The sequence below is a fragment of the Martinezella multihospitum genome (genome assembly GCF_900094585.1).
In the GTDB taxonomy this organism is placed as follows: Bacteria; Pseudomonadota; Alphaproteobacteria; order Rhizobiales; family Rhizobiaceae; genus Rhizobium; species Rhizobium multihospitium.
In genome coordinates, this window is sequence record NZ_FMAG01000002.1 from 752,201 (window position 1) to 863,619 (window position 111,419).

At 59.8% G+C, this 111,419-nt stretch carries 112 protein-coding genes and 1 tRNA gene (2 of these 113 running past the window's edge); 54 read left to right on the forward strand and 59 right to left on the reverse strand.

Annotation, left to right across the window (positions count from 1 at the left end; translation table 11 throughout):
• Window positions 1-178, forward strand: the final stretch of a protein-coding gene (locus GA0061103_RS10505; protein WP_092710593.1) for a TRAP transporter large permease. 1,592 nt of this gene lie to the left of the window's left edge; only the last 178 of its 1,770 coding nucleotides appear in the window; its start codon lies off the left edge, out of view; its stop codon occupies window positions 176-178.
• A gap of 92 nt (window positions 179-270) precedes the next feature.
• Here the strand turns inward: GA0061103_RS10505 and GA0061103_RS10510 are convergent, their stop codons facing one another.
• The 7 genes from GA0061103_RS10510 to GA0061103_RS10540 all read right to left on the reverse strand — a co-directional run bounded on the left by GA0061103_RS10510 (window position 271) and on the right by GA0061103_RS10540 (window position 8,330).
• A complete protein-coding gene (locus GA0061103_RS10510; RefSeq protein WP_092710595.1) occupies window positions 271-603 on the reverse strand; it encodes a hypothetical protein in 333 nt (110 codons plus the stop codon).
• Between the two features lie 192 nt (window positions 604-795).
• A complete protein-coding gene (locus GA0061103_RS10515; RefSeq protein ID WP_092710598.1) occupies window positions 796-1,905 on the reverse strand; it encodes a TRAP transporter substrate-binding protein in 1,110 nt (369 codons plus the stop codon).
• A gap of 142 nt (window positions 1,906-2,047) precedes the next feature.
• A complete protein-coding gene (locus GA0061103_RS10520) occupies window positions 2,048-4,108 on the reverse strand; it encodes a prolyl oligopeptidase family serine peptidase (RefSeq protein ID WP_092710601.1) in 2,061 nt (686 codons plus the stop codon).
• A 118-nt stretch (window positions 4,109-4,226) separates the two neighbouring features.
• Window positions 4,227-5,120, reverse strand: coding sequence for a polysaccharide deacetylase family protein (locus tag GA0061103_RS10525; protein ID WP_092710604.1), 894 nt, complete (start codon window positions 5,118-5,120; stop codon window positions 4,227-4,229).
• Between the two features lie 104 nt (window positions 5,121-5,224).
• The gene (locus GA0061103_RS10530) at window positions 5,225-7,114 is read right to left on the reverse strand and encodes an ABC-F family ATP-binding cassette domain-containing protein (protein ID WP_092710607.1); all 1,890 of its coding nucleotides are present in this window, start codon (window positions 7,112-7,114) and stop codon (window positions 5,225-5,227) included.
• A gap of 70 nt (window positions 7,115-7,184) precedes the next feature.
• A complete protein-coding gene (locus GA0061103_RS10535; protein ID WP_092710610.1) occupies window positions 7,185-7,664 on the reverse strand; it encodes a hypothetical protein in 480 nt (159 codons plus the stop codon).
• A 150-nt stretch (window positions 7,665-7,814) separates the two neighbouring features.
• Window positions 7,815-8,330: a DinB family protein gene (locus GA0061103_RS10540; RefSeq protein WP_092710613.1), complete on the reverse strand. Its 516-nt coding sequence runs from the start codon at window positions 8,328-8,330 to the stop codon at window positions 7,815-7,817.
• A gap of 192 nt (window positions 8,331-8,522) precedes the next feature.
• Between GA0061103_RS10540 and ndk the strand changes: the two genes are divergently transcribed.
• A complete protein-coding gene (gene ndk / locus GA0061103_RS10545; protein WP_075852186.1) occupies window positions 8,523-8,945 on the forward strand; it encodes a nucleoside-diphosphate kinase in 423 nt (140 codons plus the stop codon).
• Between the two features lie 326 nt (window positions 8,946-9,271).
• On the opposite strand, the gene GA0061103_RS10550 is transcribed toward ndk, so the two are convergent.
• Entirely contained in the window at window positions 9,272-9,793 is a 522-nt protein-coding gene (locus tag GA0061103_RS10550) for a hypothetical protein (RefSeq protein ID WP_092710616.1), read from the reverse strand.
• Window positions 9,790-10,338: a CGNR zinc finger domain-containing protein gene (locus tag GA0061103_RS10555; RefSeq protein WP_092710618.1), complete on the reverse strand. Its 549-nt coding sequence runs from the start codon at window positions 10,336-10,338 to the stop codon at window positions 9,790-9,792. The genes GA0061103_RS10550 and GA0061103_RS10555 overlap by 4 nt, the downstream gene beginning before the upstream one ends.
• A gap of 66 nt (window positions 10,339-10,404) precedes the next feature.
• On the opposite strand from GA0061103_RS10555, the gene GA0061103_RS10560 reads away from it, so the two are divergent.
• The gene (locus GA0061103_RS10560) at window positions 10,405-11,301 is read left to right on the forward strand and encodes a branched-chain amino acid ABC transporter permease (protein WP_092710621.1); all 897 of its coding nucleotides are present in this window, start codon (window positions 10,405-10,407) and stop codon (window positions 11,299-11,301) included.
• 3 nt (window positions 11,302-11,304) lie between these two features.
• Here GA0061103_RS10560 and GA0061103_RS10565 read toward each other — a convergent pair whose 3' ends face one another.
• The 5 genes from GA0061103_RS10565 to GA0061103_RS10585 all read right to left on the reverse strand — a co-directional run bounded on the left by GA0061103_RS10565 (window position 11,305) and on the right by GA0061103_RS10585 (window position 15,630).
• The gene (locus GA0061103_RS10565; protein ID WP_092710624.1) at window positions 11,305-11,775 is read right to left on the reverse strand and encodes a molybdenum cofactor biosynthesis protein MoaE; all 471 of its coding nucleotides are present in this window, start codon (window positions 11,773-11,775) and stop codon (window positions 11,305-11,307) included.
• A gap of 4 nt (window positions 11,776-11,779) precedes the next feature.
• Entirely contained in the window at window positions 11,780-12,034 is a 255-nt protein-coding gene (gene moaD, locus GA0061103_RS10570; protein ID WP_069616328.1) for a molybdopterin converting factor subunit 1, read from the reverse strand.
• A complete protein-coding gene (gene pgsA / locus GA0061103_RS10575) occupies window positions 12,034-12,621 on the reverse strand; it encodes a CDP-diacylglycerol--glycerol-3-phosphate 3-phosphatidyltransferase (RefSeq protein WP_092710626.1) in 588 nt (195 codons plus the stop codon). Before pgsA ends, moaD begins: the two co-directional genes overlap by 1 nt.
• Window positions 12,622-12,826: 205 nt before the next feature.
• Window positions 12,827-14,866, reverse strand: coding sequence for an excinuclease ABC subunit UvrC (gene uvrC, locus GA0061103_RS10580; RefSeq protein ID WP_092710629.1), 2,040 nt, complete (start codon window positions 14,864-14,866; stop codon window positions 12,827-12,829).
• Window positions 14,863-15,630 carry an SDR family oxidoreductase gene (locus tag GA0061103_RS10585; protein WP_092710632.1) on the reverse strand — a complete coding sequence of 256 codons (768 nt, stop codon included), beginning with the start codon at window positions 15,628-15,630 and terminating at the stop codon, window positions 14,863-14,865. Before GA0061103_RS10585 ends, uvrC begins: the two co-directional genes overlap by 4 nt.
• Before the next feature lie 364 nt (window positions 15,631-15,994).
• On the opposite strand from GA0061103_RS10585, the gene GA0061103_RS10590 reads away from it, so the two are divergent.
• Complete coding sequence (locus GA0061103_RS10590) at window positions 15,995-16,627, forward strand: outer membrane protein (protein ID WP_092710635.1); 633 nt, start codon at window positions 15,995-15,997, stop codon at window positions 16,625-16,627.
• Between the two features lie 72 nt (window positions 16,628-16,699).
• Here the strand turns inward: GA0061103_RS10590 and GA0061103_RS10595 are convergent, their stop codons facing one another.
• The gene (locus tag GA0061103_RS10595; RefSeq protein WP_092710638.1) at window positions 16,700-17,542 is read right to left on the reverse strand and encodes an oxidoreductase; all 843 of its coding nucleotides are present in this window, start codon (window positions 17,540-17,542) and stop codon (window positions 16,700-16,702) included.
• Between the two features lie 123 nt (window positions 17,543-17,665).
• Here GA0061103_RS10595 and GA0061103_RS10600 point away from each other — a divergent pair, with 123 nt between their 5' ends.
• Entirely contained in the window at window positions 17,666-18,568 is a 903-nt protein-coding gene (locus GA0061103_RS10600; RefSeq protein ID WP_092710641.1) for a LysR family transcriptional regulator, read from the forward strand.
• Window positions 18,569-18,579: 11 nt separating this feature from the next.
• On the opposite strand, the gene GA0061103_RS10605 is transcribed toward GA0061103_RS10600, so the two are convergent.
• Entirely contained in the window at window positions 18,580-19,173 is a 594-nt protein-coding gene (locus GA0061103_RS10605) for a glutathione S-transferase (protein ID WP_092710644.1), read from the reverse strand.
• A gap of 29 nt (window positions 19,174-19,202) precedes the next feature.
• Window positions 19,203-20,054 carry a 23S rRNA (adenine(2030)-N(6))-methyltransferase RlmJ gene (locus tag GA0061103_RS10610; RefSeq protein WP_092710647.1) on the reverse strand — a complete coding sequence of 284 codons (852 nt, stop codon included), beginning with the start codon at window positions 20,052-20,054 and terminating at the stop codon, window positions 19,203-19,205.
• A gap of 81 nt (window positions 20,055-20,135) precedes the next feature.
• On the opposite strand from GA0061103_RS10610, the gene GA0061103_RS10615 reads away from it, so the two are divergent.
• The 3 genes from GA0061103_RS10615 (at window position 20,136) to GA0061103_RS10625 (ending at window position 24,162) form a co-directional block, all read left to right on the forward strand.
• Complete coding sequence (locus GA0061103_RS10615) at window positions 20,136-22,259, forward strand: molybdopterin-containing oxidoreductase family protein (RefSeq protein WP_245304720.1); 2,124 nt, start codon at window positions 20,136-20,138, stop codon at window positions 22,257-22,259.
• The gene (locus GA0061103_RS10620) at window positions 22,256-22,849 is read left to right on the forward strand and encodes an NUDIX domain-containing protein (RefSeq protein ID WP_092710653.1); all 594 of its coding nucleotides are present in this window, start codon (window positions 22,256-22,258) and stop codon (window positions 22,847-22,849) included. The genes GA0061103_RS10615 and GA0061103_RS10620 overlap by 4 nt, the downstream gene beginning before the upstream one ends.
• 143 nt (window positions 22,850-22,992) lie before the next feature.
• On the forward strand, window positions 22,993-24,162 hold the full coding sequence (locus GA0061103_RS10625) for an alpha-D-ribose 1-methylphosphonate 5-triphosphate diphosphatase (protein ID WP_092710656.1): 1,170 nt from the start codon (window positions 22,993-22,995) through the stop codon (window positions 24,160-24,162).
• 3 nt (window positions 24,163-24,165) lie between these two features.
• Here GA0061103_RS10625 and purN read toward each other — a convergent pair whose 3' ends face one another.
• Both purN and purM read right to left on the reverse strand, forming a co-directional pair.
• On the reverse strand, window positions 24,166-24,837 hold the full coding sequence (gene purN / locus GA0061103_RS10630; RefSeq protein WP_092710659.1) for a phosphoribosylglycinamide formyltransferase: 672 nt from the start codon (window positions 24,835-24,837) through the stop codon (window positions 24,166-24,168).
• On the reverse strand, window positions 24,834-25,907 hold the full coding sequence (gene purM, locus GA0061103_RS10635) for a phosphoribosylformylglycinamidine cyclo-ligase (RefSeq protein WP_092710662.1): 1,074 nt from the start codon (window positions 25,905-25,907) through the stop codon (window positions 24,834-24,836). Before purM ends, purN begins: the two co-directional genes overlap by 4 nt.
• Window positions 25,908-26,129: 222 nt before the next feature.
• Between purM and GA0061103_RS10640 the strand changes: the two genes are divergently transcribed.
• From GA0061103_RS10640 to ppx, 4 genes are all read left to right on the forward strand, one after another.
• A complete protein-coding gene (locus GA0061103_RS10640) occupies window positions 26,130-27,260 on the forward strand; it encodes an AI-2E family transporter (RefSeq protein WP_092710665.1) in 1,131 nt (376 codons plus the stop codon).
• 2 nt (window positions 27,261-27,262) lie between these two features.
• On the forward strand, window positions 27,263-27,976 hold the full coding sequence (gene hdaA / locus GA0061103_RS10645; protein WP_092710668.1) for a DnaA regulatory inactivator HdaA: 714 nt from the start codon (window positions 27,263-27,265) through the stop codon (window positions 27,974-27,976).
• Window positions 27,977-28,050: 74 nt separating this feature from the next.
• Window positions 28,051-30,252 (forward strand): RNA degradosome polyphosphate kinase, encoded by a 2,202-nt coding sequence (locus GA0061103_RS10650; protein WP_092710670.1) that lies wholly within the window; start codon window positions 28,051-28,053, stop codon window positions 30,250-30,252.
• A gap of 11 nt (window positions 30,253-30,263) precedes the next feature.
• Entirely contained in the window at window positions 30,264-31,784 is a 1,521-nt protein-coding gene (ppx, locus tag GA0061103_RS10655) for an exopolyphosphatase (protein ID WP_092710673.1), read from the forward strand.
• Between the two features lie 48 nt (window positions 31,785-31,832).
• Here ppx and GA0061103_RS10660 read toward each other — a convergent pair whose 3' ends face one another.
• From GA0061103_RS10660 to GA0061103_RS10675, 4 genes are all read right to left on the reverse strand, one after another.
• Complete coding sequence (locus tag GA0061103_RS10660; protein WP_092711248.1) at window positions 31,833-33,191, reverse strand: esterase-like activity of phytase family protein; 1,359 nt, start codon at window positions 33,189-33,191, stop codon at window positions 31,833-31,835.
• 163 nt (window positions 33,192-33,354) lie between these two features.
• Complete coding sequence (locus GA0061103_RS10665) at window positions 33,355-34,407, reverse strand: adenylate/guanylate cyclase domain-containing protein (protein WP_092710676.1); 1,053 nt, start codon at window positions 34,405-34,407, stop codon at window positions 33,355-33,357.
• Between the two features lie 191 nt (window positions 34,408-34,598).
• On the reverse strand, window positions 34,599-35,744 hold the full coding sequence (gene rnd / locus GA0061103_RS10670) for a ribonuclease D (RefSeq protein ID WP_092710679.1): 1,146 nt from the start codon (window positions 35,742-35,744) through the stop codon (window positions 34,599-34,601).
• Window positions 35,745-35,915: 171 nt separating this feature from the next.
• Complete coding sequence (locus GA0061103_RS10675; protein ID WP_092710682.1) at window positions 35,916-37,307, reverse strand: multicopper oxidase family protein; 1,392 nt, start codon at window positions 37,305-37,307, stop codon at window positions 35,916-35,918.
• 183 nt (window positions 37,308-37,490) lie between these two features.
• Between GA0061103_RS10675 and GA0061103_RS10680 the strand changes: the two genes are divergently transcribed.
• On the forward strand, window positions 37,491-37,847 hold the full coding sequence (locus GA0061103_RS10680) for an endonuclease domain-containing protein (protein ID WP_092710685.1): 357 nt from the start codon (window positions 37,491-37,493) through the stop codon (window positions 37,845-37,847).
• 396 nt (window positions 37,848-38,243) lie between these two features.
• Window positions 38,244-40,034, forward strand: a complete 1,791-nt coding sequence (aspS, locus tag GA0061103_RS10685) for an aspartate--tRNA ligase (protein ID WP_092710688.1) — start codon at window positions 38,244-38,246, stop codon at window positions 40,032-40,034.
• 75 nt (window positions 40,035-40,109) lie between these two features.
• On the opposite strand, the gene GA0061103_RS10690 is transcribed toward aspS, so the two are convergent.
• Window positions 40,110-41,279, reverse strand: coding sequence for a serine hydrolase domain-containing protein (locus GA0061103_RS10690; RefSeq protein WP_092710691.1), 1,170 nt, complete (start codon window positions 41,277-41,279; stop codon window positions 40,110-40,112).
• Between the two features lie 66 nt (window positions 41,280-41,345).
• Between GA0061103_RS10690 and GA0061103_RS10695 the strand changes: the two genes are divergently transcribed.
• Window positions 41,346-42,002: a TetR/AcrR family transcriptional regulator gene (locus GA0061103_RS10695; RefSeq protein ID WP_208603506.1), complete on the forward strand. Its 657-nt coding sequence runs from the start codon at window positions 41,346-41,348 to the stop codon at window positions 42,000-42,002.
• A gap of 66 nt (window positions 42,003-42,068) precedes the next feature.
• Here the strand turns inward: GA0061103_RS10695 and GA0061103_RS10700 are convergent, their stop codons facing one another.
• Window positions 42,069-43,256 carry a hypothetical protein gene (locus tag GA0061103_RS10700; protein WP_092710694.1) on the reverse strand — a complete coding sequence of 396 codons (1,188 nt, stop codon included), beginning with the start codon at window positions 43,254-43,256 and terminating at the stop codon, window positions 42,069-42,071.
• Window positions 43,257-43,488: 232 nt separating this feature from the next.
• Between GA0061103_RS10700 and parC the strand changes: the two genes are divergently transcribed.
• Complete coding sequence (parC, locus tag GA0061103_RS10705) at window positions 43,489-45,747, forward strand: DNA topoisomerase IV subunit A (RefSeq protein WP_092710697.1); 2,259 nt, start codon at window positions 43,489-43,491, stop codon at window positions 45,745-45,747.
• Between the two features lie 105 nt (window positions 45,748-45,852).
• Here parC and GA0061103_RS10710 read toward each other — a convergent pair whose 3' ends face one another.
• From GA0061103_RS10710 to hemB, 6 genes are all read right to left on the reverse strand, one after another.
• Window positions 45,853-46,245 carry a type II toxin-antitoxin system death-on-curing family toxin gene (locus tag GA0061103_RS10710; protein WP_092710700.1) on the reverse strand — a complete coding sequence of 131 codons (393 nt, stop codon included), beginning with the start codon at window positions 46,243-46,245 and terminating at the stop codon, window positions 45,853-45,855.
• Complete coding sequence (locus tag GA0061103_RS10715; protein WP_092710703.1) at window positions 46,242-46,463, reverse strand: AbrB/MazE/SpoVT family DNA-binding domain-containing protein; 222 nt, start codon at window positions 46,461-46,463, stop codon at window positions 46,242-46,244. Before GA0061103_RS10715 ends, GA0061103_RS10710 begins: the two co-directional genes overlap by 4 nt.
• A gap of 50 nt (window positions 46,464-46,513) precedes the next feature.
• Window positions 46,514-47,410 carry a DMT family transporter gene (locus tag GA0061103_RS10720; protein ID WP_092710706.1) on the reverse strand — a complete coding sequence of 299 codons (897 nt, stop codon included), beginning with the start codon at window positions 47,408-47,410 and terminating at the stop codon, window positions 46,514-46,516.
• Complete coding sequence (locus GA0061103_RS10725; protein WP_092710709.1) at window positions 47,411-48,190, reverse strand: arginyltransferase; 780 nt, start codon at window positions 48,188-48,190, stop codon at window positions 47,411-47,413.
• Between the two features lie 183 nt (window positions 48,191-48,373).
• Window positions 48,374-48,832, reverse strand: coding sequence for an RDD family protein (locus GA0061103_RS10730; RefSeq protein ID WP_075852219.1), 459 nt, complete (start codon window positions 48,830-48,832; stop codon window positions 48,374-48,376).
• Between the two features lie 179 nt (window positions 48,833-49,011).
• A complete protein-coding gene (hemB, locus tag GA0061103_RS10735) occupies window positions 49,012-50,025 on the reverse strand; it encodes a porphobilinogen synthase (RefSeq protein ID WP_092710712.1) in 1,014 nt (337 codons plus the stop codon).
• A gap of 143 nt (window positions 50,026-50,168) precedes the next feature.
• Here hemB and GA0061103_RS10740 point away from each other — a divergent pair, with 143 nt between their 5' ends.
• The 7 genes from GA0061103_RS10740 to GA0061103_RS10770 all read left to right on the forward strand — a co-directional run bounded on the left by GA0061103_RS10740 (window position 50,169) and on the right by GA0061103_RS10770 (window position 56,777).
• On the forward strand, window positions 50,169-50,609 hold the full coding sequence (locus GA0061103_RS10740; RefSeq protein WP_092710715.1) for a DUF6163 family protein: 441 nt from the start codon (window positions 50,169-50,171) through the stop codon (window positions 50,607-50,609).
• A 133-nt stretch (window positions 50,610-50,742) separates the two neighbouring features.
• Window positions 50,743-51,258: a transcriptional regulator LdtR gene (ldtR, locus tag GA0061103_RS10745; protein WP_041677845.1), complete on the forward strand. Its 516-nt coding sequence runs from the start codon at window positions 50,743-50,745 to the stop codon at window positions 51,256-51,258.
• Between the two features lie 513 nt (window positions 51,259-51,771).
• Complete coding sequence (locus tag GA0061103_RS10750) at window positions 51,772-53,085, forward strand: L,D-transpeptidase family protein (protein ID WP_092710717.1); 1,314 nt, start codon at window positions 51,772-51,774, stop codon at window positions 53,083-53,085.
• Between the two features lie 175 nt (window positions 53,086-53,260).
• Window positions 53,261-54,559 (forward strand): serine hydroxymethyltransferase, encoded by a 1,299-nt coding sequence (gene glyA / locus GA0061103_RS10755; RefSeq protein WP_015339424.1) that lies wholly within the window; start codon window positions 53,261-53,263, stop codon window positions 54,557-54,559.
• Between the two features lie 9 nt (window positions 54,560-54,568).
• Window positions 54,569-55,045: a transcriptional regulator NrdR gene (gene nrdR, locus GA0061103_RS10760; protein WP_015339425.1), complete on the forward strand. Its 477-nt coding sequence runs from the start codon at window positions 54,569-54,571 to the stop codon at window positions 55,043-55,045.
• Between the two features lie 2 nt (window positions 55,046-55,047).
• Window positions 55,048-56,157 carry a bifunctional diaminohydroxyphosphoribosylaminopyrimidine deaminase/5-amino-6-(5-phosphoribosylamino)uracil reductase RibD gene (gene ribD / locus GA0061103_RS10765; RefSeq protein WP_092710720.1) on the forward strand — a complete coding sequence of 370 codons (1,110 nt, stop codon included), beginning with the start codon at window positions 55,048-55,050 and terminating at the stop codon, window positions 56,155-56,157.
• Window positions 56,157-56,777, forward strand: a complete 621-nt coding sequence (locus GA0061103_RS10770) for a riboflavin synthase (protein ID WP_092710723.1) — start codon at window positions 56,157-56,159, stop codon at window positions 56,775-56,777. Before ribD ends, GA0061103_RS10770 begins: the two co-directional genes overlap by 1 nt.
• A gap of 47 nt (window positions 56,778-56,824) precedes the next feature.
• Here the strand turns inward: GA0061103_RS10770 and GA0061103_RS10775 are convergent, their stop codons facing one another.
• From GA0061103_RS10775 to GA0061103_RS10785, 3 genes are read right to left on the reverse strand one after another with little or no spacing between them, the layout of a single operon-like run.
• Complete coding sequence (locus GA0061103_RS10775) at window positions 56,825-57,307, reverse strand: GNAT family N-acetyltransferase (RefSeq protein ID WP_092710726.1); 483 nt, start codon at window positions 57,305-57,307, stop codon at window positions 56,825-56,827.
• Window positions 57,308-57,329: 22 nt separating this feature from the next.
• Window positions 57,330-57,848 carry a GNAT family N-acetyltransferase gene (locus GA0061103_RS10780; RefSeq protein ID WP_092710728.1) on the reverse strand — a complete coding sequence of 173 codons (519 nt, stop codon included), beginning with the start codon at window positions 57,846-57,848 and terminating at the stop codon, window positions 57,330-57,332.
• A gap of 37 nt (window positions 57,849-57,885) precedes the next feature.
• The gene (locus GA0061103_RS10785; RefSeq protein WP_092710731.1) at window positions 57,886-58,395 is read right to left on the reverse strand and encodes a cupin domain-containing protein; all 510 of its coding nucleotides are present in this window, start codon (window positions 58,393-58,395) and stop codon (window positions 57,886-57,888) included.
• Between the two features lie 197 nt (window positions 58,396-58,592).
• Between GA0061103_RS10785 and GA0061103_RS10790 the strand changes: the two genes are divergently transcribed.
• The 3 genes from GA0061103_RS10790 (at window position 58,593) to GA0061103_RS10800 (ending at window position 61,922) form a co-directional block, all read left to right on the forward strand.
• On the forward strand, window positions 58,593-59,048 hold the full coding sequence (locus GA0061103_RS10790; protein ID WP_092710734.1) for a 6,7-dimethyl-8-ribityllumazine synthase: 456 nt from the start codon (window positions 58,593-58,595) through the stop codon (window positions 59,046-59,048).
• Window positions 59,049-59,051: 3 nt separating this feature from the next.
• Complete coding sequence (gene nusB / locus GA0061103_RS10795; RefSeq protein ID WP_092710737.1) at window positions 59,052-59,534, forward strand: transcription antitermination factor NusB; 483 nt, start codon at window positions 59,052-59,054, stop codon at window positions 59,532-59,534.
• 249 nt (window positions 59,535-59,783) lie between these two features.
• Window positions 59,784-61,922 carry a sodium-translocating pyrophosphatase gene (locus GA0061103_RS10800; RefSeq protein WP_092710740.1) on the forward strand — a complete coding sequence of 713 codons (2,139 nt, stop codon included), beginning with the start codon at window positions 59,784-59,786 and terminating at the stop codon, window positions 61,920-61,922.
• A 79-nt stretch (window positions 61,923-62,001) separates the two neighbouring features.
• On the opposite strand, the gene GA0061103_RS10805 is transcribed toward GA0061103_RS10800, so the two are convergent.
• Window positions 62,002-62,511, reverse strand: coding sequence for an outer membrane protein assembly factor BamE (locus GA0061103_RS10805; RefSeq protein ID WP_092710743.1), 510 nt, complete (start codon window positions 62,509-62,511; stop codon window positions 62,002-62,004).
• Between GA0061103_RS10805 and GA0061103_RS35025 the strand changes: the two genes are divergently transcribed.
• The 9 genes from GA0061103_RS35025 (at window position 62,432) to GA0061103_RS10845 (ending at window position 69,320) form a co-directional block, all read left to right on the forward strand.
• Window positions 62,432-62,854 carry a hypothetical protein gene (locus tag GA0061103_RS35025; RefSeq protein WP_162747727.1) on the forward strand — a complete coding sequence of 141 codons (423 nt, stop codon included), beginning with the start codon at window positions 62,432-62,434 and terminating at the stop codon, window positions 62,852-62,854. The two genes, GA0061103_RS10805 and GA0061103_RS35025, sit on opposite strands and share 80 nt — an antisense overlap.
• Window positions 62,793-63,350: a ubiquinol-cytochrome C chaperone family protein gene (locus GA0061103_RS10810; protein ID WP_092710746.1), complete on the forward strand. Its 558-nt coding sequence runs from the start codon at window positions 62,793-62,795 to the stop codon at window positions 63,348-63,350. Before GA0061103_RS35025 ends, GA0061103_RS10810 begins: the two co-directional genes overlap by 62 nt.
• Before the next feature lie 9 nt (window positions 63,351-63,359).
• Window positions 63,360-63,917: a YceD family protein gene (locus tag GA0061103_RS10815; RefSeq protein ID WP_092710749.1), complete on the forward strand. Its 558-nt coding sequence runs from the start codon at window positions 63,360-63,362 to the stop codon at window positions 63,915-63,917.
• Between the two features lie 102 nt (window positions 63,918-64,019).
• Complete coding sequence (plsX, locus tag GA0061103_RS10820) at window positions 64,020-65,066, forward strand: phosphate acyltransferase PlsX (protein ID WP_092710751.1); 1,047 nt, start codon at window positions 64,020-64,022, stop codon at window positions 65,064-65,066.
• A gap of 19 nt (window positions 65,067-65,085) precedes the next feature.
• Window positions 65,086-66,057: a beta-ketoacyl-ACP synthase III gene (locus GA0061103_RS10825; protein WP_092710754.1), complete on the forward strand. Its 972-nt coding sequence runs from the start codon at window positions 65,086-65,088 to the stop codon at window positions 66,055-66,057.
• 107 nt (window positions 66,058-66,164) lie between these two features.
• Window positions 66,165-66,503, forward strand: a complete 339-nt coding sequence (locus tag GA0061103_RS10830; RefSeq protein WP_069616254.1) for an integration host factor subunit alpha — start codon at window positions 66,165-66,167, stop codon at window positions 66,501-66,503.
• 230 nt (window positions 66,504-66,733) lie between these two features.
• The gene (locus GA0061103_RS10835) at window positions 66,734-67,279 is read left to right on the forward strand and encodes a MerR family transcriptional regulator (RefSeq protein ID WP_092710757.1); all 546 of its coding nucleotides are present in this window, start codon (window positions 66,734-66,736) and stop codon (window positions 67,277-67,279) included.
• A gap of 356 nt (window positions 67,280-67,635) precedes the next feature.
• Window positions 67,636-68,739 carry a porin gene (locus GA0061103_RS10840; RefSeq protein ID WP_092710759.1) on the forward strand — a complete coding sequence of 368 codons (1,104 nt, stop codon included), beginning with the start codon at window positions 67,636-67,638 and terminating at the stop codon, window positions 68,737-68,739.
• A 251-nt stretch (window positions 68,740-68,990) separates the two neighbouring features.
• A complete protein-coding gene (locus tag GA0061103_RS10845; protein WP_069616257.1) occupies window positions 68,991-69,320 on the forward strand; it encodes a hypothetical protein in 330 nt (109 codons plus the stop codon).
• 147 nt (window positions 69,321-69,467) lie between these two features.
• Here the strand turns inward: GA0061103_RS10845 and GA0061103_RS10850 are convergent, their stop codons facing one another.
• Window positions 69,468-69,725 carry a hypothetical protein gene (locus GA0061103_RS10850; RefSeq protein WP_092710762.1) on the reverse strand — a complete coding sequence of 86 codons (258 nt, stop codon included), beginning with the start codon at window positions 69,723-69,725 and terminating at the stop codon, window positions 69,468-69,470.
• 174 nt (window positions 69,726-69,899) lie between these two features.
• Here GA0061103_RS10850 and GA0061103_RS10855 point away from each other — a divergent pair, with 174 nt between their 5' ends.
• A complete protein-coding gene (locus GA0061103_RS10855; protein WP_092710764.1) occupies window positions 69,900-70,301 on the forward strand; it encodes a BA14K family protein in 402 nt (133 codons plus the stop codon).
• A gap of 86 nt (window positions 70,302-70,387) precedes the next feature.
• Window positions 70,388-70,464 (forward strand) — tRNA-Pro (locus tag GA0061103_RS10860).
• A gap of 36 nt (window positions 70,465-70,500) precedes the next feature.
• On the opposite strand, the gene GA0061103_RS10865 is transcribed toward GA0061103_RS10860, so the two are convergent.
• Both GA0061103_RS10865 and GA0061103_RS10870 read right to left on the reverse strand, forming a co-directional pair.
• Window positions 70,501-71,196: a thermonuclease family protein gene (locus tag GA0061103_RS10865; RefSeq protein ID WP_092710767.1), complete on the reverse strand. Its 696-nt coding sequence runs from the start codon at window positions 71,194-71,196 to the stop codon at window positions 70,501-70,503.
• Window positions 71,197-71,289: 93 nt separating this feature from the next.
• Complete coding sequence (locus GA0061103_RS10870) at window positions 71,290-71,553, reverse strand: hypothetical protein (protein ID WP_245304721.1); 264 nt, start codon at window positions 71,551-71,553, stop codon at window positions 71,290-71,292.
• A 368-nt stretch (window positions 71,554-71,921) separates the two neighbouring features.
• On the opposite strand from GA0061103_RS10870, the gene GA0061103_RS10875 reads away from it, so the two are divergent.
• Together GA0061103_RS10875 and GA0061103_RS10880 are read left to right on the forward strand one after the other, a co-directional pair.
• Complete coding sequence (locus GA0061103_RS10875) at window positions 71,922-72,134, forward strand: hypothetical protein (RefSeq protein WP_092710770.1); 213 nt, start codon at window positions 71,922-71,924, stop codon at window positions 72,132-72,134.
• A 223-nt stretch (window positions 72,135-72,357) separates the two neighbouring features.
• On the forward strand, window positions 72,358-73,380 hold the full coding sequence (locus GA0061103_RS10880; protein WP_245304722.1) for an extracellular catalytic domain type 1 short-chain-length polyhydroxyalkanoate depolymerase: 1,023 nt from the start codon (window positions 72,358-72,360) through the stop codon (window positions 73,378-73,380).
• Between the two features lie 72 nt (window positions 73,381-73,452).
• Here the strand turns inward: GA0061103_RS10880 and GA0061103_RS10885 are convergent, their stop codons facing one another.
• The 6 genes from GA0061103_RS10885 to GA0061103_RS10910 form a co-directional block, all read right to left on the reverse strand.
• A complete protein-coding gene (locus GA0061103_RS10885; protein ID WP_092710773.1) occupies window positions 73,453-73,743 on the reverse strand; it encodes a helix-turn-helix domain-containing protein in 291 nt (96 codons plus the stop codon).
• Between the two features lie 64 nt (window positions 73,744-73,807).
• On the reverse strand, window positions 73,808-75,043 hold the full coding sequence (locus GA0061103_RS10890) for a glycosyltransferase family 4 protein (protein WP_092710776.1): 1,236 nt from the start codon (window positions 75,041-75,043) through the stop codon (window positions 73,808-73,810).
• Window positions 75,040-76,302 carry an O-antigen ligase family protein gene (locus GA0061103_RS10895; protein WP_092710779.1) on the reverse strand — a complete coding sequence of 421 codons (1,263 nt, stop codon included), beginning with the start codon at window positions 76,300-76,302 and terminating at the stop codon, window positions 75,040-75,042. Before GA0061103_RS10895 ends, GA0061103_RS10890 begins: the two co-directional genes overlap by 4 nt.
• Entirely contained in the window at window positions 76,299-77,855 is a 1,557-nt protein-coding gene (locus tag GA0061103_RS10900; protein ID WP_092710782.1) for an undecaprenyl-phosphate glucose phosphotransferase, read from the reverse strand. Before GA0061103_RS10900 ends, GA0061103_RS10895 begins: the two co-directional genes overlap by 4 nt.
• A 76-nt stretch (window positions 77,856-77,931) precedes the next feature.
• On the reverse strand, window positions 77,932-79,077 hold the full coding sequence (locus tag GA0061103_RS10905; protein ID WP_092710785.1) for a glycosyltransferase family 4 protein: 1,146 nt from the start codon (window positions 79,075-79,077) through the stop codon (window positions 77,932-77,934).
• 12 nt (window positions 79,078-79,089) lie between these two features.
• A complete protein-coding gene (locus tag GA0061103_RS10910) occupies window positions 79,090-79,665 on the reverse strand; it encodes a polysaccharide biosynthesis/export family protein (protein WP_092710788.1) in 576 nt (191 codons plus the stop codon).
• 191 nt (window positions 79,666-79,856) lie between these two features.
• Here GA0061103_RS10910 and GA0061103_RS10915 point away from each other — a divergent pair, with 191 nt between their 5' ends.
• A complete protein-coding gene (locus GA0061103_RS10915) occupies window positions 79,857-82,112 on the forward strand; it encodes a GumC family protein (RefSeq protein WP_092710791.1) in 2,256 nt (751 codons plus the stop codon).
• On the opposite strand, the gene GA0061103_RS10920 is transcribed toward GA0061103_RS10915, so the two are convergent.
• Both GA0061103_RS10920 and GA0061103_RS10925 read right to left on the reverse strand, forming a co-directional pair.
• Window positions 82,113-83,363, reverse strand: coding sequence for a GNAT family N-acetyltransferase (locus GA0061103_RS10920; RefSeq protein ID WP_092710794.1), 1,251 nt, complete (start codon window positions 83,361-83,363; stop codon window positions 82,113-82,115).
• A gap of 135 nt (window positions 83,364-83,498) precedes the next feature.
• Window positions 83,499-83,708: a DUF2842 domain-containing protein gene (locus tag GA0061103_RS10925; protein ID WP_092710797.1), complete on the reverse strand. Its 210-nt coding sequence runs from the start codon at window positions 83,706-83,708 to the stop codon at window positions 83,499-83,501.
• Between the two features lie 113 nt (window positions 83,709-83,821).
• On the opposite strand from GA0061103_RS10925, the gene GA0061103_RS10930 reads away from it, so the two are divergent.
• On the forward strand, window positions 83,822-84,925 hold the full coding sequence (locus GA0061103_RS10930; RefSeq protein ID WP_092710801.1) for a COX15/CtaA family protein: 1,104 nt from the start codon (window positions 83,822-83,824) through the stop codon (window positions 84,923-84,925).
• 22 nt (window positions 84,926-84,947) lie between these two features.
• Here the strand turns inward: GA0061103_RS10930 and GA0061103_RS10935 are convergent, their stop codons facing one another.
• From GA0061103_RS10935 to GA0061103_RS10975, 9 genes are all read right to left on the reverse strand, one after another.
• Window positions 84,948-86,258 (reverse strand): DUF2778 domain-containing protein, encoded by a 1,311-nt coding sequence (locus GA0061103_RS10935; protein WP_092710804.1) that lies wholly within the window; start codon window positions 86,256-86,258, stop codon window positions 84,948-84,950.
• A 433-nt stretch (window positions 86,259-86,691) separates the two neighbouring features.
• Entirely contained in the window at window positions 86,692-87,624 is a 933-nt protein-coding gene (argC, locus tag GA0061103_RS10940) for an N-acetyl-gamma-glutamyl-phosphate reductase (protein ID WP_092710807.1), read from the reverse strand.
• A gap of 137 nt (window positions 87,625-87,761) precedes the next feature.
• Window positions 87,762-88,715 (reverse strand): agmatinase, encoded by a 954-nt coding sequence (gene speB, locus GA0061103_RS10945; RefSeq protein ID WP_092710810.1) that lies wholly within the window; start codon window positions 88,713-88,715, stop codon window positions 87,762-87,764.
• Window positions 88,696-89,073: an antibiotic biosynthesis monooxygenase family protein gene (locus GA0061103_RS10950; protein WP_092710813.1), complete on the reverse strand. Its 378-nt coding sequence runs from the start codon at window positions 89,071-89,073 to the stop codon at window positions 88,696-88,698. The genes speB and GA0061103_RS10950 overlap by 20 nt, the downstream gene beginning before the upstream one ends.
• Window positions 89,074-89,236: 163 nt before the next feature.
• Window positions 89,237-89,500, reverse strand: coding sequence for a hypothetical protein (locus tag GA0061103_RS10955; RefSeq protein ID WP_092710816.1), 264 nt, complete (start codon window positions 89,498-89,500; stop codon window positions 89,237-89,239).
• A gap of 140 nt (window positions 89,501-89,640) precedes the next feature.
• Window positions 89,641-90,111, reverse strand: coding sequence for a 30S ribosomal protein S9 (gene rpsI, locus GA0061103_RS10960; RefSeq protein ID WP_075852256.1), 471 nt, complete (start codon window positions 90,109-90,111; stop codon window positions 89,641-89,643).
• Window positions 90,112-90,113: 2 nt separating this feature from the next.
• Window positions 90,114-90,578: a 50S ribosomal protein L13 gene (gene rplM / locus GA0061103_RS10965; protein WP_004122374.1), complete on the reverse strand. Its 465-nt coding sequence runs from the start codon at window positions 90,576-90,578 to the stop codon at window positions 90,114-90,116.
• Between the two features lie 237 nt (window positions 90,579-90,815).
• On the reverse strand, window positions 90,816-91,652 hold the full coding sequence (locus GA0061103_RS10970) for an EamA family transporter (RefSeq protein WP_092710819.1): 837 nt from the start codon (window positions 91,650-91,652) through the stop codon (window positions 90,816-90,818).
• 824 nt (window positions 91,653-92,476) lie between these two features.
• A complete protein-coding gene (locus tag GA0061103_RS10975; protein WP_092710822.1) occupies window positions 92,477-92,803 on the reverse strand; it encodes a hypothetical protein in 327 nt (108 codons plus the stop codon).
• 113 nt (window positions 92,804-92,916) lie between these two features.
• On the opposite strand from GA0061103_RS10975, the gene GA0061103_RS10980 reads away from it, so the two are divergent.
• The 7 genes from GA0061103_RS10980 (at window position 92,917) to pstB (ending at window position 99,341) form a co-directional block, all read left to right on the forward strand.
• Window positions 92,917-93,345: a CoA-binding protein gene (locus GA0061103_RS10980; protein ID WP_015339469.1), complete on the forward strand. Its 429-nt coding sequence runs from the start codon at window positions 92,917-92,919 to the stop codon at window positions 93,343-93,345.
• 164 nt (window positions 93,346-93,509) lie between these two features.
• The gene (locus GA0061103_RS10985) at window positions 93,510-94,796 is read left to right on the forward strand and encodes an O-acetylhomoserine aminocarboxypropyltransferase (RefSeq protein WP_092710825.1); all 1,287 of its coding nucleotides are present in this window, start codon (window positions 93,510-93,512) and stop codon (window positions 94,794-94,796) included.
• A gap of 140 nt (window positions 94,797-94,936) precedes the next feature.
• The gene (locus tag GA0061103_RS10990; RefSeq protein ID WP_092710828.1) at window positions 94,937-95,281 is read left to right on the forward strand and encodes a cupin domain-containing protein; all 345 of its coding nucleotides are present in this window, start codon (window positions 94,937-94,939) and stop codon (window positions 95,279-95,281) included.
• 314 nt (window positions 95,282-95,595) lie between these two features.
• Complete coding sequence (pstS, locus tag GA0061103_RS10995; protein WP_245304739.1) at window positions 95,596-96,567, forward strand: phosphate ABC transporter substrate-binding protein PstS; 972 nt, start codon at window positions 95,596-95,598, stop codon at window positions 96,565-96,567.
• Window positions 96,568-96,643: 76 nt separating this feature from the next.
• Window positions 96,644-97,615: a phosphate ABC transporter permease subunit PstC gene (gene pstC, locus GA0061103_RS11000; protein WP_092710834.1), complete on the forward strand. Its 972-nt coding sequence runs from the start codon at window positions 96,644-96,646 to the stop codon at window positions 97,613-97,615.
• 11 nt (window positions 97,616-97,626) lie between these two features.
• Window positions 97,627-98,478 (forward strand): phosphate ABC transporter permease PstA, encoded by an 852-nt coding sequence (gene pstA / locus GA0061103_RS11005; protein WP_092710837.1) that lies wholly within the window; start codon window positions 97,627-97,629, stop codon window positions 98,476-98,478.
• Window positions 98,479-98,507: 29 nt separating this feature from the next.
• Window positions 98,508-99,341, forward strand: a complete 834-nt coding sequence (gene pstB, locus GA0061103_RS11010) for a phosphate ABC transporter ATP-binding protein PstB (protein WP_092710840.1) — start codon at window positions 98,508-98,510, stop codon at window positions 99,339-99,341.
• 142 nt (window positions 99,342-99,483) lie between these two features.
• On the opposite strand, the gene GA0061103_RS11015 is transcribed toward pstB, so the two are convergent.
• On the reverse strand, window positions 99,484-100,728 hold the full coding sequence (locus GA0061103_RS11015; protein ID WP_245304740.1) for a GGDEF domain-containing protein: 1,245 nt from the start codon (window positions 100,726-100,728) through the stop codon (window positions 99,484-99,486).
• 411 nt (window positions 100,729-101,139) lie between these two features.
• Here GA0061103_RS11015 and clpP point away from each other — a divergent pair, with 411 nt between their 5' ends.
• From clpP to hupB, 4 genes are all read left to right on the forward strand, one after another.
• Entirely contained in the window at window positions 101,140-101,772 is a 633-nt protein-coding gene (gene clpP / locus GA0061103_RS11020; RefSeq protein WP_015339477.1) for an ATP-dependent Clp endopeptidase proteolytic subunit ClpP, read from the forward strand.
• A 297-nt stretch (window positions 101,773-102,069) separates the two neighbouring features.
• Window positions 102,070-103,347, forward strand: coding sequence for an ATP-dependent Clp protease ATP-binding subunit ClpX (gene clpX, locus GA0061103_RS11025; protein ID WP_047627083.1), 1,278 nt, complete (start codon window positions 102,070-102,072; stop codon window positions 103,345-103,347).
• A 420-nt stretch (window positions 103,348-103,767) separates the two neighbouring features.
• The gene (gene lon, locus GA0061103_RS11030; protein ID WP_092710847.1) at window positions 103,768-106,188 is read left to right on the forward strand and encodes an endopeptidase La; all 2,421 of its coding nucleotides are present in this window, start codon (window positions 103,768-103,770) and stop codon (window positions 106,186-106,188) included.
• Between the two features lie 203 nt (window positions 106,189-106,391).
• Window positions 106,392-106,667: a DNA-binding protein HupB gene (hupB, locus tag GA0061103_RS11035; protein WP_015339480.1), complete on the forward strand. Its 276-nt coding sequence runs from the start codon at window positions 106,392-106,394 to the stop codon at window positions 106,665-106,667.
• Window positions 106,668-106,876: 209 nt separating this feature from the next.
• Here hupB and GA0061103_RS11040 read toward each other — a convergent pair whose 3' ends face one another.
• On the reverse strand, window positions 106,877-107,518 hold the full coding sequence (locus GA0061103_RS11040) for a dihydrofolate reductase family protein (protein ID WP_092711254.1): 642 nt from the start codon (window positions 107,516-107,518) through the stop codon (window positions 106,877-106,879).
• An 89-nt stretch (window positions 107,519-107,607) separates the two neighbouring features.
• On the opposite strand from GA0061103_RS11040, the gene GA0061103_RS11045 reads away from it, so the two are divergent.
• Window positions 107,608-108,126, forward strand: a complete 519-nt coding sequence (locus tag GA0061103_RS11045; protein ID WP_092710850.1) for a winged helix-turn-helix transcriptional regulator — start codon at window positions 107,608-107,610, stop codon at window positions 108,124-108,126.
• Between the two features lie 114 nt (window positions 108,127-108,240).
• On the opposite strand, the gene GA0061103_RS11050 is transcribed toward GA0061103_RS11045, so the two are convergent.
• Window positions 108,241-108,978: an SDR family oxidoreductase gene (locus tag GA0061103_RS11050; RefSeq protein ID WP_092710853.1), complete on the reverse strand. Its 738-nt coding sequence runs from the start codon at window positions 108,976-108,978 to the stop codon at window positions 108,241-108,243.
• A 146-nt stretch (window positions 108,979-109,124) separates the two neighbouring features.
• Complete coding sequence (locus GA0061103_RS11055) at window positions 109,125-110,111, reverse strand: aldo/keto reductase (RefSeq protein ID WP_092710856.1); 987 nt, start codon at window positions 110,109-110,111, stop codon at window positions 109,125-109,127.
• A 220-nt stretch (window positions 110,112-110,331) separates the two neighbouring features.
• On the opposite strand from GA0061103_RS11055, the gene GA0061103_RS11060 reads away from it, so the two are divergent.
• Window positions 110,332-111,419: the 5' portion of a metallophosphoesterase family protein gene (locus GA0061103_RS11060; protein ID WP_092710859.1), read on the forward strand. It continues 157 nt past the right edge of the window; 1,088 of the gene's 1,245 nt are visible here — the first part of the coding sequence; the start codon lies at window positions 110,332-110,334; its stop codon lies off the right edge, out of view.

Here is a 111,419-nt window from a genome sequence, read left to right on the forward strand (position 1 = left end):
CAAGATCGAGGTCCCCGGCTTCGGCATACCTAGCCAGGACAATGGCGGTGGCCTTGGCCTGCCGGGCCTGCAGCTTCCCGGAGGAAGCCCGCTGGACGACAAGCCAGCCGGGCAGGGTAGCGGCGATCAGCCGAAGCCGCCCGCCAACGATCTCAGCCAGCCGCCATCGTTCAATTAAAGGCAAAAATACCTTCTCCCTTTGGGGAGAAGGTATTCATCTTTGCCAAGGTACCAGCATGAGATGTTACCTAGCCCGCTTCGGGCAGCGGATCATTTGCAGCCCTTGGCCTTCATCGTATTTTGAATAGATAGGACCTTACCTTTGGTGACGGAGATGAGGCCTTCCTTATCTCCACCTGTCACGCTGGACATAGGTACGCCGACCAGAAAGACACCAAAGGCATCGCCGTTGGCGGCGTTGTTCTGTTCTTTCGAAAGGGCCGTCAGTTTTCCTTGCTCGGCATTGAGTTCTCGTGTGAGGCCTGAGCAGTCAAGGTTGGAATAAGCAGCCATTGGAATTTCTGTGGGAACAATGGCATCAGGACGTTTGGCGCAAGCGGCGAGTGGCAATAAGGCAATTACTGCAAATTGTTTTCGGTTCATAATATTCCCCAGCGTTGAGACGGTAATAGCTAGCAACAACGCAGGAGAGAGTTGATCTGAATTATCAATCAACCACAGGATTTTTTGTTTCGTATGCGAAACGGAAAGTTCTTGTTTTCAGTCATCACTCTCTTCCAGGCGGAGCTTTGGAAAAACTCCGCCTGGAAGAGCCTATACCCTCAATTGCACCGCTCAAATCTTCCCGGCTCGCTGCAGCGTCATCATGTAGACGTCGTAGCTGTATTCGGCGACCTGCGCGTAGAGATAATGCTGGCCGCGGAAGCCCTTGATCGATTCCCAGATCTTCTTGAAGGTCGGGTTGTTGGCTTCCATCTCGGCATAGACCTCGTTGGACTTGTCGAAGCAGGCGTTCATGATCTCGGTGCTGAAGGGCCTGAGCTTCGCGCCTTCGGCAACGACGCGCTTGATGGCGGCCGGGTTCAGGTAATCGTACTTCTGCAGCATGTTCGCATCCGTTGCCTGGGCAGCCGTACGCAGCAGCGATTGATAGGCCTTCGGCAGGCCCTCATAGGCCGCCTTGTTGAACATGACATGCACCGTCGGGCCACCTTCCCACCAGCCGGGATAGTAGTAATAGGGCGCCACCTTGTAGAAGCCGAGCTTCTCGTCGTCATAGGGGCCGACCCATTCGGCCGCATCGATCGTGCCTTTCTCGAGCGCCGGATAGATGTCGCCGCCGGCGAGCTGCTGCGGTACGACGCCGAGGCGCTCGACCACCTTGCCGGCAAAGCCGCCGATGCGCATCTTCAGGCCCTTGAGATCGGCAACCGTGTTGATTTCCTTGCGGAACCAGCCGCCCATCTGCACGCCGGTATTGCCGGCCGGGAAGCCGATCAGCCCCTGCGTTGCCAGGAATTCGTTGAAGAGATCGATGCCGCCGCCGTGATACTGCCAGGCATTCATGCCGCGGGCATTGAGCGCGAAGGGAACGGCTGCCCCCAAAGCCCAGACCGGATCCTTGCCCCAATAATAATAGGCGACGGAATGGCAGGCTTCTACGGTACCGGCCGAAGTGGCGTCGGCTGCCTGCAGGCCTGGCACGATTTCGCCGGCCGCAAACACCTGGATGTTGAAATTGCCGTCGGTAGCCTCGGAAACATATTTCGACAGCACTTCGCCGCCGCCGTAGATCGTATCGAGCGATTTCGGAAACGACGATGTCAGGCGCCAGTTGATCTTCGGATTGCTCTGGGCAATGGCCGGAGCAGCAAGGGTTGCAGCTGCTGCAACCGAGCCGGCGCCGGCGACGCCGGCTTTCCGCAGAAATGAACGACGATCCATCTATTACTCCCCCCGGATACGAGCGGGCGGGTTCGCCCGCTCTTCGTGATCACGCCTGCAGCTAACCATGCCCCTCGACGCGTTTCAAGCGTATCGGAAGCGAGTGCAACCATTGATTTTTGTTCAGAACCTGAAGATGGGCCTAGAGGTTTTTGCCTTTCACGATCGTTTCCCGCAGGAAGCTGTAGCCCATGGCGGTACGTGTCGCGCGTTCCGTCGAAGCGCCGTCACCGCCATGGCCACCCGAGCCGAATTCGTGGAACAGCGGGTGATGGCCGAGCGCTTCCAATTGCGCCGCGAAGCGCCGGGCATGCGAGGGATGAACCCGGTCGTCATTGCTCGAGCTTTCGATGTAGATCGAAGGATAGGTGGCCTCGGAGGCCGGCTTGACATTGTGCAGCGGCGAATAGCTCAGAAGATAATCGCGGTCCGCCGGATTGTCGGGATCGCCATATTCGTCGATCCAGGCTTTTCCGGCTGGGAAGACATGGAAGCGGGTCATGTCGAGAACAGGTACCTGGCACCAGATCGCGCCGAAGTCCTGCGGATAGCGCGTCGTCATGACGCCCGTCAGCAAACCTCCATTGCTGCCGCCACTGCCGGCAATACGCGATGGTGTGGTGTAGCCGCGGGCGACGAGATCGCGGGCGACGGCGGCAAAGTCCGCGAAGGCTCGATGGCGGCCATGCCCCTTGGCGGTGCGGTGCCAGTTCGGGCCGAATTCGCCGCCGCCGCGAATATAGGCCATCACATAGGCGTTGCCTTGTTCCAGCCAGCGACCGATGACGCCGGAATAGTAGGGGCCGAGCGCCACGTCGAAGCCGCCATAGCCATATTGCAGCACCGGCAGTTCGCCCTTGGTCCAGGCTTTCGGCAGGACGATATGATAAGGCACTTTCGTCCCGTCCTCGGAGGTAGCCTCCAGCAGCAGGGACGTCATGCCCTCGCTGTCGAAATAGGTCGGCGAGCTGGCAATATGCTTGAGTTCAAGCGGTGTCCGGCGATCGCTAAGATCCAGTTGGTAGGAGGAGGGCGGCTGCAGGAAGCCCGCGCCATAGATCTGCAGCGTGTCGTCGCCGAGATGCAGATCGGAATAGAGCGGCGCGACCGACACCGTCTGAACATCCACTGGCAGAGCGATTTCCTGGATCTCGGCGTTGGCCTTGGTCAGGTCGAGGACAAACAGATGCGGCTGCATATTGTCCGAGACGATAAAGACGCACCATTCGCGCATCAGCAGGAATTGCGAAACCGATTGCCGCTCATTGGGCGAGAACAGAATGCGTCTTGCATCGGCACCGGCATCGCCGGGCTCTCGCGGCAGGGGCTGCAGGGCCAGACTGCCGGCTGGAATCCGTTCATCGGTCTTGGCAAGCCAGATCAGATGGGAATGGTTGAACCCGAATTCGATATCAGCAGGCAAGTCGATCCGTCTAAGCGAACCATCTTGATCCTCGATGAAGTGGCTGGCCCGGCCGATCTCGTGGCCTGCGCTGAAGACCCGGATCGGTCTGGTCGCATCTCCCGTCGCAAGACCGGCGAGCTGCGGATCGAAGGTCGAACAGGAGCCATAGATGTCGCTGTCATCGGCGGCATAGAGTACGGGCGCATCTGCTGGCGCCTGGCCGCGCTTCAGGCGGCGGCCGACGCGCGGCCAGCCGGAACGTGTTGAGGACTCGCGGTCAATGGAGCCGAAATAGGCGATTTCGTCGCGGTTGAGCCAGGTCGCGTGACTGCGCACGGCCGGCGTGTCGAAGCCGCCTTCGACGATGCTCTTCGTCTCGCAATCGAATTCGAGCATTCGAATGGGATCGGAGCCGCCATCGGAAAGGCAAAGCAGCACGCGCGTCGGCTCCCAGGGGCAGGTGATGGCGCCGCGCCAGAGCCATTTCCTGTCCTCTTTGGCGCAGAAGGCGTCGAGATCGAAGATCGGTTCCCAGGGCGCATCGGGCAGAGGGGCAAGATCGGCCGGCAGCCGATACCAGCGACCGAGTGGATGATCGGCGCTGCGATGAAAATCGAACAGCCAGTTGCCGCGCCGGGTCGTGGCAATCAGCCGATCCTCGCGTTCGATCATTTCCTTGATCGCGATGCGATCCGCCTCGAATTCCGGCGTCGTCAGCAGCCGTTCGGATTCCGCATCCATTTTGGCGACGAATTGCGTGGTTTGCGGATCGTCGTCGCGTTCAAGGTGGAGGTGCATGGCTGCTCCGGATTCTATTGCTGATGGTGGCCAAGCCTCAGCAGATCAAAATAAGGGCGCGGAAGCAACCATGCTCCCACGCCCTTATTGGCCATCGATTTTTCGCTATTGACCCGCCTTAGCGGACCATTTTGGTATCGGCCTGTGCGACCAGATTGGTCGCCGGAGCGGACTCGCGCTTGTATTTCAGCGTCACGACCTTGTAGCCCTCTTTCTCCAGCCGGCTCAAGAGAACAGGCAGCATCCTGACCGTGCGCTGGTGGATGTCGTGCATCAGAACGATGCCGCGACCGCGCTGATGGAGCTGCTTCATGGTGCGATCGACCACCGAGGCGGGCGTCGAAGTGAAGTAATCCTTGCTGTCGATATCGACATCCATGACGATCATGTCGCGGGCGGCAATCGCCGTGCGCAGGCGTTTGGAGTCAGCAAGATAGGGGAAGCGGAAGAAGGGAACGTCCGTGCCAATCGCCTTGGTGACGGCATCCTTGCCGCGGGCGATCTCGGTCATCGCCGCGTCGAAGGTCATCTTGTCGAGATCGGGATGGCGGAAGGTGTGGCTGCCGATCGCATCGCCATGTGCAAGCACCTCGCGTGCCGTCGCCGGGTGAGCCTGCGCCATTTCGCCGACCATCATGAATGCCGCTTTGACGCCGAATTTGTCGAGCGTGGCGAGGATACGTTCCGTCTTGCCGGGAGCAGGGCCATCGTCGAAGGTCAGGATGACCTCCTTGTCGGCGAGCCTGATATCCTTGAGCGACGAGACCTCCAGCGTGCGGCCGGCGAGATTGTGTGGGCCGTTCATGCCTGCCAGGTCATCCCGCATTTCGAGATCGGCGACGAGCCATTTCTTCGGCTCCATCTCCACAGGATCATTGGCCTTCAGCGGCTTGTGACGCGGCTCTTCGGCGGCATAGCTGCTCTTGAGCGACGCTTCATTGCCTGGTTTCGTGGCGCATCCTCCGAGAGCCAGAGACACGGCGAGGCCAGCCAGCAACACACGGTAGTTCATCAGAATCGCTCAACAATATGTCCATGAAAGTTGAGCGCATTTTCTGCAGTTATGGTTAATGAACGGTTAGGACTGGCCCTAATTCGTTAAGGGGCAGTAGGCTTTCAGCCGGCCATGGCGCTTTCATATTCCGATGAAAGTTCGAGCCACTGTTCCTCGGCCGCCGCAAGCTTTTCGGCGGCATCCGATCGCTGCTTTGCCTTCTCAGCCGCCTTTGCCGGCGCCTTCTCGTAGAGGGCGGGGTCCGCAAGTTCCACATCAAGCGCCTGAATCAGTTTCTCAAGCCTGCCGGTCAAGGATTCGATTTCGTTGATCTTCTTCTTGAGGGGCGCGAGCGAGGCACGCCGATCGGCATTGAGCTTGCGCTGATCCGCCTTGGAAACGGAATCGTCGCCGGTATTTGCCTTGGCCTTGTCCTCTCTGGATTTCGGGCTTGCAACGACCAGGCTGCGGTATTCTTCGAGATCGCCGTCGAAGGTCGAAACCGTGCCGTCGCGCACAAGCCACAGCCGGTCGACGGTGGCCTCGATCAGATGGCGGTCGTGCGAGATCAGGATGACCGCGCCGGAATAATCGTTCAGCGCCTGGATCAGCGCATTGCGGCTGTCGATATCGAGATGGTTCGTCGGTTCGTCGAGGATCAAAAGATTCGGCGCGTCGAAGGCGGCAAGACCCATCAGCAGGCGTGCCTTCTCTCCGCCGGAGAGATCTTTGACCTGCGTGTCCATCTTCTCGGTTGCAAGGCCCATCTGCGCAACGCGGGCGCGGACCTTCGCCTCCGGCGTCTCGGGCATGCGGCGGCGAACATGTTCGACGGCCGTCTGGTTCGGGATGAGATCGTCTAGCTGGTGCTGGGCGAAAAAGCCGATCTTCAGGTTCGGCGCCAGCCTGACATCGCCGCTCTCGGCGCCGAGCCGGCCGGAAATGAACTTTGCGAAGGTCGATTTGCCGTTGCCGTTCGAGCCGAGCAGGGCAATCCGGTCGTCGGCATCGATGCGCAGGTTCAAACGCTTCAGGATCGGCTTGCCGGGCTCGTAGCCAACGGCGCCGCCATTGATCGCGACGATCGGCGAGGCCGGCTGCTTTTCTGGTTCCGGAAAGCTGAAGCCCATCACATGGTCTTCGATGACGGCGGCGACGGTGCCCATGCGTTCCAGCGCCTTGATGCGCGATTGCGCCTGCCGCGCCTTCGAGGCCTTGGCCTTGAAGCGGTCGATGAAGCTCTGCAAATGTTTGCGCGCCGCGTCGTTCTTCGCCTTCGCCTTCATCTGCAGCTCGTCGGCCTCGGCCTTCTGCCGCTCGAACTGATCGTAGGAACCGCGATAGAAGGTGAGCTTCTTCTGATCGAGATGGACGATGGAATTCACTGCCGTGTTCAGCAGGTCGCGGTCGTGCGAGATGATGATGACCGTGTGCGGATAGCGGCGGATGTAGTCTTCCAGCCAGAGCGTACCTTCAAGGTCGAGATAGTTGGTCGGTTCGTCGAGCAGCAGCAGATCCGGCTCGGAAAACAGCACGGCCGCGAGCGCCACGCGCATGCGCCAGCCGCCGGAGAAGGAGGAGGCAGGACGCTTCTGCGCCTCGTGGTCGAAGCCGAGGCCGGCCAGGATGCTGGCGGCACGCGCTTCGGCCGAATGTGCGTCGATATCGGCAAGACGTGTCTGGATATCGGCGATGCGATGCGGATCGGTTGCAGTCTCGGCTTCCGCGAGCAGTGCGGAGCGTTCCTTGTCCGCTGCCAGGACGATATCGATCAGCGGCTCCTCGGTGCCGGGCGCTTCCTGCGCCACCTGGCCGATGCGGGCATTGCGCGGGATCGAGACCGAGCCGCTCTCGGCGGCAAAATCGCCGGTGATGATCCGGAACAGCGTCGATTTGCCCGCGCCATTCTTGCCGACGAGGCCGGCCTTCGTGCCCGCCGGAAGCGTCACGTTGGCATGGTCGATGAGAAGGCGGCCGGCAATGCGGGCGGAAAGGTCGGAAATCGAAATCATGGCGCGGTTTTGGCCGAACTCTCCGCTGAAGGCAAGAGTGCGAAAGCGCTTAGGCGCCGGAGTTATGCGTCTATTTCGGCAGGTTCGCGCAGTTCCGCAGCCGCTCGGTCAGCTCCGTTTCGTAGAGCATGAGGTTGCTGAGCGAGGCATTGAGACTGTCGAGCGCAGCATTGGCGTGCGGGGCCGCGTCGATCTCACGGGCAAAATGCTGCTTCTTCATCAGCCCCTTGGCGAGCTGATCCGCAACTTCGCGCAGCATTTCGGCCGCATCGTTTTCCGATTTGCGCGCCACCAGCCCGCAATGGCTGACTAGGCGATGCTTCAGCCCGACCTCATCGAGCCCACCCTGCGAAGGCAAGGGACCGAGCGCCTCGATCTCTTCGGCAAGACAGCGGTCTTCGCCATAGAGCGCTTCGTAAAAAAGCTGATAGTTGCGCGGCAGGTTCTTGATCTTCAGCCGCGTCATGAAGCGACCGATGACCTCAAGCTCGGTTTCCGTTTCATCATCATCGATGGAATATGCCGAAACGCTTGTCTGCGAGTTCTTCATGCCTGCTTCTGACCGTGAGCTGATATATCTTATCAATCTGCAGGCTGGCAGGTTAAGGGAACATGAACAAAACGGTCTATGCACGGGCTCGCGCAACAAAATGAGGCATGCGCTCAACGCGTGAGCGAAGCTGATGAAAATCGGTTCGCTTCATGTTGACATCCAGCGCTGCCCTTCGCCGCGCAGGAAATGCAGGAGATCGAGTACCAGAGACGGCTTGCCCATCGACGTCAGTATCATGTGGCATTGTCCGCGGTGATGAGTGTGGTGGTTGAACATATGCGCGACCGCGAGATGAAGAGGGTGGGTGATCGCCCCTGGCCGGAGAACGGACGTATAGGTGACGTCAGCGGCTAGGGCCGCGTCATCGAGCGTCTCGATCCAGTCCATGATGTGCCGATCCTCGGCCTCGCGAGCCGAGCGAAGCTCTGCGAGATCGTCATGCAGAACGACGCCCAGCGCGGCTGGGGTTTCGCCCGTGCCGTTGAAGCGGTGCATCCATAGCTGATCCGTCACCAGCAGATGGTTCAATGTACCGTGGAGCGAACCGAAGAAGGCGCCGCGATCCTCGTGGAATTCGGCGTCGCTAAGCTGAGCAGCGGTCTCATAGATCTGAACATTGGCCCAGCGATTATAGTCGGCAAGCATTCTGAAATGTCTGAGCATATGCGTCTCCTCTTATGGTGGCGATGATGTTATCGCGAAGTTCGGTGACGGGCAGCCGCTTCGCCACCCAGCGGATCGCGAATCGGATGCTCGGACTGTGACAGCGGCGTGAAATTGGGCGATCCCCCTTGTTTTCGGGCCTTGGGGCAGGTAAAGACCGCCCACTTTTCTCTGATTACAAGGAATGGACCCATGGCGATTGAACGTACTTTCTCGATGATCAAGCCGGATGCGACGAAGCGCAACCTCACCGGCGCCATCACCAAGGTTTTTGAAGACAACGGCCTGCGCGTCATCGCCTCCAAGCGCGTCTGGATGAGCAAGCGCGAAGCTGAAGGCTTCTACGCCGTTCACAAGGAACGTCCGTTCTTCGGCGAGCTCGTCGAAGGCATGACCTCCGGCCCGACCATCGTCCAGGTCCTGGAAGGCGAAGGCGCCATCCTGAAGAACCGCGAAATCATGGGCGCGACCAACCCGGCAAACGCTGCCGAAGGCACGATCCGCAAGACCTTCGCCCTGTCGATCGGTGAAAACTCGGTTCACGGCTCGGACGCTCCGGAAACGGCTGCCGTCGAAATCGCCTACTGGTTCTCGGAAACCGAAATCGTCGGCTGAATCAGCCTTTCAGCGAAAGCGCTGAACGATTTGAAATGACTCATGAAAGCCGGGGTCTCGCATCCCGGCTTTTTTCATTCTGGCGCAACAGACTCCCTCTCCCTGCTTGCGGGGAGAGGGCTGGGGTGAGGGGCCGCGCGGGCTATCGACTGGGTAAAGATTTGCGATTTATGTGGTCGAGAAGTGGCCTGCGGCTGCGGCTATTATTACCGTCTTCACAGACGGCCCCTCACCCCAACCCTCTCCCCGCAGGCGGGGAGAGGGGACTATCCCGCAAACGCCGCCTTCAAAGCCAAAAATATGTCTAGGCACTCGCTGCCACCCTTTCACGCAGGGCAGGCGGCATCATGTCCGTAATCGGCGCTGCCGTCGCCTTTGAAGACGTCCGGATTGGCTGTGTAGACCGGGCCGACGACGAGTGGTTTCGTCGGCAGCACGGTCTGGTCGAGATCGGATTTGACCTCCGTCTTGATCGTCTGGATCGTCTTGTCGCTGGCATCGACCAGCTTGATCGAGACGGAATAGGGGCGATCCTTGCGGACGCAGCGCAGGTCCGGGCTTTCCAGCGTGATCTTGTCCCAGAATGTATAGATCTTCTGGTTGACAACAAGCGGATCGCCGCCGGCGGGATTTTCGAATTCGGCGATCGCCGTCGTCCCCTCGGGGATCGGGGCGATCTTCTTCAGCGTAATCATGTAGGTCGCGCTCGCCACGCGGTAATTGAACACGAAGAGGCGGCCGGTGAGCTGGGTCGGGCCTTCATCGTCCTTTCTCTGGCAGCCGGCCAGAGAAAGGACGATGATGATCCCGGCACTCATCATTGTCAGCGTGATCTTTTTTATCGTCATGGCGCAGTCTCCTCCTTCTTGCGCCGGTAGTGCCGGCTAGCTTTGGCTCGGTTGCCGCAGACCGCCATGTCGCACCAGGCTCGGCTTTTGTTCTTGCTGCGGTCGATGAAGAGCCAGCCGCAATTGCGGCATATTTTCATCCGTTCGGGATCGGGCATGGCGATGAGGCGCAGCGTCGAATGCACGGTCGCGGCATCGAGCCCATCGGATGAGGCACGCTTCAGGACCCTCGCTAATGCCGCAAGCAGATCGGCGAGCAGCAGATCGGCTACCTCTCCAAGAATGCGTGCCCGGAAATAGCGATCGATCGTCTCGCGCAATGATATGAAGTCGGCCCGGTTTTCGCGCTGTACCGGCAGGATATCACCGAAAAGCGCCCGTTCTGCACAGAAGTTGGCCGCCGCTTTCGGGAAGCTATCCATTTGCGCCGGCGCCTCGAACCGATCGATCCGGCGCTCTTCGTCGTGGCGCAGGATCACGCTGTTGGCGACATCGAGCGCAAGCGCGCCGCCGGAGAAGCGATGTGGTGTCCAAGTGAAGCTCATGACGAAAATTATAACTGGTAAAATTCATTTTGCCAGTTACTATTTGCTTGTTCTTCGGAGGAGTGAATGGCCTATCTTCTGCAGCAATTGGCGAATGCCGTACCGCTGGCGGCGCTCTATGCGACGCTGGCCTTCGGCTATTCGATTGCCTTCGGGGTCATGAAGCGGGCCGATATCACCTATGGTGCGCTCTTCGCCTTCGCCGGCCAGATGTTCGTGCTCTTCACCGATGTCGGTTACACCAAGATGTATCTCGTCCTGCCGGCCGCCTTCGCCCTCGGTGCCGTCATCGCCGTCAGCTACACGATCGGCACCAGCTTCCTCGTCGGCCGCGCGATCATGCTGCCACTGTCGCGAAAATCTCCGAATACGGTCATCGTCGCGGCACTCGGCATGATGATTATCCTGATGGAAACGGCGCGGCTGGCTTCGAATACGCGCGGCATATGGTTGCCGCCCTTCCTGAACGATGCCGTCGTCTTCTGGGATAGCGGCGATTTTCGCGTGACGCTGACCGAAATCCAGCTGCTCAATACGGCGCTGATGATCCTCGTCATTCTCGCCGGCGCGTATGTGCTGAAGTGCACCGGCTGGGGGCGCATCTGGCGGGCGGTGACGGACGATGCTCTCGCCGCCGAACTGTGCGGCGCCAGCGCCAATCGCGTTTTCCTACTCGCTTACGTCGCCTCTGCGGTGGTCGCAACCATCTGTGGCCTGCTGGCTACTTCCTACTATGGAACGATGGATTTCGGGGCAGGGCTGATGTTCGGGCTGAAAGTGCTGATGATCGCGGCGGTCGGCGGCTATTCCGATCCACTGAAATCGGCGGGTGGGGCAGCTCTTCTCGGCCTGACAGAGACGATGTGGGGTGCCTACGGCCCGTTCCTGTGGCGCGATTTCGTCATTTTCTCGCTGCTTGTCCTGCTGCTTGTCCTGAGCCGTCGCGAAAGAGTGGTGCCCTGAAGCTTACTTGTTGCCAGCCCATTTGCCGCGCGCCGCATCGTCGGCATCCTTGGCCGAGACCCAGCCACTTTCTTCGCCGTCCTTGCCATGCTCCTTCTTCCAGAAGGGCGCGGAAGTCTTCAGAAAATCCATGACGAAATTGGCGCCGTCGAAGGCGGCTTGCCGATGCGGCGCTGCGGCAATGACGAGCACGATGTTCTCGCCCGGCGCAATCTTGCCGTAGCGATGAATGGCGGTCAGGCCGAGAAGTTCGAAACGATCGATGGCGAGATTGGCGATGCGGGTGATCTCCGCCTCCGCCATGCCGGGATAATGTTCGAGTTCAAGTGCATCCAAAGTGCCGCCTTCGTCACGGCAAAGACCGGAGAAGGTGACGACCGCACCGATATCGTGCCGCCCAGCCGTCAGCCGGTCGAGCTCCATCTGAAGATCGAAATCCTCGCGCTGAACGCGGACTACCGGCTGCATAGCCATCGGCTTACCCTCCGGTCATCGGCGGGAAGAGCCCGATCTCCCGAGCACCGGCGATCGGCTCATCATGCTCGGCGTGCTCCATGTTGATGGCGACGCGGATCGCCTGGGGGAATTGAAGTGCCGCCTCGTATTCCTCTCCCAAGCCTTTCAAATGACTCAGGAGATCGCCGACGGTCACGACGTCGGCGGGCAGGGAAATCTCTTCTTCCGCCTTGCCGATCCGCTCACGCACCCAGGCGAAATAGACGAGCTTCGTCATCACTCTTCATCCACGACATGCTTCAGCCCGGCCCGGAAATAATCGTAGCCGGTGTAGATGGTCAAAAGTGCTGCGACCCAGAGCAGCACGATGCCGATCTCCGTCGTATAGGGTAGCACCTTGTCGCCCGCCGGCCCAGCCAGGAGGAAGGCGATGGCGACGAGCTGGGCGGTCGTCTTCCATTTTGCGATACGCGTCACGGGGACGCTGACCTTCAGCGCCGCCAGATATTCGCGCAGGCCGGAAACGAGGATTTCGCGGCAGAGGATGATGATGGCGGCCCAGAGCGACCAGCCCGCAATGGTGCCGTCGGCTGCGACCAGAAGCAGGATCGCGGAGACCAGCAGCTTGTCGGCGATCGGATCGAGCATGCGGCCGATATTCGAGGTCTGGTTCCAGATGCGCGCGAGATAGCCGTCGAGGAAATCGGTGATCGAGGCGATAATGAAGATCCAGAGCGCGACCCAGCGCGCAAAATCAGAACCCTCCAGCTTGCCCTCGATAAAGAAGCAAAGAACGATCAGGGGTACGCAGATAATGCGGCCGTAGGTGAGCAGATTGGGGATGCTATAAGCGCGCGAAGCCATGGAAATCGTTTCGTTTCTGTTGTCTCGACCGGCCGGATTGAACTCTGTTGATCCCATCCCGCTGAAGTCGTTTGATGGAGTGTGATCCCAAAAACCGCTCCGCACTTTTTGGTGGTCACACCCTAGATGATGGTTTGGTCAGTTTATCGTCAATATTGTTTCTGTTTTTTCACCGCTATTGCGTGGAATTTGCGACCAGCTTTTCTTATTTCGCGGCGTCCTCGTGGAAATGATTATAGACCTGACGCGCCACCGCTTCGGAAATGCCCTCGACTGCCATCAGGTCGGAAAGGGCGGCGCGCGACACGGCTTTCGCGGTGCCGAAATGCTGGAGAAGCGCGCGCTTGCGCGACGGGCCGATGCCGCCGATCTCGTCCAGCGGGTTCTTCACCATCTCCTTCTTGCGTCGGGCACGATGCGAACCGATGGCGAAACGGTGCGCCTCATCGCGCATGCGCTGGATGAAATAGAGCACGGGATCGCGCGGCGGCAGCGAGAAGCTTTCGCGCGATGGCGCAAAGAAACGCTCGCGCCCCGCCTCGCGGTCGACGCCCTTGGCGACGCCGATGGCAATGACGCTGTCGGTGATCCCGAGCTCTTCGAGGATAGCGCGCACGGCCGTCATCTGCCCCTGACCACCATCGATAAGGATGATGTCGGGCCAGGCAGGGAAGGGGCGATCGGCCGCGTCCACGGTCGCGTCAGGCGTGGCTGTGCGGTCGGGCTTGCCTTCTTCCTTCAAGAGCCGGGAGAAACGGCGGGTCATGACCTCGCGCATCATGCCGAAGTCGTCACCCGGGGTGATGTCGGTCGATTTGATGTTGAACTTGCGGTACTGGCCTTTGACGAAGCCTTCCGGCCCGGCCACGACCATGCCGCCGACGGCGTTCGTGCCCATGATGTGGGAGTTATCGTAGATCTCGATGCGCTGTGGCGTATAGGGAAGCTTGAAGGTTTCCCTGAAGCCTTCGAGCAGGCGCGATTGTGAGGCGGTTTCCGCAAGCTTGCGGCCATGCGCCTCGCGGGCATTGGCGATGACATGCTCGACCAGATCGCGCTTCTCGCCGCGCTGCGGCACGAGAATTGAGACCTTGTGGCCGGCCTTCTCGCTGAGAGCCGCGGCCAGCAGCTCGATTTCCTCGACCGTCTCCGATAGCAGGATCTGCCGCGGCACGGGCTTGTCGTCATAGAATTGCGCCAGGAAGGCGTTCAGCACTTCGGCGCCCGAGAGCGAGGGGTCGGCCTTCGGAAAATAGGCGCGATTGCCCCAGTTCTGGCCGGTTCGGAAGAAGAAGACCTGAATGCAGGAAATGCCGCCTTCATGATGGATCGCGAAGACATCGGCTTCCTCGACCCCGGCCGGATTGATGCCCTGATGGCTCTGCACATGCGAGAGTGCGGCCAAGCGGTCGCGGAAAATGGCGGCGCGCTCGAAATCCAGATCCTCGGCGGCGGAATTCATCGCCTCGGCCATATGCGCCTTGACGTTCTGGCTCTTGCCCGAAAGGAAGTCCTTCGCCTCCTGCACCAGTTCTCCATAGCCTGCATCGCTGATCTCGTGCGTGCAGGGGCCGGAACAGCGCTTGATCTGATAGAGCAAGCAGGGGCGGGTACGCGTCTCGAAGACGCTGTCGGTGCAGGTGCGGATGAGAAAGGCGCGCTGCAGCGAATTGATGGTGCGGCCGACGGCGCCCGCCGAAGCGAAGGGACCGAAATACTCGCCCTTGCGGGCGCGGGCGCCGCGATGCTTGAAGATCGCCGGCGCGCGATGGTCGCCCGTGATCAGGATATAGGGAAAGGATTTGTCGTCGCGCAGCAGAACGTTAAAGCGCGGGCGCAAGCGCTTGATCAGATTCGCTTCCAGCAGGAGCGCTTCAGTTTCCGTCCGCGTGGTGACGAATTCCATATTGGCGGTTTCACGCACCATGCGGGCGATGCGGTTGGAATGCACCTTGCCCAAGGCATAGTTGGAGACGCGCTTCTTCAGGTTCCGAGCCTTGCCGACGTAAAGCACGTCGCCGGCCTCGTTGAACATGCGGTAGACGCCGGGATTGTTCGGCAGCCGCTTGACGAATTCGGCTATCAGCTCTGCGCCGCGCAGTCCGGTTTCGTTCTTGCCGCCTTCGTTCCAGTCGACAGGCGCAACAGGGGCGGCGGCGGCATCGCCCTCCACCTCGATGTCGTCTTCGATATCGTCTGATTCGTCGTAGAGAACGCCGCCGTCAGGCAGCTTTCTTCCATTCATTCCGCACTCTCCGACACGTCTGGCGTTTCCCAGGCAAGGTGCTGGCCGCCATCGAGCGCTATCATTTGGCCCGTGATCGAGGGCGTGTCAAAAAGAAAGCGGATGGTGCGGCCGAATTCTTCGAGCCCGGGCGCCGCCTTTAATATGAGGCCATCGATCTGAGCTTGAAAGTCCTCTTCGGTCTGCCGCACGCTGCGCACCGTCGGGCCTGGGCCGATCGCGTTGACGCGGATACGCGGCGCAAAGCTCTGCGCCATCGTCTGAGTCGCCGTCCAGAGGGCAGCCTTCGACAACGTATAGGAATAGAAGCGCGGATTAAGCGCCCAGACCCGCTGATCGACCATGTTGACGATCAGGCCCGGATGCGGTTCGGGAAGCTGCCGGACGAAATCGGCGGCCAGAATCGACGGCGCCCGCACATGGATTGCGAAATGCGCTTCGAAGGCTGCGCCGTCAAAATGACTAGCGGAATCACCAAGGAAGGCGGAGGCATTATTGACCAGAAGATCGAGCGGACCGAGGTCTTCCGTGACCCTTTCAACAAGGGTGGATGTCTCGGCCAAATTCTGCAGATCCGCCTTGATCGCAATGGCTCTTCGGCCCATTTGCCGCAGTTTCGCCGCAATTTCCTCGGCCTCGGCGAGGGACTGATTGGCGTGCAACGCCACCGCGAAGCCATGAGCCGACAAATCCTCGGCAATTGCCAGGCCTATTCTTTTAGAGGCGCCGGTTATCAGCGCCGTGCGTAGTTTTTCCTGGCTCAAGAGATCGCCTTTTGCTCGTCGTTACCCAATCGATGCTCATATAGGGCGTCGATACACCATATGAAAAGATGCTTGAGTGAATGATGCGCCTTGGGGTTTCTTATGTAAAACTTGAGATATATTTAGTTTAAAATAAGTATACACGGTTTAACCGATGATTAGGGTTAACAATTCCTCTGTTGCGATGAAGCAACATCGAAATTCAGCCACCTCTGTGCCACAATGATATCATATTTTGGCTCTTCCAATTCCTCATTTGCATTCCAATTTCAACCTCGATCCGGGAGGGATATGTTTTAATTGCTCGTGGCGCTTCGAAGTCAAGGACAGTAAGCGGGGCACACGAGACTGAAAGGAGAAAAGTATGCGTACTCTTATCAAGACCCTCATGGTCTCCGCTTTCGCTCTCGGCGGCTACACCGCAGCTCAGGCTGCTGACGCTGTTGAGCAGATTCCGCAGCCGCCCGTCGCTCAGGAAGCAGCTCCGGTTGTCAACAACTGGTCTGGTTTCTACATCGGTGGTGAAGGTGACTGGAACAAGGGTCACTTCAATCGCACCGGCAACACTTACGGCTTCGGCGGTGGCGCCTTCACCGGCTACAACTGGCAGCAGGGCCAGATCGTATACGGTATCGAAGGTGACCTCGGTTACGCAGACTCCGAAACGAGCCGCAATGGCCTGACTGCCAAGAACGGCATCAACGGCTCGGTTCGCGGTCGCCTCGGTTACGACTTCAATCCGTTCATGCTGTACGGCACGGCCGGTCTGGCACTCGGCCAGAACAAGCTGTCCGACGACACGTCTTCCGAAAGCAAGACGGCTGTTGGCTACACGGTTGGTGCAGGTGCTGAAACCTTCATCACCAACAACATCACGGCTCGTCTCGAATACCGTTACACCGACTACGGCAAGAAGACCTTCAACCTCGACTCCGGTAGCTTCTCGCGTGGCTTCGACGAGCAGAGCGTCAAGGTCGGTATCGGCGTCAAGTTCTAATCGCTCGACGATATGGAATGAAGAAAAAGCCGGGGTTTTGCCCCGGCTTTTTTGCGTTATGTCTCGGAGTGTTTAGGCGGCATCCTTCGGGAAATCAGTCGAGACGGCCAGTTCGCGCCAGTCGGCCAACTCCTTGGCGACATACTCGTTCTTGGTCTCGATCGCGCCGACCGTATCGGAGCCGAAGGGCATGCGCAGCGGTGGGTTGGCCGAACGTGCAAGCGTGATCATCGACTTTGCAAGCCGTGCGGGATCGCCGGGCTGGCCGTGATTATGGCCGGCCGCGAAATCGCGCATGGCGCCAGCCGGCGTGTCGTTGTAGTCGGCAATCGAGCTCGAGCTGACGGCGAGCGAGCTTTCGTCGAGGAAGTCGGTCCGGAAGAAACCGGGTTCGACGACGGTAACCTTGATGCCGAGCGGCTGCAGTTCCGCAGCCATCGCCTCGGACAGGCCTTCGACAGCGAATTTCGTCGAGCAATAGACGCCCCAGCCGGCAAAGCTCTGGTAACCGCCGACCGAGGACATGTTGATCACATGGCCCGAGCGCTGCCGGCGCATGTGCGGCAGGATGGCGCGCGTCACCTTCAGCAGGCCGAAGACGTTGGTGGCGTAGAGCTTCTCGATCTCCTCGGCGGTCGCTTCTTCCACGGCGCCGAGCAGCCCGTAGCCGGCATTGTTGACAAGGATATCGATCCTTCCGAAGCGCTTGACGGCTGCTGCTGCTGCTTCATGGGCCTGCATCTCGTTCGAGACGTCCAGTGCGACCGGCAGGAGGTTCGGATGATTGCCGAACTTCTCCGCCAGGCCGGCGGGATTGCGGGCCGTGGCGACGACGGCGTCGCCGGCAGTCAAAGCTTCCTGAGCGATAAGGGCACCGAAGCCGCGGGATGCTCCTGTAATGAACCAAACACGCATGACTTTCTCCTTCGTGAGTTTGCGATTCCGTGGGTGGAATTCGCTTGCAGGAGAAAGGTAGCTTGATGACATCGTTGAGATAATCTACTTTGTTCTCCATGAAGCGCTGAGAAAATCTCATCAATGCGACGCATCCGTTCGACCGACCTGGCAATCTTTCTCACGATCGCTGAGCATCGCAGCTTCCGCAAGGCAGCGGTGGAGCTCGGCGTGACGCCCTCCGCGCTCAGCCATTCGCTGCGCGCGATCGAAGAGAGGTTGGATTTGCGGCTGGTCAATCGGACCACGCGCGGCGTCGGCTTGACGGAGGCCGGCGAGCGCCTGTTCGACCGCATCCGTCCGGCTTTCCTCGATATCGACGATGCCCTCGAGGATCTCGATAAATTCCGCGGCCAGCCCTACGGCAAGCTCCGCATCAACACGCCGCGCCCCGCCGCCAAGATGGTGCTGCTGCCGATCGTGTCGCGGTTCCTGCAGGCTTACCCCGCCATCGAAGTGGAAATCGTGGTGGACGATGCGCTCGTGGATACGGTCTCTGCCGGTTTCGACGCCGGCATACGCTTCGGCGAGAGTATCGCTGCCGATATGATCGCGGTTGCCATCGGTCCCCGTCAGCGGACAGCGATCGTCGGCTCGCCCGAGCATTTTCAGCGTTTCCCCAAACCGGTCACACCCCACGATCTCAAGGATCACCCCTGCATCCGCTACCGTTTCGCGAGCGGCACCTATTATCGCTGGGAGTTCGAACGCGGGGGTGTCGAGCTGGAGATCGACGTGCAGGGGCCGCTGACGCTCGGCGATCTCGATATCATGCTCGATGCAGCCATCGATGGCTCCGGTCTTGCCTTCCTGTTCGAGGACCACGCATTGCCGGCTTTGCGGGATGGCCGGCTGATCCGTGTGCTGGAGGACTGGTGCCCCTATTATCCCGGCTTCTTCCTCTATTATCCGAGCCGCCGGCAACTGCCGACGGCTTTGCGCGCCTTCGTCGATTTCGTGAAGGCCGGCGCTGCTCGCCAGAGATGAGCCGGAACGCGTCAGACCTGCGGCTTCATCGCCGGAAAATTGGGGAAATGCTTCTCGAACTTGTGTGCCCAGTCCGTCAATCCCGTATAGTCAGCTTCCCATTGCCCTTCAAAGCGGAGCTGCAGATAGCCGACAAGGGAGGCCAGTGCGAAATGGCCCGCGTGCAGCTTCTTGCCGATCTTGGGCGGTTCGGCGTCGAGATGGGTGAGCGCGCGGCTGACCTTCGTCCACTGCCGGTCGATCCAGGGCTGATGCTGCTTCTCGGGCTCGCGAAGGCGGCGCTCGTAGACGATTGACAGCAGGCACTCGTTGGTGCCGTCGATCAGCGCTTCCAGAACCTCGATTTCGGTGCGCTTGCCCTTCTTCGAAGGATAGAGCCCGCCTTCCTGCCGGTCGAAATAATGCATGATGGCGCGGCTGTCGAAAATCGCTTCGCCGTCGCCGGTCAGCAATGTCGGGATCTTGCCGAGAGGATTGTTGTCGATCAACAGCGTCGGCCCGGCATTCGTGTCGACATGGATTTCCTCGAGCTTGATGCCGAGATGGCGTGCCGCCATACGCACCTTGCTGGAAAAGGGGGAGGTGGACGAGCAAAGAAGTCTCATGAAATCACCTGTAGGTATGTGGAGTAAATTCAATGCTCGCCGCGCAGCCAGAAGGCGCGCTGCGAGGCGAAGCGATCCTGCGCCAGCATATCCTTCAACGCTGGCAGCAGTGCATGCAACTCGTCCTTCAGCGTGAAGGGCGGATTGACGATGATGAGGCCGGAGCCGGTAAGTCCGGTAAAGCCGCGATCGCTTTTGACGATCAGCTCGGCGCAAAGCATCTTCGGAATTTCGAGCGCCTGCAGCGCCTCGTGAAACGGCTTGATCGGCGCATCCTTCTTGATCGGATACCAGAGGCAATAGGTGCCGCCCGGAAAACGTCGCCAGGCCTTCGCCAGCCCGTCGATCAGCCGCTCATATTCGCCTTCCTCTTCGAAAGGCGGGTCGACAAGCACGATGCCGCGCTTCTCCTTCGGCGGCAGATGCGCGCCGAGTGCCAGCCAGCCATCCAGCTCGGTGATGCGGGCATGATGATCGCCTTCGAACAGCCGGTGCAGCCGCTGAAAATCGTCCGGGTGCAGCTCCATTGCCGAAAGCCGGTCCTGCGGGCGAAACAGCATGCGGGCGAGCTTCGGCGAGCCGGGATAGAGCCTGACGCCGCCTTCGGGGTTCAGCTCGCGGATGGCCGTAAGATAGGGCTCCAGCAGATCGGCGACCTGCGGCACGAGTTCGGCCTCCAGCACCCTGCCGATGCCATCGCGCCACTCGCCGGTCTTCTGCGCTTCTTCGGATGAGAGGTCATAAAGCCCGATACCTGCATGCGTGTCGAGAACGCGGAATGCCTTGTCCTTGTTCTGCATGTAACGGACGAGACGCGCGAGAACAGCGTGTTTCAAGACATCGGCAAAATTGCCCGCGTGGTAGATATGCCGATAGTTCATTGTCGGTGAAGTCCGCATGAATTGTTGAGATGAGCCGGATTATTGCTAGTGGCCGGGCATCGCTTGAAATATACAAACATCATGAACATTGCGACCCCCATCCAAGCCAAATCGCGTGTCGGCCACACGGCCTGTCCGCATGACTGTCCCTCCACCTGCGCGCTGGAGGTCGATCTGACTGAAGACGGCAGAATCGGCCGGGTTCGTGGAGCCAATGATCATCCCTACACCTCGGGCGTCATCTGCGCCAAGGTCGCGCGCTATGCCGAGCGGCTCTATCATCCTGATCGTCTGATGAAGCCTCTGCGCCGCGCCGGTGCCAAGGGCGAGGGGCGCTGGCAGGAGATTTCGTGGGACGACGCGCTGGACGAAATTGCCGAAGCCTTCGTCAAGGCGGAAGCGAAGGACGGCAGCGAGGCGATCTGGCCTTATTTCTACGCCGGCACGATGGGCTGGGTACAGCGCGATTCCATCGAGCGCCTGCGCCATGCCAAGCGCTATTCCGGCTTCTTCTCGTCGATCTGCACCAATCCCGCCTGGACCGGCTTTACGATGGCGACCGGCGTGCTGCGTGGTCCCGATCCGCGCGAGATGGGCCGCACGGATTGCGTCGTCATCTGGGGCACCAATGCGGTTGCCACTCAGGTCAACGTGATGACCCACGCGATCAAGTCCCGCAAGGAACGCGGCGCCAAGATTGTCGTCGTCGACATCTACGATAACCCGACGATGAAGCAGGCCGATCTGGCGCTGATCGTCAAGCCGGGCACCGATGCGGCCCTTGCCTGCGCCGTCATGCACATTGCCTTCCGCGACGGCTATGCCGACCGGGCCTACATGGCAAAATATGCCGACGATCCCGCCGGCCTCGAAGAGCACCTGAAATCGAAGACCCCGGCATGGGCAGCCGCTATCACCGGCCTCTCGGTCGATGAGATAGAAGCCTTCGCCAAGCTCGTGGGAACGACGAAGAAGACCTACTTCCGCCTCGGCTACGGCTTTACCCGCCAGCGCAACGGCGCGATCGCCATGCATGCGGCGGCCTCGATCGCGACCGTCCTCGGCTCTTGGCAGTATGAAGGCGGCGGCGCCTTTCATTCGAACAGCGATATCTTTCGCATGGACGCGAGCGAACTCACCGGCCGCGCCATGAAGGATATGGATATCCGCATGATCGATCAGTCGCAGATCGGCCGCGCCTTGACCGGCGATGCCGTGGCGCTGCGCCATCGCGGCCCGGTCACCGCCATGCTGATCCAGAACACCAATCCGGTGAATATCGCGCCGGAGCAGCGACTGGTGAAGCGTGGCTTTGCCCGCTCCGACCTCTTCGTCGCCGTGCACGAGCAGTTCATGACCGATACGGCCGACATGGCCGATATCGTCATCCCCGCCACAATGTTCGTCGAGCATGACGATATCTACCGCGCCGGCGGCCAGAACCACATCCTTCTCGGCCCGAAGCTTGTGGAGCCGCCACCGACGGTGCGCAGCAATCTTTTCGTGATCGAGGAGTTGGCCAAACGCCTCGGCGTGGCGGATCGCCCGGGCTTCGGTTTTACCGCCCGCGAGATGATCGACAGGGTTCTGTCGAGGAGCGGCCTGCCGGATTACGATTATTTCCTCGAGCACAAATGGTTCGATCGCCAGCCGGATTTCGACGATGCCCACTTCGTCAAGGGCTTTGCCCATCCCGACGGCAAGTTCCGCTTCCGCCCGGATTGGGTCAACCAGCCGGCGCCGAACCGCCCGCCGGCGGCTGTTGGCCTGCTCGGCCCCCATGTCGAACTGCCGGAATTCCCGGATCAGGTCGATGTCATCGAAGTGGCCGATCCCGAGCACCCGTTCCGGCTTGCAACCTCTCCATCGCGCAACTTCTTGAATTCGAGCTTTGCAGAAACGAAGACGTCGCGGCAGAAGGAAGGCCGCCCGGAGGTAATGATCAATCCGGCAGATGCCGAGCGGCTTGAGGTCGCTCAAGGCGAACTGATCCGCATCGGCAACGCGCGCGGCGATATCCGCCTCCACGCCCGCGTGACGACGGAAGTGAAGCCGGGCGTGCTGATTGCCGAAGGTCTGTGGCCGAACAAGGCCCATGTCGACGGCGAGGGTATCAATGTGCTCACCGGCGCCGATCCGGTCGCGCCCTATGGCGGCGCGGCTGTCCATGACAACAAGGTATGGCTCCGCAAGGATGTGGCATGACTAAATTCGAAAAGGCGAAGGCCGAAATCGTCAGTGAAAAGACGCTGGCGGACCAATGGACGCGGCTCAGCACCTTTGAGGTCGACTACACGGATTCGCAGGGCGAAAAGCATCGCCTGAAGCGCGAAGTCTATCATCGCACGCCTGCTGCCTGCATCCTGCTCTACGATCCCAAACGCGAAACGGTCGTGCTCGTCCGGCAATTTCGCCTGCCGGCGCAGCTTGTCGGTGAGCCGGCCTGGATGATCGAAGTGCCCGCCGGCCTGCTCGACGGTGACGATCCGGAAGCCGCAATCCGTCGGGAAGCCATGGAAGAGACCGGCTTTCGCGTGCGCGACGCGCGCTTTCTCTTCAAGTCGATGACGTCGCCTGGTTCCTCGACCGAAGTCATTCATTTCTTCGCCGCTGTCATCGATACGTCCGACCGGGTTGCCGATGGCGGCGGGCTCGCGGAAGAACATGAGGACATCGAGGTCCTGGAGGTTCGGCTCTCCGATGCGATGGCAATGATTGAAAGGGGCGATATCTACGACGCCAAGACGATCATGCTGCTGCAATGGGCGGTCTTGAACGTCGCCAGTCTGAAATAGGCGACCGAATGAGGAGCGGAGGTAAAACTCCGCGCCACGTTCATCACATTGTCACGAATCGAGCTTACCGGGGCGTGCTGGCCGGAAACATTCGAATGTTTCCGGCCTCCTTCGATGATAGACGCTGTTTCAGGAGAAAGCCGATGTGGCTCAGCAATTTCACGCTCGTTCTTCCCAATGAAGTCGTCGAGAGAGGCGCGGTGCGCATCGAGGACGGCGTGATTGCCGAAATCCGCTCGGAACCCGTCGAGCAGCCGACGTTTGACGGCGGCGGCCGTTTGCTGATGCCAGGCTTCGTCGATCTGCACTGTGACATGGTGGAGCGCGAGATCGCGCCGCGGCCCAATGCCATGATGCCGATCGATTTCGGCATTCACGAGCTGGACAAGAAACTGGCGGCGGCGGGTGTTACCACCGCCTTTGCCGCGCTCTCCTTTGCGACCGAAAGCGTCTACGGTCACGTCCGCTCGCTCGAAACCACCTCGGCTGTGATCCGCGGCATAGGCAGCCTGCGCAACGAGCTGCTGATCGATCATCGCGTTCATGCGCGCTACGAAATCACCAATCTCGGTGCTGCTCCGACCCTGGAACGGCTGCTGGAAGAAGGCTCCGTCGACATGGTGTCCCTGACGGACCACACGCCGGGGCAGGGGCAGTATAACGACATCGAAAGCTACATCCGCAGCATGTCTGAGCGCCGCTCCATGTCACGCGAAGCGGCCGAGGAAGTCGTGGCAAAGCGCATCGCGCAGCGCCAGGACCCGGAGATCGAACGCAAGCTGCATGACGTGGTCGAGCTTTCGCTGAAGCACAAGCTGTCGCTGGCCTCGCATGATGACGACAGCGCCGAGAAGGTGGCAGCGATGCACGATCTTGGCGTGACGATCAGCGAGTTTCCGGTGACTGGACCGGCCGCCGAAGAAGCCTGCCGCCGTGGTCTCTGGACCTTGATGGGCGCGCCGAACGCGCTGCGCGGCCAGTCGATGTCCGGTAATCTCAGCGCCCTCGATGCGGCCCGCTCGGGCCTGCTCGGCATCATCGCCGCCGATTATCACCCGGCTGCCTTCGTCCCGGCGATCTTCAAGATTGCCGATGTGGTTGCCGGCGGTCTGCCGGCGGCGGTTGCGACGGCAACGTCCAATGCCGCCCGTTCGGCCGGTCTGATGGATCGCGGCGAGATCGCCGTCGGCCAGCTTGCGGATCTGGTCGCGGTCGAGCCTGGCTCGGTTCATCGCATCCGTGCGACCTTCCGCGGCGGCCGCATCGTCTATAGCGACGGCACGCTGCACCCGCTGATGGCGATGGCTGCCTGAAGATTAGTTTGCGTCACCGATCAGTGATACGATCTGCCGCTCGGGTGCGGCAGATACTTCGGCAAGGCTCACGGCCTTGCCATTTTCCATCCTGACCTTGCCTTCCGCCAGTAGTCGCAGCGATTGCGGATAGATTTGGTGCTCGACCGTCAGCACGCGGGCAGCAAGGCTGTCGGCCGTATCGTCGCTGAGCACGGGCACGGCCGCCTGGCCGACAACAGGACCTTCGTCCATGCCTTCGGTGACGAAATGTACGGTGCAGCCGGCAATGCGCATGCCGGCGTCGATCGCGCGTTGATGCGTGTGCAGGCCGGGGAAAAGCGGCAGCAGTGACGGATGGATATTGATGATCCGCCCTTCGTAAGCCTGGATGAAGCGGCCGGAGAGCAGCCGCATGTAGCCGGCAAGGCAGATGATATCGGGGGAGAGGGCTTCCAGCTGCGAAAGGATCGCCTCTTCATGGGCTTCTTTGCCGGCAAATTCCTTGCGCACGAAAGCGAAGGTCGCAATGCCTTCCGCTGCAGCCTTTGCCAGCCCACCCGCATCCGCCTTGTCGGAAATGACGCCGACGATCTCGGCCGGATAGTCGGCCGCTTTCGTGGCCTTCAGAAGAGCCAGCATGTTGGAGCCGCCGCCCGAGATAAAGACGACGACGCGTTTGCGCGGCGTGGTCATAGAGCCAGCGTGCCCTTGTAGACGGTGCCGTGGGCGCCTTCGTCGCGCGCGATCATACGGCCGAGCGTGATGACGGCTTCGCCTTCTGCCTTGAGCGCGGCCTTCACGGCCTCGACGTTTTCAGCCGCGACGACGACGATCATGCCGATACCGCAATTGAAGGTGCGCAGCATTTCCTTCGCCTCGACGCCGCCCATCTTGGCAAGCCACGAGAAAACCGGCGGCACCTTGACGGCGGCCAGATCGATTTCGGCGGCGAGATGTTTCGGCAGCACGCGCGGAATATTCTCCGGGAAGCCGCCGCCGGTGATGTGGGCGAGCGCCTTGAGGGCGTGTGTTTCGCGAATGGCCTTTAGCAGCGGCTTCACATAGATGCGTGTCGGCGTCAGCAGCGCTTCGCCGAGTGCCTTGCCGTCTGCGAAGGGAGCCGGCGCATCCCAGCCAAGGCCGGAAAGCTCGACGATCTTGCGCACCAGCGAGAAGCCGTTGGAGTGAACGCCGGAAGAGGCGAGGCCGAGAATGATGTCGCCCTCGCCAATATCACCCGACGGCAGCAGCTGGCCGCGTTCGGCGGCCCCGACGGCAAAGCCCGCCAGGTCGTAGTCGCCGTCAGAATACATGCCCGGCATTTCAGCCGTCTCGCCGCCGATCAACGCGCAACCTGCGTCGCGGCAGCCGGCAGCAATACCGCCGACGATCGCCGCACCCTGGTCGGGGTCGAGCTTGCCGGTGGCGAAGTAATCGAGGAAGAACAGCGGCTCTGCGCCCTGGACGACCAGATCGTTCACGCACATGGCAACGAGGTCGATGCCGACGGTGTCGTGATAGTTGGCGTCGATCGCGATCTTCAGCTTGGTTCCGACGCCGTCATTGGCGGCGACCAGCACCGGATCGGTAAATCCCGCGGCCTTGAGGTCGAACAAGCCGCCGAAGCCGCCGATCTCGCCGTCGGCACCCGGCCGGCGCGTCGAACGGACGGCGGGCTTGATCTTTTCGACCAGCAGGTTGCCGGCGTCGATATCGACGCCCGCATCGCTATAGGTCAGACCGTTTTTTCCAGACTGGCTCATGCTTCTGCCTCCGATGGCGGCCTGTCCTTCGCGACAGGGCTTTGATCGGGTCGCCATTGCATGATAGGGGCCTTTATGCAAGGCGCAAGCGCCGCAAACCCCGCGATTTTCCCCGCTTCCCATTGCTCAAGGCAGATTTCCGGCCTCAGGCTTGACCATAATTGCGGCATCATCCTATGTCCTAAGCACACGGCAAACGGGCTGGAAGCAACGGGGAAGACGATGGAGCAAAAGGTCAGCGGGGCGAGCCTCAAGCGTCAAGTCACCTTCTGGGTGATTGTGCTCGTCGTTTTCGTCGCCTTTGTTTATATCTTCAGCACGATCCTGCTGCCGTTCATCGCGGGCATGGCGGTCGCCTATTTCCTCGATCCGGTCGCCGATCGGCTGGAGCGGATCGGCCTCAGCCGCCTGATGGCGACGGTGGTGATCCTCGTCTCCTTCATACTGATCTTCGCGCTGGCACTAACGATCTTCATTCCGATTATCGTCAACCAATTCAACGATTTCATCCAGCACATTCCGACCTATGTGCAGCAGATACAACAGCTGATCGCCAAGGCGCAGACGATGGTGCTGCCGGATTGGATCCGCAACCAGCTCGGCGCGATCAAGGACAATTTCTCCAGCATCATGTCCGAAGGGCTGAGTTTCGTCGGCGGTCTGTTCGCGCAGCTCTGGAGCTCCGGCAAGACGCTGGTCAACATCATCTCGCTGATGGTCGTCACACCCGTCGTCGCCTTCTATATGCTGCTTGACTGGGATCGGATGGTCGCCAAGGTAGACGACTGGATCCCGCGCGATCATGTTGCCACCGTTCGCCAGATCGCCCACGAGATCGATCAGGCGATCGCCGGCTTCATTCGAGGGCAGGGTTCGCTCTGCATCATTCTCGGCGTCTATTATGGCGTCGGTCTCTCGCTCGTCGGCCTGAACTTCGGTCTGCTGATCGGCCTTTTTGCCGGCATGATCAGCTTCATTCCCTATGTCGGTTCGATGGTTGGCCTCGTTCTGGCCGTCGGCGTCGCGCTCGTTCAGTTCTGGCCGGATTATCTCTGGGTCGGCCTGACGCTCGCCGTCTTCTTCACCGGCCAGTTCCTGGAAGGCAATGTGCTGCAGCCGAAGCTTGTCGGCGAAAGCGTCGGCCTGCATCCAGTCTGGCTGATGTTCGCCCTTTTTGCCTTCGGCGCGCTCTTCGGTTTCGTCGGCCTGTTAATTGCGGTCCCGGCAGCTGCCGCATGCGGCGTTCTTGTCCGCTTCGCCCTTTCGCGCTACCTTCAGAGCGATCTCTATTACGGACGCTCGGAAGCGGGCAAGGCACGCAAAGCCAAGGCTGGCAAGACCGAGAATAGCTAGACATGACCGACGCAAAGAACGCTGATCTCAGGCGCAAGGCCGCCGAACAGCTGCCCTTGGCCTTTACGCACGATCCCGCCAACGGACGCGACGATCTGCTCGTTGCCGATCCCTTGCACGCGGCCGTGAAGATCGTCGATTCCTGGCCGAATTGGCCGTCGCCGGTCGTCATCCTGGCCGGTCCCGTGGGCTCGGGCAAATCGCATCTCGCCAGCATCTGGAGCGAGCGTTGCGCCGCCGTCCACATTCATCCCGTCGCCGGCTCCGATGCCGCAGTCGCAGCGGCCAATGGCCCTGTCATCTTCGAAGACGTGGATCGCCTCGGTTTTGACGACACGGAGCTTTTCCATGTCATCAACAGCGTGCGCGAAAACGGCACCAGCCTCTTGATGACGAGCCGGCTTTGGCCGATGTCATGGCCGGTGACGTTGCCCGACCTGCGCTCCCGCCTGAAGGCTGCGACCGTGGTCGAGATTGGCGAGCCGGACGAGGAATTGCTGTCGCAGGTGATCGTCAAGCTCTTTGCCGATCGCCAGCTTTATATCGATGACAAACTCGTCCTTTATATCGTCAATCGCATGGAGCGTTCCTTGAACGCAGCGCAGCTGATCGTCGACAGGCTAGACCGGCTGGCACTTGGACGGGGAACGAGGATCACGCGCCTGTTGGCCGCTGAGGTCCTGAACGAACTGGGTAGCTCCGGTCAGCCGGATTGAGTCGACATCGACTGTCACAGTTCCGTCGTCAAACTGATATACGTGGCACAAGATTAGAAGAGGGTAGGTGGAACATGGACTCGGCACTCACGGAACATCAGGACGCCAACCAGGACGCCCCTGAGGCAAACCCACCCGTCAGTGAACTGATGACCAGCCCCGAACGCTTCATCAATCGTGAATTTTCCTGGCTGCAGTTCAATCGCCGCGTCCTTGAAGAGACGTTGAACACGGCCCATCCACTGCTGGAGCGCGTTCGCTTCCTCTCCATTTCCGCAGCCAACCTCGATGAATTCTTCATGGTGCGCGTCGCCGGCCTCGAAGGCCAGGTCCGCCAGAAGATTCTGGTGCGTACCCCGGATGGCAAGACGCCCGCCGAGCAGCTCGACGATATCCTGCGCGAGATCGACAATCTGCAGATGGAGCAGCAGGCTTCGCTGGCCGTCCTGCAGCAATATCTCGCGAAGGAAGATATTCTGATCGTCCGCCCGGCTGCCCTTTCCGATATGGATCGGCAGTGGCTGCACACCGAGTTCGAACAGGCGATCTTCCCGGTTCTGACGCCGCTGTCCATCGACCCGGCGCATCCTTTCCCCTTCATTCCGAATCTCGGCTTCTCGATCGCGCTGCAGCTGAAGAGCATGAACGGCCGCGAGCCGATGACGGCGCTGCTGCGCCTGCCGCCGGCGCTCGACCGCTTCGTGCGCCTGCCGGATGCCAGCAATGTCATCCGCTACATCACGCTCGAAGACGTGGTGAACATCTTCATCCACCGGCTCTATCCCGGCTATGAGGTGCAGGGTTCGGGTACCTTCCGCATCATCCGCGATAGCGATATCGAAGTCGAGGAAGAGGCTGAAGACCTGGTGCGCTTCTTCGAAACGGCGCTGAAGCGCCGCCGCCGCGGTTCCGTGATCCGTATCGAGACCGATTCCGAAATGCCGCTCGAGCTTCGCCAGTTCGTGGTGGAATCGCTGAACGTACCGGAAAACCGTATTGCGGTTCTGCCGGGTCTGCTCGCGCTCAACACGCTCTCCGAAATCTGCAAGGCGCCGCGCGACGATCTGCGTTTCGAGCCCTACAATGCCCGATTTCCTGAGCGCGTCCGTGAACACGCCGGCGATTGCTTCGCCGCCATCCGCGAAAAGGACATGGTCGTCCACCACCCCTACGAATCCTTCGACGTGGTGGTCCAGTTCCTTCTCCAGGCTGCTAGGGATCCTGACGTTCTGGCGATAAAGCAGACGCTCTACCGTACCTCGAATGACAGCCCGATCGTCCGCGCGTTGATCGACGCCGCCGACATGGGCAAGTCCGTGACCGCGCTGGTGGAGCTCAAGGCCCGCTTCGATGAAGAAGCGAACATCCGCTGGGCACGCGACCTTGAGCGCGCCGGCGTGCAGGTCGTCTTCGGCTTCATCGAGCTTAAGACACACGCGAAGATGTCGATGGTTGTCCGCCGCGAAGATGGCAAGTTGCGCACCTACTGCCATCTCGGCACCGGCAACTATCATCCGGTCACCGCCAAGATTTACACCGACCTGTCCTATTTTACTTGTGATCCGACCATCGCCCACGACATGGCGAACATCTTCAACTTCATCACCGGTTACGGTGAGCCGGAACAGGGCATGAAGATTGCGGTTTCGCCCTATACGCTGCGGCCGCGCATCCTTCAGCATATCGAAGGCGAGATCGAGCACGCCAAGAACGGCCGTCCGGGCGCGATCTGGATGAAGATGAATTCGCTCGTCGATCCCGACATCATCGACGCCCTCTATCGCGCCAGCAATGCCGGCGTCGAGATCGATCTGGTCGTGCGCGGCATCTGCTGCCTGCGTCCGCAGATCCCCGGCCTTTCGGAAAGGATCCGCGTTAAGTCGATCGTCGGCCGCTTCCTCGAGCACAGCCGCATCTTCTGCTTCGGCGATGGTCATGGCCTGCCGTCGGACAAGGCTCTGGTCTATATTGGCTCTGCTGACATGATGCCGAGAAACCTCGATCGCCGCGTAGAAACCCTCGTGCCGCTCACCAATAAGACCGTGCACGAACAGGTGCTTTCGCAGATCATGCTGGGCAATATCATTGACAATCAGCAAAGCTACGAGATATTGCCGGACGGGACTTCACGGCGCATGGAAGTGCGCCAGGGAAAAGAGCCATTTAATGCGCAGCAGTATTTCATGACCAACCCCAGCCTGTCGGGCCGTGGTGAAGCTTTGAAATCCAGCGCACCGAAACTCATCGCTGGGCTGCTGTCGGGCCGCAACAAATAAATTGGACCTGCATGGTTGAATCAGAAGCCCAGGGGCGTCTTCCGGGCATCGCCCCTGTCTCCGTTGTCGATATCGGGTCGAACTCGGTCCGTCTTGTCGTTTATGAAGGCCATTCGCGGTCGCCGACCATCCTCTTCAACGAAAAAGTGCTGTGCGGCCTCGGCAAAGGCATAGCGCTGACGGGGAAGATGGACGAGGAAAGCGTGGCGCGGGCGCTTGCCGCGCTGCATCGCTTCAAGGCGCTGTCGGATCAGGCGCGTGCCTCCACCATCTACGTCCTGGCAACGGCCGCCGCGCGCGAAGCCAGCAACGGTCCCCATTTCATCCATCAGGCCGAAGCCATCCTCCAGCGCAAGGTGCGCGTGCTGTCTGGCGAAGAGGAAGCGCGCTTTTCTGCGCTCGGCATTATCAGCGGCTTCTTCCATCCCGATGGCATCGCCGGTGACCTCGGCGGCGGCTCGCTGGAGCTGATCGACATCAAGGATCGCGAAATCGGCAAGGGCATTACGCTGCCGCTCGGCGGTCTGCGCCTCTCCGAATATGCTGGCGGCTCGATCGAAAAGGCACGCAGCTTCGCGCGCAAGCACGTCAAGACGGCCAAGCTCCTGAGCAAGGGCGAGAGCCGCACCTTCTATGCGGTTGGCGGTACATGGCGAAACATCGCCAAGCTGCACATGGAAATCCGCAAATACCCGCTCCACATGATGCAGGGCTATGAAGTGCCGCTCGACGATATGATCCGCTTCCTGGATCAGATCGTCGAATCGAAGGATTCGAAGGACCCGGCGCTGCAGGCGGTGTCCAAGCATCGTCGTTCGCTGCTGCCCTTCGGCGCGGTCGCGATGCGCGAAGTGCTGGCGGCGATGAAGCCGTCCGTCATCTCCTTCTCCGCCCAGGGCGTGCGCGAAGGCTACCTCTACTCTTTGTTGACCGAGGCCGAGCGCAACAGCGATCCGCTGCTCACCGCAGCCGGCGAGCTTGCCATCCTGCGTGCGCGTTCGCCGGAACATGCCCGCGAACTTGCGGAATGGACCGGGCGGATGATGCCGTTCTTCGGCATCACCGAGACCGACGAGGAAAGCCGCTATCGCCAGGCAGCTTGCTTGCTCGCCGACATCAGCTGGCGTGCCCATCCGGATTATCGCGGCCTGCAGGCGCTAAATATCATCGCCCACACCTCCTTCGTCGGCATCACCCATGCCGGTCGCGCCTTCATCGCACTTGCAAACTACTACCGTTTCGAGGGATTGAACGACGACGGAGCGACCGAGCCGCTGGCGACGATAGCCACACCGCTCTACATCGAACGGGCCAAGCTGCTCGGCGGCTTGCTGCGGGTGGTCTACCTGTTTTCGGCATCGATGCCCGGCATCGTGCGCAACCTGTCGTTCCGCCGTTCGACAAATCCGGATCTGGATCTCGAATTCGTCGTTCCTGCCGAGTATCACGACTTCGCCGGCGAGCGACTGGACGGGCGCTTGCAGCAGCTCGGCAAGCTCACCAACCGCCGGCTGGCCTTCTGCTTCGAATAGGCCTGATGTCTCTCCCCGCAGGGCAGGGAGAGATGGTTTCATTGCGACTTACTTCGCGTTCAGGAAATCGCCGACTTCAAGCAGGCTGAATTCATTGTCGTCAGCCTTGTCGACGGCGCGGCCTGCCGAGAAGGGCAGGTTGTTGTCGTTGCCAATGATGATGTGCGTGGCATCGACGCGGTCGACATTCTCGATGGTAACGAAGGGCATATCGTAGAAGCCTTCGCCGCCGCCCTGGCGACGCTTGTGATCCGGATCTTCGATGCGCAGCAGGTCGATATAGCCGATCTTGCGGACGGACTTGCCGACATTGGCGTCGCTGAACTCGATCTTGTAGACGCGCTTCAGCTCGGCCGGAGCCTCGAAGCAATCCGGCTTCGGCTGCTTGGGATCGGCGCAAGCCTTGTCCTTGGTGCCGGCGCCGTTATCGCGCTCGATGACCAGGGCCGTCGTTGCATCGAGCATGTTGAAATCGCCGATCGAGACGCCCTTGTCGGCGAAGGGATAGAGCCAGCTGCGGCCGGTCCAGCTCTTCGAGGCGACGTCGAATTCGATGACACGGATGGCCGTCTTGCCGTCGACGCTCTCCATCTGGCCGTCATCCTTGTAGATCGGGCCTTCCAGCAAACCATAGAGTTTGGAGCCGTCCTTCGACAGGGCAAGACCTTCGAAGCCGCCGGAGCGCTTCAGGTTGAAGGCCGGCATCTTCTGCGTCGGGTTGCCTGGCAGCTGGATCAGCGGATTGTCGGGAGACATGACCGGCTTGCCGTCGAGTGTCGTCGCGAAGACGTCGGTCAGCTGGCCATTCGTGTCGAATTTCAGCAGGTAGGGGCCGAACTCGTCGCCGATCCAGAAGCCGTCGGCAACCGGTTGAACCGATTCGATGTCGAAATCGGCGCCTGTCAGATAGCGCTTGTCGGCGCCTTCCATGACGATCGGGAAGGGGGCCTTCTTGTTCGGGTCGGACAGGAACAGGTTCTTGACGACTTCGACCTTGCCGTCGTCCCAGTCGAACTTCAGCTGGTGCAGGAAAAGCATGGCGTCGGAAGAATTCTGCTTGGACCCGAAGCCGTTGTCGGAGAGCGTCCAGAACGTACCGTCGGGCATGGTCTTGATGCCGGAGAAGCCCTGGATCGGCTGGCCGGCGAAAGGCAGCTTCAAGTCAGTAACGCGGGCGCCGTCCTTGCCCGGCACGGTGCCGAGAGCATCGGTGCGCTTGCGATCCGGAGTGGTGAACTTGCCTGACGTTTTCAGGAAGTCGGCCGCATCGGCAGGGGCGGCTGCGATGGTGTTGGCCGGCAGGATAGCCTGGCCGACAAGCTTTGCCTTGAACTGCTGGTCGTCTGCCTGCGCGGAGGCCGCGAGCAAAAGGAAGAGTGCGGTGGAGGCGGAAAGGATTCGGGTCATCATGTCACCTTGTGGCGGAGAGTGGCAAAAACAACTCCGCTTAACAGGCGACCCATGTCTGCGTATTAACGCTTAGGTGAAGATTTGGTGACTGTGGACAACCCATAGGATGTGAAGCTCAGGCGTGTGGCAGTGTCGAACCGCATCCGAAGATTTGTATTGCTTACGATCTACCGCGAACGGTCTTCAGCGCCTGCCGGTCCTGTGTGTGAAGGGCGATGACGCCGAGGTGCTGGTCGCGGCCGCGAACGGCATGTTCGCCGAGTTCTTCCTTGATGATCGCTTCGGGAAGGTCGAGCAGCCTGGCGAGATCGCTCGAAATCAGCACCTGGCGCTCGAGTGTCTTGCACAGGGATTCGAGCCTTGCTGTCGTGTTCACCGTGTCGCCGAAATAGGCGATCTTGTGATGGTCGACACCGATTTCGGCGGTCACGATGCTGCCGCCATGCAGAGCTGCCCTGAGACGTGGCACCCTGCCGTAGGATTTCAGCCACGTCTCGGCATTCTTTTCGATATCGTCGAGGATATTGAAGACGCAGCGCACGCAATTGGCATTCTTGATGCCCCGCTGGAGCGGCCAGGTGATGATGGCGGCATCGCCGATATAGTCGTCGATCGCGCCCTTGTGCCGCCGAACGGGCTCGGCGATGGCACCGAAAACCGCACCAAGGAATGCCTGCGTTTTCAGGTCGCCATGTTCCTCGGCAAAGGCGGTGGAGCCTACGAGATCGACGAACAGAAAGACGCGTTCCTCCTGCACCGGATTGCGGTAGCGGCCGGTCAGCAGGCTGGAGAAGACGTCGCGTCCGAGCAGCTCTCGCACGCGGCCGATGAAAATGACGATGGCCGTCACCACGACGGCATAGAGATAGACGTCTATCTTCAGCAGCGTCAGGTCTTTCCAGGAGCCGTCGACCAGCCCCAGCAGCTTCATGAGGCTGCCCGCCATGGCATAGCCGGCGCTCATCAGCAGGAAATCGACGATGAGTGCCGAAAGGATGAAGGCCGGCGTCGGCAGGCGATGCATCCAGTCGTTCAGTCGCGGCAGGATCATGCGGCGTTCGAAGACCAGCAGCGGCATCCCGCAGAACAAAGCGAAGATTGCGCCTATATACATCGGAGCCTGCGGAAAGAACAGCTTGCCGTAAATGACGCCTGTCGAAGCGACGAACAGCGACGTCAGAATCCAGTTACGCGTCGAATGGAAAATGCCCATTCATTTTTCCGCCGAGAAGCGACGCCTGTCATCGGCGCGGGATTGCGCCGGCAAACTGGAACGTCATCGAATAGAACGATTACATCAGACGTTCATTCCACGAGATTTGCGGCGCAATCGTGATGGTGGCCGGCATCTCTACCCGCGAATCATACGCAATCGCTGCGCGTCGGGAAAGAAGAATGTCTCGGCTAGAGAGCGACGGTCTCGATCCGCTTGCCGACGAAGCGCAGGGCCACCTGACCCTGGATCAACTGCAAGGCCGTTTCACCGAACAGATCCCGTCGCCAGCCGGTCAAAGCCGCGACATCGGCCTTCTCGCCCTCGGCGGCGATCTTGTCGAGATCGTCGCTGTTGGCGATGACCTTCGGGGCGACGCCATGCTTTTCGGCAATCAGCTTCAGAAGGACCTTCAGCAATTCGGAAGCCGCTGCCGTGCCCTCGGGAGCCTGCTGGTGGCGCGGCGGATGCGGCATTTCGGCCTTTGGCAGCGCAAGCGCCGCGTTGATTGCTTCGAGCACTGTCGTACCGGCGGCAGAGCGCTCCCAACCCTTTGGAATGGTGCGCAGCCGCGCAAGCGCCTCGGTATCCTTCGGTTGCTGCTGGGCGATCTCATAGATTGCGTCGTCCTTCAGCACGCGGGCGCGTGGGACGTTGCGGGCACGCGCCTCGCGTTCGCGCCAGGCAGCCACATATTTGAGAACGGCGAGTTCCTGCGGCTTGCGCAGCCGCATCTTCAGCCGCTGCCAGGCATCGTCGGGGTGCAGGTCATAGGTCTCGCGAGCCTCGAGGATCGCCATCTCCTCCTGCAGCCAGGAGGCGCGGCCCTCGCGCTGCAATTGCTCCTTGAGCGAGAGATAGACGTCGCGCAGATGCGTCACGTCGGCAAGGGCATAGTCGAGCTGCTTTTCCGAGAGCGGCCGGCGGCTCCAGTCGGTAAAGCGCGAGGACTTGTCGATATGGACGTTCTTGATGCGGCTGACGAGCTGATCGTAGGAAACCGAATCGCCGAAGCCGCAGACCATCGCCGCAACTTGCGTGTCGAAGATCGGATGCGGAATGAGGTTGCCGCGATGGAAGATGATTTCGATATCCTGACGGGCAGCATGAAACACCTTCAGGACCGATGGATTGGCCATCAGTTCGAAGAAGGGTGCCAGATCCAGCCCCTTGGCCAGCGGGTCCACCAGCACTTCGGTGGTGGGGCTTGCCATCTGTATCAAACACAGTTCCGGCCAGAAGGTCGTTTCTCGCAGGAATTCCGTATCGATGGTAATGAATTCCGACTTGGCCAGCTCTTGGCAGGCCGCCTCCAATTGGGCGGTAGTTTCGATCATATCAACACATTCAATGGTAAAATACTTCTTTAACTTCCTTCTCCTTTCAGCCGGATATGTCAATACTTTCGCGGACAAAGCCTTTGCCGCATTTCGCTTTTCGCTGAAATTGCCAGGAACTGTGACGGCTTCGAGCGAAACCACTTGCAATCGAAGCTGCTCTCGGCCCTCTCACGCCACGCGGACATAACTCGTCATGCCCGTCTTCTGATGCTCGATGATATGGCAATGCAGCAGCCAGTCGCCGGGATTGTCCGCGACGAAGGCAAGCTGCACCTTCTCATCCGGCTGGATCAGATAGGTATCGGACACGAAGGGCTGCACCGGTCGCGTCGAAGAGGAGAGAACAGTAAAGCTCATTCCGTGCAGGTGGATGGGATGGCTGTGCGGCGTCACGTTTTCCATGTTGATCACATAGCTCTTACCGAGCTTGAGTTCGGCAAGCGGCGCGGTCGGGTCCGGCGTATCGCCCGGCCACGGCACCTTGTTGATGGCCCAGAAGCTGTAGCCGAGCGAGCCGCAGATGGTGTTGTCAGCGGTATTTTCCGCTGTCGAACTCAGGATTAGGGGAAGATGCGTGGCGGAACCGAGATCGGCCTTCTGCACCGGATTGCCCTCGAGTGGCGCCAGGTCGCGGACATCGCGCTTGAGCGAGCTGCCCACAGATCTCAAGGTCGCCAGCACTTTCGGATCGGTGCCCTTGATATCCTCGAGCTTGACCACCGCGCCTTCGCTGTCGGGCATCCGCACGGCAAGCTCCAGTCGCTGCCCTGGCCCAAGCTGCAGGAGATCGAGCGGAAAGCGCTGCGGTACGGGATTGCCGTCGATCGCGATCACAGTCGCGTCGGCCCCCTCCATGCGGAAGGAGTAGATGCGCGTGACATCGGTGATGGCGATGCGCAGGCGCACGAGGCCACCGGAGGGAGCGTCATATTGCGGCTGCTGCTGCCAGTTGGCGGTTCGGACCGTACCGTAGGTGCCGGATTTCGCCGCATCGCGCGGGCGGAACTGGGCAATGAACTGGCCGTCGCTGCCGAGCCGCCAATCGCGCAGATTGAGTACCACTTCCGAATCGAAGGTCGGATCCTTGGGGTTTTCGACCACGATGACGCCGGTCATGCCGTGGCCCATCTGCTCCAGCGTGTTGCAATGCGGGTGATACCAGAAGGTGCCGGCATCGGGCGGCGTGAAGGCGTAGTCGAAATGATCGCCGGTATAGACATAGGGCTGGGTGAGGAAGGGCACGCCGTCCATACTGTTGGGCAGACGAATGCCGTGCCAGTGGATGGTCGTCGGGTCGTCTATGCCGTTGACCAGTCGCGCGGCAAAAGCTTCGCCCTTCTTCATCCGCACGACGGGCGGCATGCCGGCGTCCCCATAGGTCAGCACGCTCTTGGTCGCGCCGCCGTCAGCGAGATTGGCCTCGATCTTGGCCGTCTTCAGCGTGAGTGGCTCGGCCGCCGCCGCGTTGCCCGCAAACTTTCCAGCGATACCGAGGCCGACGCCATAGGCGCCAGCTACGGCTGAAGCTTTGAGCAGATTGCGGCGGGTAAGGATCGGCATGTCATGCTCCGGGGCGAAGATATATGGATGTCTGTTTAAAGTTGACCGCGATGTTCAGCAATAGCATTGAGGTAGCCAAACTGCCGCAGCGGCTACTTGCGGGTGCTGATATGTCTATTGTCATGCTGGATCTCGATAGAGCCGTATGCTTTCTTGAGCGCAATCGCCGAAACAGGAAAGTCCATGCGTCGCGACGTGCGGGATCGATTGCGCCAATTCGCCAGGGCAATGCGCAGTGATGCCACCAAGGCTGAAAACATGCTTTGGCAAGCTTTGCGTCGAAGTCAGCTTGAGGGGTTCAAATTCAAGCGACAGGTTCCGATTGATGGCTATATTCTTGACTTTGTATGTTTCGAAGCGCGGTTGATCGTTGAAGTCGATGGCGCGCAGCATGCTGAGAGCGTGAAAGACTCGAGGAGAGATGTCTACTTTTCATGTCAAGGTTTTCGCACGTTGCGGGTCTGGAACCATGAGATCGTCACGAATCTCGATGGAATTTGCCTAACAATCCTCGCAGAGCCGAAAAACACTGGAGAATGAGATGGAGGACGAGGCAAGCGCGGACTTATCTCGCCCCTGGCGGGCGAGAAAGCAATTTCACTGGTTTAGGAATTGCGAAACAGGAGGTAGAACGCGTTCCGAAGCTTGGCGCAATTTCTAAGCCATTGAAATTGCAAGAGCGGGGGTCTTTTTCTTGCTCGTAGAATTAAGAGATTGGGTGCGCTCTGCCTTCCCCCTCTCTTGCAATTTCTAACACTTAGCCTTGCGGCTAAATGTAAGAAATTGCTTTCTCGCCCGCCGGGGGCGAGATCAGCCAACCGTTCGAGCCTTGACAAATCGGGCGCACCATGCGCTTTTCCGCCCGATTTTCTCGTCGGCGGGCGAGGGGTTTGCATGTCCTTGCGCCACCGCCCGCCAAGTCCAGGATATATAATTATGCATCGCTATCGCAGCCACACATGCGCCGCCCTGCGCAAGTCCGACGTCGGTTCGACCGTTCGCATCTCCGGCTGGGTTCATCGCGTCCGAGATCATGGCGGCGTGCTGTTCATCGACCTGCGCGATCACTATGGCATCACCCAGGTCGTTGCCGACCCCGATTCTCCGGCCTTCAAGCTGGCTGAAACCGTTCGCGGCGAATGGGTCATCCGCATCGATGGCCTGGTAAAGGCGCGCACGGAAGACACCGTCAACAAGAACATGCCGACCGGCGAGATCGAGCTTTACGCTCAGGAGATCGAAGTGCTCTCCGCCGCCAAGGAACTGCCGCTGCCTGTCTTCGGCGAGCCGGATTATCCGGAAGACGTTCGCCTGAAGTATCGCTTCCTCGATCTTCGCCGCGAAACGCTGCACCGGAACATCGTCAAGCGCACGCAGGTCATCTCCTCCATGCGTCGTCACATGGGCGAAGTCGGCTTCACCGAATACACGACGCCGATCCTGACGGCCTCGTCGCCGGAAGGCGCTCGCGACTTCCTCGTGCCGAGCCGTATTCACCCCGGCACCTTCTACGCGCTGCCGCAGGCGCCGCAGCAGTACAAGCAGCTGCTGATGGTTGCCGGCTTCGACCGCTATTTCCAGATCGCGCCGTGCTTCCGCGATGAAGATCCGCGTGCCGACCGTCTGCCCGGCGAATTTTACCAGCTCGACCTCGAAATGAGCTTCGTGACGCAGGAAGACGTCTGGAACACCATGGGCCCGCTGATGACCCAGGTGTTCGAAGAGTTTGCCGACGGCAAGCCGGTCACCAAGGAATGGCCGCGCATCCCCTATGACGTTGCCATCCGCAAATATGGCTCGGACAAGCCGGATCTGCGCAACCCGATCGTCATGGAAGCCGTTACCGAGCATTTTGCCAGCTCCGGCTTCAAGGTCTTCGCCAACATGATCGCCTCCAACCCGAAGGTCGAAGTCTGGGCCATCCCGGCCAAGACCGGCGGCTCGCGCGCATTCTGCGACCGCATGAATGCCTGGGCGCAGAGCCAGGGCCAGCCGGGCCTCGGCTACATCTTTTGGCGCAAGGAAGGCGAAAAGCTCGAGGGCGCCGGCCCACTCGCCAAGAACATCGGCGAAGAGCGCACGGATGCGATCCGCACCCAGCTCGGCCTCGATGACGGCGACGCCTGCTTCTTCGTCGCCGGCGATCCCTCCAAGTTCTACAAGTTTGCCGGTGAAGCCCGCACCAGGGCCGGCGAAGAGCTGAACCTGGTCGATCGCGACCGTTTCGAGCTATGCTGGATCGTCGACTTCCCGTTCTTCGAATGGAGCGAGGAAGAAAAGAAGATTGATTTCGCTCACAACCCGTTCTCGATGCCGCAGGGTGGCCTTGAGGCGCTGCAGAACCAGGATCCCCTCACGATCAAGGCCTTCCAGTACGACGCCGTCTGCAACGGCTTCGAAATCGCTTCAGGCTCGATCCGTAACCAGTCGCCGGAAACCATGGTCGCCGCCTTCGAAAAGGTCGGTCTCAGCCAGACCGACGTCGAAGAGCGCTTCGGCGGTCTCTATCGTGCCTTCCAGTATGGTGCGCCGCCGCATGGTGGCGCCGCCTTCGGTATCGACCGCATCGTCATGCTCCTTGTCGGCGCCAAGAACCTGCGCGAGATCTCGCTGTTCCCGATGAACCAGCAGGCACAGGATCTGCTGATGGGCGCTCCTTCGGCCGCAACGCCGACGCAGCTGCGCGAACTGGCCATCCGCCCGGTGCCGCCAGTCAAGAAGGACTGAGGCTTTTACAAGCCTGCTGAAATGAAAAACCCGGCGACCGAAATCGCCGGGTTTTTGTTTGCTTGCCGATATCAGCTAGATCGCGGCATAGACCGCTTTGGCCACATCGGTGGTAAACTGCCCCCACATGCCTTCGAGCGTCGTGTTGGTCAGTGCGACGACCGTCAGCTTCTTCTCGGGATCGACGAACCAGCTGTGGCCGTAGACGCCACCCCATTTGATCGTGCCAGCCGAGAAGGGCACTTGAGCAACAACGGGATCCGCAACGACAGACCAGCCGTAGCCGAAGCCAAAACCGGCTTGCTGAGCCTCCATATGGCCGCCTGCCTGATCGGCCATCATGGTCTTCACTGTCTCTGCCGACAGCAGTGGTGCTCCACCCTTTCTGATCGTTTCCAGAATGGCAAGGATGTCGCTTGCCGTTCCGGCCATACCGGCGCCGCCGGAGTGATAGGAAGCAGGATCGAATATCCTGTCGGGTGCGAAGCGGATCACGCCATCGAAGATCGGGACGAGAGCCTCATCCCCCATCCGTTGTGGCTCGGGAGTACCGTTCACATAGGCGGCTGCCAGGCGGCTGCTATCGCGCACGGAGAAAGCGGTGTCGGAGAGGCCGAGCGGTTTCATGACGAGGTCGGCAACAGCGCTCCCGAGATCGCCGCCGGTCTCCTTTTCGATGATGGCGCCGATCACGTCCATCGCCAGCGAATAGTGCCAACCCTCACCGGGTGCAAAGGCAAGGGGAGCGCTGGCGATGCGCTTGAGGTTATCGGCAATCGACCGGCCGGGCGTATCGAGGCCGTCGGACACACCGGCGCGATGATAGGGGCCATCGGGCTCTTCTGCGAAGGTGTAGATCAGCCCCGCAGTGTGCGAGAGCAGATGGTGGATACGGATCACGGCCTCTCCACCATCGGGCAGCCGCGGCCGGAAATCCGGCAGCCATTTGGTGATCGGGTCGTCGAGGCCGATGCGGCCCTGCTCGACAAGCCGCATGGCGGCAATCGTGACGATCGGCTTGGTGACCGAGGCAAGGCGGAAGATGGCATCTTCGCGCATCGCTATTTTGTTTTCTCGATCCGCCAGACCGGCAGCGCGGGTGTAGGCCAGTTCTCCGTCGCGAGCGATCAGAACGACGGTCCCGACCAGCCTCTTGTCCACGAGGGCGGAATTGATCGCGGCATCGACGCCTTCAGCAAGGCTGTCGTCGCCGGAACGAGCGGAATTTTCCAGGGGAAGACTCATGGCGCAAAACCTTCTATAATCACAATGACCATTCCTGAATAACTCAAGTCGGGAAATAATTCTAGAGTGACCATTGTGAAAAATAAGGAAGAGATGGAAAATTCTTCACCGCGCAAGCGTGGGCGCCCGCCGGCTTTCGATCGCGAGACGGTTCTTGCCTCGGCAAGGGACACCTTCTGGAAGCATGGCTATGACGGCTCCTCCATCGCCGATCTGACGGCCGCGATGGGCATCACGCCACAGAGCCTCTATGCCGCCTTCGGCTCGAAAGCGGAGCTTTATCGAGAGACGCTCGATCAATATAGGCGCATGCCGCGGCCGGAGCCCGGTAATCCCTTTCAGGACAAGCTGGATACGGTAACCGCCTTCGAACGCTTTCTGACGAATTCCGCCAGGATTTTCACGGCCCCGGAGCATCCGAAAGGCTGCATGATATCGACGGCGGTGCTGAACTGTGCGGAGGAAAACGAGCCGATCGCCCATCACGTTGCGTCCATGCGTCTGCAAACGCTTGACATCTTCACCGCCCGCATCGAGCGCGGTATCGCGGAGGGCGACATGCGGCCGGATGCGGACGCTCGCTCGCTCGCCCGCTTTCTGGGCGCAATAGTGCAGGGCATGTCCGTTCAGGCCCGCGACGGTGCGACGACGGAAGAATTGCTTGCCCTCCTGTCTCATGCGCTCAGCGAACTGAAAACGTATCAGCTGCAGCGGGAGGCTTGAGCCAAGGCAAAGAAAAACCCGGCTACCGAGATCGCCGGGTTTCGGAATGGCTTCGGGAACGACCGATTAGTCGTTCGAGGAGACCTTGAGGCCGATGACCTGCGGGATCGTCGTCGGCGCGCCCATGGCGGCACCGATGATCATCGGCACCGGCACCGGCTTGCCGGGGGCAGCGGTGACCGTCAGGCTTTTCGGATTGTCGAGATAGGCGCTGACCGCTGCGGAGACGGCATTCTGCAGTTCCGGAACGTTGAGCTGCGCCATCATGATCGGCGTCATTGCCTTCAGCGTATCGGCCAGCTGCTTGCCGCTGACGCCCTGCTGCTTGCCAGCGAAATCGAGTGCGCGCGTGGTGATCGACGCATCGTCGAAACGGATCTGGGCACTGTTGAAGGTGAGCTGCTGCAGCAGGCCGAGCATGGCGAGGCCGGCCGACTGCTGTGCTTCCTGCTGGTTCGGGTTGGAGCGAACCGTCTTAAGCGCTTCCTGCATCGACTTGGCAAAGGCCGGCGTGTAGCCGGAAATGCTGAAGGCGAGGTTCAGCTTGCCGATGTCCCTGAAGTCAAAGGAGTATTCGCTGATGTCGATCGTGCCGGGGCCGATTTCCCAGCTGCCCTTCATGGAGACAGTGCCGTCGATCTGCTGCAGCTTCAGCGCGTCGATCGCCTCCTTGGTCTTCGCATCGTCGACCTTGCTGAGATCGGCCTTGATGCCGTTGATCTTGGCGTCGAAGTCGAGACCCGACTTGTCGTCGCGCTTCTTCATGTTGGCGTCGGCACCCTCGATCGAGAACACCTCGGTATCGTCCTTGGTCACGGACACGGCGCCGGCATGGGCGCTCTTGTAGTAGAGCAGCGAGCTCAGGTCGCCCTTGCTCGTGTCGGCCGGAATCTCGACGCCGCTCAGCTTGAGGTCGGTGGCGGAAACGGAGGCGCCGTCCTTGCTGAAATCGACATCCGCGAAATCGATTTCCTCGATCGTGTAGCCACCATTGTTTTCCTCGACGCCATCAAGGGTGATGTCGCCGAGCGGAATGCTGTCCTCCATGCTGGCCGCCTTGAAGCTCGCGCCCTTCAGCGTCACCGTGCTTCCGTCGACGTCGATGCCTGTGGCAGCAATCGAACCGCCCTGCTGGCCGTAGACGTCGTTGATCTTCTTCAGCAGATCATTGCCGTCGAGCGCAAAGGCGGAGCTGGCGAAAGACAGGATAGCGGCACTGCACAGCATCAGCCGCGTGGTCCGATAGAAAGTCATGATGGCGTTCCTCGTTGAGCCGGTGGTATATAGGCGGGGGCGTACAGATTGAGCGTGTACTGCGCTGACTTATATTGATCTTTCTCTGAAAATCCAATGACAATGAATGTAGAGTGCAAGTGCAGCAAAAATGTATCGATAGCCACCCCGCAATATGCCTGAAACGCCTTCATCCACAGGTGCTTTCCGCTGATTTCTTGCCGTGAATCGCCATCTCTTATAGTCAAGGGCCATGGGAAAAAATCTGACACCGCCGCCCAGTGACGGCGACGACAATATCCTTCCGGTCGATCTGAAGGCGGCGCTCGAAGAGCGCTACCTGGCCTATGCCTTGTCGACGATTACGCAACGCGCGCTTCCGGACGTCCGTGACGGGCTGAAGCCGGTGCATCGCCGTATCGTGTATGCGATGAGCGAGATGGGGCTGCGCCCCAATGCCGCCTTCCGCAAATGCGCCAAGATCGTCGGCGAAGTGATGGGTAACTATCACCCGCACGGCGACCAATCGATCTACGATGCGCTGGCGCGCCTGGCGCAGGATTTCTCGCAGCGCTATACGCTGGTCAACGGCCAGGGCAATTTCGGCAATATCGACGGCGATAGCCCTGCCGCGATGCGCTACACCGAATCCAAGATGACGGCGGTTTCCGAACTGCTGCTCGAAGGCATCGACCAGGATGCGGTGGATTTCCGCGACACCTATGACGAGTCGAATTCCGAGCCGATCGTTCTGCCTGGGGCTTTTCCCAATCTGCTCGCCAACGGCTCTTCGGGTATCGCCGTCGGCATGGCGACCTCCATTCCGCCACACAATGCTCACGAGCTTTGCGATGCCGCCCTGCATCTGATCAAGGATCGCGACGCGACGGTCGAGAAGCTGGTTGAACTGTATATTCCAGGTCCCGACTTTCCGACCGGCGGCATCATTATCGATGATCGGCAGAGCATCATAGAAAGTTACAAGACCGGCCGTGGCGGCTTCCGCGTCCGGTCCAAATGGGAGATCGAGGACCTCGGTCGCGGCGGCTATCAGATCGTCGTCACGGAAATTCCGTTCCAGGTGCAGAAGTCGCGGCTGATCGAAAAGATTGCCGAGCTGCTGCTGGCGCGCAAGCTGCCGTTGCTTGAGGACATCCGTGACGAATCCGCCGAGGATATCCGCGTCGTTCTCGTGCCGAAAAGCCGCACAGTCGACGCGACGATCCTGATGGAATCGATGTTCAAGCTGACGGAGCTGGAAAGCCGTTTCCCGCTCAACATGAATGTCCTCTCCATGGGCCGCATCCCCAGGGTCATGGCCCTGAACGAGGTGCTGAAGGAGTGGCTGGATCACCGCCGCGAAGTCTTGCTGCGCCGTTCGCGCTTCCGCTTGGCGGCCATCGAAAAGCGCCTCGAAATTCTCGGCGGCTTGCTGGTTGCCTATCTCAACATCGATGAGGTCATCGCCATCATCCGCGAGGAGGACGAGCCGAAGCCCGTGATGATGGAGCGGTTCGGCCTCACGGATAATCAGGTCGAGGCGATCCTCAATATGCGGCTGCGCTCCTTGCGCAAGCTTGAAGAGTTCGAAATCCGCAAGGAGTTCGACGGCCTGACCAAGGAGAAAGCCGACATCGAGGCACTGCTCGCTTCGGACGAGAAGCAGTGGCAGACGGTTGCCTGGGAAATCGGCGAGGTGAAGAAGAAATTCGCCAAGGCCACGGAAATCGGCCGCCGCCGTACCCAGTTTGCCGAAGCGCCCGAAGCCGATGATGCAGCCATCCAGCAGGCGATGATCGAGAAGGAACCGATCACGGTCGTCGTCTCGGAAAAGGGCTGGATCCGCGCCCTCAAGGGCCACATTTCCGATACGTCTTCGCTGACCTTCAAGGAGGGTGACGGTCTCAAGGTCGCGTTCCCGGCGCAGACGACGGACAAGATCCTCATCATCACTACCGGCGGCAAGGCCTATACGCTCGGCGGCGACAAGCTGCCCGGCGGCCGCGGCCATGGCGAGCCGCTACGCATCATGATCGACATGGAAAACGATCAGGACGTGCTGACCGCCTTCGTCCACGATCCCCAGCGCAAGCAGATGATCGCATCGACGGCAGGCAATGGCTTCATTGTCGCCGAGGCGGAACTGGTCGCCAATACTCGCAAGGGCAAGCAGATCATGAACGTCTCCTATCCCGATGAGACGAAGCTATTGGTTCCGATTTCCGGCGATCACGTCGCAGTGGTTGGCGAGAACCGCAAGATGGTCATCTTCCCGTTGGCGCAAGTGCCGGAAATGTCGCGCGGCAAGGGCGTTCGCCTGCAGCGCTACAAGGATGGCGGCATCGCCGATATCAGGTGTTTCCTGATCGCCGAGGGCCTGACCTGGGAAGACAGCGCCGGCCGCACCTTCACCAAGACGAAGGACGAGTTGGTGGAATGGCTGGGCGACCGCGCCGGTGCCGGTCGAGCCGTGCCGAAGGGCTTCCCCAGAAGCGGCCGGTTTTCGGGGTGAGGAGCGGTCGGGCAAAGCCCGAGCAATCGACCCAGCGGGTCGATTGCAGCGATGAACGCCCTGAGCCTTACCGAAAACGCTGAGGGTGACGGATACGGCAGTCCGTCACCCGGCTAGCGGAACACAGAAGTCTTTGAAGAAGTGCGTGGCGCCGATTTCATCGATTTCTCCAGCCGCCACACCCAATACGAGCGCAACGATCATCCCATCATCTGCCTCGATCAAATAGCCATTGATGTAGAGAAATGTGAAAGCCGCCAGATATCCGGTTCTTTTGTTGCCGTCGGAAAAAGGATGGTTCCGCACCAGGCCATAAAGATAGCCGGCGGCCAGAGCGAATACGTCATTTTCGCCATATACGGCCTTGTTGAGCGGACGGGCCAATGCCGCTTCCAAAGCATTTTCATCCTTTAAACCCGGCAAGCCACCATGCTCGGTGAGTTGTTCCTCGTGCATGATCTCGATGGCTTCGCGGGAGAGCCATTTGTATTCGGTCACTTTGCGAGTTCACGCAGAGCAGCGCGATATTTCTGCATGCCAAGCCGCGCAGCCCGCAGTTGCTCGGCAAGATCGGCGCGCTCCGGAACCAACTCGATGTTGCCGTTGACTTCGCGTATTTCCAACGCATCGCCGTTCTTCAGGCCGAGCCTATGAAGGATTTCCTTCGGAATAATCACGCCTTCGGAATTGCCGATCTTGCGGATAGTGACGTTCATGGCTCAGCTCCAATGTAATAACAAAGTTATAACAGTGGATGGCCGTTGTTTCAATGCGCAAGACCCTGCGCTGCCAACGCCGCTCTTGCCTTGACCCGCGCCTGCCAGAGCGAGTGCGCGGCAAGCGCCAGGATCAATATCGCGCCGCCCGCAAGCGTCATGTTGGTCGGTGCCTCCGAAAAGATCATCCAGACCCAGATCGGCGCGAGGATTGTTTCGAGCAGATAAAACATCGCCACTTCCGGCGCCGAGAGAAAGCGCGTGCCCGTTGCAAGACACCAGAAGGAAAGCGGCATCAGCACGGCGCCGTCGAACAGGATCCAGCCGGGATGGTCGATGGAAAAGCCCGACGGCACCATGTGATAGAGCCCGACGGCCGCCGGAATGACGGCTGCGAGCAGGGAGGCAAAACCCATATCCCGGCCCGAGGCACGGCTGATCGTGATGGCGCAGGCGATGGAGAACGACGCGAGCACGGAAAGCGCATCGCCAAGCAGATGGCCGCCCTCCATGCCATCTCCGACAATCAGGCCGACGCCGATGATCATAACGGCCATGGTGACGAAGGTCGAAAGGGCAGGGCGTTCCTTGAGGAAGACCCACGAGAGCAGGGCGGTGAACATCGGGTTCAACGCAATGATGAAAACCACGTTCGCCGCCTTCGTATAATAGACGGCAAGCAGAAAGGTGATGGTCGTCAGCCCGTAGAAGAAACCGACGGGAAGCCCCAGCCAGCCCGGCAATACGCCGTGCAGCGAACCCGTGACACGGCGGATGACGAAAAGGGCGGCGAGCGCCACGACAATGGTCGCAAGGCTGCGTGCCGACAGCACCGACCAGACTTCGCCGCTGGAGAGCCGGATCAAGGGGATATCCATCGACAGGGCCAAGCCGCCGAGCGTCGTCAGCAGCAGGCCCTTCTTGTGATCCGAAAGCTGGGAGAACATTCAGCGGACGGTTTCTTTGTCGCCGTCGGCGGTAGGATCGAAGCGTTCCCAGCCACGTGGGGTGAGATGCTCCTGAGGCTGGAAACGCGTCTTATAGTCCATCTTGCGCGAGCCCTTGACCCAATAGCCGAGATAGACATGCGGCAGCCCAAGGGCCTTCGTCCGCTTGATATGATCAAGGATCATGAAGGTGCCGAGGGATCGCTCGTCGAGATCGGGATTGAAATAGGAATAGACCATGGACAGCCCGTCGCTCATGACGTCGGTCAAGGCGGCCGCCAATAGCTCGCCTTTCGGACGCTGTTCCAGGCCTGATCCTTCCTCGCGGCGGCGGTACTCGATGATTCGCGTGTTCACATGCGTATCCTCGACCATGATCGCATAGTCGAGCACGGTCATGTCGGACATGCCGCCTTGCTGGTGGCGATAGTCGAGATAGCGACGGAAGAGCGAATATTGTTCGCTGGAGGGCTGCGCCGGAAATTCGGTGGCGATGATATCGCTGTTGGCGGTCAGCACCCGTTTCATCGATCGGGTAGGCTCGAACTCCTGGGCGAGGATGCGCACCGATATGCAGGCCCTGCAGGATTCGCAGGCGGGACGATAGGCGATGTTCTGCGAGCGCCTGAAGCCACCCTGGGTCAGAATATCGTTCATCTCCGCGGCACGCGGACCAACAAGGTGCGTGAAGACCTTGCGTTCCATCTCGTGCGGCAAGTACGGGCAGGAAGCCGGTGCCGTCAGATAAAACTGCGGAGATGGCGTCGACTGCGTGTTCATCTGCCGTTGATTGACCTTTCTCTCGGCACCCGTTTTCTACAAGCATGGCCCAAGTTTAGAAAACGTCAACTACGTCCTTCGCTAAAGATCGAAGTTTCCTAATTGACCATGCACAGAAATAATCTCCCGCGCGCCCGATGGCTCCGCAGGAGATCATGCGGTGTCCCATGATTATGCGTGGTTTCAGGCCGTCCGGGCGATGACCGTGCCGAGCAGCAGGTCATGCACAAGCCGGCTGCGGTCGGTGAAGAGACCCACCAGCAGGATAAGCGGCGTCAACACGGAGTTCAGGATCCAGAACAGCGCCAGATGGACGATCGCCGTCAGGAAATCCATGCGACGGCCGTCGACACGAACCATGGTGAGGCCCATGGCGCGCATGCCGAGCGATGCCTGATAGGGGCCGCCGAGTGTCCAGCCGAAATAGAGGCCAGCAACGAGAACGAACAGCACCGGATAAAGGAAGAAGCCGAGCCCCAGTGTCAGGATCGAAACGAAAAACAGCAGCACGGCCGCGGGAATGCACAGCAGCGCGACGATGATGTAATCGACGATGAAGGCGAAGATGCGCCGGCTCAGCACACCACTATAGGCGCGCCAGTCATCCGGTGCTGCATAGAGGGGGCTGGGGTTCAGGCTCATCATTTTGCTCCTTCGCGCTAGCCCCGTCGATTCTTCAGATCCAAAAGGGGCCAATGCCAGTTAAAGATCCCTCTGCGACTTTTGTACGACCGGTAGGGCACACCAAAGCCGCGGCGGGGAAACATTTGCCGAACATATGGTATCGGCTCCAGCAAATACAATAAGTGGGCGGCCTGAAGCTATTTCTTCGCCAGATGTCGTGCCACATCCATCGCGAAATAGGTGAGGATGCCATCGCAGCCGGCACGCTTGAAGGCGAGCAGGGTTTCGAGCATTACTTTCTCGCCGTCGATCCAGCCATTGGCGGCGGCGGCCTTGATCATCGCGTATTCCCCAGAGACCTGATAGGCGAAGGTCGGAAGGCCAAAGGCTTCCTTCAGGCGCCAACAGATGTCGAGATAGGGCAGGCCGGGCTTGACCATCAGCATGTCGGCGCCTTCCTCGACGTCGAGCGTCGCGTCGCGCACGGCCTCGGTGCCGTTGGCCGGGTCGATGTAATAGGTCTTCTTGTCGCCCTTCAGCAGGCCGCCGGTCGAGATCGCCTCGCGGTAAGGACCATAGAAGGCCGAGCTGAATTTCGTCGCATAGCTCATGATGCCGACGCCCTGGTGGCCGGCGGCATCGAGCGCCTGGCGGATCGCGCCGATGCGGCCGTCCATCATTTCCGAAGGTGCAATGATATCGGCGCCGGCATCCGCCTGATAGACGGCGGCCCGCGCCACCTGTTCGACGGTTTCGTCGTTGACGATCTCGTTGCCGCGCAGGATGCCGTCATGGCCGTGGCTGGTGAACGGGTCGAGCGCGACGTCTGTGATGACGCCGATGCCAGGCACGGCCTTCTTGATTGCGGCGGTCGCGAGATTGATGAGATTGTTCTTTTCGAGGCTGTTGGAGCCGGTCTCGTCGCGCAGTTCCATTTCGATGTTCGGGAAAGTGGCGAGCGCGGGAATGCCAAGATCGGCCGCTTCCTTCGCCGCTTCCACGGCCTTGTCCACGGTCATGCGGTTGACGCCGGGCATGGCCGGGATCGGCTCGACGATGCCGGTGCCAGGGATCACGAAGATCGGCCAGATCAGATCGTCGACCGTCAGCCGGTTTTCCTGCACGAGACGGCGCGTCCAATCGGCCTTGCGGTTGCGCCGCATGCGCCGATGCCCGGTGATCTCGTCAACGAGATGCGTCTTGTTCTCCATGATGCCGCCATCCTTCTTCGTCTACTTATGGCATTCTATATGGGGCGCGTACCTATCACGCCGTCCCCAGGATTCAAAACAAGGCGAAAGGCCGCAGCCATTATATTCTGGCGAGGCACGTGCCTCCTACGTATTGTTCGCGCATGGAACCTGATTCTTCGACCGTACCCAAGAATACGCTGACGGACATCCTGTTCGTGCTGTTCCTGCGGCTGATCGCGATCGCCTGCTTCTGGCTCGGCCTGCAATATTGGGCGATGCTGGTCGGCTACTCGCTGGATGGTCATGCGCGCTTCGATCTGCTCGCTCTGCCCTGGAAGGTCGCGGGTGCGGGTCTCGCCGTGGTTTTCCCGGTCGCCGCCCTCGGCTTATGGCTCACCGTCTCCTGGGGGCCGGTCATGTGGGTGCTCGCCGCAGGCGGGCAGGGGCTGATGTATGGAGTGTGGCCGGAGATATTCGGATCCAATCCGCTGATCATGATCTTGCACGCCTGCGTCGCGGTGATTTATTGCGCTTTCCGCGTCCTCTTGTGGCAGGAGAAACGCCGGCGCCGGCAGCAGCAGGTAATGGTTGATTTACCCTGAGACAGCAACACTTCCTGGTAAGGTGCTGTTAAGCCTGCAGTTTAAGTAGAATTTTATGTGTATTCGATAGGGTCTCACTCAAGGCGGGAAGAAAACGACACCGCCAAACAAAACAGAGTGAGGCCAAGTCATGATGAACACGAAAATCAAGCCGCAGGCAGTTGCAAACGCTCGGGATCAGCAGGTTGATGACATCCGGGCTCTCTACATGGAATCCCTTCACCTCGTCGAGCGTCTGCACCGCCGCCTGCTTGATGTTATCAAGGACGAGTTCGACCGCCAGGGTCGCGACGACGTCAACGCCGTCCAGGCGCTTCTCCTTTTCAATATCGGCAATTCCGAGCTGACGGCCGGCGAGCTGCGCTCCCGCGGTTTCTACCTCGGCTCCAACGTTTCCTACAACGTCAAGAAGCTGGTCGACCTCGGCTTCATCAACCATCAGCGCTCGCGCATCGACCGTCGCTCGGTCCGCATCAGCCTGACGGAAACGGGCCAGGACATCGCCGAAACCGTCGCCAAGCTCTATGAGCGCCACATCGGCTCGATCGACAAGGTCGGCGGCATCGGCACCGACGAATTCACCCAGATGAACAAGCTGCTGCAGCGTCTGGACCGCTTCTGGAACGACAGCATCGCTTACCGCATGTGAGTGAGTGCAGCTGAATGATCGCAAGATCTTCCAGTCAAACAAGCTGGACACGTTTCCCTGCGTGTCCGGCTTGAACGCGTTACCGGCCCGGCCGTTGTGCGCTTTTTGCCACGTCCGCGCTTCACCTTCCGTCACATGTAAGGTCTCGGGCGGCTAAGCCATTGACGCCGGATGAAGACACGCTATGAACCACGCGCAGCTGTGGTATTTTAGCAAAAGCAGTTTGGCTTTTCTTTCGCCCCCGCATGGCAAGGCAAGTTTCATGCCGGGAGACACGAATTGGCCATATTGCTATGACAGCGGAAATCGACTGCAAGCAGCGTTCTCGAAATACGATCTTCCAACCTGAAGGTCTTGGCTTCGCGATATTGTGATAGTTCGTGGCCAAGTTTTTGGTGGTGCATTAAGGGAACGGATTGATACTGAGCCACGTTACTTGGCGCAAGCTTGCGCTATTTACTGCTTCCTCTCTAGGCTGCGCATGATTGGATCGCAGCGTTGAACGGTTAGGACATGTCGAAGAAAAACGGAATTGGACCCTTTTCGCGCCGCTCTTTCCTGCGGTCGGCTGCAACTCTTGGCGCTGCCGCACTGGCCGCTCCGGCTCTAGCGCAAAACGCGACCCCGCTTGAAGCGCTGATCAACGACCGTTCTCGCGGCAATTGGGACGATCAGTTCGACGCCAAGGCTGCTGCTCGTACGGCCGCCGCCGTCCAGTCAAACACGCCGATCCTTGGCCCCGATTCCGTGCCGAACATTCAGCAGGCGATTGCTCAGTATCAGAGCATCGTTGCCAATGGCGGCTGGCCGCAAGTCAGCCCGACGAGCCAGCAGCCGCTGCAGATCGGCGTTACCGATCCCGCCGTGCAGACACTTCGCCAGCATCTGATGGTCTCAGGCGACCTGCCGCGCGAGGCGGGCATTTCATCGTCTTTCGATTCCTACGTAGACGGCGCCGTCAAGCGTTTCCAGGCTCGCCACGGTCTACCGCCGGATGGCGTCATCGGTGATTTCACGCAGAAGGCGATGAACATCCCCGCCAACGTCCGTCTGCAGCAGCTGAATACCAATCTCGTTCGCCTGCAGACATTCCCGTCCGATCTGGGCCGCCGTCACGTCATGGTCAACATCCCGGCGACCCGTGTCGAAGCCGTGGAAGACGGTCAGGTGGCTTTGCGCCACGAGGCGATCGTCGGCCGGGAATCGCGACCGACCCATATTATCAATTCGAAGATCTACGAGGTCATCCTCAATCCCTACTGGACGGCGCCGCGCTCCATCATCGTCAAGGATATCATGCCGCTGATGCGCAAGGACCCGACCTATCTGGCGAGGAGCAACATCCGCCTTCTCGACGGCAAGGGTCAGGAAGTAGCACCTGAGACGATCGACTGGAATTCGGACAAGGCGCCGGACCTGATGTTCCGTCAGGACCCTGGCAAGACGAACGCCATGGCGTCCACGAAGATCAACTTCCATAACCCCAACAACGAATATATGCACGATACGCCGGAGCAGGGCCTGTTCAACAAGCTGATGCGCTTCGATAGCTCGGGCTGCGTTCGCGTTCAGAACGTGCGTGATCTCGCGACCTGGCTGCTGGCCGAAACTCCGGGCTGGCCACGCCAGCACATCGAGCAGGTCATCTCCACCCGCGTCAACACGCCGATTACGCTGGCATCGGAAGTCCCGGTCTATTTCGTCTACATCTCCGCCTGGAGCGCCCGCGACGGCATCGTCCAGTTCCGCGACGACATCTATAATCTCGACGGCAATTCCCAGTTGGCGCTCGACACGACCCAGGGCATGGAGCAGCCGGTTCAATAATCGGCATTCCGATTGCAATTCTTATCGAAGCCGCGTCCTCGGATGCGGCTTTTTCATTTGCCGGCGGTGCTCTGCGTAGAATGCCCAGCAAATGTCGCTGGTCGTATTGCTCTCCGGCGACCCTGACGCTAATACCGTTTGCATTGCCGTTCCGGCCCGTTCAGGAGCTTTCACGATGACCAATGCGTCCACCGAACCCTTCTTCAATCGCTCGCTTGCCGATACCGATCCGGAAATCTTTGGCGCGATCGGCAAGGAGCTCGGTCGCCAGCGGCACGAAATCGAACTGATCGCTTCTGAAAACATCGTCTCGCGCGCCGTTCTGGAAGCGCAGGGCTCGATCATGACCAACAAGTATGCCGAGGGATATCCGGGCAAGCGCTACTATGGCGGCTGCCAGTATGTCGATATCGCCGAAGAGCTCGCCATCGAGCGTGCCAAGAAGCTGTTCGGCGTCAACTTCGCCAACGTTCAGCCGAATTCCGGTTCGCAGATGAACCAGGCCGTCTTCCTCGCGCTCCTGCAGCCGGGCGATACCTTCATGGGCCTCGACCTGAATTCGGGTGGTCACCTCACGCATGGTTCGCCGGTCAACATGTCCGGCAAGTGGTTCAACGTCGTCTCCTACGGCGTGCGCGAAGGCGACAACCTGCTCGACATGGATGAAGTACAGCGCAAGGCCGAAGAAACCAAGCCGAAGCTCATCATCGCCGGCGGCACCGCCTATTCCCGTATCTGGGACTGGAAGCGCTTCCGTGAGATCGCCGACAGCGTCGGAGCCTATCTGATGGTCGACATGGCCCACATCGCCGGTCTCGTCGCCGGTGGCCAGCATCCGTCGCCGTTCCCGCATTGCCACGTTGCCACCACCACCACGCACAAGTCGCTGCGCGGTCCGCGCGGCGGCATGATCCTCACCAATGACGAGGATCTGGCGAAGAAGTTCAACTCGGCCGTCTTCCCTGGTCTCCAGGGCGGCCCGCTGATGCACGTCATCGCTGCCAAGGCCGTTGCCCTCGGCGAAGCGCTGCAGCCGGAATTCAAGGACTACGCCGCCCAGATCGTCAAGAACGCCAAGGCTCTCGCGGAAACGCTGATCTCCGGCGGCGTCGACGTCGTTTCCGGCGGCACCGACAACCACCTGATGCTTGTGGACTTGCGCAAGAAGAATGCTACCGGCAAGCGCGCGGAAGCTGCACTCGGCCGCGCCTACGTCACCTGCAATAAGAACGGCATCCCCTTCGACCCGGAAAAGCCCTTTGTCACGTCAGGCGTCCGCCTCGGCACGCCGGCCGGCACGACGCGTGGCTTCAAGGAAGCCGAATTCCGCGAAATCGGCAATCTGATCATCGAAGTTCTCGATGGCCTGAAGGTCGCCAATTCCGACGAAGGCAATGCAGCCGTCGAGGCTGCCGTGCGCGAGAAGGTGGTCAAGCTCACCGACCGCTTCCCGATGTACGGCTATATGGGCTAAGGAGAGCGCATGCGCTGCCCTTACTGCGGCTCAGAAGATACTCAGGTCAAGGACTCGCGCCCGGCGGAGGACAACACGTCCATCCGCCGTCGGCGCATTTGTCCGGATTGCGGCGGCCGCTTCACCACTTTCGAGCGGGTGCAGCTGCGCGAGCTGATGGTCATCAAGAAGACCGGCCGCAAAGTGCCGTTCGATCGCGACAAGCTGGTGCGTTCCTTCGAGATCGCGCTGCGCAAGCGCCCGGTGGACCGGGACCGGATCGAGCGCGCCGTCTCCGGCATCGTCCGGCGTCTTGAAAGCTCCGGCGAGACCGAAATCAGCTCCGAGCAGATCGGTCTGCAGGTGCTGGAGGCGTTGAAGAGCCTCGATGACGTCGCCTTCGTGCGCTACGCATCGGTTTATCGCGACTTCTCGCATGCCGAGGATTTCGAGCATGTGATCGACGAGATCAACGCGAAGATCGCCCGCGATCCATTGGATCCCTGACCATGACGCTTCGGCCTGAAGACGAGCGTTTCATGGCCGCGGCCATCCGCCTGTCGCGCAGGCATCTCGGACTGACCTCCACCAATCCCTCCGTCGGTTGCCTGATTGTCAAGGACGGTGTCATTCTCGGCAGCGGTGTCACGGCCGTCGGCGGTCGCCCGCACGCCGAGCCTCAGGCGCTGGCCGAGGCGGGCGAGGCGGCTAGAGGCGCCACGGCCTACGTGACGCTCGAGCCCTGTTCGCACTACGGCAAGACGCCGCCCTGCGCCGAGGCGCTCATCGCTTACGGCGTGGCACGCGTGGTCATCAGCGTCGCCGATCCCGACCAGCGCGTTTCCGGGCGCGGTATCACCATGCTGCGCGACGCGGGCATCGAGGTCGATACCGGCATTCTGGAGACGGAGGGTAGGCGTTCTCTCGCCGGCTATCTCATGCGTCAGACGAGAAACCGGCCTTATGTGACTCTCAAGCTTGCGATTTCGGCCGATGGCATGATCGGCAAGACGGGCGAGGGGCAGGTGCGTATTACCGGCGATGTCGCGCGGGCTGAGGTGCAGATGCTGCGTGCCGAAAGCGATGCCATTCTCGTCGGCATCGGCACGGCGATATCAGACGATCCGGAATTGACCTGCCGGCTTCCAGGCCTGGAAGATCGCTCGCCTCTGCGCATCGTCATTGACGACGAGCTGCAGCTTCCCCTTGGCAGCAAGCTGGTCCGCACTGCCCGGCAATATCCGGTGATCGCGGTCGCCGGCCATCCTCCGTCCTTCGATGAGAACACCGACGCCGCATTCCTCGGGCGCCGTGCGGCGCTTGATGCCGCCGATGTCGAGGTGTTGCAATCCAATTCCAGCGAGCCGGGAGAGCTGCTGGAGGCGCTCGGCACACGCGGCATCTCGTCCTTGCTGGTGGAAGGCGGCGCCAAGACGGCGCGTCGTTTTCTCGACGCCGGACTGGTCGACCGCATCCTGCTGTTCCAGGGGCCGGCCGATATCGGCGAGGGTGGTATTGAATCGCCGGTCCTCAAGTCCAATATCCCAGCTGACTTTATACATGTCGGCGAGAGCCGCTTCGGCGACGATCTCTGCGACGAATACGAAAGAGGTTTTTGATGTTTACCGGAATTGTCACCGACGTCGGCACGGTCGAATCCATTTCCCCGATGCAGGAAGGCATCAAGCTGCGCGTTGCCACCAATTACGATCCGGCAACGATCGACATGGGCGCGTCCATCTCGCACGCCGGGGTCTGCCTGACGGTGACCGGGCTGCCGGAAGAGGGAAGCAATGGACGCTGGTTCGAGGTCGAGGCCTGGGAAGAGGCGTTGCGCCTGACGACCATAGGCAGCTGGGAAGCTGGCGCCAAGATCAATCTCGAGCGTTCCCTGAAGATCGGTGACGAGCTTGGCGGCCACATCGTGTCAGGCCATATCGACGGCAAGGCGGAAATCCTCTCGGTGGCATCAGAAGGCGAGGCCACCCGCTTTCGCCTGCGTGCACCGGAGCATCTCGCAAGATTTGTGGCGCCGAAGGGCTCGGTCGCGCTCGATGGCACCTCGCTCACGGTCAATGCCGTTGAGGGTACGGAATTCGACGTGCTGCTGATCCGCCATTCCCTGGAAGTGACCACCTGGGGCGAGCGCAAGGCCGGCGATTTCGTCAATTTCGAAGTCGACACCATGGCACGCTACGCCGCTCGTCTGGCAGAATTCCCGGTCGTCCGCGAAGCCTGAATATCATAGGCTCGCCATAACGGGGGCGCCGGTCGGCGCTCGCCCGCTTATGCGATCGTTTTTTCCATCAGGAAATTCGACAAGATCTGGCCGCGCTTTTCTACCTGCTGCACGGTCACGACGACAAAGCCCTTGCGTTCGAAGAAGGGGCGGGCGGTCAGGCTCGCTTCGGTGAAGATCCGTTGAAAGCCCTGTTCGCGGGCCGCGTTTTCGACGATTGCAAGCAATAGGCTGGCGACGCCCTTTCCCTGATAGTCGGGCGAAACGAACATCATATCCAGGCAACCATCCGATTTCAGATCGGCAAAGCCGATGGGTTTTGAACCATCCACGGCAAGCCAGGTTGGCCGGCTCGCTCGATATTGTGCCCATATTTCAGCATCGTCGACCTTCGCCCAGGCAGCGATCTGCGCCGGGTTGTAGTCCTTGGACGCGACCTCGCGAATGGCCCTCAGGAAAATGTCGATCGTGGCTCCGGCGTCATCCGGTTCGTAAGGTCTGACGGAAAACCTTTCCTGCAGAGCCGGCATGATAGTTCTTCCCCTGCAACGCCTAACGCTCGAATAGAACGTTGGACCTGTCCTTGAGCACGAGTTCGCCGATGCGGCGGAAGCCGATCTTTTCAGCAACTCGTATCGACGGCAGGTTCTCGACATCCACGATGCAGGTCATGCGGCGGCCTGCGAACTGTCTGTCCGCCCAGGCGATCGCGGCGTTCATGGCCTCTGTCGCATATCCCTTGCCCTGCATCGGCGGCGTAATGCCCCAGCCGGCTTCCAGCGTGCCTTCCGTCATCGGCGTCATGTCGCGATGCAGATCCAGGAACCCCACTTCGCCGATCAGCCGGCCGCTTTGACGCTCCTCGACGGCAAAGAAACCGAAGCCGAGATGATGCCATAGACCGGCATAGCGCAGCAGGCGGGCCCAGACCTGCTCGCGCGTCGGCATCTCGCCGCCAATGAAGCGGACGATCTCTTTGTGTTTCCAGAGCTCGAGGAATTCGTCGAAATCATCAAGCGTATGACCTCGCAGCAGAAGCCGGTCGGTCGTGAGTGTCGGAATATGGGTCATCGGATTAGATCTTTACCGAAAATGTTTTTGGTGATGATCAGTCGTTCGAGGCGCCGGGCTCGCCGTCCCAGTAGTCGAGGTTGGTGGCAGTGGCGCGGCCGATGGCACGGAACGCCGTCTTGCCGTCGATGTAGGTTTTGGCCAGGAACTTGCCGGAATCGGGATATTCCACGATTTCGGTCCGCGCCTTCGTGGAAATGGCGAGATAGGTGAGCACGCTGGGGCCGACATTGATCAGCTGATGTGCCGTTTCCGGGCCGCCGGCCGGAGCGCCCAGCACATCGCCCTTGCTGACCGTGATGCGCTGGTCGCCGAAACGATATTCGCCTTCGCCGTCGAGAATGACGAACATCTCCTCCTCGACATGATGATTGTGAAACGGACAGCCGGATTTGCCCGGAGGCACTTCGTTGTAGCTGATGCCGAGCTGCTTCAGCCCGAGCTTCGCCCCGAAGGATGTGTCGCTGCCGGCAAAGAAGCTGCCTTGCTGCCAATGTTCCAGTTCAAGCTCGCCGACATTGACGGCGGGTGTGGATTTCTTCGTCATGAACCTCCCCCTCGCAGGTTGCAAATTATTATCGAAGCGGTTGCGTGTACGGAAGCCACAATTTCCGCGGTGCGCCGATCATTTCCAAATAGGGTCGGAATCGGCGCGGGCCATTGAAAAACACTTGCCAAGCGAGGCCCGCCGTGGTTTGACCCGGCCTAACAAGGTGCCGCGCCCTCTCAAATCGCAGGTGATTTATGACCAGCTCTTCCAATGCTCATATCCTTATCGTCGAAGCTCGCTTCTATGACGATATGGCCGATGCTCTGCTCGACGGCGCCAAGGCTGCTCTCGATGCGGCTGGCGCGACCTATGATGTCGTCACCGTGCCCGGCGCGCTGGAGATCCCGGCTGCGATTGCCATGGCGCTCGATGGCGGCGACAATGGTAATGTGGTTTATGACGGCTATGTGGCTCTCGGCATGGTTATCCGCGGCGAGACCTATCATTTCGATATCGTCGCCAATGAATCCTCGCGGGCGCTGATGGATCTGGCCGTCAGCGAATCCCTCGCGATCGGCAATGGTATTCTCACCGTCGAGAACGATGAGCAGGCATGGGCGCGTGCGCGCCGTTCGGACAAGGACAAGGGCGGTTTCGCTGCCCGCGCGGCGCTGACCATGATCGCGCTGAAAGAGAAGTTGGGTGCATAATACATGAGCAATCAGGATAATGAGCGACCGGCCAAGCCCGCCAACCAGCGGGGCGCAGCGCGTCTTGCGGCGGTTCAGGCGCTCTATCAGATGGATATCGGCGGAACCGGCGTTCTGGAGGTGGTGGCTGAATACGAGGCCCACCGTCTCGGACAGGAGCTGGATGGCGAGACCTATCTGAAGGCCGACGCATCCTGGTTCCGCTCCATCGTGTCGGGCGTCGTGCGCGAGCAGACCAAGCTCGATCCGCTGATCGGCTCCGCGCTTCAGGATGACTGGGCGTTGTCGCGTCTCGACAGCACCGTGCGCGCCATCCTGCGCGCCGGCACCTTCGAGCTTATCGACCGCAAGGACGTGCCGGTTCCGGTCATCGTCACCGAATATGTCGAGATCGCGCATGCCTTCTTCGAGGAAGACGAGCCGAAGCTCGTGAACGCCGTGCTCGACCGAATCGCCAAGCAGGTTCGCGGCGAAGCGAAGAAATAAGCTTCGCAGGACATTCGGATCGCGGCGTAGAGCATTTTCGTTTCCTTCGTTCGCGCCTGATTTCATCTCCGAATATTCTTTTGAACCTCCTGCGGGTATTTTACCTGCGGGCGGTCTTGACGCGACGTTTTCCCAACAGCAATCTCGCAACTGCACAGCGACCGATCCCCTGGAGGAGGGGACCTGCCGTTGTCGCAGGCGGCCGGGGGATGGAGTGAACCGCCGGCTTTTTTGGAGGGAAAAAGCGAAATGTCGATTCTTTTAGGAGTGATCGCATGCGGACTGCTCTCGGTCATCTATGCCGTATGGGCAACCCGGTCGGTACTCGCTGCCGATCAGGGCAATGCCCGCATGCAAGAGATTGCCGGGTATATTCGTGAAGGAGCGCAGGCCTATCTGGCGCGCCAATATAGAACCATCGCCATCGTCGGGATCATCGTATTCATCGCGGCCTGGCTCCTCTTGTCGGCCGAAGCCGCTTTCGGCTTCCTGATCGGCGCAATCCTCTCAGGCGCCGCAGGTTTCATCGGCATGCATGTCTCCGTGCGCGCCAATGTTCGCACCGCGCAAGCCTCGTCGCAGAGCCTGTCCGCGGGCCTCGATATCGCCTTCAAGTCGGGCGCCATCACCGGCATGCTGGTTGCAGGTCTCGCCCTGCTCGGCGTCTCCATCTATTTCTATGTCCTGACCGGTATTCTCGGTCACGAAGCCGGTTCGCGTGACGTGATCGATGCGCTTGTCGCCCTTGGTTTCGGCGCCTCGCTGATTTCGATCTTCGCCCGCCTCGGCGGCGGCATCTTCACCAAGGGTGCCGACGTCGGCGGCGACCTCGTCGGCAAGGTCGAGGCAGGCATTCCGGAAGACGATCCGCGCAACCCTGCGACCATCGCCGATAACGTCGGCGACAATGTCGGCGATTGCGCCGGCATGGCGGCCGACCTGTTCGAGACCTATGCGGTTTCGGTCGTTGCAACCATGGTTCTCGCCGCGATTTTCTTCGCCGGCTCTCCGATCCTCGGTTCGGCCATGATCTATCCGCTGGCGATCTGCGGTGCCTGCATCATCACCTCGATCATCGGCACCTTCTTCGTGAAGCTCGGTGTCAATGGTTCGATCATGGGCGCCCTCTACAAGGGCCTCGTCGCAACCGGCGTCCTGTCGATCATCGGCCTGGCTGCGGCCACCTCGCTCACCATCGGCTGGGGTTCGATCGGCACCGTCGCCGGCTTCGACATCACCGGGACGAAGCTCTTCACCTGCGGCATCGTCGGCCTCATCGTCACGGCGCTGATCGTCGTGATCACCGAATACTATACCGGCACCAACAAGCGGCCGGTCAATTCCATCGCCCAAGCGTCGGTCACCGGTCACGGCACCAACGTCATTCAGGGTCTTGCCGTCTCGCTGGAATCGACGGCACTGCCGGCGATCGTCATCGTTGGCGGCATCATCGCCACCTACCAGCTTGGCGGCCTGTTCGGTACGGGTATTGCGGTCACCGCCATGCTCGGCCTTGCCGGCATGATCGTCGCTCTCGACGCCTTCGGCCCGGTCACGGACAATGCCGGCGGTATCGCGGAAATGTCGCATCTTCCGCCGGAAGTGCGCAAATCCACCGACGCGCTGGACGCGGTCGGCAACACCACCAAGGCCGTCACCAAGGGTTACGCGATCGGTTCGGCCGGGCTCGGCGCGCTGGTCTTGTTCGCGGCTTACTCGAACGACCTGCAATATTTCGCGGCGCACGGCGACAAGTTCCCGTATTTCGCCAATGTGGGCACGATCTCGTTCGAACTTTCGAATCCCTACGTCGTTGCGGGCCTGCTGTTCGGCGGCCTCATCCCCTATCTCTTCGGCGGTATCGCCATGACGGCAGTCGGCCGTGCCGCGGGGGCGATCGTCGAAGAGGTTCGCAAGCAGTTTCGTGAAAAGCCCGGCATCATGCAGGGCACGGAGCGTCCCGATTACGGCCGCGCCGTCGATCTGCTGACCAAGGCGGCCATCCGCGAGATGATCATTCCGTCGCTCCTGCCGGTTCTGGCGCCGATCGTCGTCTATTTCGGCGTCCTGCTGCTGTCTGGCTCAAAGGCCTCTGCCTTTGCCGCTCTCGGCGCTTCGCTGCTCGGCGTCATCATCAACGGCCTCTTCGTGGCTATTTCGATGACGTCAGGTGGCGGCGCCTGGGACAACGCCAAGAAGAGCTTCGAGGATGGTTTCGTCGACAAGGACGGCACGCGCCATATGAAGGGCTCGGAAGCTCACAAGGCTTCGGTGACGGGCGACACCGTCGGCGATCCGTACAAGGATACGGCTGGTCCGGCCGTCAATCCGGCGATCAAGATCACCAATATCGTTGCTCTGCTGTTGCTTGCGATTCTTGCCGGCTAAGCGAAGCAGACCGAACGCAAAAGGAAAACCCGCGGAGCGCAGTGCCTCGCGGGTTTTTCGTTGAGATACCGTCCCGGTCTTATTGGCCGGGGTTGAGGTTGTTGAGGAAGTTCCTCGCGCCGTTGACGCCGCTGCCGCCACCCTGGAGGATCTGCTGCAGGAAGGTGATGTCGCGACCGCCGGTCGGGGTCGTGCGGCTGATCATGTCGAAGACCTTGCCGTCCTTCAGCGTGTAGTTGGCTTCCTGCTTCACCACGCCGTCCTTGTCGAAATAGATCGCCAGAATGTTCTGGTCGACCAGCTTCGGCTTCATGAAGGCGACGGCGCGCGTGCGCTTCTGGGAGATGTAGTAGAAGACTTCACCGTCGAAGGTCGCGGTGGTGGAAGGCGTGCCGAGCGACAATAGAACCTGTTCGCGGCTCGAACCGACCGGCGCGAGCGCCAGCGACTGCGGGTCGAAGATGTAGCCGTTGTTCATGACCTCGCTGGTCTTGCAACCCGAAAGGCCCATGGTCGCAATCACCAGGGCGATGGCGGCAGCGCTGCTGAAAGTAATGTCAGACTTGAAATACCGTCTGGTCAACGACATCTCATCTCCCCTAATGAATCAATCCGATGGCCGGACGGCCGATATGACCTTGCTGTGCACATCATTGTGGCCTTTCCGCGATGGCAAAAGGCACAATCATGTTGTTCGGCACTCTTCGTCACCGATCATGCACAACGTGACGACGGTTAAGGGCTGGAGCCTCGAAGCGGGCACAAACGGCATTGCAATTCGCGCCTGCTTCGGTAAACCAGCTTTTGCGTGGATGCAACAAGGCCAAGCGAAAACGGCGCGCTCTGAGGGAGCCAATTCCGGGAATTTTCATGATTTTTGGGCTCTTCCGCAAAAGAAATCACAATCAGATCATCGTGGTCAGGCAGTATGAGGTCCTGACATCCATGGCGCGGCAGCCGGTTTTCTATACCGACTACGAGGTGCCTGATACGGTGATGGGGCGCTTCGAATTGCTGTCGGTGATGATGATCCTGTTCTTCCGCCGGACGCGGTCCTCGGTGACCAGCGGTCAGGAGCTGGCGCAGGAAATCGTCGATGCCTTCTTCGAAGATATCGATTATTCGATCCGCGAGCTCGGTATAGGCGACAACAGCGTGCCGAAGCGCATGAAGAAGCTGGCCGGCATGTTCTATGGACGACTCGAAAGCTACGCGGGCGCCATGGATAGCGATGATCGCACTGCGCTTGCCGCGGCGCTCCAGCGCAACATCTATCCCAAGGCGAGTGAAAGCACGGCATCCATGCGTTCGCTGGCTGATTGGATGATGATCGCAGAAGCGCACTTGGCGACCATAACCGAAAATCAGATCGCTACGGGCTCGGCGACGCTGCCGGTGCCAGATAAAGTCGGCCAACAGGCCGGTTAGGAGATAAAAATGAAAAGACACGACTCCGATGAAACGCCGTTTTCCTATCCGGTGAAGGTGGGACACATCTCCGCCAATCCGGTGGATGTCCATGTCGAGGCTGACGATCGCGAACTGGCCGGGCTCGCTGCTCTCTGGGATGTACTCTCGGTCGGCAAGCTCGAAGCAGATCTCAAGATTTCGCGCTGGAAGCGCGACGGCGTGCGCATCAAGGGCAATGTGAAGGCAAAGATCGTTCAGGCTTGCGTTGTCACACTCGAGCCGGTCGAATCTGATATCGACGAAGACTTCGAGCACATCTTCGTGCCCGAGGATTCCAAACTGGCGCGTGCGCCCTCTGTGGATGCCGGAGAAATGGTGCTTGATCCCGATGGTCCGGATCTTCCGGAGACCTTTACCGGCGATACGATCGACGCCGGTGCGGTCGTCGCGGAATTTGCGGCGCTCGCCATCGATCCCTATCCGCGCAAGCCCGGCGTCGAGTTCGATGCTCATATTGAAGACACAGGAGAAGATGACAAGAAGCCTTCGCCGTTTGCCGTTCTGAAAGACTGGAAAAAGGAATAGGCTCCGGTGCCGTTCGAGCACAATTCAGTTGTAACCGGGGGAGAAAACGGTATTTTGACGCCAAATTCGCCCGTCGCGGCGGAGTAAAAGGACTAGGGACGCGTGATCAGAATTTCTCTTGACCTAATGGGTGGCGACTTCGGCCCTGAGGTTGTTGTTCCCGGCGCGGCCAAGGCGCTGGATAGGCATCCCGATATCACATTCGTCATGTACGGACAGAAGGAACGCTGCGAGGCGGTCCTCGCTAAATATCCCAAGCTTCGCGAAAAATCGGTTTTTCACGAATGCGAGGTTGCCATCAGCATGGATGAAAAGCCGAGCCAGGCGCTTCGCCGCGGCCGCTACGTTTCCAGCATGTGGCGCTCGATCGAGGCGGTGAAGACGGGTGACGCCGATGTCGTCGTCTCCGCTGGCAACACTGGCGCCCTGATGGCGATGGCGAAATTCTGTCTCCGCACCATGGCCAATATTGAACGCCCGGCAATCGCCGCGATCTGGCCGACGCTGCGCGGCGAAAGCATCGTGCTCGATGTTGGTGCCACGATCGGCGCCGATGCACAGCAATTGCTCGACTTTGCCCTGATGGGCGGCGCCATGGCGCGCGCGCTCTTCGAGATCGAACGCCCGACCGTTGGCTTGCTGAACGTTGGCGTCGAGGAAATCAAGGGCCAGGAAGAGGTCAAGGACGCCGGCCGTCTCATTCGCGAAGCCAATCTCGAATCGCTGGAATATTCCGGCTTCGTCGAGGGCGATGATATCGGCAAGGGCACGGTCGACGTCGTCGTCACGGAAGGCTTCTCCGGCAATATCGCGCTCAAGGCGGCCGAAGGCACGGCAAAGCAGATCGGCGCCTATCTGCGCGCCGCCATGTCGCGCACGCTGCTTGCGCGCATCGGTTATGTCTTTGCCAAGGGCGCCTTCGACCTGCTGCGCGAAAAGCTGGATCCCAGCAAGGTCAATGGCGGCGTCTTCCTCGGCCTGAACGGCATCGTCATCAAGAGCCACGGCGGCGCGAATGTCGAAGCCTTCGCAGCTGCCGTCGATGTCGGCTACGATATGGCCAAGAATGGGCTCACGCAGAAAATCGAAAATGATTTGAAGAGATATCATGCCAAACGGCTGCCCCCGATCGGGCCGGAAGCGGCATGAGAGACGGGGTACAAGCAGAATGATCCGTTCAGTTGTTCGCGGCTTTGGGGCGGCGCTCCCCAAGCGCGTCATGACCAATGCCGAGATGGAGCAGGTTGTCGATACCAGTGACGATTGGATCGTCCAGCGCTCCGGCATCCGTCAACGTTATATCGCCGGCGAAGGTGAAACCACGGCTTCGCTTGGCGAGCAGGCGGCGCGTGCGGCTCTCGCCAATGCCGGGATGACACCGGATGACCTCGATCTCATCATCGTTGCAACCTCGACCCCGGACAATACTTTTCCCGCAACGGCGGTGAATATCCAGAACCGGCTGGGCATGCATCATGGCTTCGCCTTCGATGTTCAGGCCGTCTGCACCGGCTTCGTCTATGCGGTGACCACGGCTGACGCCTATATTCGCGGCGGCCTTGCCAAGCGCGTGCTCGTCATCGGCGCCGAGACATTTTCCCGCATCCTCAATTGGACCGACCGCACGACGTGCGTTCTCTTCGGCGATGGCGCTGGCGCGCTGATCCTGGAAGCTGGCGAGGGAAGCGGTGCCAACAGCGATCGCGGCGTGCTGACGGCAAGCCTGCGCTCCGATGGCTCCCACAAGGAAAAGCTTTATGTCGATGGTGGCCCGTCCACGACGGGAACGGTCGGTGTCCTGCACATGGCGGGCCGCGAAGTGTTCAAGCACGCTGTCGGCATGATTACCGACGTCATCCAGGCCGCATTCGATGCGACAGGCACCACACCCGACGATCTCGACTGGCTCGTGCCGCATCAGGCCAATCGCCGCATCATCGATGGTTCCGCCAAGAAGCTCGGAATTGCTCCCGAGAAGGTTGTGGTCACCGTGGACCTTCATGGCAACACGTCGGCTGCATCCATTCCGCTGGCACTCGCCGTTGCGGCCGGTGACGGACGGATCAAGAAGGGCGACCTGGTGATGCTGGAGGCCATGGGCGGCGGCTTCACTTGGGGCGCGGTCCTGCTGCGCTGGTAGTGCCACATCTCTAAAAGCCGTTCCGAACAAGAGCTTGACCGTTCGGCGCAACGGCAATAGTCTCGCAAAACTTGAAGAAGATTACGCAGCAATATGGGCGGGGAGCTATGACGGGCAAGACAGTGACGCGCGCAGACCTGGCGGAGTCGGTATTCCGGAAAGTCGGTCTCTCCAGAACGGAGTCGGCGGAGCTCGTCGAGACTGTGATCGATGAAATTTGCAACGCCATCGTGCGTGGAGAAACGGTAAAGCTCTCCTCGTTTGCGACATTCCAGGTGCGTGACAAGAATGAGCGCATTGGCCGCAACCCGAAGACCGGCGAGGAAGTGCCGATCTCTCCGCGGCGTGTCATGACCTTCAAGGCGTCGAACGTCCTCAAGACCCGCATTCTGAAAGCACATGCGAGCCGCAAGGCGAAGGCCAAGCCGGTAAATCCCGCCTCCTGATTCATCCTTGTGATTTCTGTTTTCGCTCGGCCGCATGCTTTGTCGTGCGGTCGCTCCAGAGCATCTTCTGTGTTGATTTGTCGCCAGCTTGTGCAGCGGCTGAAGATGTGACTTGAATTTCCGCCGCCAAACCGTTGAAATATGGTGAGTCGTATCATGGAGCGATACGAATGCCGATATCCGCTTTTGCGTGATCCGGCCAAACGGCGCCGCATGCGCAGTGTGGGAGTATGATGATGGACAAGAGCCCGGATGCATTTCGCACGATCAGCGAAGTCGCGGAAGACCTTGATCTGCCGCAGCATGTCCTACGGTTCTGGGAGACCCGGTTTCCGCAGATAAAGCCGATGAAGCGAGGTGGCGGCAGGCGCTATTATCGCCCTGAGGATGTCGACCTGCTGAACGGTATCCGCCATCTGCTCTACGATCACGGCTATACGATCAAGGGCGTCCAGAAGCTCCTGAAGACCAACGGCAACAAGTTTGTCATCGCGGTCGGGCATGGCGATCTGGCCAGTGTGGAAGCGCTTGCGGCGGCCCAGGAGCCTGCCGCCGTCGAACCCCGCGTCGCCTCTGCCAATTCCGACGAAGACCAGATCGTCGGCCGCGCCAAGGCGCCGATCAGCCGCCGCTTCTTCAATTTCGTCAGCGGCGACGATGGCGTGCCTGATGTCTCCATAGGCAAGTCGAGTGTCGGCAAGGAAGATCGCGCCTTGCTTCAGGAGACGCTTTACGATCTGCTGGAATGCAAGCGCCTCCTCGATCAGGTGCGATAAGACTGCCCGCACGTATTGGACTGCACGTGTTGGGATTGCGGCTGAAGCATATTGTGTTTCGTAAGCATGCAACTATAGTATGCGTTCTCTCGCTCAGTGCGCGTGTTGGCTGTGTGTGATGTGTTCGTTTTTGTCATTGCGACATGCGCGTGACATTTTTGTCACGTTCGCCACTCTTCAGCGTTGTAAAAATTAGTTCGGCAGCCTTATTAACTTGCTGCGACAAGGTCACGGGTTCAGTTTGACGGCGAAGCTTATTGCTTCGCCCTGTTTGAGGGGAACAGTCAGGCTATGGAGGGGCATGTTGTTGTCTGCCGGGAGACTCCATCTCTGACGGATAGTCGAATGGAGACACCATGAACATCAAGAGCCTTCTTCTTGGCTCCGCCGCTGCCATCGCCGCGGCGAGCGCTGCCCACGCCGCCGACGCTATTGTCGCTGCGGAACCCGAACCGCTTGAGTATGTTCGTATCTGCGATGGATACGGCACAGGCTATTTCTATATTCCCGGTACCGAAACCTGCCTGAAGATCGGCGGAAAGGTTCGCACGGAAGGCGAGTGGTATGACGCCTATAATCCGCGCAGCAAGGTTGGCACGCTCTGGCATGAGCGTGTGGAGCTCAATGTCGATACGGCGACCGACACCGAATATGGTCCGCTGAAGACCAACACAATCTTCCGCTGGGAGTGGAACGATGGGGGTGCGACATCCTCCAAGCTGCTGTTTGCCAACATCAGCCTTGGCGGCTTCACGGTCGGTAAACTCGATTCGCAATTCAATCTTTACGTGGGCTATGCGGGCGATGTCGTCAACGACGACGTGATCTATGACGGTCCGTACGAATTGAATCAGTTGACCTACAAATACGATCCCGGCAACGGCTTCTCGGCTGTGATCTCGCTGGAAGACTCCAATTCCACCTCCGACGGCGAGGCCTCCTACGGCGCCGGCTGGTGGACGGACGACAAGTCCAACCACTATGCTCCCGATGTCGTGGCCGGCCTCGGTTACAAGGCCGATAACTGGGGCATCAAGGTCGTCGGCGGTTACGACTCGATCGTCGAGGAAGGCGCCATCAAGGCTCGTCTCGATGCCAAGTTCGGCGGCGTGGAAGCCTTCCTGATGGGTGGCTGGAATACCGACGGCGACAAACTGAACAAATATGCCGGCACCAACCAGGATATCTCGGCCTGCACGACATCGAGCGGCACCAACGCGGCCAAGTGCGGCTGGGGTGACTGGGCGCTCTGGGGTGGTGTCGGCGTCCCGGTCAACGACAAGCTGAAGTGGAATCTGCAGCTTGCCTATACAGAGTCGAAGATCTTCGAAGCAACGACAAACCTCAAGATCTATCCGGTCAAAGATTTCCTGGTCGAGCCGGAACTCACCTATGTGCATTACGACTACATCAAGGATGATACGGTCGCCGGCATCCTTCGCTTCGAACGGAATTTCTGATCGAAAACACGCCCGCAGTCTCGACGGGCTGAGGACGTGCAAATCGGATATGAAGGCCCCGTCATCGCGCGGGGTCTTTTCATTTTGCACTAAGCTGCTATCCGGCCGTTAAGCACGATGCCATCCTTGCGTGCAGTTTTGCCACGGTTTGACGGATTTTCGCGTGGTGCTTGATAAGGTTGGCTTGCTAAAGCTTACCTTTGGCTGTATTTCGCTTTCCCGGGGTTGTATCCTAAATTGCCGGAGGGAATATGCGCATACGTGCCACGATGGCGGCGAGCCTTGTCGCTATATCAACCATTCTATCGAGCTGTCAGACACCGCAGGAATCTGCGATGAATGCGGAAATGACTTGCCAGTCGCAAGGGTTCCGTCCGGGAACGCAGCGTTACAATCGCTGCGTCGGCGCGACCTATCAGTCCAATCGCGCCCAGGCACAACAGGCTGAAAACCAGGCTGCTGCTCTGGCTGCAGCCGGCATCATCGGCGGCGTTCTCGTTGGCGCCGCTGTCAGCGATAATCATCATCACCGCGGCTATTACGGCCGGCCCTATTACCGCCGCTGCTATCGCTGCTGGTAAGCTTTCGACCGATCCCACACCATCCTCCGTCGGCTTGCGCCGACGGAGTTTCGATAGGTTCGATAGGGAAGCAAGCTGCACGCTCCCGCTGTTCTTCGAACAGAGAAGATAGCTATCCTGTTATTTCTTGCACATTCCGGAGATGCTCTAACCTTCTGGGGTCATTATCTCACGATTGACGAGCTTTAGACTCCGGTCCGGCTGGACGATATAGGTCTCCACGACATCTTCGCCCCACTGGTTGGTAAAGTGGTGCTGAAATTGTGCGCCCGGCGGTGATTTCGTCAATTTCATATGCGGCTGACCGCCATAGGTGATGCTACCTGGGATGGGCTGCAAAGCTGCGCTGGTGTTGCACGCAGCAAGCAGCGGTGCGACTAGCAAAAGGGCTATAAAGGGCTTCATTGCCTTGACTTTCCACGCACCTGCCGCCTTGCAAAATTGTCGCGCAATAAAGCGGCAAGGGCATCTATGAGTGTGGCTCCAAATCACTATATACAGATAATGACGACGTGCTTGGCAGCAAGGTTTTCACGCAGATTTGCTTGGCAGAGCCGCCGGATTGCAAAGGAGTCGCATATGTTTACGATTGCCAGATCGATAGCAGCCGCAGGTTTCGGTTTGTTGCTGGCGGCCGGTGCCGCCATGCCGGCGAGTGCCTTCACCATGCCATCTCTGTCTGTGCCTCAACCCGTTCAGTCAGACATTATCGAGGTCCGCGATCACGGCCACGGCCATTGGCATCACCACAACCGCTGGGGCAGCGGTCATCGGTTGCATGGCAATGACAGCTATTACGACGATGATTCCGACAGCGGCGTGCTCTTCAAATCCTTTGTAACCGGCACGCTGTTCAACCGGCAGGGCTCGCAGGGCTATTACGGCAGCCATGCGCGCGACTGCGCAAGCCGCTATCGTTCCTACCGTGCCTCGGACAATACCTATCAGCCGAACCACGGACCGAGGCAGGTGTGCCGTTGAACGCCAATTTTTTCTGAGCAGGCCGACACTTTTCGCTTGCGTCGGGAAACGCTAGACTCTAAACGAAACAAGCCGTTTCGGCAGGTCGGGGCGTAGCGCAGCCCGGTAGCGCACTTGACTGGGGGTCAAGGGGTCGCTGGTTCGAGTCCAGTCGCCCCGACCATTTATCTCCTTGAACTCCCAATCGAATTTCTGAAAATCAGCTACACCAGGACGACGCTTGGCCGGTCCAGCGGCGGGCGAGACCTTCCGACACCATTTGATCGCCGAGCGAGCGCCCCGCGCGCATGGCAATGCGCAACTTGCCGCCATTCGGGTCGTCGCGACGGCTGCTGCCGGAAAGCACGAAGCTTCCATCGTTGAGAATGGCCTGCAGGCGCAGTTTTGCGGCCACGCCTCTCTGTCTTTCGCTGGGGCAGCGCGCCGCACCGGCATCCGGCACATCGATATCGGCCAACTGAATCCTGATGCCGTCTTGCCAGAAGGTATTGCCGTCGACGACGCAATTCGTGCCCGAGCCGGCGCCGCATAGCACGAAACGACCGCCGGACTGTGCCCGCAAACTGGGTATGGGCCGTTCGACCGGTATCTTGTTGACCGGCATCGCCACGGGAATGGCGGCAGGCGGCACCGGCAGGGCGGATGTCGCGCGCGGCTCCGGAGTGACTGCCGCCGTCTTTGTCTGCGGTTTTGCCGCCGGCACCGGCGCCTCCCGAGCCATATGCGGCATGCCGGCGACTGCGCCGGCATGCGCCAGCATCGACGGCATGTCCTTGCGATGCTGATAGGCGTAGATGCCGGCTATCGTTGCCAGACCGACAACGCCCCATAGCCACATCGAATTGCCCGCCTTGGACTGCGGCTTGCGCCGCGTGCGTCGTTTCGCTTTCGCCATGGTATCATCCCTCGATTACGAGGGGGATTATCGCCGCCATTTCTTACCGATCCGTTGGCTTCGGCGGAGATCATGAACTGCGGTGGGGCGAGGCTACTTCGCGGCCGCTGTCGGCGGCTTCAGTTTCACCGACATCGTCACCTGTCCGTTGATCGAAAGCCTCGCGCCGCGATTGTCGAGATTGTTGACCGAGGTATTGTTCGACAGAGCACTGATCTCGCAGGCATCGGCAATCGTGTCGAGCAGAGTAGTGCAGCTGCTTGCGGCAATCTTGTAGAAGGATTTCAAAGCCTTCTCCTGCTGCTCCTCGCTGTCGCCGTCCGCCACGGGATAAGAGATCGATAGTCCCGATTGCACGGATATATATCCTTCGGGCGGCTGGCGAGGGTTGCGCAGCGGAAGATTCTAAAAGTTCTGCGCGAGGGCCGGCAGGGCCATCGCTGCAAGCGTCAAGCCGAGAACAGTCCGGATCAGAAGTCTGGTCATCATTGTGCCTCCGTTTTTTCTGCTTATCGCAGATGTGGATAAAGGCTTGGTGATACACTAACTTAAAATTGTACCTTCGATAGAATTTCCGTATAATTTGCGAATCAGAGATGCATCGGCCGAAATGCTTCCTTGCCAACCCCGCACGCAAGGCGCATAGTCTAGCCCTGTCGTCGGGAATAAAACGGGTGCCGGCGAAGTACTGCGTGCTTCTACCCGACAGACAATGAGACGCGCAAATGCTGGACACACCTATCCATCCACGAGATCTGCCGCTGTTTTCAGACGATCTGGATCGCCTCGAGAAGGTGTTGGACATGGTCTGCAAGGATCGTGGCATGAACCCTCGCAGCCTTGAGGCCGAGCGCCTGGGCGCACTGATTATTCAGCTTTATCGCCAGGGCGTGAAGGACGACGCGAAGCTGCTCGCGCTTGCACGGGCTTATTTCTGACGCAGCTGCGTTTTTTTGTGGCCGAAAATCTAATCGATTTAAGCTGATTTCACATAGCAGCAATGATGCTTTGTGCCTGTTCGAAGCGGACCGGCCCTCCTATATTTGCTGCGTTGCACAAAGAGATTCGATTTCTCGATGTCACTGATTCTGGAAAGGAACAGTGCGCGCCAGCCCGCAGCGGAAGAAAAACCGACCGCGACTGGCGTGGATAGAAAGGTCCATGATGAATTTTAAAGTTCCGAGCCGGCTTCGCCGCTTGCTCGTCGATTCCGTCGAGCTGCCGCAGCTCAAGTTTCCGATGACGCAGCCGCTTTCGCAGCCGTTGCGCCGTCGCGTTTCGACGCGTCCGTCGCCGCAGCGGCTGACGGAAGTTTTGTGGTTCGGCCGCAATCCCGGCAATCTGCGCATGCTCGAATATGTGCCGCCGGGCGTGAAGGGGCCGATACCGCTCGTCGTTGTTCTGCATGGCTGTCATCAGAATGCCGAGGATTTCGATCGCGCGAGCGGTTGGACGGCACTTGCCCGCCAGCATGGATTTGCGGTGCTTTATGCGGAGCAGAAGGCATCGAACAACCCAAATCTCTGTTTCAACTGGTTTCGCCCGAGCCTGGTCACGCGCGATCGCGGTGAGCTTGGCTCTATCAGAGAAATGATCGAGTTCAGCCGCCGCCTGCATGCGATCGACGATAGCAGGATCTTCGTCATGGGCCTCTCGGCCGGCGGTGCTGTGGCAGCCGCATTGCTCGCGACCTATCCAGAACTCTTTGCCGCAGGCGCCATCATCGGCGGCCTGCCTTTCGGCGCTGCCCGCGATGCCATGTCGGCGCTTGACGTCATGAAGCGCGGCTCAAGCCGCCCGGCGGAAAAATGGGGTGAGCTCGTTCGCGAGGTTTCCCCCGAAGCTGCTCGCTATCCGGTCGTCTCCATCTGGCATGGCGATGCCGATGACGTGGTATCCTTCGCCAATGCCGAGGCATCCGTCGCGCAATGGCTGACCGCACGGGAGCGTCCGCGCACCAAGGGTCGGCTGCGTCTCTTCGAAGGCGGCGAGCGGCGCGAATGGCGCGACGACTATGGCCATTTGATCCTGGAGCTCGTGACGCTGACCGATTTCGGGCATGGCCTGCCGGTTGGCTCCATTGTTGAAGGCTGGGAGCCGGCAAACAACACCGAACGCTACATCCTGCCTGCAGCCCTCTCTGCGCCCGAAGAGCTTGCCAAAAGCTGGAAACTCGCAGCCTGAGGCAGGTCGCGCAAGGCCTAGGGTTCTAAAGGCAGGAGCGGCTCCTGGAGATTGCAAACCCTGCTTCAGCCATCAATCGTCATTGGTGGCATTCAGGTTTTCCGGCCGAATGCCATCATTCTCGGACCAATGCTTGAAGCGAATGCCGGGGCCGCCCGTGCCGTCACTGCCACCGGCGAGGAAAAGCACGCCGTGGTTCTCGAGGACGGAGCGAACTGTCGCAAGCGCCCTCATATCCGCCGAGCCGGCGCCTGCTTCCAGCGCTTCGATCGCCGAAACTGGGAGTTTGCTCTCGCCGGCGAGCGTCTCCACCGTCAGTCCGAGCATAGCGCGCGCACCGCGCAATTGTGCTGAAGTAATCATGAGTTAAGTCTATCGCATCGGCTTGAAAAGCGGAACCGGTTTCCGATGAAAATCCTCTGCGAGTTTAAAGGGCCGCCGCGCTTTTCTCCCGGCCCTCGCGCTTATTGTCCAAACCGGAATTTGCTACCAACTCCAGTGGGGCAGGGGCGGGGTAGCCGAGCAGATCATGGTAGATCTTCTCGGTCGCATCGGCCATGCCGGCCAGCGTATAGCCATCCTTGCGGCGGCGGGCTTCGGCGGTAAAATTCGCCAGCAGCGTCGGATCGGCAAAACGTGCCATCGCGACCGCCAACGCTTCCGGGTTATCGCTGTTGGGCACGATGTAGCCGTTCTTGCCGTGCTCCAGCACCGTGCGTGCGCCACCGACATCGGCGAGCAGCAGCGGCTTGCCGGCAGCCGCTGCCTCCAGCATCACATAGGACATCGCCTCGTAGCGGCTCGGCATGACGACGACATCGAAGGCGTCGATGGCCGTCACGCCCGGCACGCTACCATCGATGCGGGCGCGATCTTCAAGCCCGGCCGCCTTGATCATTTCTCTTGTGACGTCGGCCAGCTCACCGATCCCGATCATCAGCAGATGCGCTTGCGGCAATTGGGCCGCTATCCGCGCAAAAGCCGCGACCAGGCGCTCGGGCGCCTTCTGTTGCGTCATCCTGCCGACGAAGCCGAAGAGCAAAGCCTCCTGAGGAATGCCGTATCGTCTGCGGATGGCCGCTCGCTGGCTGAGGGGAGGCGCGTTGACGCCGTTGACGACGACGCGCAGGCGTTTTTCCGGGATGCCGAGCGACAGGGCGTGATTATATTCATCCTGCGAAACGCAAACCAGGCGATCCGTCAGCCATGTCCCGAGAAGGCGCTCGATGCCGCCATAGATCAGGCGGCCTTTCGCACCGAGCGTCGGATCCATAGTGCGGAAGGCATGAGGCGTATAGAGAACGGGGACATGGCGCCCCGGCAAACGCAGGCGCGTCAACGCGCCAGCTTTCGAGCTGTGGCCATGGATCAGATCAAACGGCCCATGAATGGCAGCGATCTTGCGCAGTTGCCACCATGCCGTCAGGTCCCAAGGGCCGGGCGCGCGCCGCATGGCGAGTGGAATGACATTGTCCAGGCCGATATTTTCCAGCTCTGCGACGAAAGCGGGCTCGGCCCGCACCGGGGAATAGATAGCGGTCACGGAATGGCCGCGATGCTGCATGGCGCGGCATAGATCGAGAAAATGTCGTCCGGAGCCACCGCCGCTCGGCTCGAGAACCTGCAGCAACGACAGGCGTTTGACCTTGGTGCGAATGTTCACCGCGCAGCTTCCCTTTTGTTCAAATCACGCTGATACTTTTGCTCCAGGGCGCCGCAGCCCCAGACGATGCCGATCAGCATGTAGAAATGGCGCCAGTGGTCGGTATCGATGACGTTGCCGATACCGACATGGCCGAGAATGACAATCCAGGCGATCATCACGTAGGGCTGCCACGGCCGCTCCCTCAGCAGGTTGCGGAAGCCGATATAGATGGTCCAGCAGATCATGCTGACCCAGGTGACGAAGCCGATCCAGCCATAGGTGGTCAGCGTCTTCAGCCAGGTATTGTGTTCGTCTTCACGAAAGATCTGGCCGAAGACCAGTGGCCCGATGCCGAACGGCCGTTCCATCGACATTTGGAAGCCGATGCTGTGGCGCTCGAAGCGGCCGAGATGCCCGCCGTCATAGCTCTGCACGAGCTGCAGGCGGGTGGAAAACAGGTCGCTGACCTGCGGGAACTGCAGCGCGACGACGAGCAGGACGACCATCAGGATGATGGCTGCCAGTGACATCACCAGGATGCGCAGCCGAAAGGTATTGCTGCGGTGTTTCAGCAGCATGCAGAAGATCAGCATCGCCGAGGCGAAGGCGAAGAGAGCCCAGGCGGCGCGGGAGAAGGACAGGAAAATGCCAAAGGCGAGCACGAACAGGCAGATGCCTTTGATCGGTGCCTTCTTCAGGTCGCCGATCAGAAGGCCGTGCATGAGATAGAGGCTTGGTGCCACGAGATAGGGGCCGAAGACGTTCGGATCCTGGAATGCACCCATGGCGCGGTCGTATCGCGTAAAAATGTCGAAGCCGGGCACGGTATGGAAATAGCCGAGAATGCCGAGGCTTGCGGTGATCAGTGCCGCCACCACCCAGGTATTGAAGATCAGCTTCAGCCGCTTTTCGTTGTCTTCGGTAATGGCGGCATAGAAGACGGAGCTCAGCGCCAGGAAGGTGGAAACGGCGATATAGATCGGGCCGGCAAGATGATCGCTGGCGGCGAGATCATGCATCTGGGTGATCGACAGCATGCCGCCGATGTTGAACAGCAGGAACAACGCCAGAAGTGGTGCAACGCTGCGCGAGATTTTCAGCCCGAGAATGAACCAAGTGCCGATGAGAAAGGCGAGCCACAGCTCATAGGGCGCTGGCTCGGCGATGACGAAACCCGACAGGAACACACCGATGGCGACGCTGGCCGTACCGACCAGCCGCATGGCGGCAAGCTGCGGCTGCGCGACGCGGGGCGATGGCAGGTCGATCGCGCTCAATAGGCATTTTCCGTATTGAGCAGACGAAACGGCGTCAGGAACAGGATCTTCAGATCGAAGAGCAGCGACCAGTTCTCGATGTAGTAAAGATCATAGGCCGTGCGGAACTTGATCTTGTCATCGGTGTCGATCTCGCCGCGCCAGCCGTTGATCTGCGCCCAGCCGGTGACGCCGGGCTTGACGCGATGGCGCGCGAAATAGCCTTCGACGACGTCGGCATAGGTGCGGTTGTGGCTGGCGGCCAGAACGGCGTGAGGGCGCGGTCCCACAAGCGAGAGGCTGCCGAGCAGCACGTTGAAAAGCTGCGGCAACTCGTCGATCGACGTCTTGCGGATGAAGCGGCCGACAGGGGTCACGCGCGGGTCGTTCTTCGTCACGGCATTGCGCGCCGTCGGATCGCTCATGTTCGTATACATGGAGCGGAACTTGAAGACGTTGATGATCTCGTTGTTGAAGCCGTGGCGCTTCTGCATGAAGAAGACCGGGCCTCTTGAGGTCGCCTTCACGGCGATCGCGGCACCCAGCATGATCGGCCAGAGGAGGGCGAGCGCGACCACGCTGAAGAAGATGTCGAAGATGCGCTTGGCAACGCCGTCCCAGTCGCGGATCGGCTTGTTAAAGATGTCGAGCATCGGCACGGCGCCGACATGGGAATAGGCGCGGGGCCGGAAGCGCAGCTTGTTGGCGTGGGCGGCAAGACGAATGTCGACAGGCAGCACCCAGAGCATCTTCAGCAATTGCAGGATGCGGTCTTCGGCACTGATCGGCAGTGCGATGATCAGCATGTCTATGCGCACGAGACGGGCGAATTCGACCAGTTCCGAGACCGTGCCGAGTTTCGGATAGCCGGCGACCATGATCGGAGAGCGCTTTTCGCCGCGATCGTCGAAGATACCGCAGATACGGATATCGTTATCGGGCTGATGTTCCAGCGCGCGGATGAGCTCCTTTGCCGGTTCGCCGCCGCCGACGATGACGGCGCGTCTTTCCATGACACCGTTGCGGGCCCAGTGGCGGATACCGTAGGCGAAAAGCAGGCGGGCGACGAGGAGGAAGCCTGCGCCTGCCGCGAGCCAGAGGCTGAGAAGCGAGAGGGAGTAGATATTGTTGATGTCGAAGGGGAGGAGGGCGATGGCCATGACCGCGAAGGCGGCCGCCCAGGACCCGAGAATCCGGTGCAGGAAGTGATGCGGCGAGCGCAAGACCGGTATCTGATAGGCATCCGCAATCTGCAGGAAAACGATGGCAAGACCACAGAGGGCGATCGTCACCACGGCCTTCGACAGGAAGGGATGATTGTCCGACGTCCCGAAGAGGAGAATCGCAAGCCCGAATGCGAGCAGCGACAGAAATTCGAACAGCCGATATTGTCCGACGATGATTGCCGGAGACTGGTTGGTTTCGCGGAGCTGTTCGGCGATTTGCCGCGCATAGGCATTCATGCTGTCTGGGCGATCGCTATGAGTCTCGCCGGCACCACGGGTGCGGATTTCCGAAACCTGCTTGCGAATATTGTCCAAGTTAAATTGCTCGGACTTTTCGGTAGTGTTCATGGCAGCTTATCCGGTCGTTACCGGACAAGGCCTATCAGATATCAGCTAAGAAACACTTACAACACTTGCCTGTATTCTAACCGTCTTCGCTCAGGCCAAGTATATTTTGATACAGGTGCAAAGTATCCCGCGCCATGGCCGAAGCCGAAAAATTGGATCGTATCGTCCCGATATCGGGCATGTTGCGAGCACCCCATAGCGGCTCTGTGAGCGCTTCAGCCATGATGCGCGCGAGGTCATCGGCATCTTCCGGTTTGGCGAGTGCGGGGTTGTTTTCGCCAAGTGCTTCCGCAACGCCGCCGACGCGCGAGGCGATGACGGTCTTTCCGGCTGCGAGCGCTTCCAGAACGATATAGGGCATGGCCTCGGCGCGCGAGGGGACGACGATGTTCTGCGATACCGTGAAGGCTTCCTGTACGCGCATCGCCGGCAACATGCCGATACGGTGACCGAGGCCCCGTTCGACCATCATCCGGTGATATTTGTCTCTGTCCGGCCCGTCGCCGATCATCAGCGCTGAAAGCGGCCTGCCGATCCGCCGTTCCGTTTTCGCAAAGGCATCCACAAACAGATCGGGACCTTTGAGGTCCCGCAGCATGCCGATATAGACGAAATGCACGGAGTCCGATCGTGTCGGTATGGTACGAAAATCTCTTTCGCTGATGCCATTATAGATCATCACAGAGCGGGTGCGCGGCTTGCCGATCTTTCTTTCATAGGTGCGGCGTTCGAAATCGCAGATGAAGATCAGGCCATCGGTGAAAAATTCGAGCATTCGTTCCAGGCTGTGCACCAGCATGCCCTGGAATGAGCCGCGCGAGAAATGCAGGCTTCCGCCATGCGCTGTATAGAGGCGGGCTACGCGATACCTGTTGACCCGCAGGATCGAGCCGAGAACGCGCGCAAGCAGGCCGCCCTTGGCGCCATGCCCGTGCAGCACATCCGGCCGCAAACTCTTGATTTCCTTGTAGCTGCCCCAAAGTGTCGCAGCATCCGAGAGGGTAATTTGCCGTCGGATCGGCAGGCGGATGACGCCAAGAGCGAGATACGGTGCGATATCGTCGAACAGACGATCCTCATGCTCGCCACCCGTCAGGCTGTCGCAAAGGATGCCGACCTGGTGGCCCGCCTTGCTCTGTTCCTCCGCCAAATCCCGGACATGGCGGAAGACGCCGCCGACGGGCGATCTGAAGCAATGAAGGATACGAAGCGGTCGGGCCATAAGCGGGTGCGGTTAGAATAACCGCTCTCTGACATAGATGGTATCGCCTGCCAGCACTGGATCGGAGATACCGACCCGTCCCGTCATGACATGACCGTTGATCTTGCGGGTGACATCCGCGTTGGACTGGTTGGCCCGGCTGGTGAAGCCGCCTGCAACCGCGATGGCATTCTGGATGGTCATGCCCGGCACATAGGAATATTGGCCCGGCTGGCCGACTTCGCCCATAATATAGACCGAGCGATAGCGGTCGATGTCGATGGTGACGTCTGGATCGCGAATATATCCCTGGCGAAGCTTCTGTGCGATCTGGCCTGAGAGCTGCTGCAGGGTCCGGCCGCGGGCAGTGACCTGACCGATCAGCGGGAAGGCGATATAGCCGGCTTGATCGACCGTATAGGTGTTGGTCAGGCCGGCTTGATCGAACACCGTGACGCGCAACCGGTCGCCGCTATCAAGCGTATAGGGCTGGATCGTGGCCTCGTTGAAGGCCTTGGGGGCCGGTTGATAGGTGTTGCAGCCGGTGAGCGCGGCGCTCACGGCAGCCATGCCGAGTGCAAGGACAATCTTTGACTTTGCGAAGGGCATTTCGCGCTCATTAGAAAGGGAAGACACTGCCGTCGTTATCGATCCGTTAGGGTTAACGGCTGGTAAAGAGCAAATCAAATTCCAGGAAAAAATTAGCGATGCTAAAAATAATGCTGGCGAAATACTATTAACGCTTGGGTTACCATAGTCGTTTACGATTAATTTTAGCTTTCTATTACGGAGTTTTGCATATGTCCGGTGTCAACAACACCCAGCAGGATGTGGACATCGATCTCGCTCAGCTCTTTCGCGCTGTGTGGCAGCGGCGGATGCGCGTCGTTGCCATCACGCTGGCCGGCGCCTGCGCGGCATTCGCGATCGCCAAGGTCATGTCGCCGGAATATCGCAGCGAGGCCCGTATCCTCATCGAGCAGCGTGCGCCCGCCTTTGCGACGACGACATCGGGCAACGATGCCGGTGCCGGCCCTCTGCTGGACGAACTGAATATCGCCAGCCAGGTGCAGATCCTGCAGTCGGCGGATCTGGTCAAGCAGGTCATTACCAATCTCAAACTCTACGATCGCCCTGAATTTGCCGCCGGCAACAATGGCTCCGCGCTCTCTGATATTCTCATCAAGCTGCATCTGAAGCGGGCGGCGGCCGACAAGGCCCCGGAAGAGCGCATGCTGGACGCCTTCAACAGCCGCCTGCAGGTCTATCAGATCAACAGCTCGCGCGTGATCGGCATCAGCTTCACGTCCCGCAATCCGGATCTCGCCGCCAGCGTGCCGAATGCCATGGCGCAGGTCTATCTGTCGATGCAGAGTGGCGCCAAGCTCGATTCCAACAGCGAGGCAACGCGCTGGCTCGAGCCGGAGATCACCAGGCTGCGTGATAAGGTCAGCGAAGCTGAAAAGAAGGTCGCCGACTATCGCTCCGCCAATGGTCTGCTCCAGACCAGCCAGAACAACAATTTCGCGACGCAGCAGCTTGCCGATATTTCGACGCAGCTGGCACAGGTACGTGGCGACAGGGCCAATGCCGAGGCGCGCGCGCAAGCAGTTCGCAGCGCGCTATCGAGCGGTCGCTCCACCGATACGCTTGCCGACGTTTCAGGGTCGGTGGCCATTCAGCGTCTAAAGGCGACCCAGTCGAATCTCGAGTCGCAAATATCGGATCTGTCCACGACGCTTATGGATGGGCATCCGCGGCTGAAGAGCCTGCGGGCACAGCTCATCGATATCCGTCAGCAGATCGATCGCGAGACCCAGAGGATTCTCGCAAGCATCGAGAACGAGGCGAAGGTTGCGCAGCTGCGCGAGCAGCAGCTTCTGGCGCAATCGAACACGCTGAAAGCCGACAGCGCCCGGGCAGGGGAGGACGAAGTCGGCCTCAATGCACTGGAGCGTGAAGCTGCGGCAGAACGACAATTGCTCGAGACCTATCTTGCCCGTTATCGCGAGGCGGCCTCCCGCGTCGACAAGAACTCCAGCCCTGCCGATGCGCGCATCGTTTCTACGGCAGTCGAGCCGGTCGATCCGTCGTTCCCGAAGGTCGGCCCGATCGTCGTCGTCGCTACCCTTGCCACCTTCATCCTCACGGCCATCGTTATCATGCTTGCAGAGCTGTTCAGCGGCCGTGCATTGCGGCCGGTCGGGCCTGCCCGCAAGGAAGATGCCGGCGCGCCGGAGACGGCGAAGCGCACTGAACCCGTTGGCGAGCCTGCTCCAGTTCGGGCAGTTACGAGGGCGACCGGTGCCGAGGCGCCGGCAAGCATGCTTTCGGTTCCGTCAGAGGAAATCGCGGCTCAGGCGGCAAACGCTGCGATTGCTCCCGACGCGGCTATTGCCTCGGGCACTGCAATCGCTCCGGACCATGAACCCAGGCAGGCTGCTAGCACGACGGAAGAAGAGGAGGATTTCTCTATCCAATCCGTCGCCGATTATCTGATCGACAGCGGCTCGCGGCTGGCGATCGCCATATCTCCAACCGGTGACAATGGTTCGACCGCGACGGTCATGCTGGCGCGGACCATCGCCGATGCCGGGAGCCGTATCGTGCTCGTCGACATGACCGGCACGGGATGTCCGTCCAGGCTCATGGCCGAGCATGAGGAACTTCCCGGCGTCACCGACCTGCTGTGCGGCGAAGCGGCGTTTGGCGATACGATCCATCCGGATCGCCTGTCGGATGCTCATCTCGTGCCGCAGGGCATGAGCGACCTTGCCCGCGCCATGCGCGGCGCCGACCGTCTGTCGCTGATCCTCGACGCGCTGGGTTCTGCCTATGACATCGTTCTGGTGGAATGTGGCGCGGCCGAAGTCTCCGGCGTCGCTCGGCTGACGCGCAGCAAGGAAACGGAAATCATCCTCTCCATGCCTGAGCCCGATGAAGGCCAGTTTATCGTTGCCATGACGGAATTCCAGAAGGCCGGCTACGAGCACATCATTCTGATGTCCGGCTGGCGTGAGGAGCATGATCCCAATACGCGCCGGGACGCAGCCTGATCAATCCGCGTCACTGCCTCCGTCATCCGATGCGGCGGCGGCTCCGTGCTGCGCCCGCAGCCGCTGGATGAAGGAATAGAGCTTGCGATTGGATTTGATCGCGACCTTCGCACGCGTGATGACCCGGTTCGCCATTGCCGCAAGACGCCCCGTGCCTGAGACGGGCAGGAAGAGATCATACTGCACCGTTTCCATCGGGCACCAGGAACGCTTGTAGATCTGGTCACCGATACCGAAATCGAAGAGCGCGACGCCTTCGCGATGCAGCCGCTCGATCATCAGCCAGAACAGCAATTCGCCGGGGCTGGCCTCCGCAACCAGCGCCTCGTCGATGGAAGCAAACTGGCAGATGACATGATCCCCCTTGCGGGACAGGGCAGCGATGGCCGGAATATGGCCTTCGTGTTCGCCTTTCAGGCTCAGCGCATGCATCTGCAGCGTCGCGCCATCGTCTTGGCGCCGGTGCAACATCGCGTGCAGCGCGGCCTTGATTCCGGCATCCTTGAACGCGTCTGGCAAACCGGCCTCCTTGAAGCGGATCGCCTTCTGCCGGAAGAACAGATCGAGCAATGCGTCCTGCTCGTCAGGACCGGCAATCACATATTCGTAGCCACCTTTGGCATCGAGAAGTCTGCTTTGATGCTTGAACTTCTTGCGCCGGCGCTTGGCATTCACTTGCTTCAGGCTTGCTTCGAAGCTGCCGAGGAAGGGCATCTGAAAGGCATGGTTCTGATTTTCGATCGACGTCAGCGAAGCGAGCAGGCTTTTGCGACCGCGCCATTCGAGCGGGACGTTGCGCAGGATCATGACGTCCACCTTGCCGCGCAAAGCCGCCGAGATGGCGCTCGCCTGAGCGGCCGTCAATTCTCCATTTGTCAGGAACCGCGCGGAAAACAGGCCGGTGTTGATATTGTTGTGGTGGCCTCCGATAAACTCGGCTCGTCTTGCCCCGCGACTGCGGATGATCTCGAGCGGCAGGATGAAGGCAACCTGGTCTCCGATGGAGCCACGGACAATAGCGAGAGGGCGTTCGAGGTTCTCCACCCAGGCCGCACACCAGTCATAGCTCTGGTGCAGCGAATTGAGATCGTCCCGTTCCAGTGCACGCCATTCGGCTTCCAGCGGTACCATACTGTCGAAGATGTCGATCCGCAGTTGATCGGCGCCGGCAGGCTGGGTTGGGATGGACGCAATGCGATCCTCCGCTGCTTCGGCGGCCATGCCGGCGATATCTCGCGTCTGGGTCTGCATCCGATCTTCTCCGCTTTGGCGGCATTCGACTGCAGTCTGGCGGGCAACGGCTTATTTTTGACTTAAGATGAGACATTCGTGCCGGACAAGGCGCGGATCAGGGTTAGCCTTGTGTAAATCGGGCCGGGTCGTGCGTCATTGCGGGCGCGGTCCGGCCATCCACTTGATGATGCCCATCGCCGGCAGCACCCAGATGATGCCGCTGACAAGGAAATAGAGGAAATGCACCCAGCCGGGTTGATCTGCAAGCGTTCGCACTGCAACGATCATGGCAACGATCGCATAGATTGCAACCAACAGCACGAGCAGGATCATGCCAACGAATTTGCGCAGGCGAAGGGGCACGGGGTTTTCTCCTCATTATAAACAGCATGCCGCGACGGCATGCCGCAAACTCCCGGGACTTGTTTTGCACGCCCCTATCGGGCAAATCAACAGCCTGATCGAAGGGAGAAGCCATGGCTGCCACTAATTTTACGACCGAACAGGCTATTTTGAAGGAAGTGGCTCGTCAGGACAGCAATCGCCGCGCCATTCGTCTCTGGCTCGCCTGTGTTCTTCTGGTTCTCTTCGCCCTCGTGCTGGTGGGCGGCGCCACACGTCTCACCAATTCCGGCCTGTCGATCACGCAATGGCAGCCGATCCACGGCGTCATCCCGCCGCTGAGCGCGCAGGAATGGCAGGACGAATTCGACCTCTACAAGCGCATCCCGCAATTCCAGATCCTGAACAAGGACATGACGGTCGAGGAGTTCAAGGGCATCTTCTGGTGGGAGTGGGCGCATCGCCTGTTGGCGCGCACCATCGGTGTCATCTTCGGCCTGCCGTTGCTGTTCTTCGTCCTGACCGGTCGCGTCGAGCGCAAGCTCTGGCTGCCGCTGGCCGGCATTTTCCTGCTGGGCGGCCTTCAGGGAGCGATCGGCTGGTGGATGGTATCTTCGGGCCTAGAGGCGCGCACCGATGTCAGCCAGTATCGCCTTGCGACCCATCTCGTCACGGCCTGTCTGATCTTTGCCGCCTGCATGTGGTTCATGCGTGCCCTGTCGCCGCATTCGAACGAACCGCCGCCGACACGCTATTCGGCGAAACTCGCCGGTTTGATCGCCTTCATGGCGCTGTTCCAGATCTATCTCGGCGCTCTCGTCGCGGGTCTCGACGCGGGCCTCAGCTACAACACCTGGCCGCTGATGGATGGTGCCGTCGTGCCCGGCGATCTTTTCATACAGTCACCGGGCTGGATCAATTTCTTCGAGAACCCGAAGACGGTCCAGTTCGTTCACCGTCTCGGCGCCTATGCGCTCTTCGCCGTCGTCGCCATCAACATGATCCTCTCGCTGCGCGCGGCGGCGCAAACGACCCATGCGCGGCGATCCGTCGTTCTCTTCGTGCTCGTGCTGATCCAGGCGATCCTCGGCATTTCGACATTGCTGTTGCATGTGCCGCTGGATCTGGCCCTGGCGCATCAGGCCGGTGCCCTGATCGTTTTCGGTTTCGCAATTGCCAATTGGCGAGGCTTCTATGGCGAACTGCCGCGCCAGACCTCGATCGTCGTGAGAGATTGAGACGCTTTGCGCCTCAATCTTTTTAGCGCGAGGAGGCGACGCTTGCTGCCGACGACACGCGTGTTACCACTTTCAGCCGCTTGATTTCGCCGCGCCGGAAGGCGGCCAGGAAGCGGTTGTAATCCTTGAAGACCACGCAGCCATTCGATTCGCCACGGCCGCCTCTGAGCATGTAGGTGTGAGCCAGCAGGCCGTCGCGGCCATAGACGCGAGCGCCGTTTGCAGGCGTCAGACGCAGCGCCTGCACGCCATGGAACAGGCTTTCTCTATAGGTCAGGTTATAAGTTTCAGGTGGGGTCGGGCCGGTGTTTTTGCGATCGACATAGCGAGGATTGTCACGCATATGGCCCAGGCCGGAATGAGCCTCGAGGCGTTCGCCGCTCGGCAGATAAACTGTCTTCGCCTCGATGTCGTAAATCGCTGTGCCTGCGCCGGGGCTGATCGCCGCAAACGGATTGATGAACGGCTTGGTCTTGCGGACGGAGCTGTCATCCGGATCGGCGTAGGCCGTGAGGCGTGATGGCGGCTGAGCGGTTGCTTCGTCGCCCGTTGCCCTGGCGATGGCGCTTGTGGCGTTGGCGCGCTGTATGGGCGTCTCGCGGGCGGGGCGGGCCACGGGAATGACGTTCAGGACAGCTTCGGCCACCGCAATGTCGGCGTCCTTGGCGGGCAACGGCTTGGCTTCAGCAATGGCGGGCAAGCTCACCGCCGGGGCTGCCGAAGCGACCGCCGCAGGCTGCACGGCCGCCTTTGCCGGGCTTGCGGCCGGCATCAGGACGGCGGCGTATTTCGCCTGGCCGAACGATTGCAGGGCGGTTGCGAAGTTTATGGCGATCACCTTGCGCAAGCGATCAACCTTCTCGGGCGAGGCCTCTGCCACTTCGATACGGCCGCTCTTTATGCTTGCCGCCACGTCTTGCGCCTGCTTCATATCGGAGGTTTGCTGCGCAAGCGCGTAGGCCAGTTGCAATCGAACCGCCTCCGCGCCGGCGCCTTTCGTTTGAACATCCGCGTCTGCGATGCTGCCGAAGCGGCTCTGTCCATGCAGTGAGGTCGTCTGGCTGGCGTAGCGGGCAGGATGGGCCGCGCGGCTTGGCGGAACGATGAATGCCGATGCGCGCGGCGCCAGGAAATTGTCGGTCGACGTCGCCGCGCCGGGAAGCGACAGCACCATCGATTGCGTCGTCATCAGCGTGGCGGTAACCCAGGCGAAAGCCGCCACGGCGACGCCGGTGGCCAAAGTGCCGGGACGGATGCTGAAGAATTTTTTCGATCGCGAGGCGTAGCCGGAGCGCGAATTGAAGTTACCGAACGTTTCGGTCACGAACGCCATGATACTCGTTATCCAAACTACACAGACACCAAGCCGGCTCAAGAACGCACACGCGCCCTAACGCGAGTGTCGCGTTCGGTCGCCAACTTGCCGGCTGTCTGGAAGCATGCCGAATTATGGTAACCAATTCCTTTACGATGGCTCATTCTTGGATATTCATTGAAAAAAGGGATAGTTTTGAACGCCCCACTCATCCGGACCAGTAGAGCCGTTAAAGAGGAAATCCGGCCGACAATTGGTCGCGGAGCCTCACAGGCGTTCACTTTTCCGTGTAGCTTCGGCTAATTTAGAGCGGCGGCAAAAATAAGGCCGAGAACGATCGCGAGTTCGAAATCACGCAAAACGCCTTGCAGGCATGAAAAAGCTCGGCCTGATCGATCCTCTACGGATGAACGGGCCGGGCCGATCGAGCTTCGATCTGCGTCAGGCTGAGTTAGGCGCTCAGCATCAGATCCATGTTCTGTACGGCTGCACCCGATGCGCCCTTGCCGAGATTGTCGAGCAGCGCCACCAGATTGACCTGCGCTCCGCCCGGCGTGCCGAAGACGAAGAGCTTCATCGTGTCTTTGCCGGCGAGCTCGACAGCGTTGACGCGGGGCAGGGCACGGCTTTCATCGAGCGATACGACCTGCACGATATCCTGACCGGCATAATGGTCGACGAGTGCGGCGTGAATGCTCTCCAGCGTCGCGCCCTCCGCGAGATCGCCGAGATGCAGCGGCACCTGCACGATCATGCCCTGGGGGAAGCGGCCGACGGAGGGTGAGAAGATCGGCGCACGCTCCAGCAGGCCGTGCGTCGTCATCTCGGGCACATGCTTGTGGGTCAGCGGCAGGCCGTAGAGGAAATGCGGCGCGCTGATCGCATCCGGATGATCCGGATTTTCCATCTGGGCGATCATCTGCTTGCCGCCGCCGGTATAGCCGGAAACCGCATTGACCGTCACGGGATAGCCCGTCAGAAGAATGCCGGCAGCGCGCAGCGGCCGGATGACACCGATCGCACCCGTCGGATAGCAGCCGGGATTGGCGACGAAACGTGCTGCCCTGATCTTGCTGCCCTGGTTGCTGTCCATCTCGGCAAAGCCATAGGCCCAGTCGGGATGGATGCGGAAAGCCGTCGAGGTGTCGATGACGCGGACATTGTTATTGCCCGCCACCATCTTCACCGCTTCCTTCGACGCATCGTCGGGCAGGCAGAGGATGGCGATATCGGCGCCGTTCAGCATGTCCTCGCGCATGGCGGCATTGCGGCGTTCGGCTTCGGGAATGGACAGCAGCTCGACATCGCGGCGGTCGGCCATGCGCGTGCGGATCTGCAAGCCCGTGGTTCCGTGTTCGCCATCGATGAAGATTTTCGGTGCCATCTTATTCCTGCTCTTTCAATAGGTTGAGAGTGTTTCCGGACTCAGTTTGCCACGCAGTTGATTCAATTTCATAACGGTCGTTGCTGAAGCGGCAGGGCGGCTTTCGAAAACGCTCGCGCCTATCCCGAAATCATGTCTCAACGGCCGCTCGCACGCCGTTCGGCGTGGAGACCGAGCATATACATCGCCACGGTCGCGCCCGCAATGGCGGTGATATCGGCGTGATCGTAGGCGGGCGACACTTCCACGACGTCGGCACCCCGGATGTCAAGCTGATGCAGCCGCTGCAGCACCGACAGGATCTTGGCGCTGGAAGGGCCGCCGGCGACCGGCGTTCCCGTGCCCGGAGCATAGGCCGGGTCGAGACAATCGATATCGAAGGTCAGATAGGTCGGTGCGCCCTTGGTATGAGAGATGATCATCGAAGCGATCTCGCCGGCACTCATATCCTCGATCTGATGGCCGCACAGAATCTGGATGCCGAAATCGTCAGGCGCATGCGTGCGGATGCCGATCTGAATGGAGCAGTCCGGGTCGATCAGCCCGTCACGTACGGCGCGTGCAACGAAGGAGCCGTGGTCGATACGCTTGCCGTCGTCGTACCAGGTATCTTGATGGGCATCGAACTGCACCAGCGCCAGTGGTCCATGCTTGGCGGCATGCGCCTTCAATATCGGCCAGGTGACGAAGTGATCACCGCCGAGGGTCAGCATGAAGGCGCCGCTGTCGAGAATGGTGGTCGCCTGGCGCTCGATCGCTGCCGGGGTCTCCTGATGATTGCCGTAGTCGAGCAGGCAGTCGCCATAGTCGATGACGGCCATCTCGGCAAAGAGATCGCGGTTGAAGGGATATTGCGGATCGTTGTCGAAGATCGCAGACGCACGGCGGATCGCCTGCGGCCCGAAGCGCGTTCCCGGCCGGTTCGAGGTGGCGGCATCGAAGGGGATGCCCCAGACCACGGCGTCGACACCCTCAAGCGATTTGGTGAAACGGCGGCGCATGAAGGAGAGGGCACCGGCAAAGGTCGGATCGCTGGCAGCCGAGGTCAGGCTGGTGGCCGTGAAGGCGTGATCAATCGATGTGCTCGGCAATGACATCTCCTTCATTCGCCAGAAAATCATAGGCCCGTTCTACCCGTCCTATGCGAACCTTGTATTGCTCATACCAGCGCTCGCGGCCGAGCTTCTGCGCCGCCAGATGGGCGACGACGTTCTTCCAGGCGAGAATGCTTTCCTCGTCTCGCCAGAAGGAGTTGGTGACGCCGAAGCCATCGGCGCCTCTCGCGCTCTCAAGTCCAAGACAGCCGTCTTGCGCCAGCGCCATTTCCTCCATGCGCTCGCCCATGGCGCCATAGCCGTTGTCGCCGACGGTTCGGATCGAGGCGAAGGAGACAATATAATAGGGCGGCTCGGGAGTGGCCGCAAAGCGGGATGCCTTGTTGGTGCTCATGACGTGCCTCACGGAGTGGAACGGAATTCCGTTCGTGAATCGCGGATGTCTAAAGCATATCGCGCAAAAGTGTGCAGCGGTTTTGCGACAACGACATGCCTAAATCAAAGACCTAAAGCGCAAGAAGCGATTCTGAAAGATCGCACCGCGCTTTAGGATTCGCTTATTTGCCCGATCTGGCGGCGCATTGATATGCCTTTTTCACGCAGGCGATCTGCGGTGTCGAGCATTCGGCCTGCCCATTGGTCACGACACAATAGGAGCAGCTGTCGTTGAACTCGCGACAGTCTGGGTTTGCCTGGAGGAAATCCTTCATGCTCTGCATATCCGCCGTGGTTTCGGCCGGTGGAGAGGGCTGGGCATCATCGCACAGAGCAGGTGCGGCGCTTACGATCAAAAGCAGAAGCGAAAAGATGAATCCACGCATTGAACTCTCCCGGTGCTTGTATCGGGATTTTGCCACAAAATGCGTCGCATGCCTTGGCGGATCAGCATCTTTTTGCATGCTGCAAAAGAAAAAGGCCGGGAAAACCCGGCCTTTCCAAAAATCCGATCTCGGATAAGCGATTAACGCTTGGAGAACTGGAACGAACGACGTGCCTTTGCACGGCCGTACTTCTTGCGTTCGACAACGCGGCTGTCGCGGGTGAGGAAGCCACCCTTCTTCAGCACCGAGCGCAGGCCCGGCTCGAAGTAGGTGATCGCCTTGGACAGGCCGTGACGAACGGCACCGGCCTGGCCGGAGAGGCCGCCGCCGGCTACGGTTGCGATGATGTCGAACTGGCCGTCACGGGCAGCAGCGACAATCGGCTGACGCAGGATCATCTGCAGAACCGGACGGGCAAAATAAGCCGTGTAGTCCTTGCCGTTGACGATGATCTTGCCGGAGCCGGCCTTGACCCATACGCGGGCGACGGCGTCCTTGCGCTTGCCGGTCGCGTAGGAGCGACCGAGCGAGTCAACCTTGCGGACGTGAACCGGAGCAGCTGCTGCTTCCGACGTCGTGCCGAGATCCTTCAGGGAGGAGAGGTCAGCCATTATCAGGCGCTCCTTACGTTCTTCTTGTTCAGCTTGGCGACGTCGAGGACGACCGGCTGCTGGGCTTCGTGGGGATGGTTGGAGCCGGCGTAGACGCGCAGGTTCTTCATCTGGCGACGGCCGAGCGGGCCGCGGGGAACCATGCGCTCGACGGCCTTCTCAACGACGCGCTCCGGGAAGCGGCCTTCGATGATCTGACGAGCCGTACGCTCCTTGATGCCGCCGGCATAACCGGTGTGCCAGTAGTAAACCTTGTCTTCGTACTTCTTGCCGGTGAAGACGACCTTGTCGGCATTGATGACGATGACGTTGTCGCCGTCGTCGACGTGCGGCGTGAAGGTAGCCTTATGCTTGCCGCGCAGACGCATTGCGATGATAGAAGCGAGACGGCCAACGACAAGCCCTTCGGCGTCGATGAGAACCCACTTCTTCTCCACCTCTGCAGGCTTCTGGGAGAAGGTTGCCATGTTGCATACTCTCTTTTAGGACCCTTGGCCCGAAGGCGTCTGGGCGTTTCTTGTTGCTTGATTTGGCGCGCATGGATGCGTGCCAAAAAGAAAGCAGCCCGGAAAGGCTGCAATCTGCGGCGGCTTATAGATCGATTAGGAGCCAGGGTCAATATCGCCCGATTGGCAGGCTGTAAAAATTATAAAGTAAAATCAGTGTGTTACTTATGTGGTAAAATAAAACCACATAATTTATCGTCAGCCCAGCCGCAAAACCAGCACTCCGCCAGCAATAATGGCGCCGGCAATATAGCGCCAGATGCTGGACCGCTCCTTCAAAACGACGACGGATATCACCAAAGCGAAGAGGATCGAAGTCTCGCGCAAGGCGGCGACCATGGCGACCGGTGCCTTGGTCATCGCCCACAACGCCAGCCCGTAAGAAACGATCGAGCCGCCGCCGCCAATAAGCCCGCGCCACCAGTTATAGCGAACGTGGGCGGCGACGGCATTGATGCCGCGCTGCGATATCGCCCAGGCGAAAAGGAGAATGGGAGGCAGGAGCGCCATCCATAGGGTATAGGAAACCGAATTGCCCGATATCCGTGCGCCGATGCCGTCGACATAGGTATAGGTCGCGATGACAACGGCATTGGCAAGGGCCAGAACGATCGCCCGGCTGCTGCCCTTTCGCGCCTCGAAGGCAAGCGTCAATATGCCGGCACAAATGGTCATGGTGCCGATCAATGCGCCGCCCGAAAGCGTTTCCTTCAGGATGAAGCTGCTTGTAGAGACAATGATGAGTGGGGCGACACCGCGCATCAGCGGATAGACGAGCCCGATATCCCCGGCGCGATAAGCGGCGGCCACCAGCTGGAAATAGGCGAATTGAAGGATGGCTGATGCGCCGATGAATGGCCATGCCGCAGAGGCTGGCAGGGGAAGGAACGGCAGAAGGGGCAATGCCGCGGCTGCGCCTCCGGCCGAAACCAGCGCCGCATCGAGCGACTTGTCGGTTCCAGCCTTGATGATCGCATTCCACGTCGCGTGCAACAGGGCGCCGAAAAGGACGAGCGCGATAACATCGAGAGACACGGAAAACCTCGGAAATTGGCAGGCGCAATGGCAATGCTTGGTATTTTGTGGGAATGCGGTCCCCATATGATCCGCAATACATCGAAAAGCAACGAAATATCGGTTATTCTGACGGCTTGCCCATTTGCTCCGGTCATGACGGGCGCCGAGAGTGGCGTTTTCGTTCTGTTCCAGATTGCCCTTTCCAGCATTATAAATAACTAATTTATTCGAGTATGAAGCGCGAACAAATATCGCATGTCCTGTGAACGCGGGAGTAGCATTAGACACTTCTTACTTAAAAACGACAGAGGGCCATGTCGCCTGCAGCGCCGCGTGTGACCGGGCGTGCGAAAATCGCGGCGAAAACGCTGCACACAATCTCTCTTCCTCTCATGAATAGAGTGGATAATTCTACAAGAGATGAAAAATATTACAGCTAACGCGCGCCGCAGCGGATAAAAATCATACTAAGAGTTAAGTATAGAATCGTCGAATCAAAAATCGGCGGTGTATATCATTGCGCGAGCTCGAAAATTATTCTGTGGAAAAATAACGGAAATAGCATATGTTTCGCGTTCGCATTCGGTTCTCGTTTGAATTGACTGTTCATGCGAAGTTTCTAATTTATATGTGAATAAATAGCGAACAAAGATTGCATTTCCTGAGAACGCAACTCCACGGCATCTGCAAAATTTATGAAAGCGCTTTGGGGGAGGGCTTGAGCGGAGGCACATAAATACACCCGCACAGGCACAGTACCGAAGATGCGCCGTGCCTGGGACAATCAATGGTCGTACCGAACCCGTCAGCCGTCCGCCATATCCAGCAGTAGCGTATTGCGATCAGCGGGGGAAAATCAAATCATCGTCATCGAGGTCGGTTGTCGGCCGGCATATATAGACCGGACAGGAAGCGCGATCCTTCGTGGGAAGATAATCCTGATAGGCGTAAAAGCCCAGATCGCATGCGCCGCTGTCCGCGACATAGCGATCATAGAGCGTCATGTTCGGTGTTCTCTTGGCCGGATAGCGCATGATGACCGCACGCTCCCGGTTGATAACAGCCCTGGCCTCAGCGCAGGTCATGGACATGGAATTATATCGCGAAATGGCGAATGCCGGCGTTGCGGCCGAAGTGACGAGCAGGCCCAGCAGGATGAATTTTTTCATCTGAGTAATCCTCCCTGAAGTTGTTATAATACAATATATATACGCGGAGACCGCCATTGCGGTTTCCATATTTGTGACAAAACGCAAGTGTGATCGAGGTGGGAGGCTTCGTGATGAACCACGATAGTTATGACGATTCCTATATAGCCGATATCCTCTTGTCCGTAAGGACCATCGCGCTCGTCGGCGCTTCGCCCAATCCTGCGCGCCCGAGCAACGGTGTGATGGCCTATCTCCTGAACAGGGGCTATCGCGTCATCCCCATCAATCCCGGACAGGCCGGCAAGGAGATTCTGGGACAGTGGGTCTATGCACGCCTGGCCGACATTCCCGAGCCTGTGGATATGGTCGATGTTTTTCGGGCGCCCGAGTATCTCCGATCGGTCGTGGAGGAGACGATCATGATCGAGCCGCGGCCGCCGGTCATTTGGGGTCAGCTTGGCGTGCGCGACGACGCCGCCGCGGCAAGAGCCGAAGCCGCAGGGGTGAGGGTCGTCATGGACCGCTGCCCGGCTATCGAGTATCCGCGCCTGGTCGCTTGACCGAGATCATGCACGACATCGGCATTCGGCCGTTTATCGCGCGATCTCGCTGAAAGATGGCAAGTTTTTTCCGCGAGCCGAGAAGCACGGCAAAGTTCGCGGTTAACTTTCATATGCCAGGCGTTATGCTTTTCCCGTTACGAACAAAATCCGGGAGGAAAAATATGCCAAGCAGCCGGAACCCAGGTTTCGACACGCTCGCGATCCACGCGGGCGCGCAGCCGGACCCGACGACAGGCGCGCGCGCGACGCCGATCTACCAGACGACATCCTTCGTTTTTCAGGACGCCGATCACGCCGCTGCCCTGTTTGGATTGCAGCAGTTCGGCAATATTTACACCCGTATCATGAACCCGACGCAGGCGGTGCTGGAAGAGCGGGTGGCGGCTCTTGAAGGCGGAACCGCGGCTCTCGCGGTCGCCTCCGGTCATGCGGCCCAGCTGCTCGTCTTCCATGCCATCATGCAGCCGGGCGACAATTTCGTTGCGGCCAAGCGGCTCTATGGTGGCTCGGTCAATCAGTTCGGGCAATCCTTCAAGAATTTCGACTGGCGGGTCCGCTGGGCCGATCCCGCCGATCTCTCAACCTTCGAATCGCAGATCGATGGGCGCACCCGTGCCATCTTCATCGAAAGCCTTGCCAATCCCGGCGGTACCTTCGTTGATATCGCCGCGATTGCGGCCATCGCGCACAAGCACGGCCTGCCGCTGATCGTCGACAACACCCTGGCGAGCCCCTATCTCATCCGGCCGCTGGAGCATGGCGCCGATATCGTCGTGCACTCGCTGACGAAGTTCCTCGGCGGCCATGGAAATTCCATGGGCGGCATCATCGTCGACGGCGGCACTTTCGACTGGTCCGCCTCAGGCAATTATCCCATGCTGTCTTCACCGCGTCCGGAATATAACGGCATCGTGCTGCATGCGACCTTCGGCAATTTCGCTTTCGCCATCGCCTGCCGGGTGCTGGGCCTGCGCGATCTCGGCCCGGCCATCTCGCCGTTCAATGCCTTTCTGATCCTGACGGGCATCGAAACGCTGCCGCTGCGCATGCAGCGCCACTCCGACAATGCGCTCGCCGTTGCACGCTGGTTGAAAACGCAGGGGAAGGTGGCATGGGTCAACTATTCCGGCTTGGAGGACGATCCGAACCACGCCCTTCAGCAGCGTTACTCACCGAAAGGCGCCGGCTCCGTCTTCACCTTCGGACTGAAGGGTGGTTATGAAGCGGGCAAGGGGCTGGTCGAAGGCCTGGAGCTCTTCTCGCATCTTGCCAATATCGGCGATACGCGTTCGCTCGTCATCCATCCTGCCTCGACGACCCACAAACAGCTGACCGACGAGCAGAAGGTTGCCGCCGGCGCCGGCCCGGATGTGGTGCGTTTGTCGATCGGCATAGAGGATGTCAAGGACATCATCGCCGACCTGGAACAGGCACTGGCAAAAGTCTGAGGACTGGCCCGGCAGGAAGCCGAAAAAGCTTGTCGGCCTCTTTGATCGAAGTGCATTTCATGCTTGTTTCGGTCCGCGATCGCCAATGTCGATCGCGGACTTTTTGGGCCTTGGCAAAGCGTGACCGACGGGAGACTTAAGTGGCAACCTATGTGCAACTGAATGTCGATGGCGTGGAGCCCGAGGCGGGAGCACCCGCAGCGGACCGTCTCATTTCGGGAGCCCCGACCTTCCGAACCTGGAGCCTCGATGAGGCCGATGGCGGCCTTTATGCCGGCATTTGGGAGGCGACGCCGGGGAAGTGGAAGATCGCCTATGACGAGTGGGAGTATTTCAACATTCTCTCCGGCTATTCCATTGTGACAGCCGATGACGGCGAGACGTTTCATCTGCGCGCAGGCGACCGCATGATCTTGAAGCCAGGCTTCAAGGGGACATGGGAAGTTATTGAAACGACTCGCAAGGACTATGTAATCCGCCTTTGAGTATCGTCTTGATTCAAAACGTGAAGATCGCCTTGCCTTGTGAAAGGATGCGAGCCTTTTCCTGCGGCTCCGCAATGGCCGCCATGCTTGCCGTAGGTTGTGTCACCGCCGCTTCATTAAACTGTCATCAAACTGAAACAATGCGGCATTAGAGCCATCACTGTCGCCAGGAGGTCGAGGTGGGGTTCCTAACCGATGGGATACTTCGTGCTTAGCTCCTGCTCGCCATCCTTTCATCACTCTGGGAAGTGAGTTCAATCATGTTGAATCAAAAATTTCGTTCGCTCTGCCTGACTGCAGGCTTCATCGCGGCTATGTCCGTTTCGGCCTCGGCTGCCGACATCACGGGCGCCGGCTCGAGCTTCATCGCACCGGTTCTGTCCAAGTGGGCTGAAGGCTACAAGGCTGCGACGAACAATGTCGTCAACTATCAGTCGGTCGGTTCGGGCGCCGGCATCAAGCAGCTCCTCGACAAGACCATCGTATTCGGCGCTTCGGACAAGCCGATGAGCGACGCCGACCTCGAGAAGAACGGCATTGCCCAGTTCCCGATGATCTCCGGCGGTATCGTCGTTTCCTATAACGTCGAAGGCGTAAAGCCGGGCGAACTCGTTCTCGACGGCAAGACGCTTGCCGACATCTTCCTCGGCAAGATCGCCAAGTGGGACGATGCAGCCATCAAGGCTCTCAACCCCGACGTAAAGCTGCCGTCCACCGCGATCTCCGTCGTATATCGCGCCGACAGCTCGGGCACGACCTTCAACTTCACCGACTACCTGGCGAAGGTTTCGCCGGAATGGAAGGAAAAGGTTGGTTCGAACACGGCTGTTGAATGGCCGGTCGGCTTCGGCGCCAAGGGTTCCGAAGGCGTTTCCACCACCGTCAACCAGACGGCTGGTTCGATCTCCTACGTTGAATACTCCTACGTCGTCGCCAACCACATCGGCTTCGCGAAGATGAAGAATGCTGCCGGCAAGGTTATCGAGCCGAGCCTCGACACGTTCAAGGCTGCTGCTTCCAATGCAGATTGGGCCAAAGCCAAGAACTTCAATCTGATCATCACCAATCAGCCGGGCGAAAAGAGCTGGCCGATTGCAGCTTCCACCTGGGTTCTGCTCTACAAGAAGCCGGCAGATGCTGCTAAGAATGAAGAGGCACTGAAGTTCTTCAAATGGTCCTATGAGCACGGCCAGAAGGACGCAACCGCCCTGTCGTATCTTGCGATCCCGGAGAACGTTGCCGAGATCGTCGAGAAGTCCTGGAAGACGGACTTCGGCACGAAGTAATTTGTGCTGGATGAGAAAGTTACGGCGGACAGGGTATTGCCCTGTCCGCCTTTCGTGACAGGACAAGGGGAAATCGATGGCTGACGCGACTCAGACGGCTGGCTTCCAGGCACTGGATACATCCGCCGCCACCAGAAAATTCCGGACGCAGGATCGGATTTTCTATTTCATGACGCTTGGCTCGGCTGCTCTTGTCGTGCTTCTGCTGCTGGCAATCCTCGCAGTTCTCGTCATCGATGCCTTGCCAACCTTCCAGGCCTTCGGACTTTCGTTCCTCTGGGGGACGAAGTGGAGCGCTCCGGTCGATATCTATGGCGCCGTGCCTGCCGTGGTCGGTACGCTGGTGAGTGCACTCATCGCCATGCTGATTGCCGTTCCCCTGAGCATCGGCATCGCCATTTTCCTTACGGAACTTTGCCCCGGCAGCCTGCGCCGTCCGATCAGCACGGCCATCGAGCTTCTGGCGGGCGTTCCCTCCATCATCTACGGCATCGTCGGTCTGTTCATTCTCGTGCCGCTGATGCAGAACTATGTCCTGCCTTTCCTTATGATGACGATCGGCCAGGTGCCGGTGATCGGCCTGCTGTTCCAGCCGCCGGCGCCGGGCGTCGGCCTGTTGACGGCAAGCCTCGTGCTCGCCGTCATGATCCTGCCGTTCATCACCGCGATCGCCCGCGACGTGTTCGGCACCGTGCCGCCGATGCTGCGTGAATCCGCTTACGGCATGGGCATGACGACATGGGAAGTGGCTCGCCACATCCTGATCCCCTATACACGTCGCGGCCTCGTCGGCGGCATCATGCTCGGCCTCGGCCGCGCGCTGGGTGAAACCATGGCCGTTACCTTCGTCGTCGGCTCGGTGAGCCGTCTGCAAGCGTCGATCATCTCGCCGTCCACCACCATTTCCGCCCAGATCGCGAATAACTTCGGCGATGCCGACGGTCTGCAATTGTCGAGCCTGATCGCGCTCGGCCTGCTCCTGTTCGTTCTTTCCTTCTGCGTGCTTGCGCTCGCAAGGTGGATGATCGGCCGCGGCGACTCGCATTGAGGATAAAGCCCATGGAAAATGCAATTCGTCAGAACCTCGTGTCGAGACGCTATGGTAAGAACCGGGTGATGATGGCCTTGTGCTTCCTCGCGGCCGTCCTTGGCATATTCTTTCTCAGCGTGATCCTTGTGAGCCTGCTTTATCGCGGTGTATCGGCGCTCAGCCTCGACGTGTTCACCATGTCGATCCCGGCTCAGGGCTCGCGTGGTGGCCTGATCAACGCAATCTACGGTACTGTGCTGGTCACGGGCTGCGCCATCCTGATCGCCGCGCCGATCGGCATTCTCGCTGGTACCTATCTGGTGGAATATGCCAACGGCACCAAGCTTGCCGAGTTTGCCAAGTTCATCAACGACATCCTGCTGTCTGCACCCTCGATCATCGTCGGCGTGTTCGTCTACGGCGCGGTTGTCGTGCCCATGCATGGCAACTCCGCTATTGCCGGTATTCTGGCGCTGGCGCTGATCGCGCTTCCGGTCGTCAACCGTACGACGCAGGACATGCTTCTGCTGGTGCCGAATGCGCTTCGTGAAGCGACGGCCGCTCTCGGCGCGCCGCGCTGGAAGTCTATGACGATGGTGATCTACCGTTCCGCCTGGACAGGCATCCTCACCGGCATCCTGCTGGCTGTCGCCCGCATCAGCGGCGAAACCGCGCCACTTCTCTTCACCGCCGGTTATAGTAAATTCATGAATGCGGGCCTGACCGGTCCGATCGCCACGCTGCCGGTTGCGATCAACACGCTCGCTGCCGATGCCGGCGAGGATCTGAAACAACTGGCCTGGGCCGGCGCGCTGATCATCACCGTTGCCATCCTTGCGCTTAACGTCCTTGCCCGTGTCTTGAGTGGGCGCCGCCAGTGACGCAGCCGCCGAACGATAGGAATGAGACCATGAACATGAGCGACAGCAATTTCCAGAGCGTCAACGCACAGCCGGGGAAGGACGCCGCGTCCCAGTCGGATCTCGGCCTGGCGAAACTGGAGGTGAAGAACCTCGATTTCACCTATCAGAACGGTCATCGCGTTCTGAAGAGCGTGAATATGAACATCCGCAAGAATGCGGTTACCGCCTTCATCGGCCCTTCGGGTTGCGGCAAGTCCACGCTGCTGCGCACCTTCAACCGCATGTATGATCTCTATCCGGGCCAGACGGTTGCGGGCGAGATTCTGCTGGATGGCCGCAATATTCTCACCAAGGACATCGATCTCAACGATCTGCGCGCCAAGATCGGCATGGTGTTCCAGAAGCCCACGCCGTTCCCGATGTCGATCTATGAAAACGTCGCTTTCGGCATCCGGCTCTATGAGAAGATTTCCAAGGCGGAAATGGACGTCCGCGTCGAAGCGGCGCTGACGGAAACCGCGCTGTGGAGCGAAGTGAAGGAAAAGCTGCATCAGAGCGGTCTTGGCCTTTCCGGTGGCCAGCAGCAGCGCCTCTGCATCGCTCGCGCCATTGCCATTCGTCCCGAAGTTCTGCTGCTCGACGAGCCGACCTCGGCTCTCGACCCGATCTCGACTGCCAAGGTCGAAGAACTCGTGTCGCAGCTGAAGGGCGATTTCACGATCGTCATCGTGACGCACAACATGCAGCAGGCAAGCCGTATCTCCGACAGCACCGCCTTCATGTATCTTGGCGAACTGATCGAATACGGCGCGACCGAGCAGATCTTCCAGGCGCCGAAGGTCAAGCGCACGGAAGACTATATCACTGGTCGTTACGGCTGATCCGGCTGGACATCGCCGCACAATTTGCGAAGGCGCGCTGTTCAGGCGCGCCTTTTGCGTTTGAGAATGGCCGCCTTGTTGGGCGGCCGGACGATTTCGTCAAGCCAAAGCGTATAGAATGGGGATGTGCCGGATAGACCGGTTACATCCTGGCGAGCGTGCCCATGCGCCGCAAGGCGTGGATCTGGTCGTCGAGCGTCGGCACCAGCTCGCCTTCATCCATCGCAGCCGTCGCGTCGGGCTCCCTGGCGGTCTCCATTTCATTGAAGACGATGGTGCAGTTGCGGCCCGCGCGCTTGGCAGCGTAAAGTGCGCGGTCTGCAAAGGAGACCAGCCGGTCCCAACTGACGGTGTCACGCGGCATGATCGCGACGCCGATGCTGACCGTCGCCGGTACCAGCGAGCGGCCGGCAAGCAGGGGCACGCGGCAGAAATCGGCGCGGATGGTTTCCGCCAGCGCTTCGGCCTGCGATTGCTCGTCTATCGGAACGAAGGCAACGAATTCCTCTCCGCCCATTCTGCCGAATGCGCCGGTGCGAGGCACGAACTGACGGGCGATGCGGGCAAATTCGACCAGAACCGCATCGCCTGCCTGGTGGCCATGGCGGTCGTTGATCTTCTTGAAATGGTCGAGATCGAATAGCAGGGCGGCGAGTTTCTGTGGCCGTTGTTGCTCTTCGCCGGCAAGGATCTCGTAGCTTTCCTGGAGTCCGCGCCGGTTCAGAACTCCGGTCAAAGTATCGGTGATGGAAATCGCCCGCCAGCGTCGCTCGGCGCGCTCCATGAGAAGCTTGCCGTTGAGAATGATGGCCACGATGATCAGCAGTGCATAGCCGAGTGCCATGTAACCGCGATAGATCATCGCCTGTTCCAATGGCGGGGCCACCAACACCATCCAGAGAGCTGAGCCGAAGCAGAAGCAGGCGAGTGTCACGAAGACGATGCCGAGCTGCCCGCGCGCCGGCTCGCGCCGGCCGTCAGCCGGCTGGACGGCGAAGGCGAGCAGGGTCGCGCCGACGGCGCCCGCGAGATCGTAGACGATAATGCGATTGACGAAACTATCGGTGACCCAGGGCAGGCTGACGCCGATCAGCCAGAGCACGGGGGGCAGGAATGCCGACCATTCCAGCTTGCGTTTGTCCATTATGCGGAAACCGACGATCCAGGCGCTTTCGCCAAGCAGCCCGACGGCATTGCCGATCTGGATCGACCAGATGTCGGGGATGACGCCGCGAGCTGCCACGAGGGCGAAACCTGCGGCGCTGACGGTGAAACCCAGAGCCCAGATCAGATAGGCGGGGGATTTGCGGTCGTGCCGCCAGGCAAGGAGGAGGACGGTCGCCAAGGTGATGGCTTCCGAACACCAGATGGTGAGGCCTGTGGTCATATTCAGCACGATCGGACGTCTCCGCTATTTTTGGCCGTCGACGCAAGCAGCACGACGATTTCCGCGATCGGTTCATCCTTGCCCAATAAGATGGCAAGTTCCTTAAATGAGTTGGTAAATTTTGCCTGTGGTGGAGATCTCTGCCTAACGGGCACGGACCTTCATGCTTCCTTCACCTTGCGGCCGCGAATTGTAGTGGGTAGCGGATGGTGCGTCGCTACGGCGTCTTGGCATTCGAGGAGCCGTGGTTAGAAATGCTTTGTGAACGCTTCGTGGGGCACTAGTGCTTTTTGACGTTATGCTTTCGGGCGTCTTGAAGTGCAGGGCAGGGACACTCTATGTAGGAGTAAAGGATTTTTACTCCGATTCCCGGCGTCTCCGTCGCCGGGGCAAGTTTGATAAAGGACGCACATGAGAAATCCAGTCGATACAGCTATGGCTCTGGTGCCGATGGTTGTCGAGCAGACCAACCGCGGGGAGCGGTCTTACGACATCTATTCCCGCCTGCTGAAGGAACGCATCATTTTCCTGACCGGACCGGTCGAAGATCATATGGCGACGCTGGTGTGCGCCCAGCTTCTCTTCCTTGAGGCCGAAAACCCGAAGAAGGAAATCGCGCTCTATATCAATTCGCCGGGCGGTGTCGTGACCGCCGGCATGGCGATTTACGATACGATGCAGTTCATCAAGCCGGCCGTTTCGACGCTCTGCATCGGCCAGGCTGCCTCGATGGGATCCCTGCTTCTGGCCGCCGGCGACAAGGACATGCGTTTCGCAACGCCGAATTCCCGCATCATGGTTCACCAGCCTTCGGGCGGCTTCCAGGGCCAGGCTTCGGACATCGAGCGCCACGCGCGCGACATCATCAAGATGAAGCGCCGTCTCAATGAAGTTTACGTGAAGCATTGCGGCCGGACCTATGAAGAGGTCGAGCAGACGCTCGATCGTGACCATTTCATGTCCTCGGATGAGGCCAAGGAATGGGGTCTGATCGACAAGGTGCTGACGTCGCGTACTGAAATAGAAGGTGAAACCGCCTCGTGATTATCCACTAGGCGGTGACTTCTACGCCACAGTTCTATCCCATTTGTGATCGAATAGGGGTTTAATGTGGAGCGGAACGCGGTAATAGTACGCATTAATGCTATGTAGCGTTTTTGTGACATAGCATTCGGCATTCGAAGGGGGATTCGTTGCCACGCAGTCCGGTTTGGTTGCCTGGCCTGCGTTCAGTACCCTGAAGGGCGCCGCGATCTGCAAACGAGGGGCAGGTCCGGCGGGCGCATAGAGTGGACCGCGATTTCGATCTGGAAATTTGCGGCGTGCTGGAAGGAAAGTGATATGAGCAAAGTCAGCGGCAGCAACGGCGGCGACTCAAAGAACACGCTTTATTGTTCGTTCTGCGGTAAGAGCCAGCATGAAGTCCGGAAGTTGATTGCCGGACCGACCGTATTCATCTGCGACGAGTGCGTCGAGCTATGCATGGACATCATCCGCGAGGAAAACAAATCCTCGATGGTGAAGTCTCGTGACGGTGTTCCGACCCCGCAGGACATCATCAAGGTTCTGGACGAATACGTCATCGGCCAGCGGCAGGCGAAGAAGATCCTCTCCGTTGCCGTTCACAACCATTACAAGCGTCTCGCTCACGCATCGAAGAACGGTGACGTCGAGCTGGCGAAGTCGAACATCATGCTTGTCGGCCCGACAGGCTGCGGCAAGACCTATCTTGCCCAGACGCTCGCCCGCATCATCGACGTTCCCTTCACCATGGCCGATGCGACGACGCTGACCGAGGCAGGTTACGTCGGCGAAGACGTCGAAAACATCATTCTGAAGCTGCTGCAGGCTGCCGACTACAACGTCGAGCGTGCGCAGCGCGGCATCGTCTACATCGACGAAGTCGACAAGATTTCCCGCAAGTCGGACAATCCGTCGATCACGCGCGACGTGTCGGGCGAGGGCGTGCAGCAGGCGCTTCTGAAGATCATGGAAGGCACGGTGGCTTCCGTTCCCCCGCAGGGTGGCCGCAAGCATCCGCAGCAGGAATTCCTGCAGGTGGACACGACCAACATCCTCTTCATCTGCGGCGGCGCTTTCGCCGGCCTCGACAAGATCATCTCCGCCCGCGGCGAGAAGACCTCAATCGGCTTCGGCGCGACCGTCAAGGCGCCGGATGACCGCCGCGTCGGCGAAGTGCTGCGCGAGCTGGAGCCGGAAGATCTGGTGAAGTTCGGCCTCATCCCGGAATTCATCGGCCGTCTGCCCGTTCTGGCGACGCTGGAGGACCTCGACGAGGATGCGCTGATCCAGATCCTGTCCGAGCCGAAGAACGCGCTGGTGAAGCAGTATCAGCGCCTGTTCGAAATGGAAGACGTCGAGCTGACCTTCCACGAGGATGCGCTGCGTGAAATCGCTCGCAAGGCGATCGTCCGCAAGACGGGTGCTCGTGGCCTGCGCTCCATCATGGAGAAGATCCTCCTCGACACCATGTTCGAGCTGCCGGCCCTGGAAGGCGTGCGCGAAGTGGTCATTTCCGAGGAAGTGGTTCGCGGTTCCGCCCGTCCGCTCTACATCTATGCTGACCGGCAGGAGGAAAAGGCCAACGCAACGGCCTGATCCATCATCCGTGATCACGAATCGGGGGCTCGTCATCGACGAGCCCCTTTCTGTTTGAAAAATCGTACAGTTTGCTGATAAAGTCTTGGATAAGCTTATTGGAATGCCGTCGGAAGCGGTTGTGAAGAGCCCCTGCTGCAGCCATGATGGCATGATTCTGGAGCATTAGGCTGACAGGGTGCGGGCCTGGCGTTTTTTCTTCGGATTTTAGCGTCGCCGGCAGTGTTGGAGTTGCCTGGCTCTGGTGTTTTGTTGTTGCGTTCCTCCTCGCGAATACGCGGGATCGTCGTCTTATGGCGGGCGTTTCCTGTGACTTGAAATAGGCAATGTGAAGCTCCACTTGTTTACCAAGTGAGAGAGCCGGCTAAATCCCCCCAGCCGGCAGAGAGCCCGGGAACGGGACGACGGAAAGGAAATGACATGAGTAAGAAAACGTCTGCGACACACGACAGCATTGCCTATCCGGTACTGCCGTTGCGCGACATCGTGGTCTTCCCCCACATGATCGTGCCTCTGTTCGTCGGACGGGAGAAATCCATTCGCGCGCTGGAAGAGGTCATGGGTTCGGACAAGCAGATCATGCTGGTCACCCAAATCAATGCCAGCGATGATGATCCCGCGCCGGACGCCATCCATAAGGTCGGTACCGTTGCAAATGTCCTGCAGCTGCTGAAACTGCCCGACGGCACCGTCAAGGTGCTGGTGGAAGGCCGTGCGCGCGCAGAGATCGACGAATACACCGGTCGTGAAGACTTCTACGAAGCCCTCGGCCATATCCTGCATGAGCCGGAAGAAGACCAGGTCGAGCTCGAAGCTTTGAGCCGCTCGGTCGTTTCCGAATTCGAGAGCTATGTGAAGCTCAACAAGAAGATCTCGCCGGAAGTGGTTGGCGCTGCCAGCCAGATCGACGATTATTCGAAGCTGGCTGATACCGTTGCATCGCATCTGTCGATCAAGATCACCGAAAAGCAGGAGATGCTGGAAACCACCAGCGTCAAGGCTCGCCTGGAGAAGGCGCTCGGCTTCATGGAAGGCGAGATTTCGGTTCTGCAGGTCGAGAAGCGCATCCGCTCGCGCGTCAAGCGCCAGATGGAGAAGACGCAGCGCGAATACTATCTGAACGAGCAGATGAAGGCGATCCAGAAGGAGCTCGGTGACGGCGAGGAAGGCCGTGACGAGATGGCCGAACTGGAAGAGCGTATCTCCAAGACCAAGCTGTCGAAGGAAGCCAAGGAAAAGGCCGATGCCGAGCTGAAGAAGCTCCGGCAGATGAGCCCGATGTCGGCCGAGGCGACCGTGGTGCGCAACTACCTCGACTGGCTGCTGGGCATCCCCTGGCACAAGAAGTCGAAGGTCAAGGCTGATCTGAACAATGCCGAGAAAATCCTCGAAGCGGATCATTTCGGCCTCGACAAGGTCAAGGAGCGCATCGTCGAATATCTGGCCGTCCAGGCTCGCGCGACGAAGATCAAAGGCCCGATCCTGTGCCTCGTCGGCCCTCCGGGTGTCGGCAAGACCTCGCTCGCCCAGTCGATCGCCAAGGCGACCGGCCGTGAGTATGTCCGCATGGCGCTTGGCGGCGTTCGCGACGAAGCCGAGATCCGCGGTCATCGCCGCACCTATATCGGCTCGATGCCCGGCAAGGTCATCCAGTCGATGAAGAAGGCAAAGAAGTCCAACCCGCTGTTCCTGCTCGACGAGATCGACAAGCTCGGCCAGGACTATCGCGGCGATCCGTCTTCGGCCCTGCTTGAGGTGCTGGACCCGGCGCAGAACTCGACCTTCATGGATCACTACCTGGAAGTCGAATACGACCTGTCGGACGTGATGTTCATAACGACGGCGAATACGCTGAATATTCCTGCGCCGCTGATGGACCGCATGGAAATCATCCGTATCGCCGGTTACACCGAAGACGAAAAGCGCGAGATCGCCAAGCGGCACCTGCTGCCGAAGGCCATCAAGGAACATGCGTTGCAGCCGAACGAGTTTTCGGTCACCGACGGCGCCCTGATGGTCATCATCCAGCAGTACACCCGCGAAGCCGGCGTGCGTAACTTCGAGCGCGAATTGATGAAGCTCGCCCGCAAGGCGGTCACCGAGATCATCAAGGGCAAGGTGAAGTCGGTTGCCGTCACGGCTGAGAATGTCCCGGACTATCTCGGCGTGCCGCGCTTCCGCCATGGTGAAGCCGAGCGCGACGATCAGGTCGGTGTTGTCACCGGTCTCGCCTGGACCGAAGTCGGCGGCGAGCTGCTGACGATCGAAGGCGTGATGATGCCGGGCAAGGGCCGCATGACGGTCACCGGCAACCTGAAGGAAGTCATGAAGGAATCGATCTCGGCGGCGGCGTCTTACGTCCGCTCGCGCGCTGTCGATTTCGGCATCAAGCCGCCGCTCTTCGACAAGAGCGACATCCACGTGCACGTGCCGGAAGGTGCGACGCCGAAGGATGGTCCGTCGGCCGGTGTCGCCATGGCAACCGCGATCGTCTCGATCATGACCGGCATCCCGGTTTCCAAGGATGTGGCCATGACGGGTGAAATCACGCTGCGCGGCCGTGTGCTGCCGATCGGCGGCCTGAAGGAAAAGCTGCTCGCAGCACTGCGTGGCGGCATCAAGAAGGTGCTGATCCCGGAAGAAAACGCCAAGGATCTGGCGGAGATTCCGGACAACGTGAAGAACAGCATGGAAATCATCCCCGTGTCGCGCATGGGCGAGGTAATCAAGCACGCGCTTGTTCGCCGTCCCGAGCCGATCGAATGGGATGGCACCGTCGAAACGCCCGTGATCGCAACGGTCGAAGGCGTCGACGACGTGGGTTCTACCATCGCTCATTGAGCCCCTTCGCCTCAATTCTGTCGAATTGACGTAAATGGACGAAAAGACCGGCATTTTTGCCGGTCTTTTTTTGTGAAAAGCGTATGGCAACGCTTGCTTTTCCTTGATTTGCAGGGCTTTTGGGGTTGCGGCGGGTAAGAGCATTGCTATTTTGCGCCCCGCTTACTGATAAGTCGTTTCATACCAGAGAAAGGGGTGGAAACATGAACAAGAATGAGCTCGTGTCCGCAGTGGCCGAGAAGGCCGGTATCACGAAGGCTGACGCTGCTTCCGCTGTCGACGCTGTTTTCGATACTGTCCAGGCCGAACTGAAGAAGGGCGGCGACATTCGCCTTGCTGGTTTCGGCAGCTTCACCGTTTCCCACCGTGCAGCCACCAAGGGCCGTAACCCGTCCACCGGCGCCGAGGTCGATATTCCTGCCCGTAACGTACCGAAGTTCACGCCCGGCAAGGGCCTGAAGGACTCGGTCAACAGCTAATTCGTTTTCACCCGCTGCGAGGCTTTAGCCTTGCGGGTGGACAAGATTGGGGCCCGCAAAAGCGGGCCCTTTTTTATGGTCTCATGTCGCATTATGCTCTGAAAGTTCAATACTGGGCCGGGCGAGTAGTTGACAGGAGATGCGAATATTCGCGACGTCGTCAAAGCGGGTGGCTCCAGCGCGCGCAGATGGCCAACGATATGATGGCCTCATTTCTTCAAGAGGATGTGCGTGGCTTTCGCCGTCGCCTCGTGGGCGGTGACATGAAAGCCGAGCGAAGGCAGGTCTATGCCGGCAAACATTGTCTCGCCTTTCCCGAGCAGGACTGGCGAAATGGCATAGTGTATCTCGTCGACCAAGCCCGCCTGGAGATATTGGCGCACCGTGCTGACACCGCCGCCGATCTTGATATCCTTGCCTCCTGCTGCGGCCTTGGCCTGCGTGAGCGCCTCCTCGATCCCGCCCGTGACGAAATAAAAGGTCGTACCACCTTCCATGACGATCGGCTCGCGCGGATAATGGGTCAGGATGTAGGTCGGTGCGTGATAGGGCGGATTGTCGCCCCACCAGCCTTTCCAGTTTTCATCGGGCCATTCGTCGCGAATGGGGCCGAACATATTGCGGCCGAGGATGAAGGCACCAAAACCGGTATTCGCCAATGCCGCGTATTTCGCATCGGCACCTTCGGTTTCACCCTCTTTGCCGAACATCGCCTGGAATGTCTGGGTCGGGAAAAACCACTCAAACAATTCCGGCCCGCGCTTGCCCAAGGGGTCATTCAGGCTTTGCTCCGGTCCAGCCCCGAAGCCATCGATCGAGAGCGAGAATCCTGCAACACGAACTTTCGACATGCCGTCCTCCATCTAATTGCAATTTGCAACTGGTTGTGTGGTAGCATGGCTCGTCCTACATTGCAATCGATTCACCAAAGGAAGCGAATATGGATATCGAGCGGCGGTCGGGGTGCCCGATCAACCTGACAATGGAAGTGTTGGGGGATCGCTGGAGCCTGATCGTCATTCGGGACATCATGTTCGGCAATCGCCGGCATTTTCGCGAACTGCTCAATCGGTCCGAGGAGGGGATTGCCTCCAATATACTTGCCGCGCGCCTAAAGCGTCTCGTTTCACTCGGCTTGATCACCAAACTGGACGATCCCAGCCACAGTCAGAAGGCGATTTACAGTCTGACGGAACCGGCGATTCAGCTTGTGCCGATGATCGCCATGATCGGCGCCTGGGGCAGGAGGCATCTGCCCGTCAGCGAAGACCTGAGCATCCGCGCCGAACTTCTTGAAAAAGGCGGACCGGCCCTTTGGGACGACTTCATGAACGATCTTAGAAACATTCACATTGCGGACCCGATCGGCGGAGCAAATGGGAGTGTCACATCGCCCGTCTTGATAAGTCTTACAAACGCCTTTCTCGAGGTCCGCGCAAAAATGGAACGCAAAGAGTGAGATCGTTTTACGCCGCTAACGGCGGAATGCTCCGGTTCGATGACTGTGCGCAGGAACCGGAGTGTCCGCCAATCGTACCAAATAGTAGCAAGACCGTTTCTTTGCCCGGCGGCGTCAGAGCAGCGTCCGGCCGCCGTTGACGGCAAGTTTCTGGCCCGTGATGAAATCCGCCTTGCTCGATGCGAGAAAGACGACGGCGTCGGCGATGTCTTCCGGCTTGCCGAAATGGGCCATCGGCGTCTGCGCGAGATAACCATCCTTCGCTTGCTGGGACGCATCGGCATGACGCTCGACCGGAATCCAGCCAGGCGCGATGAGATTGACGGTGATGCCTTCCGGCGCGAGCTCTCTCGCCCAGGAGCGCGTCATCGACAGCATAGCGCCCTTGGCGGCAGCATAATTGCCGAAATTCGGATTGCCGAGCTCCGCCACTTCGGAACCGATGTTGATGACGCGGCCCGACTTGCGCGCCCGCCAGTCCGGCAGCACGGCTTGCAGCAGTTCCAGCGGCGCCTTGACGAAGAATTCGAGCTGGTCGAGGTAGGTCCGCCAGGATTGCTCCATGAGCGGCATTTCCGGCTGAGGGCCTGTGGCGTTGTTGACGATGAGATCGACCGGTCCGAGCGATGCCCTGATCTTTTCCAGACCGTCCGCAAGCTGGTCCTTGTCGATCACGCTGAATTTTGCGGCATAAGCCTGCCCACCACGCTGCCGAATGGTATCGACGATCTTCTCGGCCCCCTGAGTGTCGCTCGCATAGTTGACGGCGACGGCCCAGCCAACCCCGGCAAGCTCCAAGGCGATCACCGCACCGAGACCGCGAGAGGCGCCCGTTACCAGCGCTACTTTCATGACATTCCTCCTGGGCCTGTCCGGCCCCTTTTCCTCAATGGCATCAAGCTTGGGCAGTGGCATATTGATGCTGTCTCTGCACCTACGGAACAATATGCCCATGGTGGCCGAAAGCATGTTCCGGCCACCCATTTCAGATATGGATGTTACCAGCGATGATGAACATGCGGCGCGATCAGGCGCTCGTAGATCTCGCGCGTCGCCGCCATGACATCGGCGGAGAGCGGAGCGAGATCGGCTGCAGCCGCATTGGCCTTTGCCTGCTCGGCATTGCGGGCACCGGGGATGACGACGGTGACGGCATCGTTCATCAGGATCCAGCGCAGCGCAAAGGCCGCCATGCTAGCGCCAGCCGGAACCAGCTTGCGCACTTCTTCTACCGCCTGGAGACCGACTTCGAACGGCACGCCGGCAAAGGTCTCGCCGACATCGAAGGCTTCGCCATGGCGGTTGAAATTGCGGTGGTCGTCGCTGGCGAACTGCGTGTCACGGGTGATCTTGCCGGAGAGCAGGCCGGAAGCCAGCGGCACGCGGGCGATGACGGCCACGTTCTTACGCTTGGCTTCCTTGAAAAACAGGTGGTCGGGACGCTGGCGGAAGATGTTATAGATGATCTGGATGCTGAGCACGCCCGGATACTCGATCGCCTTCAGTGCTTCCTCAACCTTTTCGACGCTGACGCCGTATCCCCTGATCTTCCCGGCCTTCTGCAACTCGTCGAGCCCAGCGAAAACCTCCGGTCGATAGAGAGCTTCGGTCGGCGGGCAATGAAGCTGGACCAGATCCAGGCTTTCGGCGCCGAGGTTCTTCAGGCTGCGATCGATGAAGCCTTCGAGATTGGCCTTGGTATAGCCGTCGGCCACATGCGGGCTCAGCCGTCGGCCGGCCTTGGTCGCCACCATTGGACGCTCACCGCCGCGCGCCTTCAGGACATCGGCAATGATCTTTTCCGAGCGGCCATCGCCATAGACGTCGGCGGTGTCGATGAAGGTCATGCCGGCATCGAGGGCGGCGTTCAGCGCTGCGCGGCCATCGGCCTCGCTGACATCGCCCCACGCGCCGCCGATCTGCCAGGCCCCGAAGCCGACATCCGTCACGATAAAGGGCGTCCGTCCAAAAGCATGATGTCTCATGAGAAGTCTCCTCTCTTTCATTCGTAAGATGATAGCGCAGTAGCAGCCGCCCGACAGGGCCACAAGCGCACATTGGCGATCGAGGATCGCAATCGCGTGACCCAGGAATAGATAGCCCGGATCTGCTGACGAAACCATTGGATGAAGGCGTCGACGCGGTATTCATGGCGCCTCTGTTTCCTTAAAAGGAGAGACCGGAATCTGACCGCTATCGGAGCCCATGCCCTCTTTCAGCTTCATCCATGCCGCTGATCTGCACCTTGGCAGCCCGTTTCAGGGGCTGGCCTTGAAGGATGCCGCCGTCGCTGCGGTCTTCGTCGAAGCCAGCCGCAAGGCCTTCTCCACGCTTGTCGGCTTGGCGATCGAAAAGCGCGTCGATTTCTTCGTCATTGCCGGCGATGTCTATGACGGCGACTGGAAGGACAACAAGATCGGCCTGTTCTTCAATCGCGAGATGGCACGGCTGGAGCGCGCGGGCATTCCGGTCTACCTGCTGCGCGGCAATCACGATGCGGCAAGCGTCATCACCAAGACCATCACCTTGCCGCCAAACGTTCATGAGTTTCCGACCAGCAAGCCGGGAAGCGTCCGGCTGGAGGCGCTGAAGGTGGCGCTGCATGGCCAGGGCTTTGCCGAGCGCTCGGCCAACGACAATCTGGCGATCACCTATCCCGCACCCGTCTCCGGCTGGTTCAACATCGGCATTCTCCACACCTCGCTCACCGGCCGCGAGCCGCACGCGCCCTATGCGCCGTGCTCGGTCGATGATCTGCGCTCGCGCGGCTATGACTACTGGGCGCTCGGTCATGTGCACGACTTTGAAGTGGTGGCACAGGACCCGCTCGTCATTTTTCCTGGCAATCTGCAGGGCCGCAATATTCGCGAGCGCGGCGCCAAGGGCGCGGTGCTGGTGACGGTCGAAGACGGGCGGATCGACCATGAACGTCTGATCGTCGATGAGGCGCGTTTCGCGCAAGTCGATATTGTGGTTGGACCGGAGGACGATCAGGCAGCGATCCTGCGTCATGTGGAGCAGGCGGTGCAGCCTTTGGTCGATGACATGGCGGGGCGCATGACCGCATTGCGCGTACGGCTTTCCGGGGTAACGCCGCTGCAGGGCTCGATAGCTGCCAATCGCCAGCAATGGCGTGACGAGGTGGAGGCCGCTTGCCATCGCGTGCATGAGGATATCTGGCTGGAAAAGCTCGAACTGAAGCTGGAAGCGCCGCCGGAGAAAACCGCGGATGCGGACGGCGCTCTGGACCTGCATCAGCTTCTGGCGGAGCATGCCGGTAATGCCGGTAATGC

Excerpts from the sequence above, each read along its gene's own strand:
- GA0061103_RS10810 (WP_092710746.1), top strand. The coding sequence starts at position 62,793 with ATGATTTTTGGGCTCTTCCGCAAAAGAAATCACAATCAGATCATCGTG.
- GA0061103_RS10615 (WP_245304720.1), top strand. The coding sequence starts at position 20,136 with ATGAACATTGCGACCCCCATCCAAGCCAAATCGCGTGTCGGCCACACG.
- GA0061103_RS10740 (WP_092710715.1), top strand. The coding sequence starts at position 50,169 with ATGGAACCTGATTCTTCGACCGTACCCAAGAATACGCTGACGGACATC.
- GA0061103_RS10510 (WP_092710595.1), bottom strand. The coding sequence starts at position 603 with ATGAACCGAAAACAATTTGCAGTAATTGCCTTATTGCCACTCGCCGCT.
- pstC (WP_092710834.1), top strand. The coding sequence starts at position 96,644 with ATGGCTGACGCGACTCAGACGGCTGGCTTCCAGGCACTGGATACATCC.
- GA0061103_RS10840 (WP_092710759.1), top strand. The coding sequence starts at position 67,636 with ATGAACATCAAGAGCCTTCTTCTTGGCTCCGCCGCTGCCATCGCCGCG.
- GA0061103_RS10935 (WP_092710804.1), bottom strand. The coding sequence starts at position 86,258 with ATGGCGTTCGTGACCGAAACGTTCGGTAACTTCAATTCGCGCTCCGGC.
- pgsA (WP_092710626.1), bottom strand. The coding sequence starts at position 12,621 with ATGGCTTCGCGCGCTTATAGCATCCCCAATCTGCTCACCTACGGCCGC.
- pstA (WP_092710837.1), top strand. The coding sequence starts at position 97,627 with ATGGAAAATGCAATTCGTCAGAACCTCGTGTCGAGACGCTATGGTAAG.
- GA0061103_RS10770 (WP_092710723.1), top strand. The coding sequence starts at position 56,157 with ATGTTTACCGGAATTGTCACCGACGTCGGCACGGTCGAATCCATTTCC.
- GA0061103_RS10885 (WP_092710773.1), bottom strand. The coding sequence starts at position 73,743 with ATGATTACTTCAGCACAATTGCGCGGTGCGCGCGCTATGCTCGGACTG.
- GA0061103_RS10665 (WP_092710676.1), bottom strand. The coding sequence starts at position 34,407 with ATGGGCATTTTCCATTCGACGCGTAACTGGATTCTGACGTCGCTGTTC.
- GA0061103_RS10540 (WP_092710613.1), bottom strand. The coding sequence starts at position 8,330 with ATGCTCAGACATTTCAGAATGCTTGCCGACTATAATCGCTGGGCCAAT.
- GA0061103_RS10550 (WP_092710616.1), bottom strand. The coding sequence starts at position 9,793 with ATGACGATAAAAAAGATCACGCTGACAATGATGAGTGCCGGGATCATC.
- GA0061103_RS10725 (WP_092710709.1), bottom strand. The coding sequence starts at position 48,190 with ATGAACACGCAGTCGACGCCATCTCCGCAGTTTTATCTGACGGCACCG.
- rplM (WP_004122374.1), bottom strand. The coding sequence starts at position 90,578 with ATGGCAACCTTCTCCCAGAAGCCTGCAGAGGTGGAGAAGAAGTGGGTT.
- GA0061103_RS10730 (WP_075852219.1), bottom strand. The coding sequence starts at position 48,832 with ATGAGCCTGAACCCCAGCCCCCTCTATGCAGCACCGGATGACTGGCGC.
- GA0061103_RS10700 (WP_092710694.1), bottom strand. The coding sequence starts at position 43,256 with ATGACTTTCTATCGGACCACGCGGCTGATGCTGTGCAGTGCCGCTATC.
- GA0061103_RS10750 (WP_092710717.1), top strand. The coding sequence starts at position 51,772 with ATGTCGAAGAAAAACGGAATTGGACCCTTTTCGCGCCGCTCTTTCCTG.
- GA0061103_RS10955 (WP_092710816.1), bottom strand. The coding sequence starts at position 89,500 with ATGCGTGGATTCATCTTTTCGCTTCTGCTTTTGATCGTAAGCGCCGCA.
- GA0061103_RS10920 (WP_092710794.1), bottom strand. The coding sequence starts at position 83,363 with ATGCAGACCCAGACGCGAGATATCGCCGGCATGGCCGCCGAAGCAGCG.
- GA0061103_RS10865 (WP_092710767.1), bottom strand. The coding sequence starts at position 71,196 with ATGGCGAAAGCGAAACGACGCACGCGGCGCAAGCCGCAGTCCAAGGCG.
- nrdR (WP_015339425.1), top strand. The coding sequence starts at position 54,569 with ATGCGCTGCCCTTACTGCGGCTCAGAAGATACTCAGGTCAAGGACTCG.
- GA0061103_RS10850 (WP_092710762.1), bottom strand. The coding sequence starts at position 69,725 with ATGAAGCCCTTTATAGCCCTTTTGCTAGTCGCACCGCTGCTTGCTGCG.
- GA0061103_RS10915 (WP_092710791.1), top strand. The coding sequence starts at position 79,857 with ATGTCCGGTGTCAACAACACCCAGCAGGATGTGGACATCGATCTCGCT.
- moaD (WP_069616328.1), bottom strand. The coding sequence starts at position 12,034 with ATGACGAAGCTCGTCTATTTCGCCTGGGTGCGTGAGCGGATCGGCAAG.
- GA0061103_RS10605 (WP_092710644.1), bottom strand. The coding sequence starts at position 19,173 with ATGAGACTTCTTTGCTCGTCCACCTCCCCCTTTTCCAGCAAGGTGCGT.
- pstB (WP_092710840.1), top strand. The coding sequence starts at position 98,508 with ATGAACATGAGCGACAGCAATTTCCAGAGCGTCAACGCACAGCCGGGG.
- GA0061103_RS10790 (WP_092710734.1), top strand. The coding sequence starts at position 58,593 with ATGACCAGCTCTTCCAATGCTCATATCCTTATCGTCGAAGCTCGCTTC.
- GA0061103_RS10975 (WP_092710822.1), bottom strand. The coding sequence starts at position 92,803 with ATGAAAAAATTCATCCTGCTGGGCCTGCTCGTCACTTCGGCCGCAACG.
- clpP (WP_015339477.1), top strand. The coding sequence starts at position 101,140 with ATGAGAAATCCAGTCGATACAGCTATGGCTCTGGTGCCGATGGTTGTC.
- lon (WP_092710847.1), top strand. The coding sequence starts at position 103,768 with ATGAGTAAGAAAACGTCTGCGACACACGACAGCATTGCCTATCCGGTA.
- GA0061103_RS10590 (WP_092710635.1), top strand. The coding sequence starts at position 15,995 with ATGCGTACTCTTATCAAGACCCTCATGGTCTCCGCTTTCGCTCTCGGC.
- rnd (WP_092710679.1), bottom strand. The coding sequence starts at position 35,744 with ATGATCGAAACTACCGCCCAATTGGAGGCGGCCTGCCAAGAGCTGGCC.
- ndk (WP_075852186.1), top strand. The coding sequence starts at position 8,523 with ATGGCGATTGAACGTACTTTCTCGATGATCAAGCCGGATGCGACGAAG.
- GA0061103_RS10640 (WP_092710665.1), top strand. The coding sequence starts at position 26,130 with ATGGAGCAAAAGGTCAGCGGGGCGAGCCTCAAGCGTCAAGTCACCTTC.
- GA0061103_RS10600 (WP_092710641.1), top strand. The coding sequence starts at position 17,666 with ATGCGACGCATCCGTTCGACCGACCTGGCAATCTTTCTCACGATCGCT.
- GA0061103_RS10985 (WP_092710825.1), top strand. The coding sequence starts at position 93,510 with ATGCCAAGCAGCCGGAACCCAGGTTTCGACACGCTCGCGATCCACGCG.
- GA0061103_RS10650 (WP_092710670.1), top strand. The coding sequence starts at position 28,051 with ATGGACTCGGCACTCACGGAACATCAGGACGCCAACCAGGACGCCCCT.
- GA0061103_RS10815 (WP_092710749.1), top strand. The coding sequence starts at position 63,360 with ATGAAAAGACACGACTCCGATGAAACGCCGTTTTCCTATCCGGTGAAG.
- GA0061103_RS10620 (WP_092710653.1), top strand. The coding sequence starts at position 22,256 with ATGACTAAATTCGAAAAGGCGAAGGCCGAAATCGTCAGTGAAAAGACG.
- GA0061103_RS10950 (WP_092710813.1), bottom strand. The coding sequence starts at position 89,073 with ATGAGCACCAACAAGGCATCCCGCTTTGCGGCCACTCCCGAGCCGCCC.
- GA0061103_RS10800 (WP_092710740.1), top strand. The coding sequence starts at position 59,784 with ATGTCGATTCTTTTAGGAGTGATCGCATGCGGACTGCTCTCGGTCATC.
- GA0061103_RS10660 (WP_092711248.1), bottom strand. The coding sequence starts at position 33,191 with ATGACCCGAATCCTTTCCGCCTCCACCGCACTCTTCCTTTTGCTCGCG.
- rpsI (WP_075852256.1), bottom strand. The coding sequence starts at position 90,111 with ATGGCTGACCTCTCCTCCCTGAAGGATCTCGGCACGACGTCGGAAGCA.
- GA0061103_RS10525 (WP_092710604.1), bottom strand. The coding sequence starts at position 5,120 with ATGAACTACCGTGTGTTGCTGGCTGGCCTCGCCGTGTCTCTGGCTCTC.
- GA0061103_RS10565 (WP_092710624.1), bottom strand. The coding sequence starts at position 11,775 with ATGGCTATGCAGCCGGTAGTCCGCGTTCAGCGCGAGGATTTCGATCTT.
- GA0061103_RS10610 (WP_092710647.1), bottom strand. The coding sequence starts at position 20,054 with ATGAACTATCGGCATATCTACCACGCGGGCAATTTTGCCGATGTCTTG.
- GA0061103_RS10520 (WP_092710601.1), bottom strand. The coding sequence starts at position 4,108 with ATGCACCTCCACCTTGAACGCGACGACGATCCGCAAACCACGCAATTC.
- GA0061103_RS11055 (WP_092710856.1), bottom strand. The coding sequence starts at position 110,111 with ATGAGACATCATGCTTTTGGACGGACGCCCTTTATCGTGACGGATGTC.
- pstS (WP_245304739.1), top strand. The coding sequence starts at position 95,596 with ATGTCCGTTTCGGCCTCGGCTGCCGACATCACGGGCGCCGGCTCGAGC.
- clpX (WP_047627083.1), top strand. The coding sequence starts at position 102,070 with ATGAGCAAAGTCAGCGGCAGCAACGGCGGCGACTCAAAGAACACGCTT.
- GA0061103_RS10690 (WP_092710691.1), bottom strand. The coding sequence starts at position 41,279 with ATGAGTCTTCCCCTGGAAAATTCCGCTCGTTCCGGCGACGACAGCCTT.
- GA0061103_RS10875 (WP_092710770.1), top strand. The coding sequence starts at position 71,922 with ATGCTGGACACACCTATCCATCCACGAGATCTGCCGCTGTTTTCAGAC.
- GA0061103_RS10905 (WP_092710785.1), bottom strand. The coding sequence starts at position 79,077 with ATGGCCCGACCGCTTCGTATCCTTCATTGCTTCAGATCGCCCGTCGGC.
- GA0061103_RS10720 (WP_092710706.1), bottom strand. The coding sequence starts at position 47,410 with ATGTTCTCCCAGCTTTCGGATCACAAGAAGGGCCTGCTGCTGACGACG.
- GA0061103_RS10680 (WP_092710685.1), top strand. The coding sequence starts at position 37,491 with ATGCGTCGCGACGTGCGGGATCGATTGCGCCAATTCGCCAGGGCAATG.
- ldtR (WP_041677845.1), top strand. The coding sequence starts at position 50,743 with ATGAACACGAAAATCAAGCCGCAGGCAGTTGCAAACGCTCGGGATCAG.
- GA0061103_RS11050 (WP_092710853.1), bottom strand. The coding sequence starts at position 108,978 with ATGAAAGTAGCGCTGGTAACGGGCGCCTCTCGCGGTCTCGGTGCGGTG.
- GA0061103_RS10775 (WP_092710726.1), bottom strand. The coding sequence starts at position 57,307 with ATGCCGGCTCTGCAGGAAAGGTTTTCCGTCAGACCTTACGAACCGGAT.
- GA0061103_RS10715 (WP_092710703.1), bottom strand. The coding sequence starts at position 46,463 with ATGAACGTCACTATCCGCAAGATCGGCAATTCCGAAGGCGTGATTATT.
- GA0061103_RS10835 (WP_092710757.1), top strand. The coding sequence starts at position 66,734 with ATGATGATGGACAAGAGCCCGGATGCATTTCGCACGATCAGCGAAGTC.
- GA0061103_RS10560 (WP_092710621.1), top strand. The coding sequence starts at position 10,405 with ATGGCCTATCTTCTGCAGCAATTGGCGAATGCCGTACCGCTGGCGGCG.
- hupB (WP_015339480.1), top strand. The coding sequence starts at position 106,392 with ATGAACAAGAATGAGCTCGTGTCCGCAGTGGCCGAGAAGGCCGGTATC.
- GA0061103_RS10780 (WP_092710728.1), bottom strand. The coding sequence starts at position 57,848 with ATGACCCATATTCCGACACTCACGACCGACCGGCTTCTGCTGCGAGGT.
- GA0061103_RS10625 (WP_092710656.1), top strand. The coding sequence starts at position 22,993 with ATGTGGCTCAGCAATTTCACGCTCGTTCTTCCCAATGAAGTCGTCGAG.
- GA0061103_RS10855 (WP_092710764.1), top strand. The coding sequence starts at position 69,900 with ATGTTTACGATTGCCAGATCGATAGCAGCCGCAGGTTTCGGTTTGTTG.
- GA0061103_RS10515 (WP_092710598.1), bottom strand. The coding sequence starts at position 1,905 with ATGGATCGTCGTTCATTTCTGCGGAAAGCCGGCGTCGCCGGCGCCGGC.
- ribD (WP_092710720.1), top strand. The coding sequence starts at position 55,048 with ATGACGCTTCGGCCTGAAGACGAGCGTTTCATGGCCGCGGCCATCCGC.
- GA0061103_RS10785 (WP_092710731.1), bottom strand. The coding sequence starts at position 58,395 with ATGACGAAGAAATCCACACCCGCCGTCAATGTCGGCGAGCTTGAACTG.
- ppx (WP_092710673.1), top strand. The coding sequence starts at position 30,264 with ATGGTTGAATCAGAAGCCCAGGGGCGTCTTCCGGGCATCGCCCCTGTC.
- GA0061103_RS10980 (WP_015339469.1), top strand. The coding sequence starts at position 92,917 with ATGAACCACGATAGTTATGACGATTCCTATATAGCCGATATCCTCTTG.
- GA0061103_RS11015 (WP_245304740.1), bottom strand. The coding sequence starts at position 100,728 with ATGACCACAGGCCTCACCATCTGGTGTTCGGAAGCCATCACCTTGGCG.
- purM (WP_092710662.1), bottom strand. The coding sequence starts at position 25,907 with ATGAGCCAGTCTGGAAAAAACGGTCTGACCTATAGCGATGCGGGCGTC.
- GA0061103_RS10535 (WP_092710610.1), bottom strand. The coding sequence starts at position 7,664 with ATGAAGAACTCGCAGACAAGCGTTTCGGCATATTCCATCGATGATGAT.
- GA0061103_RS10910 (WP_092710788.1), bottom strand. The coding sequence starts at position 79,665 with ATGCCCTTCGCAAAGTCAAAGATTGTCCTTGCACTCGGCATGGCTGCC.
- argC (WP_092710807.1), bottom strand. The coding sequence starts at position 87,624 with ATGGCACCGAAAATCTTCATCGATGGCGAACACGGAACCACGGGCTTG.
- GA0061103_RS10825 (WP_092710754.1), top strand. The coding sequence starts at position 65,086 with ATGATCCGTTCAGTTGTTCGCGGCTTTGGGGCGGCGCTCCCCAAGCGC.
- GA0061103_RS10830 (WP_069616254.1), top strand. The coding sequence starts at position 66,165 with ATGACGGGCAAGACAGTGACGCGCGCAGACCTGGCGGAGTCGGTATTC.
- uvrC (WP_092710629.1), bottom strand. The coding sequence starts at position 14,866 with ATGAATGGAAGAAAGCTGCCTGACGGCGGCGTTCTCTACGACGAATCA.
- GA0061103_RS10555 (WP_092710618.1), bottom strand. The coding sequence starts at position 10,338 with ATGAGCTTCACTTGGACACCACATCGCTTCTCCGGCGGCGCGCTTGCG.
- nusB (WP_092710737.1), top strand. The coding sequence starts at position 59,052 with ATGAGCAATCAGGATAATGAGCGACCGGCCAAGCCCGCCAACCAGCGG.
- hemB (WP_092710712.1), bottom strand. The coding sequence starts at position 50,025 with ATGGAGAACAAGACGCATCTCGTTGACGAGATCACCGGGCATCGGCGC.
- GA0061103_RS10805 (WP_092710743.1), bottom strand. The coding sequence starts at position 62,511 with ATGTCGTTGACCAGACGGTATTTCAAGTCTGACATTACTTTCAGCAGC.
- GA0061103_RS11045 (WP_092710850.1), top strand. The coding sequence starts at position 107,608 with ATGGATATCGAGCGGCGGTCGGGGTGCCCGATCAACCTGACAATGGAA.
- GA0061103_RS10930 (WP_092710801.1), top strand. The coding sequence starts at position 83,822 with ATGGCTGCCACTAATTTTACGACCGAACAGGCTATTTTGAAGGAAGTG.
- aspS (WP_092710688.1), top strand. The coding sequence starts at position 38,244 with ATGCATCGCTATCGCAGCCACACATGCGCCGCCCTGCGCAAGTCCGAC.
- GA0061103_RS35025 (WP_162747727.1), top strand. The coding sequence starts at position 62,432 with ATGGTCGCAATCACCAGGGCGATGGCGGCAGCGCTGCTGAAAGTAATG.
- GA0061103_RS11040 (WP_092711254.1), bottom strand. The coding sequence starts at position 107,518 with ATGTCGAAAGTTCGTGTTGCAGGATTCTCGCTCTCGATCGATGGCTTC.
- GA0061103_RS10900 (WP_092710782.1), bottom strand. The coding sequence starts at position 77,855 with ATGAACACTACCGAAAAGTCCGAGCAATTTAACTTGGACAATATTCGC.
- parC (WP_092710697.1), top strand. The coding sequence starts at position 43,489 with ATGGGAAAAAATCTGACACCGCCGCCCAGTGACGGCGACGACAATATC.
- glyA (WP_015339424.1), top strand. The coding sequence starts at position 53,261 with ATGACCAATGCGTCCACCGAACCCTTCTTCAATCGCTCGCTTGCCGAT.
- GA0061103_RS10530 (WP_092710607.1), bottom strand. The coding sequence starts at position 7,114 with ATGATTTCGATTTCCGACCTTTCCGCCCGCATTGCCGGCCGCCTTCTC.
- purN (WP_092710659.1), bottom strand. The coding sequence starts at position 24,837 with ATGACCACGCCGCGCAAACGCGTCGTCGTCTTTATCTCGGGCGGCGGC.
- GA0061103_RS10880 (WP_245304722.1), top strand. The coding sequence starts at position 72,358 with ATGATGAATTTTAAAGTTCCGAGCCGGCTTCGCCGCTTGCTCGTCGAT.
- GA0061103_RS10595 (WP_092710638.1), bottom strand. The coding sequence starts at position 17,542 with ATGCGTGTTTGGTTCATTACAGGAGCATCCCGCGGCTTCGGTGCCCTT.
- GA0061103_RS10845 (WP_069616257.1), top strand. The coding sequence starts at position 68,991 with ATGCGCATACGTGCCACGATGGCGGCGAGCCTTGTCGCTATATCAACC.
- GA0061103_RS10675 (WP_092710682.1), bottom strand. The coding sequence starts at position 37,307 with ATGCCGATCCTTACCCGCCGCAATCTGCTCAAAGCTTCAGCCGTAGCT.
- hdaA (WP_092710668.1), top strand. The coding sequence starts at position 27,263 with ATGACCGACGCAAAGAACGCTGATCTCAGGCGCAAGGCCGCCGAACAG.